Raw genomic sequence first — 112979 nt, 5'->3', positions numbered from 1 at the left:
GCGTGCTCGGCATCGTCTATGAGACCACGCGGCGCCTTCGGTCCGCGGAAACGCTACGGGCCAGCGAGGCCGCCCTGCGCACCGTCGCGGACACCGCGTCCGGTCTGCTCTGGCGGTGCGATCCCGGGGGGCGAATGACCTGGATCAACCAGCGCATGGACGACTATCTGGGCGGGCCGACCCTGGGCGAAACCCATTGGGACGACCGGGTCCATCCTGACGACATCCCCGAAGCCGAAAGGGCCTACGCCGCCTGCGCGACTGACGGCAGTTCCTTCGAGATTCAGCAGCGGCTTCTGGGCGGCGACGGCCGCTATCGCTGGTTCCTCATACGGGGTCAGCAGGTCGTCGATGCGCAGGGCGCGGTCATCGAATGGTGCGGGTCCGCCGCCGATATCGAAGACTGGCGCGCGGCGGCCGAGGGGCTGGATCAGCGCGACCAGTTGCTCAGGGACTTCCACGGCGCGGAAGCGACCTTCCTCTGGGTCGCCGATATCGCCACCCGTCAGCTGGAGCCGACGAATCCCGAAGTCCGGGCGGCCTGGGGCCTGACCGGCGAAGGCGCGATCCGCTGGGAAGACTGGACGGATACGATTCATCCCGATGATCGGGCCGCCTTCGCCGCGGCGTTCGATCAGGCGGCGATCGGTCACTCGACCCAGATCCGGTTTCGGCGCCTGTCTTCAGTCGGTTCCGCGAGAACCTGTCAGCTGACGGCCTTCCCCCTCGGCGGCAAGCGCGAGAAGATCGGCGGCCTGGTGGTCGAGCTGGGCGGGGAGGACGACCCCCGCGTCTATCTCGTCAACGATCAGGGCGGCGACGAGCAGGATCTGTCCCGGGCGCTCAAGGCACGGGGGTTTCGGGTGCGGGTGTTCAACGGCGTCAAGGACTTCGAGCGCCTCTGCGGGGATCTGCGCCCGGGCGCTGTGGTCGTGAGCGTCGGCGCGGACGCCGGGCCTGCCCTGAAGACCGCTGCGGCCCTGAAGGCGGCGCCTCACCTCGGCTGGCTGGCGATCGGGGATTTTGAGGCCCGACTGAACGATGTGGTGGGCTTGATGAAGCTGGGCGCCCTGAACGTGCTCTCACGACCTGCGGCGGAAGATGTCGTCCTGGCCTGCCAGGCCGCCTTCGACCTCAAGGCGCCGCAGCGACCGGGACCGACCGCCGGTCTCACGGCCCGCCTCGCCCAATTGTCAGGACGCGAGCGGGAAGTTCTTCGGGGACTGATCGCCGGTGGAACGAACAAGACCATCGCGCAGGACCTATCCCTCAGCCCGCGCACGGTGGAGACCCACCGTGCGCACCTGATGAGCCGACTGGAGGTCTCGACCCTGGCCGACCTCATTCGGGTGGCGACGGAGGCCGGCTTCGAGGCGTAGAGCAAAACCCGCGTGCTTCTGCCCGGTCGCTGACAACGCGTATTTTTCTGAAGCAGCGAATATCGCGGGGGGGCTTACCCCAGCACCCTACCGTTGGTGCGGATCACCTCAGCGTACAGCAACCCACTGTCCTTGATGGTCCGTTCCTGGGTCGCGTAGTTGACGTGGGTTATGCCGAAGCGTTTGGCGTAGCCCAGCGACCATTCGAGATTGTCGAGCAGGGACCAGGCCATATAGCCGCGCACGTCGACGCCCTTTGAAATGGCGTCGTGCAGGGCCTTGAGGTGGTTCTGCAGGTAGTCGACGCGCATCGGGTCGTGGATGCGGCCATCGATGGCGTGGGGCGGATCGTACCAGGCCGAACCGTTCTCGGTGACCATCAGGGGCAGATTGCCGCCCGTCTGTTCATGCAGCCAGACCAGGGTGTCGGTAAAGGCGGGGGGACAGACCTCCCAGCCGGTCTCGGTGTGGGCGTGCTGCGTCTGCTTCACCGGGCGGGCGCGGACGGGCCAGGCGTCCGGGGCGTTCTCCGGGACGGCGCGGGTGTACCAGTTGAGGCCCATCCAGTCGGTCGGTTCGGCGATCAGGTCGAAGTCCTCGGCCGGGAAGTCGCGCATGGCGTCGCCGTAGACCTCCTTCAGCTCCTCCGGATAGCCGCGGCCCATCAGGGGATCGAGGAACCAGCGGTTCATCTGGGCCTCGGCGCGTTTGCAGGCGGCCTCGTCCTCCGGGCGGTCGGAAGCCGGATATTTGGGCTCGATATTGAGGACGATGCCGATGTCGTGCTTGCCGACCTGGCGGTAGCGGCGAACCGCCGCACCGTGGGCGCGCAGGACGTTGTGGCCGGCGATCACCGCTTCATAGGCCGAGCGATGACCGGGGGCGAGCACACCGTGCAGATAGCCGCCGTCGACGATGACCCAAGGCTCGTTGATCGTGCCCCAGGTCTTCACCCGGCCGTCGAATTTCTCGAACAGGACCTGGCCATAGTCGGCGAACCAGTCGGCGATGTCGGGGTTCAGCCAGCCGCCGCGATCGTCCAGGGCGGCGGGCAGATCCCAGTGGTAAAGGGTGCAAAGCGGCTCGATGCCCTTCTCCAGCAGGCCGTCGATCAGACGGTCGTAGAAGTCGAGGCCGGCCGGGTTAATGCGGTTCCGTCCCTCGGGCATGACCCGGCTCCAGGAAACGGAGAATCGGTAGGCCTGCAGGTTCAGCCGGGTCATCAGATCAATGTCCGACCGCCAGCGATTGTAGTGATCACAGGCGACGTCACCGGTGTCGCCGTTGGCCATCATCCCCGGCGTATGGACGAAACGGTCCCAGATGGATTCCCCCGCGCCGTCGGCCATGGATGAGCCTTCGATCTGATAGGCGGCGGTCGCCGCGCCCCAAAGAAAATTGTCTGGAAACAGATATTTGGAGGTCATCAGGGGAGGGGCCTGCAAAGCTGGGGGACACAGTGACGCACGGTACGGAACCGAACCCTGTGGCGCCGCATTACTGCGGCGGTTGGGGTTGTGACCAAACTACGGCACTTGCGGGGCCGATAGCTAGTGTGCCATGTAACCGCTTACATCGTTTTTGTCGACGGACCTTCGATAAGTGGGCCGGTACGAGCGACGGATCAGGGACGGATAATTTGCAACCCTCGGGCGCACAGCCTTCAGCTTACGGACTCGCGGCGTGAAGCCCGCGACGATCCGTGATGTTGCGCGCCATGCGGACGTCTCCGTGGCCTCGGTGTCGCGCGTCCTCAACGGCGTGGGCGTCGTCAACGAGCCGACCCGCCAGCGCGTGCTGCAGGCGATCGACGTCCTGAGATACGTGCCGCATTCGGGCGCGCGGAGCTTGTCGACCAGCCGCACCGACACGGTCGGGGTGATCTTGCCGGACCTGTTCGGGGAGTTCTTCTCGGAGCTGATCCGCGGCATGGACGTGGCGGCGCGAGCGCACGGGCTGCACCTGATCGTCTCCAGCTCCCACGACGACGCGGATGAGGTTTCGGCGGCGGTGCGGTCGATGCGTGGCCGCGTCGACGGCCTGATTGTCCTGTCGCCCTATTTGAACGCGGCCAGCCTGACCGCCAGCCTGGCAGGCCGGACGCCGGTGCTGCTGATGAACGGCGGGGCCATGGACGCGGCCCGGCCCTCGATCGTGATCGACAACCGCGCCGGCGCCATGACGGCGGTCGAGCATCTGCTGGGCCTGGGCCGGCGACGGATCGCCCATATCTCGGGGCCCTCGGGCAACCTGGAGGCCGAGGCGCGGCTGGCGGGATATGCCGAAGCTCTGGCCGGGTCGGGCGTGATCGCCCAGGTGCTGGACGGGGACTTCACCCAAGGGTCCGGCCACCGCGCCGTGACCCGGATGCTGGCCTCGGGCGAGCGGCCTGACGCCATCTTCGCGGCCAACGACATGATGGCCGTGGGCGCGCTGCTGGCCTTGCAGGAGGCGGGCGTCCGCTGTCCCGAGGACGTCGCCGTGGTCGGGTTCGATGACGTGCCGATCGCCGAACTGGTGCGGCCCGCCCTGACCACCCTGCGCATCGACATCGCGGGTCTGGGCAAGCACGCCGTGGAGCGGCTGGTCGGCCTGATCCAGTCGCCGGACGGCGGCGAGACCAACAACGAAATCCTCCGCCCGACCCTGGTCGTGCGCGGATCCAGCACGGCCGATTCATCGGCCCATTCATCCCCGGCGGAGGCAAAACCCACCGCGCCGGGGAAAAATCCTTTGGGGGAGATCCAGGATGTCTAGGATGAACACTCGCACCCGTATCACCATGGGGGCCTCGGCCTTGGCCATGGCGGCCCTGCTGGCGACGGCCGGCGCCGCCAACGCCCAGGCGACCAACGCGACCCTTCGCGGCGTGATCACCGAAGGCCAGGCTCGCGAGGCCGGCGGCGCGATCACCGCCACCGACGTCGCCACCGGCTTCGTCTCGCGCGCCCGGATTTCGGCCGACGGGGCCTACGTCCTGACGGGCCTGCGTCCCGGCACCTACCGCATCGATGTGACCAGCGCCGACGGCTCGACCGCTTCGGACACGGTGACCCTGGCCACCGGCCAGATCGGCACCCTGAACCTGGACACGACCCCGGCGGCGACCGCCTCGACCGATGCCAGCGCGGTCTCGGTGGGCGACATCGTCGTGACCGGTCGCCGCATCTTCGAGGTGCGTACCTCGGAAGTCGCCACCGGCGTCAGCCAGCAGCAGATCAACAACCTGCCGCAGATCAACCGCAACTTCCTGAACTTCGCCGCCCTGGCGCCCGGCGTGCGGGTGACCGAAGGCGACAGCGAACGCACCATCTCGGCGGGTGGTCAGTCGGCCCAGGCGATCAACGTCTTCGTCGATGGCCAGAACCAGAAGTCGACCATCATCGACGGCGGCGTCGCCGGTCAGGACGACAGCCGCGGCAACCCGTTCCCGCAGGCGGGCGTGCAGGAATTCCGGGTCATCACCCAGAACTTCAAGGCCGAGTACGAACAGGCCGGTTCGGCCATCATCACCGCCGTGACCCGCTCCGGCGGCAATGAGTTCCACGGTGAGATCTTCGGCACCTACCAGAACCAGGACTGGATCTCGCAGGACGCTTTCGCCCGGCGCCGCGGCGACGCCAATCCCGAGCTGAAGAAGGAGCAGTACGGCTTCGCCCTCGGCGGTCCGATCATCCGCGACCGGCTGAACTTCTTCGTCACGTACGAACGCAAGGACGAGGCCCGCGCCAACTCCGTGTTCCTGAACAATCCGGCATACACGACCCAGTTCGCGTCGGAGCTGGGCACCTATGCCGCGCCGTTCGAGGAAGACCTCCTGTTCGGCAAGCTGTCCTGGCAGATCAACGACCGCCAGAAGTTCGAGATCAGCGGCACCTATCGCAGCGAGAACGACATCCGCAGCTTCGGCGGCCAGAACGCCTATTCGCGCGCGGAACAGACCAACACCGACGTCCGCTCGATCAACGCGCGCCACACCTTCACCGGCGACCGCTTCCTGAACGAGGCGAGCTACGACTACTTCTCGTACACCTACAACCCGACCGCGCTGAACTTCAGCGACTACGGCCGGACCTATGCGATCTTCCGCGACAACAGCGCCACGACGCCGGGCTTCCAGTTCGACATCAACAACCGGATCGAGACGGTTTTCTCGGACGGTGGACGTAGCGACAACCAGTACGTCGAGCAGGAAAGCCATACGTTCAAGGACGAGCTGACCATTCCTGATCTGCAGTGGATGGGCACCCATACGATCAAGATGGGCGTCAAATATTCGATGCAGAACTATGTCGTGAACAAGCAGTTCGGCCGGAACCCGCAGTTCACCTATGACCTGGCCGGCACGAGCGGCCTGGGCGGCGCCAACATCCCGGTGGCGGTCCAACTGGGCGCCTTCGTGCCCGCGGCCGACGTCGACAACAATGTCCTGGGCCTCTACTTCCAGGATGACTGGCAGGTCACCGACAAGCTGGAACTGAACCTCGGCATCCGCTGGGACTACGAGGACAATGCGGTCAACAACGACTGGGTCACCCCGGCCAACATCCGCGACACCCTGGCCAAGATCCAGGCGCTTCCCGGCTATGACTTCCCGGCCTACTTCAACCCGGCCGACTATATCTCGGACGGCAACCGCGACGCCTTCACCGGCGCCTTCCAGCCGCGCTTCGGCTTCAGCTACGATGTGTTCGGCGACGAGCGCACCGTGGTGTTCGGCGGCGCTGGCCGCTACTACGACCGTCTGGGCTTCAACTTCGCCTTCGACGAGCGCTTCAAGCCGACCCAGTTCAACAAGACCATCTACTTCTCGCAGACGGGCGGTACGGTCAGCGGTGTGAACACCGTGGCCTGGAACCCGGCCTATCTCACGGCGGCGGGCCTGGATCCGCTGCTGGCGGCGACGCCGGGCGCGGGTGAAATCTTCCTGGTCAACAACAACGCCGAGCCGCCGCGCACCGACCAGTTCAACTTCGGCGTCCGCCAGAAGGTCGGCATCTTCCAGACCGCCCTGACCCTGGCCTATTCGAAGACGGTCAACCTCTCGTCCTGGTACATCGCCAACGCCCTGACGGCGACCGGCGACCGGTTCTCGGGCCCGACCCCGGCCTCGGTCGGTCACCCCGAGTTCAACAACCTGATCTTCTTCCAGAACCAGGACAAGGAAGCCGAGTTCAAGGCCCTGTATCTGACGATCGACAAGCCCTTCGACCGCCAGTCGAACTGGGGCATGAACATCGCCTATACCCTGTCCAAGGCGACCCAGAACGGCAGCCGGGACACGGGTCTGACCGGCTTCGACTTCGACTACAATGTGCCGGGCCTGTCGCCGGAATATCCGTCGGCGACCGACGAGCGTCACCGCATCGTGGCCTCTGGCACCCTGGGCCTGCCGATGGACTTCCGTCTGTCGGGCATCGTCACCCTGGGTTCGGGTCTGCCGTACAATGTCTTCGACTGCCCCGGCGCAACCAACCCGAACATCTGCTGGAACGGCGGACGTCCGCAGAAGCATGCCTTCCTGCCGGGTCTGAACTTCGCCTTCCGTCAGGTCGATCTGCGGCTGTCGAAGACCTTCCAGACGTTCGAGGGCCAGAACATCGAGTTCATGTTCGACGCCATCAACATCTTCGACTTCAAGAACGAGTCGTCGTTCGACGGCGGTTACAACAGCCCGACCTACGGCATCGGAACCGCCCAGTTCCTGCCGACCCGCAGCTTCCAGGTGGGTCTGCGCTACACCTTCTGACTTCTCCCCTGAGACTGCGCCGCCCCCTGTTCGCAGGGGGCGGTTTTTTCTTTTCCGTCCCCCGTTCGTGCCTGATTTCGCGTAGGAGTCCCCCCATGGATCGTCGTCTGTTTCTGATGGGCTCCGTCGCCGCCACCGCTTCGGTCGCGGCGCTTCCGGCGTTTGCCGCCCAACGCGTGCGCGTTCCGGCCGTGAAGCGGCTGGATCCCGAGATCGACGAGCTGCAACGGCGGACCTTCCAGTGGTTCGTCGACGTCACGGACCGGCGCACGGGGCTGACGCCCGACCGCTGGCCGACCAAGTCCTTCTGCTCCATCGCCGCCGTGGGCTTCGCCCTGAGCTGCTGGCCGACGGGCGTCGAGCGCGGATGGATGACCCGGGCCGAGGCGCGCGAGCGAACCCTGACCACCGTCCGATACTTCTGGGAACTGCCGCAGGGCCCGGGCGAGCAGGGCACGGCGGGGTACAAGGGCTTCTTCTACCACTTCCTCGACATGGAGAGCGGCCTGCGGTTCGGGCGCACCGAGCTGTCGACCGTGGACACGGCCCTGCTGGTCGCCGGGATGCTGTTCGCCGCCCGCTACTTCAACCGCGACACCGCCGAGGAGCGCGAGATCCGGGACCGGGTCCAGGCCATCTACGAGCGGATCGAATGGCCCTGGGCCGTGGTGCGGCCGAACCGGATCACCATGGGCTGGCACCCGGACACGGGCTTTATCCCGTCGGACTGGTACGTCTACAACGAGGGAATGCTGATCCTGCTCATGGCCATGGGCAGCCCGACCCATCCGGTGGATGCGGGCGTCTGGTCGGAGTGGGTGACCAGCTATGAGAAGAGCTTCGTCGAGCGCGACACCGACCGCTACCTTGAGTTCGCCCCGCTGTTCGGACACCAGTACAGCCATATGTTCGTGGACTTCCGCGGCATCCGCGACGCCTGGATGCGTGGCCAGTCGGCCATGCGCGGCGACACCCTCGACTATTTCGAGAACAGCCGCCGGGCGGTCTATGCTCAAAAACAGTATGCGACCGACAACGTCGGGAACTGGGGCTATTCGTCCGAGATCTGGGGCCTGACCGCCTGCGACGGGCCGGGCGATTTCAAACAGACCATCGACGGCGTCGAGCGCGAGTTCTTCAGCTATTCCGCGCGCGGGCCGGGCGACCGGGACGACGGCACCATCGCCCCCACGGCGGCGGCGGCTTCCCTGCCTTTCGCGCCCGAGATCGTCGTGCCCTGTATCAAGGCGATGAAGGCGAAGTACGGCTCGGCGATCTATACGCAGTACGGCTTCCTCGACAGCTTCAACCCGACGCTGAACGTGCTGGAGCATCCGCTGCAGCACGGGCGGATCGAGACCGGCCTGTGCTGGGTCGACGGCGACTATCTGGGCATCGATCAGGGCCCGATCGTGATGATGATCGAGAACCACCGCTCGGAGCTGATCTGGCGCTTCATGCACGGCGAGCCGAACCTGAGGCGCGGGCTCGAGGCGGCCGGGTTCACCGGCGGCTGGCTGGCGGCATGACCGACTTCGCGCCCGACCGGCGGACGGCGCTCGGCCTGTTGGCCGGGGGGGCGGCTGCGCTGAGCGGGTGCGGACGGAATGACGGGCGCACGGTCCTGCAATTCTGGGCCATGGGCAATGAGGCGACCAATGTCGGCCAGATCCTGCCCGAGTTCGAGCGGCGCAATCCCGATATCAAGGTGGTGGTGCAGGCCCAGCCCTGGACCTCGGCGCACCAGAAGCTGCTGACCGCCTATGCCGGCGCCTCGCTGCCGGACGTCAGCCAGGTGGGCAATACCTGGATCGGCGAACTGACGGCGATCGGCGCCCTTTCGCCCGTTCCCCCCGAGGCGGCGGACCTGCAGACCGACCAGTTCGGCGCGGTGCTGGGCACGATGATGATCGACGGCAAGGCCATGGCGACGCCCTGGTACGTGGACACGCGGCTGCTCTTCTATCGCTCCGACATTCTGGCCAAGGCCGGCTACGACGCCGTTCCACAGGACTGGGCCGAGTGGAAGAAGTCCATGCACGCCATCAAGCGGGCGGCGGGGGAGGGGAACTACGCCATCCTCCTGCCCGTGAACGAGTTCGAGCAGCTCCAGACCCTCGGCCTGCAGGGCGACGATCCGCTGCTGCGGGACAACGAGACACGGGGCAATTTTGCCAGCCCGTCGTTCGTGGAGGCCTTGGCCTTCTACAAGAGCCTGTTCGACGAGGGGCTGGCGCCGCTGGCGTCCTCGACGCAAATCTCCAACGTCTGGACCGAGTTTGGACGCGGCTATTTCAGCTATTATTTCAGCGGTCCGTGGACCATCGGGGACATGAAGGCCAAGCTTCAGCCCGCGATCCAGCCGCACTGGACCACGGCGGGCGTACCCGGACCGCGCGGGCCGGGGGCCTCGGCGCCCGGCGGGTCGTCGCTGGCGGTGTTCAAGAGCTCGGACAAGCAGGCGGCGGCGTGGAAGCTGATCCGATACCTGTCGGAGCCTGAGGTGCAGGCGCGGTTCAACGTCATCACGGGCGACCTGCCGGCGCGGCAGTCAGGATGGAACGCCCCACAGGTGGCGAATGACCCCTATATCGCTGCCTTCAAGGGCCAGCTCAGCCGCGCCAAGCCCCTGCCCAAGGTGCCGGAGTGGGAGCGGATCTCGGCCGAGATGCAGATCGTCGCCGAACGGATGGTGCGCGGCGAATACACACCCGCCGCCGCCGGCGCCGAGATCAACCGCCGCGCCGACCGGCTGCTGGAAAAGCGCCGCTGGATGATCGAACAGGGGAGGGCGGTATGAGCTCGACCATCACCGCCCGCGAGCGTGCGGCCTGGGGCTTCGTCGCCCCGGCCCTGATCGCCATCGCCGTCTTCTTCGCTATCCCGGTGATCGCGGCCCTGCTGCTGAGCCTGACCGACTTCGACATTTACGCTTTGGCGGACCTCAAGAACCTGCGCTTCGTGGGCCTGCAGAACTATGAGCGGCTGCTGACCAATCCGCTGTTCTGGGGGGCGATGAAGAACACCCTGTGGTTCAGCGTGCTGGGCGTGCCCCTGGCCATCGCGGCGTCGCTGTTCGCGGCGGTGATCCTGAACGCGCGGACGGTGAAGTGGCGGCCGATCTGGCGGGTGGTGTTCTTCGCCCCCTACGTCACCACCCTCGTCGCGACGGCGGTGCTGTGGAACTACATGCTCCATACGAAGTACGGGGTGATCAACTGGATCCTGACCTCGGCCGGCCTGCCTGCCGTGGACTGGCTGGGGAGCCCGGCGACCTCGGTCCCGGCCATCCTGATGTTCGTGGTGTGGAAGATCTTCGGCTACAATATGCTGATCTTCCTGGCGGTGCTGCAGACGGTGCCCGACGACCTCTATGAGGCCGCGCGGATCGACGGGGCCGGGCCGTGGAAACAGTTCCGGCACGTGACCCTGCCGGCCATCGCTCCCACCCTGCTGCTGGTCTCGATCATCTCGGTAGCCGGCTTCTTCCAGCTGTTCGCCGAGCCCTATGTGATGACCCAGGGCGGACCGGCGCAATCGACCGTGACCGTGCTCTACTTCATGTACGAAGAGGGCTTCAAATGGTGGAACCTGGGGTCAGCCTCGGCCGTCGCCTTCATCCTGTTCCTGTGCATCTTCGCGGTGACGATGGTGCAGTTGTGGGCGTCCCGGAAGCTGGGGGGAGACCACACGTGAAGCTCCGGGTCCTTCTGCTGAACGTCGCCGTCGCCCTGATCGGGTTGATCGTCCTCTTCCCCCTGGCCTGGATGGTCTCGGTCAGCTTCATGTCGACCGGGGAGGCCGCGACCTTCCCGCCGCCGCTGCTGCCCAAGGTCTGGACCCTGTCGCATTACCGCGAGTTGTTCGTCGATCAGGGCATGGGTCGATACATGTGGAACAGCCTGGCGCTGGCGACACTGGCGACCCTGCTGGCGCTCGGGTTCACAGTGCCGGCGGGCTATGCCTTCGCCAAGCTGAGGTTCCGGGGACGGGACCGGATCTTCCAGATGCTGATCGGGGCGCTGGTGATCCCGGCGCAGATCGGCACCCTGCCGCTGTTCCTGATGCTCAAGTCGGTGGGGCTGGTGAACACCTATGCGGGGGCTCTGGTGCCCTGGCTGGCGTCCATCTTTGGCATCTTCCTGGTGCGCCAGTATGCGCTGTCGATCCCGGAGGAGATGCTGGAGGCGGCGCGGATCGACGGGGCGTCGGAGGGGCGGATCTTCCGTTCGGTGGTGTTGCCGACCCTGACACCCATCTTGGTGACCCTGGCCCTGTTCGTCTTCCTCGGCAGCTGGAACGACTTCCTCTGGCCGCTGATCGTCCTGACGGACCAGTCGAACTATACGCTGCCGGTGGCGCTGGCGGCCCTGTCGCGCGAGCATGTGCAGGACGCCGAGATGATGATGGCCGGGGCGGTGATCACTGTCGCGCCGGTGCTGATCCTCTTCCTCGCGCTGCAACGGTACTACATCCGCGGCATGCTGGCCGGGAGCGTGAAGGGTTGAACGGAGTGGGTATGGGTAAGGCGGCTGCGGTGTTCGGGGCGATGCTGGCTCTGGCGGTCGGCGGATCCGCGCTCGCCCAGACGCCTGTTGTAGCGGTACAGGACATCCCGACCGTGGTCGTGGCGCCGCCCGCGACGCCCGCCCCCGTGATCCTCGACGATTTCGAGGACCTGACGCCGTGGAAGGCCGACGCCTCGACGGATGTGTCCTCGGCGATCAGCGCGGTGGCAGGCCCTGACGGCGGCCGGGCCATGCGGCTGGACTACGATTTCAACGGCAAGTCGGGCTACGCCTTCGCGGCCCGGGCGCTGAGCTTCAAGACGCCGGACAACTATGAGATCCGCTTCCGGGTCCGGGGCGCGGGACCGTCCAACACCTTCGAGGTCAAGTTCACCGACGCGAGCGCCGAGAACGTCCACTGGCGCCAGACCACGCGCTACGTCTTCCCCGACGGCTGGACGGAGTTCGTCATCAAGAAGCGACAGGTCAGCTGGGCCTGGGGCCCGAACCCGGATCACGCCTTCCGGGGCGCTGAGCGGATCGAATTCGTGGTCACGGCGGGCGAGGGCGGAAAGGGCTTCATCGAGGTCGATGACCTGACCCTGCGCGAGCTGCCGCCCGAGCCAGCGGTTCCGCCGCGCCCGCTGGCGACGGCGACCAGCGAGGACGGGACGTCTCTGGCGGCCAATGCGGTCGACGGCGACCCGGCGACCGTGTGGCGCTCGACCGGCGTGGGCGAGCAGAGCCTGACGCTGGACCTGGGCTATGAGCGCGAGTTCGGCGGGCTGACGCTGAAGTGGGCCGAGCGGTCGTCGGCAACGAGGTATCGGGTCATGGCCTCCTCGGACGGCGAGATCTGGACGGCTCTGGCCCAGGTCGATCAGGGCGACGGCGGGACCGACTGGCTGAGGACGCCGGAAGCCTCGGCGCGATATCTGCGGTTCGATCTCCTGGCGCCGCCCGCCGTTCAGGCGCGGACCGGGGCCCAGATGGGAGCCGGGCAGGGGCGGGAGCCGGCGCAGACTTCGTACGCCTTGTCGGAAATCACCGTCGAACCGCTGGCCTTCGGCAAGGACGAGACGGCCTTCCTCTCGGCGGTGGCGCGGCAGAGCCGGCGCGGCCTCTATCCGCGCGGCTTCGTCGGCGAACAGCCCTACTGGACGCTGGTGGGCGTCGACGGCGGCGGCGAGAGCGGGCTGATTTCCGAGGACGGCGCCATCGAGCTGAGGCGCGGCGGGCCGTCGGTCGAGCCCTTCGTGCTGGACAACGGCCGTCTGGTCACCTGGGCCGATGTGCGGATCGAACAGGGCCTGGTGGACGGCTATCTGCCGATCCCGACGGTGACCTGGACCCATGAGGGCTGGACGCTGAAGGTGACCGCCGTCGCCGACGGGACGGCGCAGAACGGCGCCATCTACGGCCGCTACGACCTGACCAACACCTCCAGCCGGCCGATCACCCTGACGCTGGCCCTGGCCGCACGGCCGATGCAGGTGAACGGGCCGGTGCAGTTCCTGGCCGTGCCGGGCGGGGCGTCGCCGATCACGGCCATGGGGTTCGACGGGACCAGGCTGACGATCGCGGGCAGCCGGGATGTCGTGCCGGTGGTGAAGCCGGACCGCTTCGTGACCTCGGTCTTCGACGCGGGAGCCGATCCGCAGAGCCTGCTGGCGACGGGGCGGCGGACGCCCGACGCGGTGACCGATACGACCGGACTGGCTTCGGGCGCGATGGTCTATGCGGTCACCCTGGCGCCGAACGAGACGCGGACATTCGGATTCCGCTCGACGCTGGAAGGGCGCGACGGGGATGCGCCTGCAGGCCTCGCCGACGTCGCCACGGCCCAGACGCGGGTCGAGGCCGCATGGCGCGAAAAGCTCGACCGGTTCGACCTGATCACCCCGCCGGAGGGGCAGCGGATCGCGGACACGATGAAGACCTCGCTGGCCCATATGCTGATGTCGCGGCAGGGGCCGAGGCTGCAGCCGGGGACGCGGTCCTATAACCGCAGCTGGATCCGCGACGGGGCGATGATGGCCGAGGGGCTGGACCGGCTGGGTCATGCCGATCTGTCAGCCGACTATCTGCGCTTCTATGCGCCCTATGTGTTCTCGGACGGCAAGGTCCCGTGCTGCGTCGACCAACGCGGCGCCGATCCGGTGCCCGAGAACGACAGCCACGGGGAGTTCATCTTCCTGGCCGCCGAGACCTATCGCTACACCCATGACGAAGCCCTGCTGCGCTCGGTCTGGCCGCAGGTGCAGGCGGCGGTGGCCTATATGGACACGCTGCGCGCCTCGACCAGGGTTGCGGCGAACCGCACGCGGGAGACGCGGCATCTGTACGGCCTGCTGCCCCCGACGATCAGCCACGAGGGCTATTCCGACAAAGCGGCCTGGTCTTTCTGGGACGATTTCTGGGGTCTGCTGGGCTACAAGGACGCGGTCTTCATCGCCGAGACCCTCGGCGACACGGCGGCGGCCCAACGCTTCGCCGCAGCGCGCGACGAATTCCAGATCGATATCCGCAACGCCATCACCGGCACGGCCATCCGCCACCGCATCGACTTTATCGCCGGCGCGGCGGACCGGGGCGATTTCGACGCCACCTCGACCACCATCGCCCTGTCTCCGGCCGGCGCGCAGGCCGACCTGCCGCAGGGTCTGATGAAGCGGACGTTCGAGAAATACTGGGAGAATTTCACGGCGCGGCAGGAGAACCGCAACGCCTGGAAGGACTACACCCCGTATGAGTTGAGGAACGTCGGGGTGTTCGTGCGGCTGGGTCAGAGAGACCGGGCCATGCGGGCGCTGGACTTCTTCTTCGCCGACCGCCGGCCCCAGGCCTGGAACGGCTGGGCCGAAGTGGTGGGCCGCGACCTGCGCGAGCCGCGCTTCATCGGCGACATGCCTCACGCCTGGATCAGCTCGGACTACATCCGCTCGGCGCTCGATCTGTTCGTCTATGAGCGGGACGCGGATCATGCCCTGGTGCTGGCCGCCGGTCTGCCGCTGGACTGGGTCGATACGCCGACGGGGGTCGGGGTGCGCCAGGTGCGCACCGCCTACGGGGCGCTGAGCTACAGCTTCAGGAAGGACGGCGTGGTACGGGTGCTGACGATCGAGCCAGGCGTGACGCCGCCGGGTGGGTTCGTGGTGCAGTGGCCCGACGGCGTCGACCTGCCGCCGCGCCCGCGCATCGACGGTCGGCGCGGTGAGTGGAAGGGCCGCGAGGTCCTTATTCCGGCGGGGGCGAGGCGAGTGGAGTTCAGATAGGTCGCTTCCTTCTCCCGCAAGGGGAGAAGGAGTTAGAGCCGTTGAAACGCCACCCCATCCGCGTCGAACAGATGGGCCTGATCGGCGGCGACGTGCAGCTTGAGTGCGTCGCCCATAGCCGGGCGGATGTCGCCGGGGAGCTGGACCGTCAGGGTCTCGGAGGCGCCGGCCAGGTTCACATAGGCATAGGTGGCGTGGCCGAGGGTTTCGACGAAAGCGGCCTTCGTTGCGATGGCGTTGGCCTTGCCCGACAGGGTCAGGTGTTCGGGGCGGACGCCGAGGGTGACGCTGTCGCCGGCCCGGGCGCTGGAGGCGTCGACGTCAACGCGGATCGTCTCGCCGCCGGGCAGGGTGACCGAGGCGCCGCCCTTGCCGACGATGGAGAGCTCGGCCGGGATCAGGTTCATCTTCGGGCTACCGATGAAGCCGGCGACAAACAGGTTGGACGGATGCTCGTAGAGCTCCATCGGCGAGCCGACCTGTTCGATGACGCCGCCGTTCAGGACCACGATGCGGTCGGCCAGGGTCATGGCCTCGATCTGGTCGTGGGTGACGTAGATCATGGTCGTCTTCAGCCGCTCGTGCAGCCCTGCGAATTCATAGCGCATGCGCACACGCAGGGCGGCGTCGAGGTTGGACAGGGGCTCGTCGAACAGGAAGACCTCAGGCTCACGCACGATGGCGCGACCGATGGCGACGCGCTGACGCTGGCCGCCGGACAGGGCCTTGGGCTTGCGGTCGAGGTAGTCGGTGATGTTCAGGGTCTCGGCGGCGGCGCGGACCTTCTGGTCGATCTCGGCCTTGTCTGTCTTCGCCAGCTTCAGGCCGAAGGCCATGTTCTCGTAGACCGACATGTGCGGATAGAGGGCGTAGGACTGGAAGACCATGGCGATGCCGCGGTCGGACGGCGACAGGTCGTTGACCCGCTTGTCACCGATGGCGATGTCACCGGCGGAGGCCTCCTCCAGCCCGGCGATGGTGCGCAGCAGGGTCGACTTGCCGCAGCCTGAGGGGCCGACGAAGACAACGAACTCGCCGTCCTGGATATCCAGATCAATGCCGCGCAGGACCTCGGTCGCGCCGAAATTCTTGCGGATGCCGCTGAGCCGGACTTCGGCCATGTGTTCCTGCCTATAGGTCTTGTTTTACAGGCTTTGTAAGCGGTTACGCGGATGGGGAGAAGACTGAATGCCTCAGTAGACTCGCATCGGCAGTTCGGGCGTTCAATCCGAGCCGTCGGCGCGCATTCCTACTGAAATTGGTTCAGCAGGGCCTGAAGGTGACGGGTCTGTTCATGCAGATGGTCGAGGCGGGCCTGAAGGGCGGCGAAGACCTTGGAGCGCACGCCGTCGTCGCCGACGTCTTCCCCCTTGAGGATGGCGCGGATCTCGCTGACCGAATGGCCGGTGCGGCGCAGGGTGACGATCAGTTCCAGTTCGCGGCGGGTGTCTGGCTCGTAGTTGCGGGCGCCCTGGGCGTTGCGGGCGGGGCGGATCAGCTCGACCTGTTCGTAGTAGCGCAGGGCCCGGTGGGTGGTGCCCAGCCGCTCGGCCAGCTCCTTGATGCCCATACCGCTGCCATTGATTGAGGTGCGGCGAGGCCTGCCACCCCGTGCGGGGTGACGCGGCCGGCGCCAGAGGTCGGCGACGTCCGGTTCGAGCATGGCCATGGCGTTTCTCCGGGTTCAGGAAGGGTGTCTACCCGTCAGTAGCATGACGCGCCGTCACCGGGATTGACGGCTGCGGCCAACCCCTTGACCGTTTCCGACGCGGGCGGCGCAGCTCAGGCCTCGGGGTGTGCTCGGGTGTCCAGAACCGGATGGAGAAGGGGCCGGCCCGCGAAGAAGGCGCGCAGATTGTCGGTTACGGCCTCGAACATAAGGTCGAAGGAGCGGCTTGATCCGCCGCCGATATGGGGCGTCAGCACCGTGCCGGGCGCCGCGAGCAGTTCGGGGCGGACGGCGGGTTCGTCGTCGAAAACATCCAGGGCCGCGCCGGCGATCGTCCGGCTCTCGAGCGCTTCGATCAGGGCCTCCTCGTCCACTGCCGAGCCGCGAGACACGTTGATCAGGAAACCGCTCGGGCCGAGCGCCGTCAGGACCCGGGCGTCTACGATCCTGCGATTGGTCTCATCCGCCCGGTGGGCGAGGACAAGGATGTCGGCCCAGGCGGCGAGATCGCTGACGTCGGCGAAGAAGGGCCAGCCGAGCTCCGGCTTGGGGCGGGGGCCGCCATAGGCGATCCCGACCTCGAAGCCCGACAGACGGCGCGCGATCTGCTGGCCGATGGCGCCCATGCCGAAGACGCCGACGCGCCGTCCCGTCAGTCCGGGAGCGCCGAAGAACCGCTGCGGATGGTCGCCTCGCCATTGGCCGGCGCGGAGCAGCCGTTCACCCTCGCCGATACCGCGTGTGACTGACAGGATCAGACCCAAGGCGAGATCGGCGACGGCCCCGGCATTGGCGCCGGCGGTGTTGGTGACGCTGACGCCCCGACGGCGGCAGGCCTCCAGATCGATCAGGTCATAGCCCGTGCCGATGCAGGCGATGATCCCGAGGTCGGGCATGCTGTCGACCCAGACGGCGTCCGCGCGGAAGACGCCGTCGATGATCAGGCCCCGGACGCCCTCGCGGCGAGTCGGGTCGAAAGTCAGGTCGAACTCGGCCTCCAGCGCGCGGCGATGGCGGTCGTCGATCGCCGTGGTGACGAGGATCAGCGGCCGGGCCACGACCTAACGCGGGCCGCGCGGCAGGCCGAGGACGCGTTCGCCGATGATGTTGCGCTGGATCTCGGCCGAGCCGCCCGCGATCGTCTCGGAGAAGGCGTCGAGATAGTGATGGCTGAGGCCGTGCTCGCCCAGCGCCTCCGCCGAGGCGATGCCGCACAGGTCGAGCGCGGCGGCCGAGACGCGTTGGGCGTATTCCGCGAACCCCAGCCGCACGATGGAGCCGGACGAGTCCGGCACGCTGTCGGCGCTGTCGAGGGCGAAGCGATAGGCCATGGCCTTTTGCGCCGCCCCCTCGGCGCGCAGCCGGGCGATCCGGGTGCGCATGGCCGGACGGTCGGTCGGGCAGGCTGCCAGCAAGGTCTCGACCCCCTCGATCAGGCCGAGCAGCAGGGGCAGGCTGGCGGTGCCGCGCTCGAAGGCGAGGGTCGACATGGCTGTGCCCCAGCCGTTGTTGACCCCGCCCACCACATTCTTCAGCGGGATGCGGACCCCGTCGTAGAAGACCTCGCAGAACTTGCGGGGGCCGGCCATGGTCTTGATCGAGCGCACGGTCAGGCCGGGCGCGTTCATCGGACAGATGACCCAGGTCAGGGCGCCCGAGGTCTTGGCCGTCGGATCGGTGCGGACCAGCAGTTCCTGCCAGTCGGCGATGTCGGCGTAGCTGGACCAGATCTTGTGGCCGTCGATGACCAGTTCGTCGCCCTCGAGCCGACCGCGCGTGCGGACGGCCGCCAGATCCGAGCCAGCGCCGGGTTCGGAGAAGCCCTGACACCAGATGTCCTGACCGTTGAGCAGCCGGGGCAGGTGGAAGGCTTTCTGCTCTGGCGTGCCGCAGGCAATCAGGGTCGGACCGGCGTGGTTCAGACCGACGAAGGAGGCGTCGAGCGGGGAGGGGGCGCCGGCGCGGGCGTATTCCTCGCACCAGACGATCTGCTCCAGCACACTGGCGCCCCGCCCACCATAGGCCTTGGGCCAGGCGATCCCGGCCCAGCCGCCCTCAGCCTGGGTCTTCTGCCACGACAGGATGGCCGCGCGGGCGCCGGGGCCGTCCAGCGGATGGGGTTGGGCGGGCTTGTTGGCCTGGAGCCAGTCGCGGGCCTGTCGGCGGAACTCGGCGATGTCGGTCATGCGGCGTCTCCCCAGGCCGCGATCGCCGCAGCGCGCGCCTGACCGGTCGACCCGCCCAGCTCGCCGACCAGGGCGCGCAGGCGGTAGGTCCAGTAGTGCAGCGGATATTCCAGCGTCAGGCCCATGGCGCCCGAGAACTGGTGCAGGTCGAAGGTGAACTGCGGAATGCGGGCCTGGACGAAGCCGGCGGCGATGGCGGCGTCATCCTCGCGTCCGGACCAGGCGGCGCGAAAGGCCAGCCAGCGGGCGGATTCGGTCGTCTCGGCGGCCATGGCGAGGCGGTGCTGGATGGCCTGGAAGGCGCCGAGCGGGCGGCCGAAGGCCTGACGCGTGCTGACATGTTCGACTACGGTCGCGACGGCCGAGGCCATGCAGCCGGCGGCTTCCGCGGCGAGGGCGATGCGCCAGACGCGGCGCAACAGGGCGACGTCGGCGAAGACCGTTCCCGCGCCTTCGTCGACCTCGGTCAGACGGCCGTAGGGATAGGCGAACAGGGTCTCGACCGGCGCGACCTTCGACGCATCGACGGGCAGGATCAGGGCGTCGTTTCCCCGATCCACGATCAGGATCTGAGCCATCGGCAGATAGCGGGCGGCCCGGCTAGGGCTGCCGCTGATTAGGGCGACCGGGCGGACGCCCGGCTCCAGTCCCAGAGCCGGGGCGATGATCGCCGTGGAGGCCGCCTCCACCGTCTGCGGCAGGCGGGCCAGCCGCTCGACGATCAGGGCGGCGTCCAGCAGTCCAAAACCGTCCTCGCGCGCGATGTCGAGGAAGCCGGACTCGCTCAGCACCGCGTCGAGCCCGTGTGCGTATTCGGTGAAGACCGGCTCGGTCGGGGCGGGCGGCGCCTCGGCGGTCAGCAGCTGGTCGAGACCGGTCAGCAGGCTGGTCTGGTCTTCGTTGAGACTGAAGTTCATCGCCGGCCTCCTTCGCCCGGAAGCTCGAGCCAGCGGCGCGCGATCAGATTGAGCTGGATTTCGGCGGCGCCCGAGGCGACCCCGGCGGCGATGGCGCGCTGGTGATGGGCCTGCTGCACCGGGTCTTCGCCCAGAAGGCCTTCGGGCAGGAACTCGGTCAGGAAGTCGTTGACCCCGTTGTCGGCCAGGACCACGGCCCAGCGGGCCACGGCGCCGTAGGCGTCGGGCGGCAGGTCGCGCGCCCGGGCGTCGACGATCCGGTACACCAGCATCCGCGCCGCCTCGCACAGCATCAGGGCCCGGCCCGCGCGGTCCTGAACCACCGGATCGGCCCAACGTCCGTCCGTCTTCAGCCGCCCGACCGCGCGGTCGAGGATGCGGCGCGAAAACTCGTAGCGGGGGATGCCCACCCGCTCGTTCTGCAGGGCGAAGGTGATGATCTCCCAGGCCTGCCCCTCGGCGCCCAGCCGGTTGGCCTCGGGCACGAAGACCTCGTCGAAGAAGACCTCGTGGATGTCGCCGTCGCCGATCAGGGAAGGGATGGACTTCACCTGGATGCCCGCCGACTTCATGTCGGTCAGCAGGATGACGATGGCCGCCTTGCCGGTCACGGCGCCCTCGACGGCGGGGACCCGGGCCAGCAGGAAGCAGGCGTCGGCGCGTCCGGCATAGGAGGTCCAGACCTTGGCGCCCGAAACCCGGTATCCGCCCTCGACGGGCGTTGCGGTGGTGCGCAGCGAGGCGAGGTCCGACCCGGCCGAGGGTTCGGAAAAGCCCTGACACCAGATGGCCCGGCCCTCGCGGATCGGCGGCAGATAGCGGTCCTGCTGGTCCGCCGTGCCGAAGCGCATCAGGACCGGGCCGATCCAGTTGATGTTCATATACTGAGGGCCACGCGGCTCGCCCGCAGACCAGACCTCCTCGGCCATGATGAACTGACGCCAGACGCCTTCATCGCTGCCCCCGAAGGCGCTCGGCCAGTTGGGGATCAGCAGGCCCTCGTCCGCCAAAGCCGAGCAGAAATCATAGGAGAAGTCGGTCTGGACCTCGCTGCCCGGACCATGCAGGGCGATCTCTTCCCAGTTGTCGGGCAGCATCCGGTCGAGGACCGAACGGATGCGTTCCCGGTGCGCGACCTCGTCCGCCGACCAGCCGAATTCCATCAGGCCGCTCCTCGCGTAAGGTCGGCGCGCAGCACATGCTTGAGCACCTTGCCGGCGTCGTTCTTGGGCAGGGCGTCAAGGACGGCGACCTGTTCCGGAATCTTGAAGGAGGCCAGACCCGCCTCGCGCAGGAAGGCGCCGAGCTCGACGACATTGGGGGCCTCGCCGTCGCGCGGCACGATCACGGCGCAGGCGCGCTCGCCTGTCGTCACGTCGGGCAGGCCGACCACGGCGATCTCGGCGATGCGCGGATGGGTGACGAGGATGTCCTCGATCTCCTTGGGCGCGATGTTCTCGCCCTTGCGGATGATGATGTCCTTTGCCCGGCCCGAGATGACCAGACAGCCGTCGTCCCAGCGGCCGAGGTCCCCGGTGCGGTAGAAGCCGTCCGCGTCGAAGACCGTGGCCTCGTCCTCGGGATGCAGATAGCCGACCAGCATCTGCGGTCCCCGCGCGCGGACCTCGCCGGTCGCCGCGACCGTTTCGTTGGCGTCGATCAGTCGAACTTCGGCGATGCCGGGCCGGCCGTCGGTCTCGGCGGCCAGATCGACGGCGTCTGCTTCCAGCACTCCGACGGTGGTGACGGGCACTTCGGTGGAGCCATAGACGCGCGTCACCCGGGCCTTCTCGAACCAGTCGGCGGCGGCGCGGATCAGCGACGGCGGCACCGCGGCCCCGCCGCAGATGAAGACCTTCAGATCGGGCAGATGGTCGTCGCCGGCCTTCGCGGCGGCCAGCAGCTGTTCGAGGAACGGGGTGGCGCCAGCCATATGGGTGCAGCCGTGACGACGCATCAGGGTCAGGCCGGCCTCGGCCTCCCAGCGCTCCATCAGGACGGCGGTCGTGCCCAGAAGCAGCGGGATTTCGAAGGCGTAGATCGAGCCGCCGATGTGGCTGATCGGGGAGGGCACTAGGAAGACGTCGCCGGGTGCGATCAGCCAGTGATCGCCGAGCTGCCGGGCCAGGGCGTGGATCGAGTTGTGGGTGTGCATCACCCCCTTGGGCAGGCCGGTGGTCCCCGAGGTGTAGAGGATCATGCGGACGGCGTCGGGTTCCAGCATCGGCAGGGGCGCGATGTCGCCGGTCTCCAGCGCCTCGAAGGCCGTGTGACGCCCGGCCTTGCCGCGCAGGACCACGACCTCCGGTGGGGAGGGCAGGTCGGCGACGACCCGGTCCATCATGGCCACATAGTCGTGGCCGCGCAGGTCGGCGGGGACGAAGATGATGCGGCTGTCGACATCGTCGAGCATGAATTTCAGCTCGCGGTCCCTGAGGGACGGCAGGATCGGATGGGCCACCATCCCGGCCAGGGTCGTGGCCAGATAGATCAGGGCCGCCTCATGCCAGTTGGGCAGCATGAAGGAGACGACAGCGCCCCTCGGCACCCGCTCCAGCAGGCGACCGGCCAGAACCACCGCGCGGCGACGAAGGTCGGCGGCGGTCAGGGCGATCTCACCGTCAACGACCAGCACCCGATCGGGCGTCGACAGGGCCGCGCGGTCCAGAGCCTCGGCCAGGGTCTCGCGCACCCACAGCCCGCGGGCATAGGCATCCTCGGCGCGAGCCGGGTCCCAACGCACGCTGCGGTTCTCGATCAGCCGGCGTCCGGCGCCCGCTGAAGCTGAATTGCGCGGATGCACCGTCATTTCGCAGGAATCCCGAAACGGGCGACGGGACGCGAACCGGGCGCCGCCCGATCCGGACGGCAGGCGTGGCAAGACAAGGACAGACGCGGAAACATGGGCCTGAGGGTTACGCGGTCGCCGCATCGCTGTCGTTGACCCAGCACGACATCGTGTCCGCAAATGGCGACCGGCGCCCCCTGTGGCCCTGGCGCCTGCCTTGTCAGGGCCACAGAGACGGGCGCATGATCCGCTTCGGGAACAAGAAGCCGCAAAGGCCGCGTTCATCGAGGAAACATCATGCCGCTGGATTCTGTCCGAGACCGCACCGCCGACGAGGCCGCGAAAGCAGACGCCCGCTTTGAGGTCGTCCATATCGAGACCCTGAGGTTCTTCCCCGAGCTGGTCATCGAGCTGGGCGGCGACCCCGCGCCCCTGATGCGCAAGGCGCGCATCGATCCCTTCATCTTCGACAAGCGCGGTTCGGTGCTGGAGTACCGGTCCTTCGTCCAGTTGCTGGAGCTCGCGGCGGCCGAGCTCAACTGCCCTGACTTCGGCATGCGGCTGGCCATGCTGCAGGGCGGGCACAAGGTCATCGGCCCGGTGGGTGTGGTGATGAAGAACTCCAAGACCGTGGGGCAGGCGCTCGGCTACTGCGCCAAGCACATCCACGCCTACAGCCTGGCGACCCGGGTGCGGTTCGAGCCGGACCGGGCCAATCACCGGCTGTTCGTCGGCCTCGAAATCCTGCTGGAGAACATGCCGCAGCGATCGCAGGCAGTGGAGCACGGCCTGCTCCTGGCCAACCGCAACATTCGCGACATTTCCGGCGAGGGGGTCACGGCGCGAGCGGTGATGTTCCGCCATCCGCCGGTCGCGGCGCCGGAAGTCTATCGCGCCATGTTCGGCTGCGACGTCCGCTTCGGCCAGCGGTCAGACGCCCTTATGCTGACCGAGAACGACCTGCTGTGCGAGGTCGCCGAGGCCGACGAGCAGATCTATGAGATGGCGACCTCCTTCATCGACACCCGCTTCCCGCCGGCGACGCCGCCGATGCACGCGCGCGTCCGGGGTCTGGTGCGTCAGCTGCTGGGCGGAGACGACTGCACCAACGAACGGGTCGCGGCCGAGCTGTGCATGCATCCGCGCACCCTGCAGCGCCGTCTGCGTCAGGAAGGCAAGTCGTTCGAGAGCATCAAGGACGACGTGCGCCGCGATCTCGCCCTGCATTACCTCCAGCAGACCGACATGCCCCTGTCCCGGGTGACCGAGAAGCTGGGTTACGCCGAGGCTTCGGTGCTGTCGCGCAGCTGCGACCGCTGGTTCTCGACCTCGCCATTGCAGCTGCGGCGTCAGGCCCTGATCGCACCCGCCGCCTGATTGCGCCATTGATCCCGGGCTTGACTCGGGACGACACGTGTCGCCTCGCGTCGGGGGTTCGTCTGGAGCCGTCAATGCGGCCGACCGCCTCCCGGGACTAGGATGACCGCCTGTTCGGGTGGTTGAAAGTCGGGTGCATGGGTGAGGGCAGTGAGCAGGGCGGGCGCTATCAGCCCAGCGGCGATCAGCTCGCATTGGCCTCGACCGTGGCGGACGCGCTGGAAGACCTGCTTCCGATCGCCCGCCTGCACCAGTCCCACACCGAGACCTCCGGGACCTGGGCGGCGCTGGAAGACCTGGGCCTGTTCGGCATCGCTCTTGATGAAGACGCCGGGGGCAGTGGACTGGGCGCCGCCGAACAGTCCCTGATCGTCGCCGTCCTGGGCCGGCAGCTGGCCTCGCCCTCGGTTCTCGCTACCATCGGCGCCGCCCACGCCCATTGGAACAGCGGCGGCCCTGCCGGTCTGGACGGTCGCCGGGTCGCGGTAGCCTATGGGGCGCGCGGACGTACGGTCGTCGTTGAGGATCCCGAGGCCGATCTGGTTCTGCTGCGCGGCTCCGAGCCGAAGGTCCATACCGCGCCCGCCGATCTGGAGCCGCTGGACGAGGCGCTGTGGACCGTGCGGCTGGCCGGGGCGGAGGGACTGGGCAACTCCATCGCCGGTTTCGATCCGGAGGAAGCACTGCGCCTGAGGCTGCTCGACGCCGCCATGCTCTCAGGTCTGGCCGAAGCGGGGCTCCGGATGGCGGTCGCCTATGCCGGGATGCGCGAACAGTTCGGGCGACCGATCGGCAGCTTCCAGGCGATCAAGCACCGCTGCGCCGACATGGCCATGGCGGCGCGGGGCGCACGCGATCTCGTCACCTTCGCCGCCGTCGCCTTCGATGACGGCCGCGCGGATGCGCCCATGCTGATCGAGAGCGCATTCCTGATGGCGGGGCAGGCTGCGCTCGACAATGCCGCGGCCAATATCCAGATCCACGGCGGTATCGGCTTCAGCGACGAGGCCGATCCCCATCTGGTGCTCAAGCGGACCCAGGTCTGTCTGGCCATCGCCGGAGGACTGGAAGCCGCCGCCGACCGCGTCGCCGCCGCCTCCCCGGGACAGGCCTGACCCCATGTTGGAGACCTCCATGTCCGTCGAAACCTCCGTTCCCAACAGTACAGAAGCGGCCCTGCGCCGCGATCTGGCCGCCGCCTACCGGCTGGTCGCCCATTTCAAATGGGACGATCTGGTCGCCACCCATATCTCGGTCCGGCTGCCGGACGAGAACGCCTTTCTGATCAATCCTTTCGGCATGCTGTTCGAGGAAATCCGGCCGAACGATCTGGTCAAGGTCGATATGGACGGCACGATCCTCAGCCCCACACCTTGGCGGGTGAACAGGGCCGGGTTCGTGATCCACAGCGCCATTCATGCCGCCCGCCACGACGCCCAGTGCGTCATGCATCTGCACACCCCCGACGGTATCGCCGTCTCCATGCTGGAGGAGGGGCTGCTGCCGCTCAACCAGACGGCCATGTTGCTGGCCAACGACATCGCCTTCCATGAGTTCGAGGGTATCGCGGTCGAGATGGAGGAGCGCGAGCGGCTGGCGCGCGACCTGGGCGACAAGAACATCATGTTCCTGCGCAACCATGGCACCCTGGCGCTTGGGCCGTCGATCCCGGAGGCCTTCGCTTCGATGTATTTCCTCGAGACGGCCTGCACCATTCAGGTCCGCGCGCTGAGCATGGGGCGGCCCATCCACTGGGCGCCAGACGAGGCTGTGCAAAAGGTCGCGGCCTTCCGTCCCAATCAGGGCCACGACACCGCCCATTCCCTGATCTGGCCGGCGCTGCTGAGGAAGCTCGATCGCCTCGATCCGACCTGGCGCGACTAACCCTCAGGCCGGGTAGAAGAGGGTCAGCCAGTCGGCGACGACGGCGGGGCGGTCGGAGTCCTCCAGCTCGATCCGGCATTCACGGCGGAGCAGGATCCCATCGCCGCGCGTCTCTACCGAGGCCACGGTTTCGCGCAGCCGTACTGATGCGCCCGCCCTGACCGGCGTCAGGAAGCGGATGCGGTCGAAGCCGTAGTTCAGTCCCATCCGCGCGCGCGCGAACACCGCGATCTCGCCCGTCATGCCGCCGATCAGGGACAGGACCAGAAAACCGTGGGCGATGGTCCCGTCGGCCTCGCGTCCGGCGCGGAGGACATCGACATGAATCCACTGACGGTCACGGGTCAGGGTCGCGAACGCGTCGATCATGGCCTGATCCACGGTGACCCAGTCGGAGACACCGAGCTCTGTTCCGGTCAGGCCGGGCAGGTCAGCGAGCGGGATGGCGCGCACCTTCAACCCCTTTTCAGCGGATCGGTGAAACCGGCGCGGGTCATGGCCCGGAACTCTTCCGAGACGTGCGAAATCTGGTGGGTGTCGAAATGGGCCTGAAGCGCCGCGCGGAAGCCCTGGATGTCCAGCGCCCGGTGCAGGGACCGTTTGACCAGCCGCAGGGCGAAGGGCGGCTTGGACGCGATCTCCCGCGCCAGATTATCGGTCGCCGTCTCCAGCTCCGCACGCGGAACCAGTCGCGAGACCATGCCGCAGTCGAAGGCCTCCTGCGCGCCGACGCGGCGGCCGGTATAGAGCATGTCCTTGGCCAGCTTCAGCCCCAGCACCGTGTGGTGCAGCAGGACCCCCGCGCCCGAGGAGGCGAAAGTCCCCACTACCGGATCCGCGAAAAAGGCATCGTCCGAGGCCACGATCAGGTCGCACAGATTGGCCAGCACGAAGCCGTAGGCGATGCAGCCGCCCTGGACCGAGGCGAGGGTCGGCTTGGGCGCGTCCCAGATCTTCATCGACAAGTCGAAGGAGAAGCGCTGTTCGAAGGCGTAGCGCTCCTCGACCGTGAAACCCCGGCCGTTGTCCTCGGCGGCCTTGAGGTCGTGCCCGGCCGAGAAGTGGTCCCCGGCGCCGGCCAGGACGATGACCCGTACGGCCTCGTCGCTGATGGCGCGGTCGAAGGCCGCGCCCAGCTCGGTCATGGTCCGCTCGCTCTGGGCATTGCGGCTGGCCGGACGGTTGACGGTGATGCGGGCGACGCCGTCCCTGACCGCATAGTCCAGGTGTTCGAACATCACTTCGCGGCCTCCAGCATGGCCAGCCGTTCCAGAACCCGTCCCTCGGGACCCGGCCGTGTCGGGACACCGCGCGTCAGGTCGGCGATCTCGGCGAAGCGGGCGTCGAACATCTCCACGGTGATCTCCTGCGCCGGATCGAACTGGACGCCCTCGGTCTCGAAATAGTGCAGGCGGCCGAAGCCTCCGGCGGCTGCGGTCAGGATGGTGGCGGTGACGTCGCAGCGCTCGCTGGCCAGCCAGCCGACGGCAGGCGAAACGAGCGCCGGGTCCAGCGCCCTCATCATGGCATCTTCCGGATCGACCTCGCCCGACATCCGGGTCAGGCCGCCCGGCGATATGGCGTTGACGAGCACATTGTTTCGCGCCCCCTCCAGCGCCAGAACACGCATCAGGCCGAGCAGCCCTTCCTTGGCAGAGGCATAGTTGGATTGGCCGAAATTGCCGCCCGTCGCCGAAACGGAGGTCGTCAGGATCACCCGTCCGTACTTCTGCGCATTCAGCACTGACAATGCGGCGCGGGTGCAGTAGAGGCTGCCCCAGAAGTGCACGTCCATCACGGCGCGGAAGTCGTCCAGCTCCATCTTCGCGAAGGTCCGATCACGCAGGATGCCGGCGTTGTTGACGAGGATATCGAGGCCGCCGAAGGCGTCGAGCGCGGTCTGGACGATGGCGACCGCACCCTCGGGCGTCGCCACGCTTTCGAAGCTGGCCACGGCCTCGCCGCCCGCGGCCCGGATCTCGGCGACGACTGAGGCGGCGGGGGTCTGGTCCGCGCCCGCGCCGTTGACCGCCGCCCCGGGATCATTGACCACCACCTTCGCCCCCTGCCGGGCCAACAGCAGGGCGTGATGTCGCCCCAGCCCCGTGCCCGCGCCGGTGACGATGGCCGTCCGCCCGTCCAGTCTGAGGGTCACGGGTCTCTCCTTGTCAGACGAACAGATGCTTCTCGCGCGCGACGCAATCGAGCACGTAGTCGCAGACGGCGCGGTAGCGTTTCACGGTGCGAAGATCGCGATGAATGATCATCCAGAGCTGGCGCACGACCTTAATTTCCTTCGGCAGAACCTGGACCAGATCGCCGGGCGCGTTCTCGACCATATAGCCGGGCAGCAGGCACAGGCCGCCGCCGGCCGAAGCCGCGTGCAGCTGGGCCACCAGATTGGAGCTGGCGAACTCGGGCTGGGACAGCCGGGAATAGGCGAGGGAGGTCGGGTCGAGCGCCGGCTCGAAATCGAAGTCGCGCATGTATCCGATGAACCGGTGCGGGTTCAGGTCGTCGGCCGAGCGGATACGCGGCGATCGCTCCAGATAGGCGCGCGAGGCGTAGAGATAGAGGGAGACGTCGGTCAGCTTGCGGATGATGTGCCGGCTCTGCTGCGGCCGGGTGATCACGAAGGCGACGTCGGCCTCGCGCTTGGACAGGTCGAAGAAGCGCGACTTGGCGACCAACGTGACCCTCAGGCTCTCGTGCTGGCGGCACAGTTCGGCCAGACGCGGCGCAAGATAGTAGCTGCCAAAGCCGTCGTGGGCCCCGACCCGGACCGGCCCCGAGATCGAGGTGTCCGAGCCCGACACCTCTTCGGAGGCGCCGAGCACGATGCTTTCCACCGCCTCGGTCGATTCCAGAATGCGTTCGCCCTGTGCGGTCAGCTGGAAGACGTCCTTTTGCCGGTCGAACAGCTTGGTCTCCAGCGCCCGCTCCAGCGCGGCGACGCGCCTGCGCACCGTGGTGTGATCCACCGACATGATCTTGGCCGCACGGGCCGGACTGCCCGCACGCACCAGCGTCAGGAAGAAGCGGAAATCATCCCAGTTGAGGGGATTCACGGGTCGGCCCGGAGGTTCACGCGGCGGCTCCCGCGTCTTCGGGGGCGACGGTCGGGACGGTGGAGTAGTCGGCGGGCAGGCAGAGCTCGAACACCACATAGTCGGGCGAAAAACCGGCCACGTCGTGCCGCATGCCGTTGGCCAGGCACATGGCGTCACCGGGGACCATTCTGAGCGGGGCCTGACCGTCGACGGCGATGTCCACCCAGCCGGCCACGACGAGGAACATCTGGCTCATGGAATGGACGTGCCAGCCGGTGCCGCCCTCCATCTGACCGATGGCGCGTACGACATGGATATGGACCCGCCCGCCGGTCGCGGCGGTGGTCCCCAGATCGCGATAGACGAAGAAGGCGCGCGGGCCGCCGTCGGCCTTGAACACTTCCGGGCCATAACGGCGCACGCCCTCAGGCAGGCGCACGGTCGAGAAGTCCAGCGTCGGGTGCGGCGCGACGCCTGCGCCATGACCCGTGGTCGCCGTCTCGAAGCCTTCGAAGTGCGCCGACCATTCGACGGCCGTGGCGCCCGAGGTCACATCCTGAAAGGCGCAGTCATCGGGACCGAGCCGGATCGTCGTCCCATCGGCTCCGGTAAAGGCGATCTCCCCGGAGGTGACGTAGAGCAGGCCGAGCCCGCCATTCGCGGCCGTGCTCCAGCCCGTCGCCCGACCGGTGTTCGCGGCCTTGAGCGCCCGGCCCATCACCTGTCCGTTGGAGGCCACGCCGATGCCGAGATCGCGCGACTTCAGGCCGGTGATCCCGTCGGTTGACCAGACCGCGCCTTCTGTTTGCGCGAGGGTGAATTTCATCGGCACGGGCTCGAACCGGCTCAGAGAAGGCGCGTCGAAGGGCTTGTACATTCTGGGGTTTCCCGATTTCCGTTCGGAGGCGTCAGTCCGGAAGCCTATCGCGTCGTCCCTCTTGGCGAGAGCGCCAAGTGCGCGCAGTTTTGCAACTGGACTTGGCAGGGATCGCCATTGCGACGACCGCCCCGGAGAGCGACCAGATCCATCATGAACACTTCCGTTGATACGACCCGCACAGCCCTGGTCACCGGCTGCCTCGGGGCCATCGGAAAGGCGATCTGCGTCGAGCTGGCGGCGAACGGCTATCGCGTCGTCGGTATGGATCGGGTCGAGAAGGCCGCCTTCGTCCAGGGCGACTACCTGACCTGCGACCTGTCCGATCCGGCGGGCGTGGCGGCGGCGATGCAGGCCTATCGTGACGGCGGCGGATCGGTCGACCTGCTGGTCAACAACGCGGGCCACTACGATCCCAAACCCTTCTTCGAGACCTCGGTCGAGGACTTCGAGCGGTCCGCCCGGATCAATGCCACGGCGCCCTTCCAGCTCAGCCAGATCGTCGCCCGTTGGATGGTCGAGGACGGGCGGGAAGGGGCGATCGTCAACATCGCTTCCATCGCCGGAAAGCTGGGCAGCCCCATCGTCGCCTATGGGGCGTCCAAGGCGGCGGTGCTGGGCCTGACGCGCTGTCTGGCCAAGGCGCTGGCCCCGCACGGCATCCGCGTCAACGCCGTGGCGCCCGGCGTCATCCGCTCGCCGATGAGCGACGCAATCGCGCCCGCACAGGTCGCTGCCCAGCTGACGGTCACGGCCATGAAGCGGCTGGGCGAGCCGGAGGAGATCGCCAAGGTGGTCGTCTTCCTGGCCGGTCCGGGCGCGGCCTATATGACCGGCGCCATCGTGGATGTGGCCGGCGGCTGGATGTCCTGACCGGACCTCAGGCATCGACCGCCATGAACTTGACCGTCCCGGTCCGATCGAAGGCGGGGCTCAGCGGCATGGCCTCGGTCCCTGCGATCGACAGCAGATGGAAGGCCAACGCGGTCGGGTCGTCCGTCTCGAATTCGTAGATGGCGAGGGAATCGAATGGCGCGGCCCGCGTGGGCGTCGGTTCGTTCGGCGACAGAACCTGATTGAGGATCCTGTAGCGCTTCGCGCCGGTCACGCCCGCAATCCGCAGGCAGTCGGGGATGTGCTGGTCGTCGTACCAATCGGCGAAGGCATGCTCCTGACCTTCAACCGCCTTCGTCAGAACGAGGTAGTGATACGTGGCCATCAGGCGACGCCCGGCCGTTCGACCCAGTCGGCCTCGAGCGCCTTCTGTGACAGGAATTTGGTCGTCGACCAGCCGCCATCGACGGCCAGGGTCTGGCCGTTGATCCAGCGGGCGTCCGGCGAACACAGGAAGCAGATGGCCGCCGCCACATCCTCGGGCTCGCCCCAGCCCTCGGCCGGGGTCATCTCGAAATTCATCCGCCGGACGCGCTCGTCGTCGAGGCGGTGCTTCATCATGTCGGTGGCGATGACGCCGGGCGCCACGGCGTTGGCGCGAATGCCCTGGGTCCCGTACTGCACCGCCAGATGGCGGGTCAGGCCGATGATCCCCGCCTTGACCGCCGCATAGGTCCCGGCCCGCATCCCGCCGATCAGGCCAAAGGTCGAGGAGACATTCACGATCGCCCCGCCGCTGCCCATGACTGTCAGGGCCTCGCGTGTCAGCCGGATGGGCGCCCGAAGCATCAGGTCGAGGCTTTCGTCGATGAAGGCGTCGTCTGACTCGTGCAGCGGCTTCGGGCTGCCGGCGCCGGCGTTGTTGACCAGATAGTCCAGCCGCCCGAAGGCCGACATCGCCAGTTCGACTGCATATTTCGGCGTGTCGTCTGCGGTGACGTCGGCGGACAGGACAGCGACCCGGTCGGCCTTGTCGCCTGCCAGCCGCTGCAGTTCGACGAGGGGTTCCGGACGGCGTCCGACCCCGACGACCGCCACGCCGTCCTTCAGGAACCGCAGGGCCGTGGCCAGACCGATGCCGGTGCCGGCGCCGGTGATGAGGGCGACAGGTCGGCTCATGCCTCGATCTTCCATGTGGGGGAGCGGGGGCGGTACTCGGGCAAGCGCTTTTCGGAGAAGGCGCGCAGAGCCTCCTTCGAATCCGGATGCCCGCTCATGCGCACGGTGAAGCGCTGTTCGAATTCATAACCCTCGCGCAGGTCCATGTTTTCGATGCGGTTGAGGATCGACTTGGCCAAACGAACAGCGGTCGGACTGAAGCCGGCGATGCGGCGGGCATAGCTGCGCGCGCGGTCCAGCAAATCTTCGCGATCACAGACCACGATCGCTCCACCGGCGGCGGCGAAGTCCGTGGCCGGGATGTGCTCGCCAGTGAAGAACATGCGCCGAACGAGGGGCTGGGGCGCCATTCGCGCCAGATGCCGGGCGCCGCCCATGACCCCGACGGTCAGTTCGGGCAGGCCGAACTTCGCGTCCTCGGACGCCACGACGAAATCGCAGGAGGCCGCGATGGCCAGACCCGTGCCGATGGCTACCCCGTGCACCGCGCCGATAACGGGCAGGGGGCAGTCCTGAATGGCGAAGAAGGCCTCACGCACCCGCCACATCCGCTCGGTCCCGTTGTCGGGGGTCATCGACATGAACTCGGCCAGGTCGTTGCCGGCGCAGAAGTGCGGACCCTCGGCGGCCAGGACGATCGCGCGCACGTCGTCGCCCATCTGGTCCGGATCGGCGAAGAGGTCGGCCAGCTCGATATACATGTCCCGGTCGACGGCGTTGGCCGGGGCGCGGTTCAGGCGGATGAGCGCCACGCCCGTATCGTCGACCTCGATGAGCAGGGATTTGAAACGGGTCACGACAGGCGGCTTCCGGCTCTGCGGCGGCCGTTCCAGACCCCCGCGACCCGTCCTCAGTGATCGGCGGCGACAGGGTTGGCAACGCCCCGGGCGGCCCGGGTCGCCTGAAGTCAATGCGATGTCGGGCGGCGTCTAGCTCTTCGTCAAAAGCGCTGGAATTCCATGGCGGGAGCGGCTTTTCCCGTTGGACGACAGCAGGCGACACGGGCGTTAAGCGTGTCGGGGCATGTCAATCCAATGTCGTCTCGCACGGGCCGTATAGGGGCTACTCTCCAGTATAAGGAAATCAAGGTCCCGCCAAAAGGGACCCGCCAGAGGGAGGCACAGGAATGAACCGGACCTATCGCATGAAGCGTTTTCTGACCGTCGGCGTGGCCCTGGCCGCGCTGGGCGCCGCCGGAAGCGCCTTCGCCCAATCTGCGGCGCCCGCCACGTCTCAGGATGACTCGGCCAGGGTCGACGATGTCGTCGTCACCGCCCAGAAGCGCGCCGAACGCCTGCTCGACGTGCCCATGTCCATCACCGCCACCTCGGGCGAGGAGCTGTCGAACGCCGGCATCGGCTCGACCTCGAACCTGCAGCACATCAGCCCCGGTCTGGTGACCGTGAACAACGGCTTCGCCTTCACTCCCGCGATCCGCGGCATCTCCTCGGTCGGCACCTCGGCCGGCGACGAGGCCAACGTCTCCATGTATCTGGACGACGTCTACATCGGCGCGCCGCTGGCCGGGATGTTCGACCTGAAGGACATCCAGCGCGTCGAAGTCCTGAAGGGACCGCAGGGCACCCTGTTCGGCCGTAACGCCACCGGCGGAGCCCTGCGCATCGTCACCCTGGCCCCGTCCTTCACGCCGCGCGCCGAGCTGTCGGCCGACTACGGCTTTGACTTCAAGCAGGTGAAGCTGGGCGCCTATGTCACCGGTCCGATCACCTCAACCATCGCCGGCTCGCTGAACCTCTTCCATCTGGAGAACGACGGCTATGTCGAGAGCGTCGCGCCCGTCCTGAACGGCGCCCGGGTGGCCAAGGCTGACAACTCCTCGATCCGCGGCAAGCTTCTGTTCCAGCCCAACGACACCCTGCAGTTCACCCTGGCGGCCGACTATTCCGACCGCAGCGACAACTCGATCTTCTCGGCCATCCCGCGTGACGGCCAGAACCTGAACGCCAGCACCCCGGGCGTCCTGGTCGGCAGTCTGGATCACTATCCGGGAGGCACCTTCCCGATCATCGACACGACCGCCAAGGGCGTCAGCCTCGACGGCACCTGGAACCCGTCGGACTATCTGACCGTCCGCTCGATCACCGCCTATCGCAGCGCCTCGGGCCTGTTCCAGACCGACACCGACCGGTCCAGCGCCGCAGTCAGCTCGCTGCGCCTGATCCAGGACCAGGACACCTTCAGCCAGGAGTTCAACTTCTCCGGCCCCTCCGAGGATCGTCTGTCGTGGATCGGCGGCCTGTTCTACTACCACTCGACCGCGGGCAACCCCTACTTCCAGGCGGTGTCGGGCAACGCCCCGAACGGCACGGTGGTCTCGAACTTCACCGACACGGTCAAGACGACCTCCTACGCCGCCTTCGGCGAGCTGAACTACGACTTCACCGAGAAGCTGCACGGCATCCTCGGCGCCCGTTACACCTCCGAGAAGAAGCAGTTCGACTTTGCGGACATCGTTCGTGCCGCCGGCCTGCGCACCAGCTCCGCCGAGAACACCTGGGAAAGCCCCACCTTCCGCGGCGTGCTGCAGTACGACTTCACGCCGGACGCCAACATCTATGTCTCGGCCTCGAATGGCTTCAAGAGCGGCGTCTACAACTCCTATTCGCTGCCGGCCATTCCGGTCGCGCCGGAGAAGATCACGGCTGTCGAGATCGGCGCCAAGGGCCGGTTCTCGGGCATCACCCTGACCGCCGCGGCCTTCTGGTACGACTACACCGACATCCAGGTGACGGCCTATACGTCGCTGCCGGGCGGGGCCTATGTCTCGACCCTGAACAATGCGGCGGCGGCCACGGTGAAGGGCTTCGAGTTCACCGCGCGGGGTCCGATCACCGACCACCTGTCGTTCGACGTCGGCTTGTCGGCTCTGCCGACCGCCAACTACGACGAGTACACCACCGCCTCGGTCTTCATTCCCAACCCGGTGACGGGCGGCGCGACCAGTGTGGTGCCCTACGACGCCTCGGGCAGCCGCATGCTGCGGGCGCCGAAGTATCAGGCCAATGCGCGCCTGACCTATGAGAACACCGTCGCCGGCGGTGAGCTCTATGCGACCGCCAACCTGTCCTACAATGACGGCTTCTACTGGCAGGCCGGCAATCTGACCCAGGAGTCCTCCTACACCACCATCAACGGCAAGGTGGCCTGGACGGACCCGCAGGGGCGACTGACCTATTCTGTCTGGGTCGAGAACCTGACGGACGAGCGCTACAGCATGAACAGCACCAACGGCGCCCCCGGCCTGTCGGACGCCTTCTCGCCGCCGCGCCTCGTCGGGGTCGGCATCGCCGCCCACTTCTAGATCCTTCCTCCCCGCGCCTCAGGCCGTCGGACGCCCCTCTGCACTTCCAGGCAGGGCGACCGGCGGCTCCTCTTTTGGGGCGCGCCCAACCGAAGGCCCGCGATGGACCTGAAGATCTGCGGACGCACGGCCCTGATCTGCGCCGCCAGCCGCGGTCTGGGCCGGGCCTGCGCCGAAGCCCTTGCGGCGGAAGGCGTGCAGGTCACCATCACCGGTCGCGATCCGGGGACCTTGTCGGCGACTGCCGCAGAGATCGGGGCCGCGACTGGCATGGAGGTCGGCGTTGCGGCCGGGGACATCGGCACGGAAGAGGGACGGCGGCTCGCTTTGGCGGCCTGTCCCGAGCCCGACATCCTGATCACCAATGGCGGAGGGCCGCCGCTGGGCCCATTCGGGGATCTGGACGAGGAGCAATGGCGACAGGCGGTCGAGGCGAACATGCTGGCGCCCCTGAGCCTGATCCGGGCGGTTCATTCCGGGATGCGGGCGCGAAGGTTCGGGCGGATCGTCAACATCACCTCGGCCTATGTGAAGGCGCCGCATCCCTTGCTGGCCCTGTCGGTCGGGCCACGCGCGGGGCTGACGGCGGCAGTGTCCTGGCTGGCGCGTGAGGGCGTGGCGGACAATGTCACAATCAACAACCTGCTGCCCGAGATGATCCTGACCGACCGCGCCCGCGCGGGCTTTGGCGCCATGGCCGATCAGGCGGGCGTCGACCCTGCCGCCTTCGTCGAGGGCGTGGTCGCCGATCTGCCCGCCCGCCGGCTGGGCGAACCGCGCGAGTTCGCCGCCGTCTGCGCCTTCCTTTGCGGCGCCGACGCCGGATACGTCACCAACCAGAACATCGTCGTCGACGGCGGCCATTACCCCGGCGTCTTCTAGAGTGGAGTTCCCCCCATGAGCGAGGTCATGAGCGAGGTCGTGGACCTGACCGTCGAGGACGGCATCGCCCGGGTCCGTTTCCGCCGGCCCGAACGGCTGAACGCGCTCGATCTGGCCATGACGACGGGCTTCCGCGCCGTGTTGCAGAGCATCGTCGCCGACCCATCCGTGCGCGTTGTCGTCCTGTCCGGGGAGGGGCGAGCCTTCATGGCCGGTGGGGATCTGGCCTGGCTCAAGGCGGCGACGGACCGGCCCCGCGCCGCGCGCGAACTGATCGCTCCAATCCATGAGGCCCTGGTTGCGCTCAACGACAGCGGCCTGCCGGTGCTGGCGGCGATCCAGGGCGCGGCGGCAGGGGCGGGTCTGAGCCTCGCCCTGTTCGCCGATCTGGTCGTCGCGGCCGAGGATACGAAGCTGAACATGGCCTATCTGAAGGTGGGGGCGCCGACCGACTGCGGCGGCGCCTGGTCCCTGACCCGGCTGGTGGGGCCCCGCAAGGCGATGGAGATCGCCCTGCTGTGCGAACCCATCGATGCGGCGGGGGCGCTGGCGCTGGGGTTGGTCAACCGCGTGGTCCCCAATGCCGATCTGGAGGCGGAGACCCTGGCGTGGGCGAGACGCATCGCGTCAGGCCCGCCGCTGGCCACGCGTCTGACCCGGGGGCTCATCGCGAAGGCGACGGGTCGGGACTTCGCCGATCATCTGTCCGCAGAGCTGGAAGCCTTCGTCGCCTGTGCGGGAACTTCGGACTTCGAGGAGGCGCTCGACGCCTTCCTCGGCAAGCGCCCCCCGGTCTTCACCGGTCGCTAGCGCGGCTGCAACGCCCCGACGAACAGCTCGGCATAGTGTTCGCCGATCTGGCGCGCCGTCTTCGAGCCGTCGTCCTCGAACCACAGGGCGGCGGCGTTCAGGGCGCCGGCGATGGCGAAGGCGGTCATCTTGGTGTCTGTCGCGATCAGGGAGCCGTCTTCAACGCCCTGGGTCAGGACGGCGCGGATCCGGTCATCGACCGTGCGCTTGATCGCCCGCAGCTCGCTGCGGATCGGCGGTGAGACGCTGTTGTCCGGCACACGCGTGAGGCAGCGGCCGTAGATCGACAGGATGGCCTCGGCATAGGCGATGATCAGGACGCGCAGTCGGTCGCGCGCGCTGGCGCTCTCGGGACCAGCAGCGAGGGTGACGTCGTCCAGCGTGTCCAGCGCCCGGCGGTAGCAGGCCGCCAGCAGGGCCTCCTTGCTCTCGCCGTAGTAGTAGACCGTCGGCTTGGTGACCTTCAGGTCCCGCGCGACGTCCTCCAGCGCCGTATTGTGGAAGCCCCGTTCGCTGAAGGCGCGGGCCGCCGCGCGCAGCACCGCCTCGCGCTTGATCTCCCGCTCCCGAAGGCGGTCGTCGGCGGACTTCCACGGTGAGGTCTGGGTCGGGGCCATACCCACGGGTATAGGGTCATCCATCGTCGTAGAACAAGGACTTGCGGTTGCGATCAAGGCCCCCGTCGCATGAAGTCAAGCCGATGTCGTGGTCGGCGAGGGGCGGCCTCGTTAGGCTCGCGCAGGCCATCTGTGCGGCTTGGGAACGAAACGCTTGAAAATCAAACCGTTCAGCGGCCGCGGCCTGGCGATTGTTGTCGTCCTGCTGCTGGTCAACATCCTCAACTTCGTGGATCGCCAGCTGCCCTTCATCCTGATCGACGCGATCCGGACGGAGCTGCACCTCAACGACACCCAGATCGGGCTGATGGCGGGGGTCTCCTTCGCCGTCGTCTATTCCTTCGCCGCCCTCGGCCTCGCCTGGGCCGCTGACCGGTTCAGCGCGCGGTGGGTTATCGGGCTTTCGCTGGCCTTCTGGAGCGTGATGACGGCCGCAGGCGGTCTGGCCCAGAACTTCTTCCACCTGCTGCTGGCCCGGGCCGGCGTCGCGGCGGGGGAGGCGGGCAGCACCCCGGCCGCCCACGCCATGATCGCGCGCCTGTTCCCCGACAGCCGCCGGGCTCTGGTTCTGGCCATCTTCTCGCTCGGCGTGCCGATCGGCGGCACCATCGGCCTGGCCCTGGGCGGCTGGATCAACGACGCATGGGGCTGGCGCGAGGCCTTCTTCTTCGTCGGCCTGCCGGGGGTGATCGTCGCCATCCTCGCCCTGTTCATCCTGCCGCACGGCGCCTCCAGCGCGCCTGCGGAAGGCGTGGCCCGGACCAGCTATCTGTCGGCGATGAAGTTCCTGTTCGGCCTGAAGTCGTTCCGGCACATGGCCGCCGCCTCGTCGCTGTTCGCCATCGGCAGCTATGCGATGAACGTCTTCGCCCCGGCCTTCCTGATGCGGACCCATGGCATGACCTCGGCCGAGGCTGGTCTGGGTCTGGGGCTGGTCAGCGGCATCGGCGGGCTGGTCGGCACCTTCGCGGGCGGCATGCTGGCTGATGTGCTGGGCAAGCGCGACACCCGCTGGCGCCAGTGGGTGCCGGCCATCGCCATGGCGGTCTGTGTGCCGGTGGCGCTCGGCGCCTGGCTGGCCCCCGACGCCCTGGTGTCCATGATCCTTCTGGCCCTCGTCTACATGCTGGGCCTGATGTATTTCGCCCCGACCTTCTCGGCGGCCCAGTCGCTGGCGCCGGACGAAATCCGCGCCACGGCCTCGGCGGTGCTGCTGTTCTGCCTGACCATCGTCGGCTCCTCGGTAGGGCCCTATGTCATCGGCTGGGCCAGCGACTATCTGACGCCGCGCTTCGGCCACCTGTCACTGCGCTACGCCATGTGCCTGCTTGCGGTGACCATGGCCTGGTCGGCGCTGCACTTCTTCCTCGCCGCCCGCGCCCTGAAAGAGGATCTCGCGGCCCAGCAGCTGGAGCGTGACCGTGTCGTCCCCGCCTGAATCACCCATCACCTTCGAGATGGAGGGGCAGGTCGCGATCCTGACCCTGAACCGGCCCGAGCGCGGGAACGCCATCAGCCCGGACATGATGCTGGCGCTGGAAGAGGCCTGGGCGCGGGTCAACCGCGACGACGCCATCCGCGTGGTCATCATGACAGGTGCGGGCGAGCGTCATTTCTGCACCGGCGCCGACGTCTCGGCCCTGCACGTCGGCATGGGCGGGCTGAACAATGTGACCTATGCGGCGGCCAACCGCTTTTCCTCGCGCATGTGCGATGTGACCAAGCCGGTGATCTGCGTCGTCAACGGCCTGACCAACGGCGGCGGCCTGCATTTCGTCGCAGACAGCGACATCGTCATCGCCCGCGAGGGCGCCGACTTCATGGACAGTCATGTCAGCGTGGGACTGGTGTCCGCGCTGGAGTCGGTCGGGATTGCGAGGAAGGCCGGGATCGGGGCGGCTTTGCTGATGGGGCTGGCCGGACGCGACTACCGGATGCCGGCGTCGCGCGCCCATGCCATCGGCATGGTCGACCTGCTGGAGCCCACCGCCGCCGAAGCCATGGCGACCGCCCGCAAACTGGCCGCCTCGATGTGCGCCAATTCGCCCCAGGCCATGGCCCTGACCAAGCGCGCCATCTGGGGCTCGACAGAGCTGCCGGATCCGGCCGCCTACGTCTACGGTTGGGAACTGCTCAAGTCCCAGTGGGCCCATCCCGACTTTGAGGAGGGCCCGAAAGCCTTCGAGGAGCGGCGCGCGCCGGTCTGGAATCCGGACCCCAACGCCCGTCGCTGACCCCACTGCGACGCCGATCTCGTGCTTCTGGGCCGCCAGAGCCTGCGTGACCCTTACTGGCCGCACCGGGCGGCCATCGCCCTCGGCGTTCCCGAAGCCCTTCGTTCGCCCCTCCAGTATGCGATGGCCTGGCGCGGCGCCGGGTTTCCGCGCGAACCCTTCGGCGTGCCCTTGCCTTGATCCACAGTCTCTCCGACTTGACAGAGCTATCGCGGTTGTCGCCAGCATGGGCCGCCTCAGCCTCGGAAATCCAGGCGCATCTCCTGTAAGACGGCGCTCGGAGACTGATATGCGGGACTACACGAAGATCGACTGGGATCAGCCAGTTCCGACCTATGATGCGCTGCGCGTCTCCTATGCGCAGTCGTCCATCCGCGTCCGCCCACTGGATCGCCGTCTCCAGAGGATCATCGGCCTGTTCCACGAGGAGCGGACGAGCGCCCGGATGGCGGCGGCGCAGTTCGATCTCGATCTGGACGACGCCTATCGCTTCTTCCTGCAGCGCAATCGCCTGAATGAGACCGGCTTCTTCTACGACCTGTTTCGCGGCCTGGCGTTTCTGGAAGCTATCCCTGATGTCGGCGCAATGCGGTGGTCGCCGCTGACGCTGAACGATACCTACGAGGGGCGGGTGATCGGTCAGGCCCAGGGTCTCAAGCTCGTCAGTGGTTGGGACGCCTTTGCGGTGCTGGCCAACTGGTTGCGGATCGGCGGGCTGTTTATCGAGCCCGACCAGAAGCTGAACGACCGCCAGACCTTGCGTCTGACCCGGGGCGTCGCCGGGGCTGCGTTCAGCGGGGAAATGTCGGCAGGCAGCTGCTACTCGGGTCACGCGCCCTGGTCGGACTGGTTCGACGCGGAGAGCTTCGACACCACGCTGGTGTTCATCGACCACCTGACGGGCGTGGCGACGGTCCTGATGCTGACCGACAGTCCGTAGAGCGCGGGCGAAGGATTGCGATGGCCCGCAAGGGTCGGCTCAGTTGAACATCCGGGTGAGCGTCAGGGTGTTCTCGTCCACGATCACCACATAGGTCGTCCCGAAGCTGGCGACCCAGCTTGCCGAAGCATGGGTCCGGTTCAGCGCCGGCCAGTCCCGGGTTTCCGGGATGCGGTGCGGGCCGTCCGGCGCCAGATAGTAGATCCAGCGCCAGCCGGCGCTCGTCTGGTCGGGCCGGGAGCCCAGGGCGTCCCAGACGAAATTGGGCAGGGACGCATTCCGTTCCAACTTCAAATCGACCTTGCAGCGTTGGGAACGCGGCGCCCCCTCGGTGACCTCGCCCAGCGTCAGAAGGACATAGGATCCGTCGGGCTTCTCGTAGGTCTCCTCCGGCCACAGCTCGCCATTGATCCGGTATCGCGTCCAGCCGGCCGCCACGGCGAGCTGTCGGGCGGTCGCCGCGTCTCCGCGGGTGTCGAGGCAGAACCGCTTGAAGTCGTTCGCCGGCCCGCCGACCGGCGTGAAGCGGTAGTAGGTCATGACGCGGGAAGGGATGGCGCCGTTACCGTCATCGGCGTCCTCCAGACTGATCATGTCGATTGAACCGTACTGCCGAACGGCCTCTTCGGTGCGCGACGACATCCCCGGACGCGAGGTGAAGGTGTCGCCCGAACGGCTGAAGACCCAGACCAGATTGCCGTCCTGGTCGCGATCACTCGGCGCGAAGCCCACCCGGCTCTGCACGGCGGCCAGGGCCTGATCCATCGGCATGGCTCCGGACACGCCGCACAAGACCGCTTCTGTCCGCGGACCATTGTAGCGGCCGGCCGACAACTCCCGCTGCGGGCCGGCGCTGTAGTAGTCGACCTGACCGAAGGCGTCCTTGTTGACGCCGCCTTCCAACAGCCTCCAGCCGTTTGCATTGATCCGGGCCAGCAGACCGGAACGGTCCCCGGGGGCGGACAGACAGGCCTGATCGAAGGTGGTGAAGTCGGTGTCCTGCGCGAGAGTCCGGCCGGGCTGAAAAGCCGAGATCGCCAGAACGAGTCCCCCAAGCGCGAGGCCGGTCCTCGGGTCGATTTTCCTCGTCGTCCGCTTCGCCATGGTCATCCTCCCGAGCCCGGATTGAGACGTCGAACGCTGATATGGTCAAGGGTGGCTGCGTCTGACGGGGAATGTGTCAGGTCCTGTCAGGCCGCGCCCGGGATGATCGATCGGACTTGCTGTCCAGGCGTACGGCGCGAGGCGCCAGCCTTTCGATGTCGCGATGCAGCTCGTGAAGGGTCGCCAGGCCATACCCGTCGACGTCGGAAGGCGAACTGCGCTGGGTGTCCACCAGCGCATTCAGGGTCTCGAGGATCATGGGGAGGGCTCGCTGTTTGGAGGGCGCGGTCGCGAGAACCCTCTTTACGGCTGTCAGCGCCCGGCCATTGGCCCTCAGCACCTCCTGACCGACGTTTTCGCCGGCGTCGGAGCGCCAGTAGTCCGATTTCAGTCTGCGCGCCCCATCGGCGGCCTGGCGGGCGAACGCCAGCACGATCGCAGGCCTCAGGGACCGCAGACGCGACTGTGAAAGCTCGGGAGTGAGTGTTTCCATCACCCGCGCGATCGCATCCCGGAGTTCAGGCGTCAGCTCCCGACCCTCGGCTTCGCGGATCTCATCGAGGATATCGCGCTGGCGCCGAAGGCCAAAGATGGTTCTGAGCAGTCTTGGGAGTCGGCGCGACATTCGGGCGGATGGGCGGAAAATCCGGTGGTGCGGCTTGAGGTATCGCGCCTTCCGGTCGTTGTCCAAGGGGACGGCCGGCTTTGCTGGCGGCCGGACCTGCCGCAGGAACAATCGAGATGATGCACGACCGTCAACGCCCGGCTCGCGGGGTATCCGCGTGCACCGCCCTTGCCCTGGCGATGCTGACCGGTCTTGCCGCGGCTGACGACGTGTCGGCCCAGGATGCGGATACGCCGCGCTGGCTGGCGGGGGATCATCACGTCCATAGCCGGTTCAGCGCCACCTATGCGCCCAACCCAACCGATCCGCAGGCCGTGCCGACGCCGACGCTCGGCGGTGACGGGCCGCACACCATCGTCCAGAACGGCGCCGCGGCCGGGCGGTTCGGGCTCAGCTGGATGGTCTCGACCGACCACGGCGGGCCGCGTCATTCCGTGATCAACGCCGAACAGGCCTACCCCGAGTTGCTGCAATCGCGCGCCACGACGCCTGGCGTGATCCAGTTCTACGGCATGGAGCTGGACACACCCGGCAGCGAGCACTCCAGCCTGATCATCCCGATCCATGACGGCGAGCGCGAGATGCTGCGCGGCATCGAGGCCCGCTGGGGTTCGCGCGAGCCCTGGCCCGCCGACGCCACCCACGACACCCGCGCGGCCATGCTGGAGCTGCTGCGCACCGTCGACGGCTATTCGCCCCGGCCCATCGTCATCGCCAACCACCCGTCGCGCTCGGCCGAAGGCTTCGGCGTCTGGGGCGAGCACGACGCCGCCTCCCTCCGCGACTGGCAGGATGCTGCCCCGCGCGTGGCTATCGGCATGGAGGGGGCGCCGGGCCATCAGGCGACCAGCCTGAAACCGACCGGCGAGCGGGGCATCTACCGTCGCTACCCGACCATGGGCGGCTTCGACCAGATGACGGCGACGCTCGGCGGCCTGTGGGACTCAATGCTCGGCGAGGGCCGCCACTGGTGGATCACCGCGACCTCGGACTCGCACCGCCACTGGAGCGAGGGCGGCGACGACTTCTGGCCGGGCGAATATTCCAAGACCTGGGTCATGGCCCGGCCCACCTCCGACGGCATCCTGGACGGCCTGCGCTCGGGTCAGATCTTCGTCGCGACCGGCGATCTTGTCACGGCGATGGACGTCACGGTATCGGGTGGTGAGGGCGAGGCCCGGATGGGGCAGGACCTCACGATCCCAAATGGTTCGGAGGTGGTGGTGACCATCCGTCTGCGCGATCCCGCAGCGGCCAATTCGGCGGGGCAGACGCCTGAGGTCAAACGCATCGACCTGATCGTCGGCGACGTCACCGGAGCCAATGCGGACCGGACGGCGGACCACAACCCGACCACCCGCGTGGAGGGCCGTTTCACCGCCGCCGACTGGACCCGCGACGGCGAGATCCTGACCGTGCGCCACGTCCTGCGCGGCGTCGATCATCCGATCTATCTGAGGGTGCGCGCCACCGGCGGGACGGAGCTGGAGCCCGTCGCCGATCTGCCGGGCGAGGATCCGTGGTCGGACCTGTGGGCCTATGGCAATCCGGTCTTTGTGACGGTGCGCTGAGATCTACAGGCTGAACTTCAGACCCAGTCCGAAGGACCGTCCGGAGCGGGTGATCTGCAACGGGCGGCTGCGCACCCCATCATAGGCGACATCGACGGCGTCAGTCAGGTTGCCGGCCTCGGCGAAGAGGGTGACGTCGTCGGCGATGCGCCAGGAAGCGGCGGCGTCCAGCACCCCGGCCTCGCCGACCACGAAGGCGCTGACGCCCCCGCCCTGAAGATCGGCGATGGAGCGGAACGGCGACCGCCAGGTCCAGCTCAGATGCGCCTCGAACGGCCCGCGCTCAACGAAGGGGCTGATCGAGTATGAGACGTGCGAGACGCCCTGAAGGTCGGTCATGGGGCCGCCGCCCGTCTCGCGGCTGACGGCGTCAGTCAGGGTGGCGCTGGCCCAGAGGCCGAGGCCCGACGACCAGCGCCGGCTGTAGCCCGCTTCCAGCCCCGTGACCGTGGCCCGCCCGACGTTGCGCGGTCGCGACATCAGCACGTCGACCATGACGGGCGGGCCGGCGCGAGTGGCGAAGGTCAGCCGCTCGGTCTGGTTCACCACCAGAACATAGTCGTCGATGACCTTGTGAAAGGCCGCCAGGCTGAACCCGCCGAAGCCTTCGAAGTAGTGCTCAAAGGAGACGTCGAGGCTGACCGCCGAATAGGGTTTGAGGTCCGGATTGCCGCCCACGCCAGTGAAGATGGTCGAGGGAGAGGGGTGGTCCAGTTCGGCCTGACCGCGCTCGAAGACGGCGCTGACCAAGGTGCTGGCGGGCACGGTCGCGGCGCCGAGATCGGCCAGGGATGGGCGGGTAATCGTGCGCGAGGCCGCGAACCGCAGCAGGGTGCGCGGGCCCAGTTCGACGGTCAGATTGGCGCTGGGCAGCCAGTCCATTCCGTCACCGTTGTGGATCAGGGGGCGGACCTGAAGCGCGCCGGCCGCATCGACGCCGAGGATGGAGCCCTCGACCTTCGTCCGTGAGGAAACGCCGCGCAGACCGAGGTCGCCGGACGCCGGCAGCCCGGCGATGGATCCGGACAGGTCCAGCCGGACGTAGGCGGCGGCCAGGGTCTCGCCGACGCGATACGAACCCTGCATATCCGTGCCGGTCGGGGTCAGGTCGCTGGCGTTGAAGATGACGCCGTCGTATTCGCCGGGCACGACGAAGGCCTCGCGGAAACGGTCGAAATTCGCGGCGGTCCACGGTCCCTGTCCATCGCGGATCACGCCGAAGAAGGCGTTCGAAGGGATCATGACGTCGTAGAAGGACGGATCGACGCTGCGGCCGGGCCGCAGGGCGACTTCCCGGTCGCGTCGCTCATAGTCCCGGCCCCGATCGCTGTATTGGCCGCCGAGGCGCAGGCGCTCGAGCCTCAGGCCGCTGATGGATCGATCCAGCGCCCGTTCGGCGGCGATCTGGACGGTCAGGTCGTCGTCATCGACGTCGATGGCGCGGACGCCGTATCGCGACTGGGTCAGAAGGCGCGGATCGGTCAGGTCGAAGCCAGTCCGCAGGCGAGCGATGCTGCGTTGGCCCAACGGGTCCGCCCCGAAGTCCAGCGCATAGCCCACGCCCTCCGGCGACACGGCCGCGATGCGCTGCAGCGGCGTGGCCAGCCCCGACAGGGCGCGCGAATAACTGATCCGGGGCTGCAGCCGCCATCCCGCCCAGTCCGTCTCCAGCGACAGGCTGGAGGCGATGTTGTCGTGGATCTGGTCCGAGACTTCGAGGTTGTTGCTGATCCGGCCGTTGCCCAGCTCGACGCCGGTCAGGACGCCGTCGGTGACGCGGATGCTGCCCGGAACGATGGAGCCGTTCATCAGCCGCTCGCCCAGCTCATAGACGATGCGATCCTCGCGGATGGCGTTCTCGAAGCGGGAGGCCAGGGTGTCGAAGTCGATGGTGACCCGGTCGTTGGGCCGCCACTGGGCGCCGGCGAACAGGCTGATGCGGGTCCGGTCCTCGCGCTCCAGCGTCGTGCGGATGTCGTTGGGGACGGCGACGGTCCGGCCGTCCACGACCATGTCGCGATAGCGCTGGGTCTGCAGCCGGTCGAACTGGACGTTTCGGTCCTGGGTCGAGACGCCGCCGACGAGACCCAGCCGACGGTCGGCGTCCCGCCACCGCCCCGAGAGGCTGAACTCACCCGTCGTGTCGCCCGAGCGGTCTTCGTGATGACTCACCGCCTGACCGCTGAGGAAGGCGGGACCACCCAAACCGCGGATCGTGCGGATGTCGATGTTGGAGCCGATGCCGCCGTCGACCAGATCCGCCGTCGCCGACTTGGTCAGGGTCGCCCCGGCCAGCAGATCCGCCGACAAGGCCCGGAACCGGAACTGCCGTCCGCTCTGGGTCGAGTTGCGGATGTTCTCGTTGAAGGCCACCGGGGCGCCGTTCAGGGTCACCGACTGGAACAGGGGGCCGAGGCCGCGCACGCTGACGAACTGGCCCTCGCCGACCTCGCGCTCGATCGCGACGCCGGGGACACGCTGCAGGGCCTCGGCCAGGTTGGCGGCGGGCAATTCGCCGATCCGGGCCGCCGACACAGAGTCCTGAATGACGTCCGCCCGGCGCTTCTCCATCAGGGCCGTGTCTATGCTCTCGGCGAACTGTCCGACCACCACGACCGGCGCCACCTCCGTCGGTTCGGGATCGGTCGAAGGCGCGGGCGTGGGGCGGGGCAGGACCCAGACGCGCGCGGAGCGGTCATCGACCAGCCGGTAGCCCAGTCCTGTCCCCTCCAGCATGGTCGCCAGCGCCGCCTGCCAGCTGCGTGCGCCATGCACCGCCCGGGTGCGATAGACGGCCTCTGGCTCCGACACGAAGCTGACCGCGCAGCCGGTTCTCAGACACAGGGCCACGAGGGCCGAGCGGGCGTCCTGGGCGGGAATGTCGATGGGCGTGGCCGACTGCGCCAGCACGGGCGCGGGAAGCACGACCGCGAACGCGGCGGCTGCGAGGGCGAGCGCTCTGGAGGTCGGCATGCGACGGCGGGACAGGGAGGCGCGACGCGGTCCGTCGCTGCCTCCGGTCTAGACGGCGCAGATGACAGCTCTGCGATATTTATTCCGGCCGAACCGTGACGGTTTGGGGTCCGGAGGCGGTTATCGCGACCGGGAGAAGCCGGTCGATCCGCTCCACCACGGAATCTTCGCCGTCGAGGGGAAAGACCGCCGTGACCCGCACCCTGGCGAGGGCGGGATCGGCGACCAGCCGCACCGGGGTGTAGCGCGACAGCTGGGCCACAACCTCGCTCACGGGGGTGTCGCGGAACACCAGACGGCGTTCGCGCCAAGGGGCGATCTCGACCGGATCAATGTGGCTCCAGCTCTGGCCGGTCAGCTTGACGCGATAGGACACGCCGTCGCCGGGCTTCATCTTCAGCGTCTGGCCCGACCCGGACATCAGGGAGACCGAGCCCTGCAGAAGGGCGACCGAGGCGGCTTCGCCGGCAAGGGTGGTGATGAAGCGGGTCCCTGTCACGACCACCCGACGATCGCCGACCCCGACATCGAACGGACGGGCCGTGTCGTGGCGGACGTCGAAATAGGCCTGGCCCCGGTCAAGCACGACATGGCGGGCATCGTCGGCCAAGGCCACGCGAATGGTCGAGCCGGTGTCGAGCGTCACATGCGATCCGTCGGCCAGGAGCACTTCACGGATCTCGCCGGTCGCGGCTGCATAGGTCGTCGCCCCGGCCATGGGATCGGACGCCAGACGGGGCCACAGGGCCACGCCGACGACCGCGACGCACAAGGCCGCCAGGACGGGCCCGGCGACGAGCAGACCGCGTGACCGCGCCGTCGTTCGGCGAGGACGGGCCGGGATCTCCGCCATTTCGGCGGTCAGCTCCGCCTTCAGCGTGCGGGCCTCGCGCTGCGTCGCCTTCAGCGCCTGATAGTCGTCCAGACGCGCGGGATCGGCGTCGAGCCAGGCCTCGAAGGCCTCAAGATCGCGCGCGCTCACCTCCGGCCGGCCCATACGGACCAGCCAGGCCTCCGCCGTGCGTGGCGTCGGGTCGAACAGGCGGGGCAGGCGATCAAACATGCGGGCGAAAAGCCTCTTGGAGGGCGGGTGAAGGTCGTGGGCGGTGTGCCCCGACTGTCTTATCAACGACACAAATCACGGACACCTCAATCACCTCGCGCCGATTTCAGCCGTTTGAGCGCCTCGGCCAGGTGTTTCTCGATCATGCTGACCGACACGCCGAGACGATCCGCGATCTGACGATAGGTCAGATCCTCGAACCGGTGCAGCAGGAAGGCGTCGCGCGTACGGGGCGGCAGGGCCCGGATCACGGCCAGGGCCTGATCCAGCTGCTCGCGTCCCAGAAGGCCCCGGTCGGGCGCCGGGGCGTCGTCGGCCATGGCCTGTCCGACGGTTTCGAGATCCTCCGGCGAGACGGCGGCCCGGCGGCCCTGCTCGCGGCTCGCGCTCTTCCAGTGATCCTTGAGCAGGTTCTTGGCGATGACGAAGATCAGCGGTCGGGCGTCGGCGTCCGAGATGTCGTTGCCGGCGCGGTGAAAGCGCAGGAAGGCCTCCTGGACGATGTCCTCGGCCGCCTCCGCCGACTGGCCGCGCCGCAGCAGGAAGGCGACCAGTTCCTGCCGCAGGCGCCGCATCGCGACAGTATCGTCCGAACGCGCAAAAACGCCCCCTCGCGGGGAGGGGGCGTTTCCTGTCGTCAGGGTCGGTGGGGCGCTCAGAAGGTCGCCCGCAGGCCCAGATTGTAGCTGGGACCGTATTCGTGGATCTGGAACGGGCGATCCTCGCTGCCCTGATAGACCGCCTGACGCTCGTCGGTGATGTTTGTGCCTTCCGCGAAGATCTGGAAGCGGTCGGTCACCTGCCACGACGCCCCGAAGTCCAGGGAGCCGAAGCCGTCGGCGATGATGGCGGCGTTCTTGTCGATCACGGCGTTAGATCCCGGGGTGATGTTGCCGTTGGCCGTAAAGTCGGAGCGGTAGGTATAGCTGAAGTGGACCTCGAACGGACCCTTTTCGAAGAAGGGGCTGATCGAGAAGCTCTGATCCGACACGCCCTGCAGACCGGCGGTGGTGAAGACGCCCGGCGTGGCCTCGATGTCGGCCGAGGAGTCGGTGAAGGTGGCGCTGGCCGACAGACCCAGACCCCAGTCCAGCTTGTAGGAGAAGCCCATCTCGAAGCCCTCGACCGAGGCGTCGCCGATGTTCTGCGGACGGGTGATGAGCAGGTCGGCCGTCAGGGTAGCTCCGGCCTGGGTGGCGAACAGGATCTGCTCGTTGCGGGCGATGCCACCGATGAAGTCCGAGATGTCCTTCTTGAACACCGCGCCGTAGATCGCGCCGAAGTCGTTGAAGTACCACTCCAGCGAGGCGTCGTAGTTGATCGAGGTGTAGGGGCGCAGTTCCGGGTTGCCGCCGACGCCGACCTTGACGCTGGCCGCGGCGGTGTCGAGCGCCGTCTGGCCGTTCAGGAACACCTGGGTGACGAGCGAGCTGTTCGGGACGACGGCGGTGCGCAGGTCCGCCAGCGACGGACGCGTCAGGGTCTTGGAGGCGCCCAGACGCAGATACAGGCTGTCGCGCAGTTCGAAGTTCAGGTTCAGGCTGGGCAGGAACTCTTCATACGAACCTTCGAAGGTCTGCGGATTGACGACGGTGGTCACCGCGCCCGCGCCGTTGCGACCGGCGGTCAGGAGCGTGCCCTTGACGGTGGTGTCGGTCGAGACCCAGCGGAGGCCCAGGTTGCCGGTCAGGGGGAAGGGGCCGACCTCGGCGCTGAAGTCGCTGCGGACATAGGCGGCGGTGACGGCTTCATCGACGCCATAGGACTGCTGCAGGTCGGCGCCGGTCGGGACCAGATCCTCCGACTGGGCGTTGGTGTCATCCGACTCGCCCGGGATGACATAGGCGATGCTGTAGAGGCCGCGGTTATAGGTCAGGCCCATCGGATAGAGGCTGCCGATCGACTTGCCGAACGCATTGCTCGGAAGCCGGACGTTCAGATACTCGGGCGTATTGACGTTGACGCCGGGGCGCGCCGTCAGCACCCGGTCGCGGCGCTGATAGTCACGCGAGCGCTCGGTGTACTGGCCGCCGAAGCGGAAGTCGCCGAACTCCAGGCCGCCGAAGCGCGCGCCCAGGTCGCGCTGGATGTTCAGCAGGGCGGTGGTGTCTGTGTCCTCGGAGTTGATCGGCCGGGTGCGGTAGGCGGTGACGGCGGTCGAGGTCGGGCTGCCGAGGTCCAGGTTGGTCAGGACCGAGGCGTAGTGGCGGTCGCCGATCGGGTCGCTGCCGAAGTCATAGCTGTACAGCAGGCCGGCCGGGTTCTCGGCGGTGGCGCCGCTGATACGCTGCAGCGGCACGGGCAGGCTGGACAGGGCTTCCGAGTAGCTGATCGACGGCGTGACGGTCCAGCCGGCGACGTTCCAGTCGATCTGGCCGCGCAGCGACAGGTTCTCGTGCTCCTGCTCCGAATATTCGGCGTTGCGGTCGATGCGGCCGCCGCTGATCTGACCGGCGTAGAGGACGCCGTTGACGACGCGCTCGCTGCCGGCGACCAGGCGGGTCGAGAAGTCCGAGCGACCACCGAAGCCGAAGCTGATCCGGTCCTCGTCGATGGTGTTGTTGAAGCGCGAATACAGGGCGTCAGCGCGCAGGGCGAAGGCGTCGCTGGGCTTCCACGACAGGCCGGCCATGGCGCTGATGCGCGTGCGCTCTTCCTGTTCCAGCGTCATCTGGATCTCGTTCGGCACGGCGACGGTCGCGCCGTTGATGACGCGGTTGGTGTAGCCCGTGGTCTGGACGCGGTCGAACTGCACATCGCGCGTCGCCAGGGAGACGCCGGCGATCAGGCCCAGGGTGCGGTCGGCGTTGCGCCAGCCGAACGAGATCGAGCCGTTCGGCGTATTCTCCTCGGTGCGCCCCTCATAGTGGGTGTAGGCGCGGGCGGTGACGAAGGGCTTCGTCTCCAGGGCGTCGGCGGTGCGGATGTCGATGTTGGCGCCGATGCCGCCGTCGATCAGGTCGGCCGTCGGAGCCTTGGTCACCACGATGGCCGAGATCAGGTCGGCGGGGATGACGCGGAACTGGAACTGGCGGCCGCTCTGGTCGGAGTTGCGGACGTTTTCGTTATAGGCGATCGGCGCGCCGTTCAGGGTCACCGACTGGAAGTTCGGGCCCAGGCCGCGGACGCTGACGAACTGGCCTTCACCGGCTTCACGCGAGATCGAGACGCCGGGCACTCGCTGCAGGGCCTCGGCGACGTTGACCGCCGGGAAGTTGCCGATGTCGGAGGCCGAGACGGCATCCGAGATCGAGTCCGCGCGGCGCTTGATGGTCAGGGCGTCGGCCAGGCTGGTGGCGAAGGAGCCGGTGACCACAATCTCCTCGACCTCGGTCGCCTCTTCGGGCGCGGGCGCCGGCGTTTGCTGGGCCAGGACGGTGGTCGGCGCCCCGATCAGGGCGGCGACGGCGCAGCCTTGAAGCAGGCGGGCCGCGTGGCTGTTCGCGCCGAAACGCAGGATGGATTTGGACATTGATGATCTCCGCAGGTCGAATGATCGGCGGACGCGAGACGGACCCTCCGGCCCGGCTGCGTGCACCCCCTGCGGTCTTCAACGGCGGCCGCCTTCGAGGCCTCAGCGGGCCACGAAAGGTTTCATCAAAACTTCATCAGGGGCCGCCTTGACCTCACCATCTGCGGGTAAGGGCAAGTTCGATCCGGCGCGGCGTCGTCGCGATGGTGTTGCGTTCATACTCGGCGCGTGAGGCGACCCAGACGCGTCCGGTCGATCCCAGAATGTTCGACATTCGCAAGGATGCCCGCCAGCGCTCGCCTTCCAGCGCCGACGACAGGTTGATCAGGCCGAAGTCCCCCATGGTCTCATAGTAGGGATCGTTTCGGTCGAAGGTTGATCCGGCCTCGCCGGTCCAACTCGCTTCCAGCGACGATCGGAGCGCGAGCCCCGATCGAAGGGCGGTGACCTTCTCTACCGCTGCGGAGAGCCGCAGGTTCGGCTCATAGGGGATGCGATCTCCGATCCGGCCGGAAACGCTGAAGGCGCTTGTGGAGGTCGCCGAGGTCAGGCGGCCGTCGAGGAGGTTCAGGGACCAGCGGGCGCTCCAGTCCTTTTCCAGCTTGAGTTGACCCTCGATCTCGACCCCCTGGATGGTGGCGGTTCCGGCGTTGGCGATGAAGTTGAAGTTTGGGACCCGGGCCTGCACCTGCATGTCGTTCCACCGCACTTCGTAGAGCGCGACATCCACGAGCAGCCGACCGTCATGCGCCGTGCTCTTGAGCCCGATTTCGGTGCTTCGAACCTGGTCGGCGCGATAGAGGGCCAGCGACGCGTCCAGCCCGGGCGTATTGTTGACCCCGCCGGGGCGAAAGCCCTCCGAGTATTGGCCGTACAGCATCAGGTGCGGGTTGAGTTGATAGCTGGCGGCCGCACGCCCGACCCAGCCCGAGGCGTCATTGTCATAGGTTGTCGCCGGGCCTGCGACCGAGGTGTTGATGTAGCTGGTGATGAGCACCTGGGACCGGGATCGCTTCTCATAGAGATAGCGCCTGGCCCCCAGTCTGATCTTCAGGTCGGGGGTGATCGCATAGCCGAACTCCCCGAAGATCGCCTTCTGGACGAGGGCGACCCCACTCTCCCGCTGGAAGGCATAGCGAAGCGGGCGTTCTACGGCGCCCGTAGCCGGATCGGATTCCACCGTCGAACTGGTGGAGGCGTCGTCGCGATCCTCAATGAAGGCGCCGACAGTCCAGTCGAGGGCGGATCCGGGCCGGGAGTCCAGCCGTGCCTCCTGGATCCGCGACCGCACGGTCATGGGCTGATAGCCCACCAGAGGCATGATGGAGTCGATATAGGCCTGGTAGGTCTGCAACTGACCGGCATCGCAGGCGCCGGTGATGCCGACGTAGCGCGGGCACTGGGTTCCATTCGCACGCGCCATCAGGGCGGCCTGGCTCGTGTCGATGTATTTGACGGCGTTCCATTCATACCAGGACGAGGAGGCTACCAGTCGGGCGAAGCCGAAGTCATGTTCCAGAACCGCATTGGCGAGCTTGAACCGGTTCGGGAAGGGCAGTCTGGCCAGGGCCAGGCTGCGGTAGTCGGCATAGGGACCGTCGAAAGTGTTGCTGTCGAGAACCGTCTGGTCCTGAACAAGCCCCGTCACGACGAGAGTTGTCGTCTCGAAGGGATGGAAGCGAAGGATCGCGCGACCTCCCCGGGTGTGAACCCCGTTGACGTTCTTCAGGCCGAGCGCGTCGTTGTCGACATAGCCCGGTCGATGCACGTCGTAACCCGCCAGTCGAACCGCCAGCCGGCCCTCGATGAGAGGCAGGTTGACCACACCGTGTGCGCCGCCTCCGGTCGCGCCGCCTTCGACCTGACCGGCGGAGACGTCCAGCCGACCCGAGTAGGCGAACAGGTCAGGCCGATTGTACAGGACGCGCACCGCACCGCTCATGGCGCCGGAGCCAAACAGGGTGCCTTGCGGTCCCTTCAGGATCTCGATGCGGTCCGCATCGTAGAAGTCGATGTCGGGAGTGATGCTGCTGGGGTCGGAGGTCGCCGAGTTCGGTCCTGTCACGGGCGTCTCGCCCAGATAGAGGGCGACCGAGTTCTCGCCGGCGCTCTGGGCCCCGCGGATCGACAGGCGGCGCTGGCCGGGGTTGATCTCGGTCAGGTTCAGGCCCGGCGCCAGGGGCTGGAGGTCGATGAGGCTGGAGGCGTTGCGATCCTCGAGGTCCGAGCCCTGCAGCGCGACAATCGAAACCGGGGTGCGCGAGGCCGAGGTCTCGCGACGCAAGGCGGTCACAACGACCTCTTCGAGCAGGGCCGGGGCGCCGTCGATCAGCCGTTGTGCGGGGACGGTCGACGCCCCCGGGGCTGTTTTGCGAAGCAGAATGACGCCGTCCCGGTCGGAGGCGATCTCCAGACCCGATCCCGCGATCAGTCGCCGGAGGGCCGCCCGGGTTTCGAAGCGCCCTTGAAGCGGCGGCGCAGTCGCATCGGCGGCATCGTCTGTCGGCGCCAGGATCTGGATCCCCGCCTGACGGGCGAAGGCGGGAAGGGCGCGGGAAAGGGGCTGGCGGGGCAGGCTGAACAGGCGCTCAGCCTGGGCGGACGCGACGGCCGGCGCGACCGCTGCAGCGGCCACGATCAGCGACGCGATCACACTCGATGGCCAGCCAGCGGCCATTTCGGTCACCCCCAGACCTGACCACCCGACGAGGGAGCGACGGGTGGTTTGTCAAAATCTTGCACAGCACCCGGACAAAGTCGGCCACAGCGACGCGCAAGCTTCGCTGCGGCCGACATTCCGCGAGCGCCGTCTCCCCGGCGCAACAGATCAGGTGAAGGTGATGGTCTCGGCCTGGGCCCAGACGCGGTTCTGGATGTCGATCATCTGCTGCTTGAGCCGCTTCCAGTCGACACCGACCATCTGACCGCCGTGCTTGAGCATCCGACCCGCCACCCAGACGCTGTCGATGTCGATCATATTGGCGAAGTTCACGACCCGGTCAGCAAGGCCGCCGATATGCGGGAAGTTGAACCGGTCGGTGCGCAGCAGCACCAGATCCGCCCGCTTGCCGACGGCGATCACCCCGGTGTCCTCCTTGCCGGTCAGTCCGCGCGCACCGAGGCGGGTCGCGTAGTCGAGCACATCTTCGGATTTGTATTTGGCGGCCTCCTGGCCGCCCTCGTCCGAGAGGTACATGCTCCAGAAGGCGCCGCGCACATGCTCGAAGTATTCCTCCGTCAGGGCCACGCCGACATCGATCCCGATACCGGTCTTCACGCCCGCGCGTCGCGCGCGCCAGTGGCTGGACAGGCCGTTGCCGGCCGCCCGATAAGGGAATTCGCCGACGGCCGACGAGCAGTGGCGGGCGCCGACCCGAGCCATGATGGCGAACTCGTCATCCGTAATCTGGGCCCCGTGTGAGCCGTGGTATTCCTCGCCCAGCAGGCCGGCCTCATAGAGGTCCAGGATGCCGCTGCCGCGATGCCCGAGGGTGCCGGCCGGCCATTCCTTCTTGGGCTTTCCGGTGTGGGCGGCAACCAGTTTGATGCCCATGGCGCGGGCGCGGCCGATCTCCTTGTCGCGGATCAGCTCCAGCGGCTTGCCGTAGGAGGAGTTGGACATGGCCACGCCCATCTGCAGCGGCGCCGAGGTGTCGGACAGGACCTGTTCCTGAACGGCGGCGATCGTCGCCCAGTGGGCGTCGGTCGTGTACTCCTCGCGCATGGCCGCCGCTTCGGCCAGGGGCAGGGTGGCGCCCGGGCCGTAGGTGATGGTGTGGCTGTCCTGATAGGCGAACCAGCCCGAAACGCCAGAGTCCTTCAGGCCTTTCGCCGCGGCGAGAGCCCGCGGGGCGTCCTGCTGGCCATGGGCGTAATCGAGCACGCCGGTCACGCCGGAATCCACGCATTGCAGGCCGCCGATGTAGTTGGCCATGTAGTGGTCCTCGGGCGTGAGGCAGGCCATGACCTTCATCTTCCAGGTCTGGTAGGTCGAGTAGCCCGCCGGATGGGTCTTCACGAGGCGGCCGGCCTCGATACACTCCCAGACGTGGCGGTGCCCGTCGTTCATCCCGGGCATCAGGATCATGTCCGTCGCATCGATGACGATGGCGTCGCCTGCGGAGAGGTTCGGGCCGATGGCGGCGATCTTGCCGCCCTCGATCAGCACGTCGCTCTTGGCGACCTCGCCCAGTGTGGCGTCCATGGTCAGGAGGGAGGCGTTCTTGATGAGCGTGCGGCGGGCCGAGGTCGGCACGGTCTGCGCCGAGGCGGCGGCCTGGGCGCCGGTGGCGTTACCGAGGCCAGCGGACACGGCCGCGGCCGTGGCGGTGGAGAAGCGAAGGAAGTCCTTGCGGGTGAAACCGGTCATGGATCTGGCTTTCAATGGAACGGAAAAAGGCCGGCGACGCCGTCGGGACGTCGCCGGTAGTCGCTCTGGTAGGGCTAGAAGCGGCGGCGCAGGTTCACGCCGAGGGTGCGCGGCGGAATGCTGTAGGTCCGCTGCTCCTCGGTGTTGCTTGACGTCACCTTCACCTTGCCGACCTCGTCGAGCAGGTTGTTGACGAATACGTAGGCGCCCCAGCCGTCGCCCTCGATCCCGCCCCGGAGGTTGACGTTCGAGAACTCGCCCATGGTCTCGTAGTAGGGGCTTGTGGGGCGGAAGGTGGAGATGGCCTCGCCCATGTACGAATAGTCGAGACGCACCATGGCGTCGAAGGCGGTCGTGATCGACCAGGTGTAGTCGGCGGCGAACGCGGCCTTGAAGTCGGGCTCGTTGGGAATGGTGTCGCCCGCCTTGCCCGCCGCGACGATCAGGCCGGTGGTCTGGTCGACGTCCAGCTTGCCGTCGACGAAGCCGAGCGAGCCCGTCAGGTTCAGGCCGGTGATCGGACGGGCGGTCGCCTCGATCTCCAGGCCCTTGATGGTCGAGGCCCCGACGTTGGCGATGAAGCTGAAGTTCGGGATGCTGGCCGAGATCTGCATGTTCGACCATTTGATCTCATAGGCCGAGACGTTGAGCGTCAGACGGTTGTCGAACCAGGCCGTCTTGGCCCCGATCTCGTAGTTCTCCAGACTGTCGGAACTGTAGGGGATCAGGTCGGGGGTCAGGCCGGGAGTGTTGTTGATCCCGCCCGGGCGGAAGCCCTCGGAGTACTGGCCGTAGACCATAATGTCGGGCGTCACGTCATAGCTGACGTTGAGCTTGAACACCTGGCCCGAGGCGCTGCTGTCATAGGTGGAGGCGGGCCCGGCGACCGAGGCGTTGATGTAGCTGGTGCTCAGAACCTGGGACGTCGAGGTCTTGTCGTACTCATAGGCGCGGACGCCGGCGGTGACCTTCAGGCCATCGAAGACCTCATAGGTGGCTTCGCCGTAGAGCGCTTTCTGGGTCAGGGCGACGGCGATGCTGCGCGAGAAGTTGTAGACGATGGGCCAATAGACCTCGCCCGTGACCGGATCGGCCTCGACCGTCGAACTGACCGCGCTATCCGACCGGTCCTCGTAGAATGCGCCTACAGTCCAGGTGAGAGGGCCGTCCGAGTTGGAGGTCGCCCGGAGCTCATGGACCCGGGATTCGACCTGCATCGGCTGATAGCCGCTGAGCGGGAAGACGCTGTCGATATAGGCCCGGTAGTTGGCCAACTGGGTGGCGTTACAGGTCCCGGTGATGCCGTTGTAGCGGGCGCAATAGGTGCCCGCGGCGCGCACCGACAGGGCCGACAGGCTGCCGTCGATATATTTGGTGGCGTCCCATGTGTAATAGGAGGTCGAGCCGTTGATGGTGACCGGCCCCAGATCCCATTCCGCCGCCAGGTTGTAGAGCCGGAACTCGTTGGGGAAGGGCAGCTTCGTGTAGTTGTCGTTCTTGTATTCGCCCACGCCCGGCAGCCAGCCATTGCTGTCCTTCGCATCCTGGTTTTGCAGGGTGATCAGGCCGGTGACCTTGAAGTTTTCGGCCGGGGTGAGGGCCAGCATCAGCCGACCGCCGTAGGCGCGCACCTCGTTGACGTCTTCCTGACCCAGTCGGACGTTGTCGACATAGCCGCCGCGCAGTTCGTCGTAGAGCACCAGTCGGGCGCCGAGCAGACCTTCGACCACGGGCACATTGACCATGCCGCGCGCGGAGTAGCCTTCGCTGCCGCCGTGGATGGTGTTGGCGGTCAGATCGACGCCGCCCTCATATTTCTCGGTGTTGGCCGGATTGAAGACCACGCGGAAGGTGCCGCTCATCGAGCCGGATCCGAACAGGGTGCCCTGGGGACCGCGCAAGACCTCGACGCGGGAGACGTCGAACATATTGAGGTCGGGCGTCATGCTGGAAGGATCGGAGGTCGCCGAGTTGGGCCCGGTGATCGGCGTCTCGCCGAGATACAGGCCGACCGTGCTTTCGCCGGCGCTCTGGACGCCGCGCACCGATATGCGGCGCTGACCGGTGTTGCCTTCCGTCAGATTCAGACCCGGGACCGCCGCGATGATATCCTGGATGGTCGAGGCGCCCATCTTCTCGAGGGTTCCGCCGGAGAGGGCGCTGATCGAGAGGGCGGTGTCCTGCAGATTGGTTTCGCGGCGCAGGGCGGTGACGACGATTTCGTCGACCTGGGAGGCTTCCGGCTCGGAGGGCGTTTCCGTCGCCGTCTGGGCCTGGGCCTGGGCGGCAAGAAGCAGGATGCCCGTGGCGGCGCCGCAGCCGAGCAGTGTTCGCAGGCGTTTGGTGATGGTGGTCATGTGTGAGTTCCCCTCGAGGGGACCCCACCGATTGCGGCCCCTCTGGGAACCGGGATGCGTGACGTTCAGATTTCCGCCATGCGACGGTAGAAAAACTTAAACGGCGGGTTCGGACAGAGTGATAACCCCGTTTTCGGTCCGGACGGCAAGGCTCGACGTGACCCCGACGGCGCGGGCGAAGGCGGCGGGATCGTTCGCGGCGAACAGCCCTGAAACTCTTCTAGACCCGACTCCGGCGCCCTCAATCCGGATCTGCACCCGCGTATAGCGCGCGAACTCCGATACGGCTTCGATGAGTGTCGCGTCCTGCAGGGCGATGCGGCCATCCCGCCAGGCGAGTTCGCGTTCCAGAGCGTCCGGCGCCAACGGCGTCAGCGCCGCCTCGCCCCCGGTCTTGAGCTGCAGCCGTTCGCCGGCGCCCAGGGGCATGTCCTGTCCCGTGACCGAAACCTGCCCGCTGAAGACGGTCAGAACGGACCGGTCGGGGTACTGCCGCAGACCAAAGGTCGCGCCGGCCGAGGAGATCGTCACATGGCCGCATCGTACGGCGGTCGGTCCGGCTCCGGTCTGGACGAGGATTTCGCCCTGTTCGAAGGTGATCCGGCAGTGGCCATCCGCGTCCCGAATGCCGACACGGCTTTCAGTGTTCAGGACGACGGTTCCGCCGTCCTTCAACGGGATCGTTCGCCGCTCGCCCAAGCCGGTTGCATAGGCGGTCTCGGCGCTGGCTATCCAGAAGCCGCCCACGGTGAGCGCGGCCAGACCCGCCGCCATGCCACCGCCCCAGAGCAGGCGTCGCCGGTCCGGTTGTATGGCGCGGGGTCTTGAGGTCGTAGCGGCCGTGCCCACTCTTTCGTAGGCGATGAGGAGGGCCTGGGCGCGTGCGAACGCCCCGACATGGCGGATGTCCTCGGCCAGCCAGGCGTCGAGCGCCGCCTCGGCCTCGGGGCCGGGCGAGGCGCCGTCCAGCCGCGCCGCCCAGTCGGCCGCGATCGCGTCGATCTCATTCATGCCGGTCTGAGCCAAGCCGCGTCCTCGTATCGGCGCCGTCTGAAGGCCCGTCCGTCGTGTCTGGGGGGCTAGATACTTGAGAGGACGGTTTTCCGCCATGCGTTGTGCCCACAGCCTGCATAATCAACCGGAGCGCCTTGCCGATGTGCTTTTCGACTGTGTTCTCCGACACGTTCATCCGGGCCGCGATCTCTCTCTGACTGAGCCCCTGAACCCGCCTGAGCAGAAAGGCCTCGCGGGCGCGGTCGGGCAGGGCGTCCAGAAGGCGATCGGCGTCCCGAAGCCGGTCGCGCAGAATGGCGGCGTCTTCCGGGGACCTTTCATCGTTGGCGAACTGTGCGTCTTCGGGGCCGGGCAGCGCTTCAAAACGGACGACCTGGGCACGGCGAAGATGGCGCAGAACGATCGAGCGTGCGGTCTGGAACAGATAGTTCCGGGGACTGCGGATATGATCGACTGTGTCCAGAGCGACCAGGGTCGCAAAGGCTTCCTGGATCACGTCATCGATTTCCAGCCCGGCGACGCGGGATCGGCTCAGCCATGCGCGCAATGCCGGCTCGTGCGGTAAAATCTCGTCGGCAAGCCATAGGGAACGACCAGGACGCGCGCGCACGATCGGATCCTTATCGCCCCGGCGATGGCTGATATGGGGAATGGATCCCTCTGAAACCGCGAATGCGGGGCATCGGCGTCCTTCCGCGATGTTGCGTTGCAGCATTAAGCCGAAGGTTTGCGCGCCATGAAAGCCGTGAAGGTTCATTAACGGGATCGAAGCGCACTGTTCGTCCGGATGCGGCCGATTCGACACGATTGGAAGCGATGATCCGCCTGACTGCATCATTTGCCGGCTCAAAGCCTTGGCCGGCGTGTGAGCGCGCTGTGACGTCGAACGTCGCAGCTTGATTTAATGGCGGCTGCGGGCCGAAGCGATCGGCGCGTCATGTCCTGTTCTCAGACGCAAGCCAACGTCAGCTATTGGCGCATAGGCGACACCCATCCACGCAGGCAATGGCAGGGGCCTCGGTAGGGATCGTGAGGGGCATCACAATCCGTTGTGGGGCCGGATGTGGGTCAGAAGCGATCCAGCCTGGAATTTTCTTTTTAATTCAAAGGCCGGTGGCGGAGAGGGTGGGATTCGAACCCACGGTACCCTTCCAGGCACGCCGCATTTCGAGTGCGGTACATTCGACCACTCTGCCACCTCTCCGCGGGGCCGTAAGTACGCTTGGTCGAGCGAGGGGCTTCTCTAGTCGGACCCGGCGTGCGCCGCAAGCGGGTACGGACGATTTTCTCGCCAAGGGCCGAACGGCCTCCGAACTAGCGCTGGGCGGGGAGGGCGAGGCCGGGGGCGTGGCCGTCGTTGGGGCCGCCTTCGCGGTCGGCGCCGGTGAAGCGGAAGAGCTCGGCGGGGCGGCCGCCGGTGGCGGCGCTGAGGCGGCCGGTGGCCTCGACCAGGCCCGTGCGTTCGACCCCGCGGCGGAAGTTCTGCTTGTGCAGGGGCAGGCCGGCGACCGCCTCGGCGGCGGACTGGAGACCCGACAGGGTGAAGGTCTCGGGGGCCAGTTCGAACAGGACCGGGCGGTACTTGAGCTTGGACCGCAGACGACCCAGGCCGGTGGCGAGGATGCGGCGGTGGTCGGAGGCCATGGCCAGGCCGGGGAGGGCCGCCGAAGCGGCGCGGCCTGCGTCTCTGGCGGCCTCGGGGACCAGACCGGCCTCGTAGAGGAGCTCATAGCGCTCCAGCACGCGTTCCTCGTTCCAGCGGGCGCCGGGGGCGAGGGCGAACAGGCCCTCGGCGCGGGCGAGGCGGCGGGCGTCGGCGCCGGCCCAGCCGCGCAGGGCCTCGGCGATCAGGGTGCGGGCGGGGTCCTTCGGGGCGCGGCGGTCCTCCCAGGGGAAGGCGTCGAGCACGGGCGTCCAGTGAGCCTCGGCGGCGTCCGCGGTCGCGGCCTCGCGCGTCAGGGCCAGATAGCCGACCGAGATCTCCCGCGCCTGATCGGGGCCGGGGGCGGCGCGGGGGCTCTCGCGGCCCGCATCGCCGAAGGTGTAGAGCTGTTCGACGAAGCCGGGGCGGAAGCCGGTCTGGGCGGTGACGAAGGCGCGCAGGGACAGCTCGAACGTCCGGTCATGGGCCGGGTCGAAGGGACCGGACGGCAGGGCTGTGGCGTCGCCCGCGCCAGTGGTCAGGACGCACAGCCGCCCGCCGCGCGGCGGATCGCGCAGGGCCATGACGACCGCTGACAGACTGATCCGAACCCCGTGCTCCCCTCCGAAGGCCATGCCTATTCCGTATGCCAGGCGTCGGGGGCGGGCATGATGCCGACGGCCTCGCCGAGGACGCGGAAGCGCTCGAGATAGCGGGCCTGGGCGATCGGCGCGGGCAGGGGGTCGATGGTCAGGTCGTAGCCCGCCGGCGGGGCGCCGAAGATCTTGAGCGACTCGGCGCGGCCGAAGCCGGCCAGCTGGGTGGCCTCGAAGAAGGCGCAGGCCCGGTCGGCCTTCTTGATCAGGGTCTTGATGGCCACGGGCGACTTGGGCGGCAGGCCGAAGCGGACGTGGATGGCGTCTTCCAGGCGGGCCTCGAAGGCCTTGTAACTGACGCCGAGCGCCGCCTTGAAGGGGGAGATCATGTCGCCGATGACGTACTCGGAGGCGTCATGCAGCAAGGCGGCCAGACGCCATTTGGGGTCGAGGTCCGGCTTCATATGGACCGCGATCTCCTCGACCACGCAGGAGTGCTGGGCGACCGAGAAGGCGTGTTCGCCGATGGTCTGGCCGTTCCAGCGGGCGACGCGGGCCAGGCCGTGGGCGATGTCCTCGATCTCGATGTCGAACGGCGAGGGGTCGAGCAGGTCGAGGCGGCGACCGGACAGCATGCGCTGCCAGGCTCGGGGTGCGTTCTTCGAGGTCGGGTCGGCCAAGTCGTTGATCCTGCTGTCGGCAGGTCAGGTGACCCATTGCGGCGGCGTGATCAACCCCGCGCGGATGGTCACTTCACTCTTTTGGGGCCTCTATTCGCCGACGTTGAGGGTCACGAGCCGCTTGGCATCGTCGAAGACGCCGTCGGCGTTGCGCTCGCGCGAGCGGACCGTGGCGATGACGATCGGGCCGGTGCGGGGGCCGCGCGCCTCATAGCCGACCATGCGCCAGCCGTTCGGCGAGGCGCGGTTGTCGGTCAGGAGGTAGGTCTGGCGGATGGCCTCGCCCGGCGCGCGCGTGCGGATCTCGGCGGCGTCATCGCGCGCCTTGAAGCTGACCGCCTTCTCGCCCTCGCCGGTGGTCAGATGGCCGTTGACCGAGGCGTCGCCGTCGTTGGCGTGGATGGTGATGCCGCCGATGCGGACGTCGGCGTTGTCGCCATTGGCCTCGACGTGGATGCCGGGCATGTGGACGGAGGCGCGGTCGCCCTCGGCGTCGACCCTCATTCCGGGGGCGCTGACGTGGGCGCTGTCGGCGACGTCGGCGCCGGTCGCGCGGGCGTCGGCGGCAGCCTCTGCCCGGGCGGATTCGGCCTCGGCGCGCGCGGAGTCCGCGTCGGCGCGAGCGGCGTCGGCGTCAGCGCGAGCCGCGTCGGCGGCCGAGCGGCTGATGTCGGCCGCGGTCTGGGGCATGGCCGTCAGGAGGCCGGCCTCGAAGCGCTTGAGGATGGGATCGACGCCGTCGTCGCCGAGGTTAACGAGGTGAAGCTCGACCTCGGCCCCGCGCGGACCCGTGTAGGTGCAGACCCAGCCGTCCGCCCGCGCCGAACCCTTGCGGGTCAGGGACCCCATGCTGTCGGGGCACTGCAGGGCGTCAACGACCTTGAGGACGCCCTTGGCGTCGGTGCTGGAGCGGGTGGTGGAGATGCGGACGCCGTCGTTGTCGCACGCGGTCAGGGCCAGGGCAGGCGCAAGGACGGCGAGGCAGGCGGCCAGCGATGTCAGGCGGGGGGAGGTCAGGCGGGGCATAGGCGTAGTCCTCTTCACGCGCCTATCCTGCGCTGAACGCCGTCGCATTCCAGTGAAATCGCGGTAATCGACATGACCATGTCGGTCCATTCCCGTGTCAGGCATGAAATGCGAAAGGTTCTCAAGAACCGGGTCGGGCGCCTTCGCGGCGGTTAAGGAACGCCAGCCGCTCGAACAGGTGGACGTCCTGCTCGTTCTTCAACAGGGCCCCGTGCAGCGGCGGGATCAACTTGTTGGGCGTCTTCTCGCGCAGGGTTTCCGGGTCGATGTCCTCGACCATCAGCAGCTTGAGCCAGTCGAGGAGCTCGGAGGTCGAGGGCTTCTTCTTCAGGCCCGGCGTGTCGCGGATCTCGTAGAAGGTCTTGAGCGCCTCGGAGACCAGGCGTTGCTTGATGCCCGGGAAGTGGACCTCGATGATCGATCGCATGGTCTGGTCGTCGGGGAAGCGGATGTAGTGGAAGAAGCAGCGGCGCAGGAAGGCGTCGGGCAGCTCCTTCTCGTTGTTCGAGGTGATGACAACGACCGGGCGGATCTCGGCGCGGATCGTCTCGTCCGTCTCCTGGACGTAGAACTCCATGCGGTCGAGTTCCTGAAGCAGGTCGTTGGGGAACTCGATGTCGGCCTTGTCGATCTCGTCGATCAGCAGGACGGGGCGGACGGGGGAGGTGAAGGCCTCCCACAGCTTGCCCTTCTTCAGATAGTTGCGGACGTCGTGGACGCGCTCGTCGCCGAGCTGGGAGTCCCGAAGGCGGCTGACGGCGTCGTATTCGTAGAGGCCGTTGTGGGCCTTGGTCGTCGACTTGATGTGCCAGGTGATCAGGGGAGCGTTCAGCGCCCGGGCCATCTCATAGGCGAGGACCGTCTTGCCGGTGCCGGGCTCGCCCTTGATCAGGAGGGGCCTCTGCAGGGCGACCGAGGCGTTGACCGCGATCTTGAGGTCGTCGGTGGCGATGTAGTTCGAGGTGCCCTCGAACCGGTCGGTCGGCTGGGTCATGCGCTGGCTCCGGTCAGTCCCGATGACGCCTAGCGCCGAAGCCGGGGGTTAACAACGATAAGGTTGGAACGGGCGGGAGCGTTGCACGCGGAAAAAATCTTTGCACTCCGAGTGCAATTCGTAGGGGGGATGGAAGGTTCAGGGCAGAGGGCGTTGAAAGCGCTCAACTTAAATTTGGATGCACCGGGTGCATCGATTGCACTCGCGTGCACAGGCGGGTGAAGGCCTTGGGGGCGGGGTGGCGATGTCAAAGACCCGAGGTGCGGGGAGTGTACGCCGGGTTTCGAGGGCGCCGGACCGAATGGGGGTGGGGCGGCGGAAGAGGTTGAAAGGGCAGGGGATTGGGGCAGAGGGCGTGCGAGGTTGGTGCATGATCCTTCTCCCCTTGCGGGAGAAGGTGGCTCGCGAAGCGAGACGGATGAGGGGTCGTGCAGGCATAGAAGGTCTGCGTGGTGGAAACAGCCCTCACCGTCTTCGCCTGCGTGACCCCTCATCCGTCAGCCTTCGGCTGCCACCTTCTCCCGCAAGGGGAGAAGGAAGAGGCTAGGTGATCCGCTTCACGGAGACCGGGTCGCTGGCGGGGAAGGTTTCCTCGATGCCTTCGTCGACGAGGGCTTCCTGGCGGTCTTCGGCGAGGTCGAGGGCGTCCTTGAGCTGGTCGGGTTTGCCCTTCTGGGGGGCGGCGCGGCGGGCGTGGGGGATGCCGGTGTCGCAGTCTTCCCTGGCTTTTTCGATATCGCTCATCGGATTTGCTCCTGTTGTTGCGCGCCGTCCGGGCCGTAGCCGAGATCGTCGATGTCGTCCTCGGAGAGGGTCTTGGCTTCCCAATGGGCGGCGCTGGCCTGGGCCCCGCGCTCGTTCTCCATCAGGCCGGAATAGACGAGTTCGACCTCGTCCTCGCCGCGCAGGCCGTCGCTCTCGGCGTCGATCTGGTTCACGCGCTCTCGGTCTGCGCCGAGGATGGCGTCAGCCTCCGCCTCGATGCCCGAGGCGCCGAGTTCGTCGTCGAGATTTTGATCGTCCTCGTCGAAGTCGTCTTCGTCGGCATCGCCCTCGGCCTGGGTGACGTCCAGCACGTCATCGGCTTCATCGAGCAGGAAGTCGCCGTCACCTTCGTCGTCGAGATGGGTCTCGTCGAAGGTTTCGGATTGATCCTGTTCGTCGCGGCCGTCATCGAGATCGGGCATGGTTCGCCTCCCTGTTTGTTCACAGGGGAGAACGTTCGGCCCAGCGCGGCTGTTCCGTCAGAAGCCTGACTTAACCACCTGATCGAGCGCGGCGCGGACCTCGGCGATGGCGCGGGGCCAGCCGTCGAAGCCGCCGGTCGCAAAGGTGCGGACGCGCGGATAGAAGGGGTAACGGTCCGTCGCCAGCAGGTGCCAGTCGTCAGGGGCGTGGATCAGCCATGTCTTCGCGCCGGATGCCGCGGCCATATTGGTGCCGGCGATGCCCGGGCCGATGACGAGGTCGAGCGCATTGGACAGGGCGGCCAGGTCGTCCAGGTCGTCCTTGAGGTTGATCGGCGGGGTCCAGATCTTCGCCCCCGCCGCCTCGGCCGCGGCCAGGTCGTCGGAGACGTCGCCGCACTGGAGATTGACCATGACGCAGCCCGGGGCGGTCAGCACCGGCGCCCAGCGCTCGAAGTTCGAGAAGTAGCGGGCGCGCACGCCGGTCAGGACCGAGCTCTTCCAGTGAAGGCCGACCTTGAGGCCGGGGCCGAGCTTCTCCAGCTCCGCCTTCCAGTGGGCGACCTTGGCCGGATCGGGGACGAGATAGCCGTCGCGGTCAGGGAAGTCGGAGAGCTGCTGGCGGTAGATGGCCGAAAGGCTGGCCATGGGGACCCAGCAGTCGGCCTTGCCGCCGGCGGGGCCTTCCTTCTCCGCGATCTCCTCCATGAAGGGGACGAAGCGGGTCAGGCGGCCTTCGAGGCGGACGGCGCGGTGGCCGCCGACGACGGCGGTCGGGAAGGTGCGTTGATAGAGATCGACCAGCCGCGCCTCGACGGCGATGAAGACCTTGCCGGTCGGGCCAACGGCCTCGACGATGTCGGGAAGGACGGTGCCGAAGACCATCTCGTCGGCAATGCCCTGTTCGCCGACGACCAGCACGCGCTTGCCCGCGATGTCTTCGGTCTTCGGATCCCAGCGCGGGCAGTCGACGAGGACGTGCATGGCCTCGGTCAGCTCGGGGTCGAGCCGGATCTCATAGGTTTCGAAGCCCTCCTTGAGACGACCCATGCCCATCAGGGTCAGGGCCTTGGCCATGGTCATCATGGCGGCTTCATAGGGGCCTTCGGCGCCGGGAATGGCGGCGTCCAGATCTTCGAGCGCGCCTTCGTGGTCGCCGAGCGGCTGGCGGGCGTTGGCGCGGTTGTAGCGCGCCTTGGCGAAGGCGGGGTCGATGCGCAGGGCCTCGTCGAAGAAGGTCATCGACTGGCTCATCTGGCCCTGGTCGCTGAGAACGGTGCCGAGGGTGTTCCAGAGGGTCGGCTCGGTCGGCTCGATCTGGATCAGCTCGCGCAGAAGGTCGATGGCCTCGTCGTAGCGCTTCTGGTCGCGCAGGACGCAGGCTAGGTTGTTGGTTCCCTCGACGTGGCCCGGGTTGGCGTTGAGGAATTTCAGAAGCAGCTTCTCGGCGATCTCCAGATGGCCGAGGCGCTGGGCCAGACGGCCCAGATCGTGGGCGATATCCGGGTTTTCCGGGTGCAGGGCGAGGGCCGCCTCATAGGCGGTCAGGGCGTGGGACAGATGGCCGCTCTTCTCGCGGCAGATGGCCAGGACGTGCCAGGCCAGGGCGTTGCGCTCGTCGGTCTTGAGGACCTGGAGGGCGCGGTTGGCGCCGCCTTCGTAATCGCCCATGCGCACCAGGGCCAGGGCGGCCTTCAGGGCCTCGATCGCCTTCTTCTGGGCCTTGACCGAGGTGCGGTCGCCGGCCAGGGCCTTGGACAGCCGGCGGATGGCCTCAGGCGAGGCCGCGTCGCCCGCGGCGCCCTGGGCGACCGGCATCGGGGCATGGACTTCTTCCTCGGAGGCGGAAGGATCGGCGGCGAGTACGGACATGGAAAATCGTGCGCTGCGGGACGTGAAATCGCCCTCGATACGTAGATTGGCCGCAAGCCTCACAAGGGATGGTTAACTACGTCCGTTTAACCTGCATTCGCCCTCGTGCGTTACAGACGACGTGCGGGTGAGATTGGGGACCTGCCGGATGCCTTTGAAACTGTCGCTGAAGCCGGGTGAGAAGTTCGTCCTGAACGGGGCTGTCGTGCAGAACGGCGACCGCCGCGGCGTGCTGATCCTCCAGAACAAGGCCTCGGTGCTGCGTGAGAAGGACATCATGCAGCTGGAGGAGGTCACCACCCCCGCCAAGCGTATCTATTTCCCGGTCATGATGATGTACCTGGACGAGACATCGGCCCCCAAGGTCTATGACGAGTTCGTGCGCCGGGTGACCGAGTTCATGGGCGCCACGCGCAATCCGGAGGCGATGCAGGACTGCGTCGACGCCTCCAAGCACGTGATGGCCCGCGAGTACTACAAGGCCCTGATGTCCGCCCGCAAACTGGTGGACTACGAAGACCAAGTGACAAAGGTTGAGTGATGCTTCAGGCGTACAAGCAGGCGGCCTCGCGGGCTGAATCCCCGCGGGAAATGGAGTACCGCCTGTTCGGTCAGGTGACGCGGGCGCTGATGCAGGCCGCGGCCGCGGACGCGTCGGATGTCGCCACGCGCATCGACGCCCTGGACTGGAACCGCCGGCTGTGGTCGACCCTGGCCACGGATTGCGCCGACCCGGGCAATTCGATGCCCATGGCCCTGCGCGCCCAGATCATCTCCATCAGCATCTTCGTGGGCAAGCATTCCTCGGTCGTGATGCGCGGCGAGGACGATTTCGAGGTCCTGATCGACATCAACCGGTCGATCATGCAGGGCCTGGCCCAGGGCGTTCAGCAGGCCGCCTGACGCGGCTTCGGGCGCGACATTTTCCGCCCGGCAAATCCTGACCGGTCCCCGGCGCAACATGCCGGGTTAACCATACAGAGCTGAAACAAACCCTTGATTTTACACAAGGCCAGACCCGCAAGGTCTGGCCTTTGTCTTGCGTGTGCCCTTCCGAGCCAAGAACCGGCTCGACGGCCAGAAGGCCGTTTTCTCCCCGACCAGAATGGAAGGACACCCCCATGGCCAACTCGGTCAACACGAACCCTGGCGCGCTCATTGCGCTTCAGAACCTGAACGCGACCAACGCCCAACTGGCGACCACGCAATCCCGCATCAATACGGGCAAGAAGGTCGCCAGCGTGAAGGATAACGGCGCCATCTGGGCTATCGCCCAGGGGCAACGCGCCGATATCTCGGCTCTGGGAGCGGTGAAATCCTCGCTCGACCGCGGTCAGTCCGCTGTCGACGTTTCGCTGGCTGCGGGCGAGTCGGTCTCTGACCTCTTGCTCCAACTGAAGGAGAAGGCACTGGCGGCGACTGACAAGTCGCTGTCGACGGCGTCCAGAAGCGCGCTGAACGAAGACTTCAAGGCCATCCGCGACCAGATCACCACGGTCACCAACAACGCCGACTTCAACGGGATCAACCTGATCAAGGTCGGCGCGACGGGTTTCCAGGCCCTGGCCAATGCGGCTGGCACCGCGACCCTGACCGTCAAGCCGGAAGTCCTGGCGCTGGGGTCCACGAACGTCACCGTCACCGCGACGACCACCATCGGAACCGCGACCCAGGCCACCTCGGCCCTGGCTCTGGTCTCCGCCTCCATCGACAAGGTCTCGGGCGCCCTGGCGCGTCTGGGTACGGCGTCGAAGGCCGTTTCCACCCACTCCACGTTCGTCGGCAAGCTGTCGGACGCGCTGGAAACGGGTGTGGGCAATCTGGTCGACGCCGATCTGGCGAAGGAAAGCGCCACGCTTCAGGCTCTGCAGACGAAGCAGCAGCTGGGAGCCCAGGCTCTGTCCATCGCCAACCAGGCGCCGCAAATCCTGACGTCGCTGTTCCGCAACTAAGGATGCGTTCAGGGATCAAGCGCCGGAGGGGGAAACCTCTCCGGCGCTTCCTTTTTTCTTGAGGGGAGCGGCTTCGCCGCCGCGCTAACGTTCGCGCCGCGGGCGCTCGCTGCTTGAGCGGCATTTTAGTGCGCTAACGCTCGGCCCGCGGGGCCTCGCTGCTTGAGCGGCATATTTGGTGCGCTACCGTTCGCCGCGCGGCGGCTCACTGCTTGAGCGCGATTTGGTGTGTGAGTTGGGCTGATCAGACGCCGACGACGAACAGCCAGCCGAAGACCGGGAGGAGGGTGACGGCGAGGGTGATGGCGGAAATCCAGCCGGGCACGGGTCGGGCCCTGGTCGAGATGGCCCAGACGATCAGCCAGAGACCGGCGAGGACCACGTGGACGCCCAGCCACTGGCGCGGCAGCAGCCAGAAGAACAGGGGGCCGGTCGCCATCTCCACGACGACGCCGGCCAGGGCGATGATCACCAAGGCGAGGGCGTAGCCGCCGCCTTCGTTCACATGGGTGTTCTGATGATGCGCGACCCGCATCGTGAACCTCGGGTTTGCCTTCGAACCCGGAGACTATCGCGCCAGAGACCGGCGCCGGACATCGGGCCAAACCCCATTGACGACCGCGCCATCGAGTCCCACCTTCATCTTCCCTGTTAGCAGCGAAAGGAGGTGATCAAGTGATCTCATTGTCCCAAACCCGTACGGTGACCGAAGCTTGGTCCTCCCACGAGGTCCGGGTCTGATCCTTTCAGACTGGTTTTAGGTCAGGCCGTACGCGGTCAGACAATGAGGGCCGTCGGAGCAATCCGGCGGCCCTTTTTGCTGGCGCTAGCGCTCGCGCCGCGGGCGCTCACTGCTTGAGCGCGGGATTTCGTTATCCCAGCAGCCCCGCGAACCAGCCGGGGATATGGGCGAACCAGCCGGCGATGTGGGCCAGCCAACTGGCGGCGTGGTGGGCGGCCTCGACGGCGGTGCGCCAGATCAGGGCGAGGTAGGCGGCGGTGGCCAGGGTCCCGAGGATGCCGAGCAGGACCGCGACGCCGTCCTTCTGCATGACGCCGAGGGCGAAGAAGATCAGGCCGAGCGCCGGCAGCAGGTCGCCGAGCGGGACGGGCAGGGCCATGACGACGGCCAGAAGCACGCAGGTCAGGCCCATCAGGATCTCGCTGATCGCCCCGGTCAGGAAGGTCAGGCGCGGGCGGGTCAGGTTCTCGACCCGACGGATCGGACCGATGACCTTGGACACGGCGGTGCGATAGGCGGCGCGGCTGACCGAGGCGCGCAGCGCCCAGCGCGGCAGCCAGACTTCGTTGCGCTGAAACGCCAGCTCGGTCGCCAGAAGGATGATGGGCAGGGCGAAGACGGCCTTGCCGCCCGGAGGCCAGGGGAAGAGGGCCATCAGCGACAGAACCAGGATCAGGGCGCCCAGGCCCCGGTCACCGAAGGCCTCGACCACCTCGCCCAGCGTCAGGGTCGGCCCTTCCGCCACGCCCAGCGCTTGCAGCACCTGGGAGAAGGTGCGTTGGTTGTCGGGAGAGGCGTGAACCAGAGACATCGTCGGCCGATCATCGGCCCAATGCGGCCCCGGGGGTGATGTAGTCGGCGGCGGAGCCCGGCGCCAGCGCTGACACAGAGTGTTACGGCGATTTCAGGTTGTCGAACGCCGGTCGTAATCTTGCGGCGTCATTTGGCCGCGACGTGCTCGGGTTTGCCCTTGCGACTGGTGTGGGCGAACTCCTCGAGCTGCTTTTCGGTCATGGACTCGGCCATGGATTTCGAGGCGCCCCTGAGCTTCGATTTGGGCGTGTCGCCGCGCCTGGCCGACAGGGCGGCGCCGGCGGCCTTCTGCTGGGCGGCGGATTTGGCGGGCATGGAAAACCTCCTCTTTCGAGGAGGTTCAACGATGCAGGTCAGGCGGCGTTCCCGAAGGAATGGCGCGGCCTATTCCTCTTCCGTGCGGCCCCAGCGGCGGTACAGATTATAGGCCGAGACGCCCACGCAGGCGGCCCCGACGACAGCCAGGACGACAGCGATCAGGATGACGCCGTCGCCGCCGTTGTTGTCATCCGCCGCGCGGCGGAAGGCGGCCATGGACATGCCGAACGACACCAGGCCGAAGCCGCCCATGACGCCGTAGGCGGCCAGTTCGCCCCAAGGAAGCCGGGCCGGGGGCGTCTCTTCAACGACCTCGTGCCGCAGGATGTTGCCGGGCGCCAGACGAAGCGAGCCGTCGTCCTCGAACAGGGCCGGGGCCTCGTCGCCCGATTGTTCGCTGTGCGGCCAGACGAGACGCGGGGCGGCGAAGACCTCGCTCTCGGGCGCCCCGTTGAGAACCAGAAGCTCGCCATCGGTGCGCGGCTCGCTGGTCGCGCTGATGGCGGCGGGCCAAGGGCTGGGCGTGAAGGCCGGAGCCGCGCCGAAAACAGGGATTTCAAGCGCCGGCTGCGCCGGAGCGGTGTCGAACGCCGACGGCTGCGCCGTGACTTCAGCCGGAGGCGCGACGAGGGCGAACGGGTTGGGCTGGGCTTCGACCACGGCTTCGGCGGAAGCCTCGACCGGGACCGCCTCAACCGGGGCCGATTCAGCGGGAGCGGCGGGCTCCGGGAAGGGAGAGGCCGCGACGGGGGCGGAGGCAAAGGGGGCGGCCGGGGCGACTTCGGCTCCCGGGGCCTCGCCGACGTACCAGGGCGCTGCGACGGGCGTCGGCTCGGCCGAAGGCGTATCCAAGCCGGCCTCGGCCCGGGTTTCGGCGGAAGTTTCGACCTCGGCTTCGATGCCGGTTTCAACGATGGCCTCCGGAGGAGCGATCTCCGTCGGGGCCGTTTCGGTGAGGGAAGGCGCGACCGGGTCTGATTCCGCAGCGACAGGCTCGGCCGGCGCCGGAGCCGGGGCAGCCTCGGGCGCCTCGGCCTTCTCGGGGGCCTGGAAGGCATTGACCATCGGCGAGCGAATAGCGCCGGGCAGGGGGCCGATGATGGATCCGGCATAGGCCGAATAGCGCTGCATCGACAGATTGGCGGTGAAGGTCGAGGGGGGCGGAGCCGGAGCCGGCTCCTCGGGCGCGACTTCGACGGTCTCGGGCGCCGCCGCCTCGGCCTCGGCGGGTTCGACCGCCGCTTCGGCTGCGGGGGCCTCGACAGCCGGAGCTTCGAGAGCGGGCGCTTCGATATGGGCGATGTCGGCTTCGGCCTCGGCCTCGGCCTCGGGTTGATGCAGAACGGGCGCGGGGTCGCTCAGGAGGGCGGCGACGGCGGCGTGGCGGGCGTTCTGGTCCGGCTCCTGTTCGGGCTCCTGAACCGCGTCCTGGGCGAGATCGGGCGCAAGGTACTCGGCCGGGACCTCGGCCTCGACCGGGGCGACGGGCGTCGGAACGGGCGGTTCGACCGGCCCCCGGTAGGGCGGGGGCAGGGGGGCGGAGAGCAGGTCGGCGAGAGCGACCGGCGCCCCCGGATTGGCGACGAACAGGGCGCGCTCGGCGGCGCGACGGCGCAGGGCGGTCTCGGCGACGACCGGCTCGGGCCAGCCGATCATGGCGTCGGCGGCCTCGCCCGCGAAGCCGGCGTTCAGGCGCGACAGGACATCGGAGGACTGGAAGCGGTCGACGCCGACGGAGAAGGCGAAGCTGGCGAGGGCGTCGAACTGGTGCTGGTTGACGGTGGCGGAGACGCCTTCGTTGACGGCCTTGGCCACCGGGATCAGGTCGTATTGCAGCAGCAGCTCGGCGTCAGCCTCGCTGACGGTGGCGCCTTCGCGGGCCGACAGGGTGTGGCCGTAGCCGATCACCCACTGGCCGTCGTCGCGGCGGATCGCCCGGGGGCGGAAGCCCTCGAAGCTCTTGATCAGAATGACCCCCTCGCGGGAGATCTTCAGGCGCTGGATGACGGCTTCGGACACGGAATGACCCAAATCGAGACAGGCGGGTTCGCCCTGTCGAAGAAGGAGCAAGCACCGCGCCGCAACATTGCCGCACTGCGGCGCCGCCCGAAACCGGATTCCACCCTCAGGCGGTCCGTTAACCGTGATGTGCAGTGGGTCGTTTCTACAGGAGAACGATGGTCGCCAGGCCGAGGAAGATCAGGAAGCCGAAGAAGTCGGTCGTGGCGGTGACGAAGACGGCCGAGGAAACGGCCGGGTCGAACTTCAGCTTGGACAGGGTCAGGGGCGTCAGGACCCCGACCGAAGCCGCGACCAGGAGGTTCAGGACCATGGCCGCGCCAATGACCAGGCCGATGCGCCAATCCTCATCACGGAACCAGAAGCCGGCGACGACGCCGATCAGGGGGGCGAGGACAAGACCGTTGGCCAGACCCACCAACAGTTCGCGCCAGAAGGTGCGGCCGGCGTTGGCGGAGTTCAGCTCGCGCGTCGCCAGGGCGCGGACCGTGACGGTCAGGGCCTGGGTGCCGGCGTTCCCCCCGATCGCCGAGACGATGGGCATGAGGACCGCCAGGGCGACGATGTGCTGAATGGTGCCTTCGAACAGGCCGATGACGCTGGCGCCCAGGGCTGCCGTCGCCAGGTTGATGGTCAGCCAGGGCACGCGGCCGCGCACGATCTCCAGCACCGATGAGCCCCGGTCCTCGTCGGCGACACCGGCCAGACGCAGGATGTCCTCGCGGTTCTCTTCCTGAATGATGTTGACGATGTCATCGACGGTGATCTGGCCCACCAGACGGCCGCCCGCGTCGATGACCGGGGCCGAGATCAGGTGGTATTTCTCGAAGATGTAGGCAACCTCTTCCTGGTCCTGATCGACGGCGATCTCGTTGATCGGCTCCATCAGGTCGGTGAGTTTGGCGGCGCGGGGCGCGCGCAGAAGCTGGCTGATCGGCAGGCCGCCGACCGGCTTGTTCATCGGATCGACGACATAGATGTCGAAGAACAGCTCGGGCAGGTCGTCGCTCTGGCGGCGGATGTGGTCGATGGTGTCGCCGACGTTCCAGAAGGCGGGCGCGGCCATGACCTCGCGCTGCATCAGGCGGCCGGCGGAGTCTTCCTCGTAACCCAGCGAGCTTTCGATGGCGGCGCGGTCGCCGGCCGGCATGGCCGACAGGACCTTCTCGCGCTGATCCTCCTCCAGGTCCTCGACGACGGCGGCGGCGTCATCGGAATCCAGCTCCTGCAGCGCCTCGGCCAGGGTCAGGTGGGGGACCCGCTCCAGCACCTCCTCGCGGATGCCGTCGTCCAGCTCGGGCAGGGTGTCGGCCAGCAGCTCCGGCGGCAGCCACAGCATGATGACCGCGCGCAGCTCGGGATTCAGATAGCCCATCAGGTCGGCGACGTCGGCCGGGTGCAGGTCCTCGAGCAGGGAGCGCAGCCGCATGCCGTCGCCTTCGTCGGCGGCGTCGGCGACCTTTTCGACGAAGGCCGGCGTCAGGACGTAGTCCTCGTCCAGGGCCTCGTGATCTTCGGTGATGACCTCGGGGTCGAGAGTGGCGGTTTTGTCGCTCACGCGGGGGCCTCCCTCTCGATGTGAATCAGCCGGTCGCGCCGATATCTATCCCTTGTACGGAATCGGCTCGAAACCAATCCCGTTTTTGTGTGTCACCCGCCCGAACCGCGAAACTGGTAGGGTTTCGCCCGGCGTGTGATCGATGGTGCGGTCGAGAAGACTCGAACTTCCACGGGTTGCCCCACAGCGACCTCAACGCTGCGCGTCTACCAATTCCGCCACGACCGCTCGCATCGGAGCGGGGCTGATAACGGAACCCGACAAGAAAGGGAAGCGCCAGTTTGCACATCCTTTCTCAGGAAGTTTGTCGCAAGACTGGCTCCCCTGAGGCGGGCAGGCCCTTGCGGGTTCTGAAACGATCATATCATAAGCGAAAAAGGGCGCTGCGGCGCCGGGGTCTGGGGATAGTTGATGGATACGAAGCCGAGCGAGGGCGAGGTCAAGCGCAGGCGTCGCCGGAGCGGGGAGCGCAGCGGACGTGGCCTGACCACGGCCAACTCGTTCCTGCAGCACCAGGCCGTCAGCAAATTCGCCCCCCTGGTCATGGCCGGCGCGGCGGCGCTGTATGTCGCGGCGTCGGGCGGCTGGATCTATCATGCGGCGACCGTCACGGGCGGCCTGTGGCGCGGAATGACCAAGACAGACACGCGCTATATCTCCGGCCCGCCGGAGACCGAGGGTGCGAGCCAGTGGGTCTACAAGCGCGGCGGCAGCACGGTCACTTTCAACTACAACGACCGCGAACAGGCCGATTCCATCCTGTGCTACGCCGACGGCGCCAACCGGGGCGCCTGCCCGCCTTTCCTGGGCATCGGCATCAATACGACGGAAGACACCATCTGGACGGCGCTGGGCACGCCCGACACCCAGAAATACTACGGCGACACCAAGGTCATCGCCTACAGCGGCCTCGGGGTTCAGTTCACGCTGGAGCGGTTCTCGGTCAAGGGCATCGCCTTCGTGCCCGTCAGCCGCCCCGACCTGACCGTGTTCCAAGCCGTGCGAGCCATGATTCCCTGAGCGGGCGCCGGATTATTTGACGTCAAACAGAAACGCCGGATCCTCGATCCGGCGTTTTTGCGTTACCGGCCAGGGCGCGGAAGTCAGTTCGAGTTGCGGCGGACGATGTCGTAGCGGCACCACAGCACGGCGGTGCCGGCGAAGAGGAACAGCGACCACATGTCGAAGGTGACCAGTCCGCCGCGGATCAGGCCTGTGATCAGGGCCAGGCCCAGGAAGGTCACGGCATGGACGCCGACCAGCCCCCAGGTCTTGCGGCGCGTGCCGGTCAGGCGAATGATCACGCGACTGACCCAGTAGGTCAGGATCACCGCGCCGACAAACAGCCACAGATAGTTCACTTCGGCGCTCCCCCGGCCCCGGATGCGAGCGGGCGGAGGTTCCTCCGACCGTCAGGCGATCCCAACTCTGTTTCGATCTCTAGAATAGTTTGCGGCAGTGCAGAAGACGCTACCGCCGTCAGGCGAAAGACCTGGTTAATCCCGGTGTCACCCCACGGCTTTGGGCGCGGGCTCAGGCGGCGCCCGCCATGAAGTCATAGACGTCGGCCGGGCGGGTCACGGTGATGGCGATCCGGTCCTCACGGATTTCGATCTCGCCGCGCGCGACCGGGTGGTTGTTGGCCAGGATCCAGACCTCGTCGTGCTCGGAGGCGTCGAGCGGAATCACCGCGCCACGGCCCATCTTGAGCAGTTGCGACATGGGCAGGACCGAACGGCCCAGCACCACGGAAATCTCGACGTCGACGGAATCGATCTGGCTCAAGGGGTACTCTTTAATCCTCGGAGCGCGCAGGAGGAGGTCTTGCGCGCACGCGTTCGCGCACACATTGAGTCCGTCATGCTTGCCGACCCGTTAAATCCCGCCCCTTCCGCGACGGATTCTGCAAAGGATTCGGGTGTTTTCCGTCCCGACGGGCCGCCGGTCGAATGGGCGGTGGCGACCGGCTATGTCGACTATGAGCCGGCTGTGGCGGCGATGGAGGCCCGGGTCGCCGCGATTGCGGCCGGAGAGGCGCCGGAGCTGGTCTGGCTGCTGGAGCATCCGCCCCTCTATACGGCGGGCGTTTCGTCGAAGGACGACGACCTGCTGGACGCCGGGCGCTTCCCCGTGCACCGGACCGGACGAGGCGGGCAGTTCACCTATCACGGGCCGGGCCAGAGGGTGGCCTATGTGATGCTGGACCTGAACCGGCGCGGCCGCGATGTCCGGGCCCTGGTGCGCGGGCTGGAGGACTGGATCATCGGCGCCCTGGGTGAATTCGGGGTCGAGGCCGGCGTGCGCGAAGGCCGCGTCGGGGTCTGGGTCGAGCGGAAGGGCGCGGGCTGGGCGCGCGAGGACAAGATCGCCGCCATCGGGGTCAAGGTGCGCCGCTGGGTGACCTTCCACGGCATCAGCCTGAACGTCGAACCGGATCTGGATCATTTCGGCGGGATCGTGCCGTGCGGCATCTCGGAGCATGGGGTGACCAGCCTGCTGGACCTCGGGATCACGGCGTCGATGGACGACGCCGATGCGGCCCTGAAAGCCAGTTTTCAGCGCGTTTTCGGCCCGGTGACGCCGGGGCGGTCACCTGGATGAAACCGGTGCAGGACTGAGACAGTTTCGTTTGAGAAACAGTATCCTGCGTCAAATTGAACATTGTACGGTGAGCGACAAAAGACGGTTAAGACCTTAAGGCGTAGCTTCTCGCCGAAGGGTCGTTTTCGTACCGGAGTCTCCGCCTGATGTTGGACCACGAGGTCAAGATGAGCGCCGCCGGAGAAGCGGGCGCCGTCGAAGAGGCCGCCAACGACCGCACCGGGAATCTCGACGTCTCGGCCTTCTTCGACGTTTCGCTGGACATGCTGTGCATCCGCGACCTGGATGGGCGGCTGATCAAGCTGAGCCGGTCGTGGGAAGACGTCCTGGGCTATTCGCTGGCCGAACTGGAAGGCGGGGCGATGCTGTCCCTGATCCATCCTGACGACATCGAGATGACCCGCGCCGAAATGGCCCGGATCGAAGCGGGTGAAACGGGCGGAGAGCTGTTCGGCATCATCAACCGCTATCGCCGCAAGGACGGCGAGTACCGCCAGCTGGAGTGGCGGGCCAAGCGGCGCGGCGACCGTATCTATGGCGTGGCGCGCGACGTCACCGAACGGCTGGCCGCCGAGAGCGCCCTGGCCGTGGCCAAGGCCGCCGCCGAAGCGGCCAATCAGGCCAAGAGCGACTTCCTGGCCAATATGAGCCACGAGATCCGCACGCCCCTGAACGGCGTCATCGGCCTGGCCGCCACCCTGGGCCGCAGCGGGCTCGAGCCCCGGCAGAAGGAGATGGTCGATCTGATCGCCCGCTCCGGGGCGACGCTGGAACGGCTGGTGTCCGACATCCTGGATGTGTCCAAGGTCGAGTCCGGCCGGATGAATATCGAGATCGCGACCTTCGATTTGGAGGCCGAGCTGGACCCCTTGGTCGAGATGCAGCGGTCCAGGGCCGAGGAAAAGGGGCTGGGCTTCGACGTCCGGATCGGGGCGACGACGCGCGGCGACTTCCTGGGCGACGCGCTGAGGATCAAGCAGGTCCTGATGAACCTGCTGTCGAACGCGATCAAATTCACCGAACAGGGCGGGGTCTCGCTGGAGATCGACGTCGCTGAGGACACCCCCGGGCCGGGTATGGCCCAGCTGAGCCTGACGGTGCGTGACAGCGGCATCGGCTTCGACGCCGGCTTCGGGGTGTTCGAACGGTTCAGTCAGGCGGACGGCACGATCACGCGTCGCTTCGGCGGTTCGGGTCTGGGCCTGTCGATCTGCAAATCCCTGGTCGAGCTGATGGGCGGGACCATCGCGGTGCAGTCGGCGGTGGGGGAGGGCAGCGCCTTCACCGTCACCGTGCCCCTGTCCCGCACCCGGTCACTGGCCGACTACGACCAGCGCGCTCTGGAAGCCCTGGGCGGCATCGCCGCCGAAGATGAGGACAGCGGGCTGAGCGCCGGCCTGAGAGTGCTGCTGGCCGAAGACCATCCGGTGAACCAGCGCGTGGTCCAGCTGATCCTGGGCGAGTACGGGATAGAAGTGGTCACCGTCGAGAACGGCGCGGACGCCGTAACGGCCTTCAACCTTGAACGCTTCGACCTGATCCTGATGGACATGCAGATGCCGGTCATGGACGGGCTGGCCGCGACCCGCGCCATCCGCGCCATCGAGGCCGGATCGCCCGACCGGGCGGCGACGCCGATCGTCATGCTGAGCGCCAACGCCATGGATCAGCACCTCGTGGAAACGGAGGCGGCGGGCGCCGATCGGCACCTGGCCAAGCCCTTCACGCCGCCGGCCCTGATCCAGGCGGTGAGCGATCTCGCCACAAAGGCCCAGGCGGGCGATAAAATTGCGATGAATGCGGTCTGAGCGACCGGTTTCAGTCTTTGATGGCCCATGACGTCGCGTCACAGGGGTTGGGACTTGGCAAGGCGGCTGTGGATCGGCTTTAACACGCCGCAACACGTCGTGACCGCTTCCCGGAGTCCTCCCTTGATGCATCGTCTGATCGCGGCTTCCGCCGCCGCTCTCGCCCTCGTCGTCGCCTCCGGATCGGCCCAGGCCCAGGACTTCCGGGAACTGGCGCGTCAGGACCTGCAGGCCGCGCATGACCAGCTGCGCGCCAACCACCCCGCCGCCGTCGTCGGCGGCGCGGCGTCCCAGACCTTCAACGGCTGGATCGACGCCGGCCTCGCCGACGCGCTCGGCAAGGCCAACCAGGCCACCAGCGGCGACAGCCACGCCTATCTGATGCGCTATTACGCCGGCGGTTTCCGCGACTCGAACATCGCCATGACGCCGAGCTTCGAAGGACTGAGCCCCTATTTCGGCATCAGCTGGCCCGGCTTCACCACCGGCTGGCGCGACGGCAAATATGTCGTGACCTATATCAAGCCGGGCGTGCGCAACACGCCGCCGCTGGGCGCGGCCCTGGTCGACTGCTTCGGCAAGACCGCCGAAGATCTGGCCAAGGAAAAGCTGGACCGTTGGGAAGGCGACCTGACCTCGGAATCCGGCCGGGTGCTGAGCGCGCCCTTCCTGCTGTGGAACCGCAACAACCCCTTCACCAGCGGCGTGCCCGCGCTCTGTAACTTCCAGGCCGGTCGCGGTCGTGCGCGCGAGTACGAGCTCAAGCCCATCCCGGCCAATGTCGCGGATCTGGAAGCCGCCTACCGCGCCACCGTCTATGTTCCGTCGGGCGCGCCCCTGGGTATTGAACAGGTCAACGGCCGTCCGTGGCTGAGCGTCCATTCGTTCGCCGACACCGCCGGCTGGGATGCGTTCAACGCCACCGTCCTGGCCCAGGCCTCGACCTTCCGGAACGGCTTCGTGCTGGATCTGCGTGGCGCCAAGGGGCAGTCCTACACCTCGACCGCGCGCGGTTACGGCCTGGCCAACCGCATCTGGACGCCCGAGTTCACCGTCAGCCGCCAGCCGGCCGCCGGCGAAATCACCTACCGCGCCACCGCCGCCAACCGTCAGTGGTACGCCGACACCCTGGGGCGGATGCAGGCCGACCCGCGCTTCGTGCAGGAAAGCGCCCCGGTGATCGAACAGACGGCCGCCATCGTCGCCGCCTTCGACGCCGCCCTGGCCTCGGGTCAGCAGACCTTCACCCTGCCGGGCCGCGCCGCGGTGCAGGACACGGGCGCCGCCAACCCGATCACGGGCCCGGTCGTCGTCCTGGTCGACGCCGGTTGCGCCGGCGGCTGCCTGGACACCCTGGACCTGCTGAGCCGTCTGCCGAACGTTCGTATCGCCGGTTCGACCACCGCGACCGACTCGATCTTCATCGAGCCGACCGTGGTGCGCCTGCCGTCGAACTATTCGGACCTCAGCTACGGCCACAAGGCCTGGACCTCGCGTCAGCGCGCCAACAACACCGCCTTCGTTCCGGCGGCGGGCCTGGCCTACACGGGCAACCCGACCGACGAGGCCGCGGTGCGCGCCTGGGTCGGGACCTTGATGCAATAGGAAGGGCGCTAACGCTCGCCGCGCGACGGCTCGCTGCGTGAGCGCGGACGGGTCTCGCATTGGCAGGGGTTACTTTTGGGGCCGGGCAGGGGTGGAACCTCGGCCCGGCCCTTCCCATTTGGAAGCCATGACCGACACATCGACTGTCCCGAACCCCGTCCGCTCTCCGTCCGGCTATGACCTGACGCCGCCGTCGGAGGGGCAGCGCGTGGCGCTGGAGGCCTCGCTGAACGCCGAGGAGAAGCGTGTCCTGCTGTCGCACGGCACCGAGGCGCCCTTCTGCGGCGTCCTGCTGGGCGAGAAGCGGCCGGGCGTGTTCTGCTGCCGCGAATGCGGCCTGCCGCTGTTCAGGGCCACGACCAAGTTCGAGAGCGGCACGGGCTGGCCCAGCTTCACCCAGCCGGTGGACGAGGCCCATATCACCGACATCGTTGACCGGTCCTATGGCATGGTGCGCACCGAGACGACCTGCGCCCGTTGCGGCAGCCATCAGGGCCACGTCTTCCCCGACGGGCCGCCGCCGACCGGCCTGCGCTACTGCATCAACTCCGTGGCCCTGCAGTTCGTCCCGGAGGGCGAGCCTCTGCCCGACCCGTTGCAGCGCGGAGACGGAACGGCCTGACCTTGGCCGCAATGTCCGCTAGAGTGCCTGTGTACCCGGAGTAAGACCGCATGCTGATCGCTCTTCTCGCCCTGACCGCCGTCATGGCTTCGGACGACCCGGAAGGGGTGGTGACCACCGCTCCCGCCGGCCATCAGTCCGTGGTCACGGACGCCGCGGCGCCTGTCGCGGTCGAGGTTCCCGCGGCGTCGGGCCAGACGATCACGGCCCACGGCCTGACCACCGCCGAACAGATCGACCGCTGGATCGGCCAGCGCGCCGAGGCCGCCAAGCCTTTCGCCAATGCGTCGGATCCCTGGGCCCCGGTCGACGACCGCAAGATGCACAGCGAATTCAGCGCCTCGATCGGCACGGGCGACTTCTCGTCCTATTCGGCCGCCGTTTCGATTCCCGTCGGCGATAGCGGGCGCGTCGATCTGGAATATCGCCGGACCAAGAACGGCTACGGCCTGTACGGCTATCCGGGCTTCTATCCGGGCTATGGCCGCTACGGGACCTATGGCTACGGCCGTCCGCTGTCGGGGCAGAGCCAGAGCTTCAGCATCGGTTTCAGCAGCGATTCGACCACGCGCGAGCCCGATTACCCCGGCTATCCCTGAGGGGAGCCGCCCTGCGGTCCGGGCGATACGACAGGTCCAGGAATGAAAAAGGCCCGATCCGTGAGGATCGGGCCTTTCTTCTCAGATGGTGCCGCCGGGGGGAATCGAACCCACGACCTCAGCCTTACCAAGGATGCGCTCTACCACTGAGCTACGGCGGCCCGTTCTGAGGAAGCGGCCGTATAGCCAACAGACTCGCGGTGGGCAAACTGAAAAGTGCGCTTGTGCGAGGAAAGATTTTCGAGCCTTGGTATCCCATGACCGAAACGCCGAAGACGCCGGGCGAAACGCCCGCCCCGAAAGACGCCGTGCAACAGCGTTCGCCGGAGCAGACCGCCAAGGCGACGCGATTGGCCAAGGCGCTGCGTGACAATCTGCGCCGCCGCAAGATCGCCCACCCGGCGGCGCCGAAGCCGGGGGCCCAGGGTCACTGATAGCTCCGGCAACGGAAAGTCATCGCCGGACGTTTGAGCGGGTCTTTCGCAAGGCGGGGGCGGCGCGCTAGATAGCCGGCTCGTCGAACCGCACGTCGCGGAGTGGCGGCCAGGATCGACATGGACAGTATTGCGGTAAACGGCGGCACCCAGCTCTACGGGGAAATCCCGGTCAGCGGCGCCAAGAACTCGGCCATCAAACTGATGGCGGCCTCGATCCTGACGGCCGAGCCGGTTCGGCTGACCAATATGCCGCGCCTGGCGGATACGAAATTCCTGGGCCAGCTGCTGCGCCAGTTCGGCATGACGGTGACCGAGAGCGACGGACCAGACGGTCAGCAGACCCTGTTCGACGCCCGCGAGATCACCTCGACCTTCGCCCCCTATGATCTGGTTCGCCAGATGCGGGCCTCGTTCAACGTCCTCGGGCCGCTGCTGGCGCGCACGGGACACGCCAAGGTCTCCCTGCCGGGCGGCTGCACCATCGGGGCGCGGCCGGTCGACCTGCACATCGACGCCCTGTCCAAGCTGGGCGCGGCGATCGAGCTGGAAGAAGGCTATGTCTCGGCCACGGCTCCCAAGGGGCTGAAGGGCGCCGAGATCGAGTTTCCGTTCGTCTCGGTCGGCGCGACAGAGCATACCCTGATGGCCGCCGTCCTGGCGCAGGGCACGACGGTGCTTCGGCGCGCGGCGCGCGAGCCCGAGATCGGCGATCTGGTGCGCTGCCTGATTTCGATGGGCGCCAAGATCGAGGGCGTCGACACCGACACCCTGACCATTACCGGCGTGACCTCGCTGAAGGGCACGGACTGGGCGGTGATCCCGGACCGGATCGAGATGGGTTCCTATGCCTGCGCCGCCGCGATGGCGGGGGGCGAGGTGCGGCTGACGAAGGCGCGGCCCGAGCTGATCGAGGCCCTGACGGTCAAGATGGTCGAGGCCGGCGTCGAGGTGACCCCGACCGAGGACGGCGTCATCATCAAGCGCGACCGCGCCCGCCGGCTGAAGGCCGTCGACGTGGCCACCGAGGTCTATCCGGGCTTCGCCACCGACCTGCAGGCCCAGTTCATGGCCCTGATGACCACGGCCGAGGGCGTTTCGACCATCCACGAGAACATCTTCGAGAACCGCTTCATGCACGCGCCCGAGCTGGCGCGGCTGGGCGCCGACATCTCGGTCCATGCGGGCGAGGCCAAGGTCACGGGCGTCGAATGGCTGCGCGGCGCGCCGGTCATGGCGACGGACCTCAGGGCCTCGGTCAGCCTGGTGATCGCCGGCCTGGCCGCAGAGGGTGAAACCACGATCGGACGTGTCTATCATCTGGATCGCGGGTTCGAGCGTCTCGAGGAGAAGCTGGGGGCCTGCGGGGCCGAGATCCGCCGGATCCACGGCCCGCCCGTGGAAGGACCGGCGGATGAGCACTGACGCGGACATGATGCAGGCGGCCCCGACGGCCGCCGAGGTCGCCGAACAGGTCGAGAGCGTCCGCTCGGGCGCCAATGAGCCGCTACGGTTGCTGGCCGAGGACGCCGAGGACCTGGCCATCATCTCCGCCGCGCTTCAGGACGCCATCCTGCGGCCCGCCGACATCGTCTGGGAACGGGCCGCGCGGCGGCTGACGGTTGAGTTCAGCCGCTTCTGCTGGGAATGCGGCGGCACCCGGGTGCGGGCGGCGATGCAGTTCGGCGACGTCATGGCGGTCAAGAGCCGGGGCCTGCCGCGTCTGCCCGATGCGCCGCTGGAGCTGCTGGCCATCGACTTCGAGGAGGTCGAGGCGCCGGGCGGCAAGGTGACGCTGATGTTCGCGGGCGGCGGCGACCTGAGGGTCGAGGTCGAGTGCCTGGACGCTGTGGTCGCGGATCTTTCGGATCGTTGGGAAGCCCGAGTGGCCCCGACCCATCTGGAAGCGACCGCCGAAGAAACGACTCCCTCGGAGACCGCCGCATGAGCGAGCACAGGCTTTCGGCCGTCGATCTGGACATGGCGACCCTGCCCGCCGCCACCGCCGAGATCGAGCACGAGCGTCGCGTCGCCATCTTCGACCTGATCGAGAAGAACAGCTTCGAGCCCGAGGGCGCGCCCGGCGGGCCCTACAAGCTCAAGCTCTCGCTGCAGGACAACCGGCTGGTGTTCGACATCGCTGGGGAGGGGGCGCACGAGGACTTCGCCCGCACCTATGCCCTGTCCCTCACGCCGATGAAGAGCGTGCTGAAGGACTACCTGCTCATCTGCGACAGCTATTACGAAGCCCTGCGCGGGTCGTCGCCCAGCCAGATCGAGGCCGTCGACATGGGCCGGCGCGGTCTCCACAACGAAGGCGCCGATGCGCTGGAAGAGCGGCTGAAGGGCAAGGTGGCCATCGACCACGAGACGGCGCGGCGGCTGTTTACGCTGGTGTGTGCGCTCTATCGGCGTTGAATCCGGGCGGCGGGCGCCCAAATAGCCTCCCGCCCTCGACTGTTTGCGCATTTTCGGGCATTAGCCCCCACTTCTTACGGCTCGCGCTCCGCCCGGCGCGAGCCTTGATTCGTATTCACCGGGCGTGAGAGGCCGCATGGCTAAGGAAGAACTGCTCGAGTTTCCCGGTGTCGTCAGCGAACTGCTGCCGAACGCCACGTTCCGAGTTCTGCTCGAGGACAACAACCACGAGATCATCGCCCACACCGCCGGCAAGATGCGCAAGAACCGCATCCGCGTCCTGGCCGGCGACAAGGTCCTGGTCGAGATGACGCCCTACGACCTGACCAAGGGCCGCATCACCTACCGCTTCAAGTAAGGCTGGGTGCGTACCCAGCCTGAATTGGTGCTGGCGTCGTCCAGCCCGCGCCGCATCGAATTGCTGGCGCTGATCGGGATCAAACCCGATCGCATCGATCCCGCCGACATCGACGAGACGCCGCAACGCGACGAGACACCGTCGCGGCTGGCGGTGCGTCTGGCCCGGTCCAAGGCCGAGGTCGTCGCGGCCCGGTCGCCCGAGGCCGTGGTCCTGGCCGCTGACACCGTGGTCGCCGTCGGTCGCCGTCTGCTGGAAAAGGCCGCTGACGAGGCCGAGGTCACCCGCTTCCTGACCCTTCTGTCCGGACGCAATCACCGCGTTTTCACTGGTGTCGCCGTGGCCCATGAGGGCAAGGTCCGCACCCGGGTGGTCGATACCCGCGTCAGCTTCAAGGTCCTGTCTCCCGGTGAGATCGCCGACTATGTCGCCGGCGGCGACTGGCGCGGCAAGGCGGGCGGCTACGGCATCCAGGGTCCCGCAGGCGCCTTCGTCACCCGTATCGTCGGCAGCTATCCGGCGGTCATGGGCCTGCCGCTGTTCGAGACGGTCAATCTGCTGGCCGGCGCCGGCTGGCGGAAATAAGCCGATGAGCGGGGAGATCGAGGTCTTCCTCGACCAGACGCCCGGCGAGACGCGTGGCCTGATCGCGCGCGACGGCCGCTATACCCACATTCTGATCGAACGCGACGGCGATCCTGCGGCGCTGAAGCTTGGCGCGCGCTCGGTCGGCCGTGTGGCGGAGATCGACGCGGGGCTGAGAGGCGCCTTCATCGATCTGGGCGGGGGTCAGACAGGCTTCCTGCCGCTCAACAAGTCCCACGACCTGAAACAGGGCCAGAAGATCGAGGTCGAGGTCTCCGCTGAGCCGCGCGAGGCCAAGGCGGCGACCCTGCGACGGATTGGCGCGGCTGAGGGCGAGCCAAGGCTGTTGAAGGCCGGACCCACGGTGGCGGAGGCCCTGGCCGTGCTCGCGCCGCGGGTGGAGGTCCAGACCGGCGCTGTCGCCATCGAGGCCGTCTGGGAGGCGGAGGAGGAGGCTCTGGGGCGCCGGATTGTGCTGACCGGCGCAGGTCTGGATCTCGCGATCCAGCGCACCCGGGCGCTCATTGCGGTCGATATCGACCACGTCGGCAGAGGCGCCGGCGGGAAATCGGGCGGGGCGAAGTCGGCGAATCTGCTCGGGCTGGCCGAGGCGGCGCGGCTGATCCGGTTGAACCGCTGGGGCGGTCTGGTCGCCGTGGATCTGGTCGGGGCGGGGCAGGAGGCCGAGCCCCTGATGAAGGCCGCGCGGGCCGCATTCGGCGACGATCCCGAAATCGTGTTCGGGCCGCTCAATCGATTTGGCGTGCTGATGCTGTCCCTGCCATGGCGCGCGACGCCGCTGGACGAGGTGCTCAATGCAGGGGAGGGGCGGGCGAGCTTGCGGACCCGGGGAATCGCGATCGCGCGGCGGCTGCGCTACGCCCTGCTGACCGATACCCGCGCGCCCCGGTTATTCGCCCGGTGCACGCCGCAAGAGGCTGAAATCGCGGCGCCTCTGGTAGAAAAACTCGGGCCGCGCGCCCATCTGAGACCCGATCCCGCCGCCACGCCCGGCCGCGTTCTGATCGAGGAGGCCTGAGCCATGGCGACCTGTCCGATCTGCCAGAAACATCCGGCCGACGCGAAGTACAGGCCGTTCTGCTCGCCTCGCTGCGCCGACGTGGACCTGGGCCGCTGGTTCTCCGGGACCTATGCGATTCCGGTGCGCGACGACGAGCCGACGGACGAGGAAGGCGGGCCTGGTGAAGGCGTGAGAAGCCCGGCGCGGCGGCCTTTTGAAGAAGACTGAAAACTTCTTTCAGCGAGTGCTGGACACCCCGGATCGGCTCGCTTATAGACCCCGCTCCCGAACGGGAAGCGTTCGCCTGGGTAGCTCAGTTGGTAGAGCAGCGGATTGAAAATCCGCGTGTCGGTGGTTCGAATCCGCCCCCAGGCACCACCGCTCCTTCGGCCTTCCCTCCGGTTGTTAATCTCCTGGCTCACTGCCACCGGTTTCCGTCGGGATTCGAATATCGCCGTGAGGCATGTTCGACGCGCATGGGACGATGCCTTCAAGGCATCATCAAAATGTCGCTTTCGCCCACTGCATATGGGTTTTGCACGTCGCGTTCGCTTCACGAGCGAAAAGCGCCAATGCGCCCTTGACGCTCTGATAACGGTTCGCCAAAGACGCTTGACGCCTTTCTAAAGCGTTAGCGCGCGAGCGGCTTGAGGACATGCGTCCGAGGGTCATTCGTCACGTGAAGGTTCCCCTAGGGGCAACTGGATGCGATAGAAGGCGTTCCGCCGTCGGCCATTCCGGCCTGGCGGTGGAACAAACCGAATTTGTGGAGGGGCGGTCGCATCTCGCGGCTGGCTCCAGGGTCCAAGAGCTAAGACCGAAACAGGAACTGGCGACACATGCTGAAGAAAACCAACATCCTTCTCGCCATGGCCGGCGCTGCCGTCCTTATGGCGAGCTCGCCGGTCCTGGCGCAGGAAACCGCGGCCCCGGCCGCTGCTGCCCCGGCCGCCGCGGCTCCCGCCGCCGCCCCGGCTCCGGCTCCGGCCGCTGAGCCCGCCGCCGAAGAGGCCAAGTCCTCGCACGGCAACATCACCCCGATCTCCATGTTCATGGAAGCGACCCCGGTCGTTAAGGTCGTCATGATCGGCCTGCTTCTGGCGTCGGTCTTCTCCTGGACCCTGCTGATCATCAAGCTGATCGAGTTCGGCAGCCTGAACCGCAAGACGGACCGCTTCCTGGAAGAGTTCCGCGGCGCCCGCACCATCGCCGACATGCACAAGGTCGCGACGGACGAAACCTACGAAGGCAACCCGCTGGCCGACATGGCCGCCGCCGCCACCGAGGAAATCCAGCTGTCGCGTCAGGCCGGTCTCTCGGTCACCGGCGATCACCGCGACTCGGCTCTGGCCCGCGCCCAACACGCCGTCTCGGCCGTGCAAGCCGGTCTGGCCTCGCGTCTCTCGGGTGGTCAGCAGTTCCTCGCCTCGACCGGCTCCATCGGCCCGTTCGTCGGTCTGTTCGGCACCGTTTACGGCATCATGAACTCGTTCATCGGTATCGTTCAGTCGAACACCACCAACCTGGCCTCGGTTGCTCCGGGTATCGCTGAAGCCCTGCTCGCCACCGGTATCGGCCTGTTCGCCGCTATCCCGGCCGTCGTCATGTACAACTACTTCAACACCCGCATCTCGGCCTACGGCACCCGCTCGGACGGCTTCGCCGCTGAGCTGCTGAACGCCGTCTCGCGTCAGCTCGACAAGGGAGCGTAAGACGGATGGCCGCCAAACTCGGAGGACCGGGCGGCGGTAAGTATCACGTCGAGCAGAACGCTGAGATCAACGTCACGCCTTTCGTTGATATCATGCTCGTCCTGCTGATCATCTTCATGGTGGCGTCTTCGGTCGCCACCGTGTCGGTGGAGGTGAAACTTCCCCTTTCCCAGGTGCCGCCTGGTGAAAATCCGCCCAAGCCGGTGTTCATTTCGATCACCACCGATGGCCGGGTCTTCATCGGTGACGGTGAGACGAGCTTTGACACCCTGGGTGCGGACCTGAACAGCCAGATCGGCCGTCGGGACCCGACCAAGGAACGGATCTTCATCCGGGCCGACCAGGAAACCCGCTACGGTGACTTCATGCACGCCATGAACTCGCTGCAGGACGCGGGCTTCTACAGCGTCGCGCTCGTCGGCGAAGACAAAGCCAAGTAGGACGGGACACACATGACAGACACTCCCGTTGAGTATCACCGCAGTCGCTACGACGCGCCCCGCAAGAAGGCCAATCCGGTCGTCTGGCTGATCGCTCTGATCGTGGTCTGCCTGCTGTTCGTGGCCCTGCTCCTCTGGGTGCAGCGGACCAAGTTCGAGAACAAGGTGATCGAATATAACGACGACGCGGTGAAGGTGGATCTGATTCCGCCTCCGCCTCCGCCGCCGCCGCCGCCGCCGCCGCCTCCGCCGGACACCCCGCCGCCGCCCAAGCTGCAGGTCCGTCCCCCGGTCGTGGTGCCGAACGCTCCGCCGCCGCCGATCACCCTGCCGATCGAGCCGACGAAGAAGGAAGACCGCGTCGAGTACTCGGGTCCTCCGGTTATCGTCCCCGGACCGCCTCCGCCCCCGGCTCCGCCGGCTCCGGCGCGGCCTCCGGTGATCTCGAACCCGAGCTGGTCGGCGCAACCGCGCCCCGAGTTCCCGGAACGCGCCCTGTCGCGCGGTATCGAGACGGGTCGGGTTGAGCTGGAGTGCACCGTGAACGCCAACGGTTCGGTCAGCGCGTGCACGATCACTTCGGAAACGCCTCCGGGCGCCGGCTTCGGCGCTGCTGCTCTCTCCGCGGCCCGCCGCGCCCGCCTGTCGCCCCGCTCGGTCGACGGGGTCGCCACCGGCGGCAAGGTGCGGTTCGCCACCTCGTTCCGCCTGCCCGATTAAGGCGAGACGAACCCAGGTCAGACGCCCCGGAGGAAACTCCGGGGCGTTTTTCTTTGTGCGGTTCTTTGTGATCGGCGCATTGTCCGCTTGATCGGCGCGCGGACCGCCGCTAGAGAACGCCCCTCGCGCGGTTCGCCGCTTCGATGCGCCACCTTAGCTCAGTTGGTTAGAGCGCCGGTTTGTGGAACCGGAGGTCCTCAGTTCAAGCCTGAGAGGTGGTACCATCGCTCCCCGCGTCCCTCCGGACGCGCCGCGAAATCCCCCGACATTGCTGAAATCCGGACCCGACCGGGCGCCGGGACCGGTTGCGGTTCAGGCCCTGATCTTTGCCGGCTTGTTGCGCTTGCCACCCAGGAAACGGGCGGGGGCCGGCTCGGGCGCGGGTTCAGGCTCCGACGGCGCCTCGTCGCCGGCCAGGGCGGCCGCCCGGCGCTTGCGCAGGGTCGGGACCGGCCCGTCCAGCGCCGCCAGCGCCGCCGCCGCGGCGGCATGGCCAGCCGCGACCACGGGCTCGTAGATCTTCCAGTCGCGGATATCGGCGCCGGTGGGCTGGGGCAGGATCAGGAGGTCGGTGTCCTCACGCGACCGCTCCAGCTCGGCGTCCGTGGTGATGGTCGCCGAGCGCATCAGGATCGAGACGATCGGCGGGCCGGCCTTCCAGGCGCCCGACAGGATCCATTTCCACCATGACGGCGGGTTCTCCAGACCGGCCGGATCGACGCCGCGCGTCTGGGACATGTCCGAGCCGACGATGGGGCCGGAGTTCAGCTGGCGCATGACGTCGGTGGGGAAATTCTTGATCACCGCGCCGTCGACCAGGACCTGGCCGTTGATGACCACCGGCGGCATGACCCCGGGGATGGAGATGGAGGCGCGCATGGCCCGGCGCAGCAGGCCGCGGCGATGCACCTCGATCCGGCCTGTCGTCAGGTTGGACGAGACCGCGAAGAAGGGCAGGGGCATGTCGGCGATGTCGATCTCGCCATAGGCGTCCTGCAACAGGCCCGCGACCTTGCGCGCGCGGGTCATGGCCACGATGGGCAGGGCGAGGTCGGAGAGGGGGTCCGACTTGACGAAGGCCTTGCGAATACGGGCGTCCAGCTCGTCATCGGTCCAGCCGAGCGCCGGGCCGGCCGCGACCACGGCGCCCATGGAGGAGCCGCCGAGGAAGTCCAGCGTCACCCCGGCTTCGTGCAGGGCCCTGACGACGCCGATATGGGCATAGGCGCGGGCGCCGCCGCCCGACAGGACGAGGCCGACGGAGGTCCCGGTGACGACGCGGGCGATGCGTTCGGCGTCGGCGGCGTCCCCCTCGGTCGCGTGGAACCAGCGACCGGGCTCGAGCGCGTCCAGCCAGACAGCGGTGTTGGCAGGCCGGGGCATGCGCGGATCGCGCAGCAGGATCAGGTCGGTGAACTGGTGTCCTCCGCCCCCTCCATTGGAGAAATCGCCGTCTCCGCGCCAGGGCAGGGTGCGGGGCGGGGCGGTCAGGGCGTTGCCGACGATGAACAGCCGGTCGACCTGGCGCGCACACAGCGAGGCCCAGTTGGGCTCGTCCTGTTCGGCGACATAGAGGACATAGTCGTGGCTGTCCTCGACGCGCGAGAACCATTCCGAGGCAGACGAGAGCGCCGAGTGGTCGATGACCTGACAGGTATTTCCCTGTGCCTCGATCGCGGCGGCGATCCGTTCAACGAAGGCGCGGATGGGCCGGCCGCGGGCCGAGATGAAGCCGAAGACGCTGGGCTCGGTCGCGCCGGTCGTCCGCTCGCGGGCCCGGTGCAGCATCAGTCGCGATAGCTCGATCATGACGTCGGGCTGGGTCTTCACGGCGTCGAAGAAAGCCTCGCGCGGCAGGGCCAGGATTTCGGAATCCCTCAGGGCCACCACATCGGCGGTGTGAGGCGAGCCGGCGATCAGGGCCATTTCGCCGACGGGCTCGCCGGGGCGCACGACGCCGACGAAATAGGGCGGCTGGCCTTCCTCGCGGCGGAAGACGCCGAGCCGGCCCGAACGCAGCAGATACAGGCTGTCGGCCTCTTCGCCAGCAGTGAACAGGGGCTCGCCCCCGGTCAGGGCGAACCAGCTGGCCCTGGTGTTGCGAGCGTCGAAGACCCGCGCCAGTGCGGCTTCGAGCGTGTCATTGCGCGGGGTCTGACGGCGAGGGGCCATGGAACCGATATGTGTTGAGACGAACGCGACGCTAGGGCTTCAGCATGAAGGGATGCGGTTAACGTTGAATGTGGAGGATTGATCCTGTTTGCCCGACTCCGTCGGGGGCGGTAAGGCGTACGCCTTCTGAAACGCCGAAGCTGAAACGACGACGCCATGCATGATATCCGAGCCCTCCGCGACAATCCGGACGCCTATGTGGCCGGCTGGTCGTCGCGCGGCGTGGACAATGCCGCGGAGATCGTCGCCGAGATCCTGAAGCTGGACGTCGAGCTGCGCGCGGCCCAGACGGCCGGGCAGGACGCGCTGGCGAAGCGCAACGCCGCGTCCAAACTGATCGGCGCCGCCATGGGCCGCAAGGACATGGTCGAGGCCGACCGGCTGAAGGCCGAGGTCGAGACCCTGAAGGGCGAGATCGCCGGCTTCGAACAGACCGAGAAGACCGTCGGGGCGACGCTGCGCGACATTCTGGCCCGCGAACAGAACCTGGCCGCCGACGGAGTGCCGGACGGCGAGGACGAGGCCGGCAATGTCGAGGTCTCGAAATGGGGCGAACCGCGCCGCACGGGCCCCAAGAAGGACCACGCCGACCTCGGCGAAGCCCTGAAGATGCTGGACTTCGAGGCCGCCGCCCGCATGTCGGGCGCCCGCTTCGCCGTGCTGAAGGGCCAGCTGGCCCGGCTGGAACGCGCCGTCGGCCAGTTCATGCTGGACGTCCAGACGGACCAGCACGGCTATCTGGAGGTCAACCCGCCCTTCATGGTCAAGGACGAGGCGATGTTCGGCACCGGACAGCTGCCGAAGTTCGAGGAAGATCTCTTCCGCGCGGGCGACCACTTCCTCATCCCCACCGCCGAGGTCTCCCTGACCAATCTCGTGCGCGAACAGATCCTCGATGAGGCGGAGATCGCCACGCCGATGCGTCTGACGGCCCTGACACCCTGTTTCCGGGCCGAGGCGGGGTCGGCGGGGCGCGATACGCGCGGCCTGATCCGCCAGCACCAGTTCACCAAGGTCGAGATGGTCTCCATCACCCGGCCCGAGGATTCCGACGCCGAGCACGAGCGGATGACGGGCTGCGCCGAGGCGGTGCTGCAGAAGCTGGAGTTGCCCTATCGCAAGATGCTGCTGTGCAAGGGCGACATGGGCTTCACGGCCCGCAAGACGTTCGACCTCGAGGTCTGGTTGCCGTCGCAGGACACCTATCGCGAGATCAGCTCCTGCTCCAACTGCGGGGACTTCCAGGCGCGGCGCATGGACGCCCGGTTCAAGCGCGCGGGCGAGAAGAAGACCGAGTTCGTCCATACGCTGAACGGCTCGGGTCTGGCCGTCGGTCGCACTCTTGTCGCCATCATGGAGAACTATCAGGACGAGGACGGCCGCATCGCTGTCCCCGCCGCCCTGCAACCCTATATGGGCGGTCTGACCCACATCGGAGGCTGAGACCCATGAAATCCGTCGCCCTCTCCCTGATCGCCGGCATGTTGATGACCGCCGTGACGCCCGCCTTTGCGTTCGCCGAGGAGCCGCGTCCGCAGGCCAACGACACGACCTTCACCGGCTATGTCCGGTTCTCGCACGGCGAGTTCCAGCTCTATGCGAACCAGAACCAGGTGCTGCAGCCGTTCGCGCGTCCCTGCGTTTCCGGCGTCCTGCCCGACGCCCTGCAGCGCCAGGCGCAGTCGGATCTGGGCGGCGTGAAGGTGGAGATCACCGGCGCCACCCGCGACTGGGACAAGAGCAAGCCGAGCCTGCGCTACGGCGACAGCGTCATCCGCAACGACTGCGGCGGCGACATCGTGATCGAGGCCACCTCGATGCGCCCCATCTGACCGGAGCCGAACGCCGCGTATGAGGATACTGCTGACCAACGACGACGGGATCGAGGCCGAGGGGCTGGCGGCTCTGGAGCGGATCGCGCGGACGTTCACGGACGACGTCTGGATCGTCGCGCCCGCGACCGAGCAGTCGGGCAAGGGAAGGGGCATCACCCTGACCGAGCCCCTGCGCGTCAACCGTCTGGGCGACAAGCGGTTTTCGGTGACCGGGACCCCGACCGACTGCGTCGTCCTGGCCTTCGATCTGATGGACGAGAAGCCCGATCTGGTGCTGTCCGGCGTCAACCGCGGCCACAATGTCGGAGAGGACTGCTCCTATTCCGGCACGGTCGCGGGGGCGCTGCAGGGCATGGCTTACGGCGTGCGCTCCATCGCCCTGTCGCAGTCGCTGGACCGGTTCCATGACGAGGTGACGGCCCACTGGGAGACCTGTGAGGCCTTCGCCCCGGCGATCATCTCGACCCTGCTGGCGCAGGAGTGGCGGCCGGGCGTGGTGATGAACCTGAACTTCCCCGCGCGGCCTCCCGAGCAGGTCAAGGAGGTCGAGGTCACCGTCCAAGGCTTCCGCCAGATCGGCGAGATGCATCCGGTCAAGCGCACAGACCTGCGCGGCCGCGACTATTACTGGATGAGCTTCCGCGGTCAGAAGCAGGACCATGCGCCGGGCACCGACCTGCGCGCCATGGATGACGGGAAGATCTCGGTCACGCCCCTGCACATCGACCTGACCCACCGCGCCAGCGTCAACGACCTGAAAGGCGTGCTGGGCGGGGTTCCGCCGAAGGTTCTGGCCGCCGAATGAACCTGAAGGACGATCGCGCCGGTCGACTGATCCTGAGCCTGCGTCAGCAGGGGGTGACGGACGCGCGCGTGCTGTCGGCGATGGAGTCCATCGACCGCGCCGTCTTCGTGCACGAGAAATTCCTAGATCAAGCCTGGGAAGACCAGGCCCTGCCGATCGACTGCGCCCAGACGATCAGCCAGCCCTATATCGTCGGCCTGATGACCCAGGCGCTGGACGTCCAGCCACGCCACCGGGTTCTGGAGATCGGCACGGGCAGCGGCTACCAGTGCGCGGTGCTGAGCCGGCTGGCGCGGTATGTTTATACCGTGGAGCGCTACCGCAGCCTGCTGGTGGAAGCCGAGGCCAAGCTGCGACAACTCGACATCGACAATGTCATCACCCAGCACTCCGACGGCGGTCTGGGCTGGAGCCAGCAGGCGCCGTTCGACCGGATCATGGTCACCGCCGCCTCGCCGACCGAACCCACCGAACTGCTCAAACAGCTGAAGCCGGGCGGGATACTGGTCGCGCCGGTGGGCAAGACCTCGGTCCAGATGCTGCACCGCTACACGGGCCAGCCCGACGGCAGCTTCCACCGCGAAAGTCTGCGCGAGGTGCGGTTCGTACCCTTGGTCGAGGGGACGGCGAAGGAGGGCTAGCCCGACACTGGCGTTGGTCCGATAGTTGTCGGATGCCCCGGATCTTGCTTCTCCGATTTCTCGCTTTTCTAATTGGCCCGATGGCTGCCGGCGCCGTTCCTGCGGCGGCGCAGGAGTGGGCGACGGTTTTCCAGCCCGGCGAGGTCGAGCTTCCGCCTGAAGGCTATGTTCAGGCGCGGGAAGCGGCGGCCTGGTTTGCGGATTTTCCGCAGCGCTCGCGGTTGAGTGTCACTGCCTATGAATCTCCCGCAGAGGCCGGGAGCGGGATCGGCGCCACCCAATCTCTTGCGATGGAACTAGAGTTGGTCAGGTCAGGTGTGCCGGACGGTTACGTGCGGATTTTGCAACCGCTACCGGGAGGCGTTGGCCGAGGCGTCGTGATTACAGGGGAGCGGCTGGATCGACCTCTCCCTCCCGCGAACTACATCGACCAGATGCTGGTCTTTTTCGATCCGGGTTCGACGGAGATCGCGACCCACGCCGGATACTTACTGCAAATCTACACGGCACCCTATCGGCCGGGTCACCACAGGATATCTGTCATCGGCCGAACGGACACATCGGGTAGCGCCGAAGCCAACCAGCGGCTCAGCGAGCGGCGCGCGGAGGCCGTCGCGCGCTTCCTTGCCGCACACGGCGTTGACTGGGCGGACATGGACGTCTTGGGAAAGGGCGAGACGCAGCTGTCGCGCGCGACAGTTGACGAGGTCGCAGAGCCCCTCAATCGGCTCGTTTACGTGGATATGCGCAAGATCAACCCGCCCCATTAACTTTCGCTCCCCACTTTCGCCGGGTTTGGCGGCTTGGCTTATGGTGAACGGCGGGGCACATCTGGTCGGGATTCGAGACCGGACAATCTGGAGAGCGCGATGAGCGGAATGAGCGGCTGGACCAAGGGTCTGATCGTCGCGGGCGCGGCCCTGAGCGTGACCGCCTGCGCCAGCTATCCGACCGAGCCCCGCTATTCAACGCGCGCCGACCAGCCGCATGCGGTGGCCAATGTTCCGCCCGCTTCGAACTCGCCGATCTATCCGGGCCAGCCGGGCCAGCCCTATCCGGGCGCGGTCGTGACCAATGAGGCCCCGCCGCCCTCGCGGGCGCCGATCGAGAGCATCGACGGCGGCGGTCTGCCGCCTGCGGCGACGACCAGTTCGCTGAACGGCGGCCCGGCCGGCAATCCGCGCCCGGCCCCGTCCAGCCCCAACTATCCTTCGTCCGGCCAGCCCGAGCCCGCCTACAGTCCGCCCAGCTACAACCCGCCCGGAACGCCGCGTGCGCCGGTGGCGGCGGGATCGGCGGCCTATGTGATCCAGCCGGGCGATACGATCTCGGGCGTCGGGCGGCGGTTCCAGACCCCTGTCCAGACCCTGATCGACCTGAACGGCCTGGGGCCTCGCGGTTCGATCTCCAGCGGCCAGAACATCATACTGCCGGAAAACGCCGTCGACACCGGCCGCGATCCCTATGCCACCGGCCCGGCGCCGATCGGGGTGACCGTGCCGCGCGGCGGCGCAGTGCCGCCACCGCCGACGCCGCCCGCGGGCAATGCCGCCCTGCCGCCCGCACGGCCGGTCGTTCCGGCGCAGACCCCGATCCGCCCCCCCGCCCAGGTTCCGGCCCAGACGCCTTCGACGCCCCCGGCGGCTCCGGTCGCGGGCGGAATCGGCCTGCAGTGGCCGGTGCGCGGGGACATCGTGCGCCGCTTCGGTCCCGTGGGTCTGGGTGAGCGCAACAACGGGGTGAACATCGGCGCGTCGGCCGGCGCCCCCGTCGTGGCCTCGGCCTCCGGGCGGGTGGCCTATGTCGGCGACGCCCTGGCGGGGCAGGGGCTGACGGTCCTGATCGTCCACCGAGACGGCTGGCGCACCGTCTATGGCCACCTCGGTTCGGCGACGGTCGAGGACGGCGCGGACGTGCGCGCGGGCCAGCAGATCGGCACCGTCGGCCTGACCGCCGGCGACGGCCGCCCGTCGATGCATTTCGAGACCCGCCACATGCAGGGCGACGAACCCGTGGCCATTGATCCGCTCACGGTGTTGCCGCGCTGACGCAGGCGTGACGGGTTGACCTAAACGTCGCGTTGCAATGTCGGGGCGTCGGCCCTAGGTTCCGCGCCTCATTTTCAAAGGGCGCCCGACTGAGGCAAGCCCGCGTCGGGGAATACGAAATATGCCTACTGGTGAAGCCGGCGGTATCATGGCCCAGGTCGTGACCTTCCTTCCGTTCGTCGCGATCTTCGTGATGTTCTACTTCCTGCTGATCCGTCCGCAGCAGAAGAAGGCCAAGGAACACGCCGCCCTCATCGCCGCCGTGAAGCGTGGCGACACCGTCGTCCTGTCGTCGGGCGTGATCGGCAAGGTCACCCGCGTCGAAGACGCCGAGGTCAATGTCGAGATCGCGCCGAGCGTCAACATCCGCGTCGTGAAGGGCATGATCGCCGAGGTGCGCAACCGCACCGCTATCGCCGCCAACGACACCAAAGCCATCTCCAAGGCCTGATCGCCTCGCGTCGCCGAAACGGATAGTCGATTCCCATGATTCAGCTTTCGCGCTGGAAGATCGTTCTTCTCGCATTGTCGCTCGTATTCGGGCTGCTGCTGGCGTTCCCGAACGTCCTGAGCCCTGAACAGCGCGCCAAGCTGCCGGGCTTCGTTCCGAAGAACGCACTGAACCTGGGTCTCGACCTTCAGGGCGGGTCCTATCTGCTGCTGGAAGTCGATGTGCCGGCGATGCGCACGAAGCGTGTCGACAACCTGGCCGAGGACGTCCGCGTGACCATGCGCGACGCCGGGATCAACGTGGCCTCGACCCAGCGTGAACAGGGTGGGGTCGTCATCACCCTGTCCGATCAGAGCCAGAGCGAAACCGCCTATCAGGCGCTGCGTCGTCTTGTCGGCGGAGCGAACCAGCAGGGTGTCGTTGAACGCGCCGTGACCCGCGAGGGCAATGGCCGCCTGCGCTTCGCCTTCACCCAGCAGACGCTCGACACCATGGGCGCCAGCGCCGTGGACCAGTCGATCGAGGTGGTGCGCCGCCGGATCGACAGCCTGGGCACCAAGGAACCTTCCATCACCCGCCAGGGTTCGAACCGCATCGTGGTCCAGGCCCCGGGTGAGAGCGATCCCGCCGCCCTGGAACGCGTCATCGGCCAGACGGCCCAGCTGACCTTCCAGATGGTCGATAGCGAGAACTCGGTGCAGCAGGCCGTCGCCGGCGCCGTGCCGCCCGACGCCGTGCTGATGATGGACGAGGACGGCGTCACCCCGCTGCTGATCAAGCGTCGTGTGCTGGTGTCCGGCGAACAGCTGACCCACGCCGACGTGACCACCGACCAGAACGGCCAGACCGCCATCGGCTTCCGCTTCGACGGCGTGGGCGCCCAACGCTTCGCCCAGGCGACCTCCAGCGAGAACATCGGCAAGCGCTTCGCCATCATCCTGGACGGCAAGGTGATCTCGGCGCCGCGCATCCAGTCGACCATTCCCAACGGTTCAGGCCAGATCACCGGCCGGTTCTCCATCCAGGAGGCCTCTGAGATGGTCAATCTGCTGAACGGCGGCGCCCTGCCGGCTCCGCTGAAGGTCGAGGAACGGCGGACCGTCACCGCCGAACTGGGCGCGGACGCGGTTCAGAAGGGCGGCATTTCGACGATCATCGGCTTCATCATCATCGTGGTCTTCATGCTGGGGGCCTATGGCTTCCTGTTCGGCGGCATCTCGGTGGTTGGGCTGTTCCTGAACGGCCTGCTGATCATCGCCGCCATGTCTCTGACCCAGGCGTCGCTGACCTTGCCCGGCATCGCCGGTCTGGTGCTGACCTTCGCCGTGGCCGTCGACGCCAACGTGCTGATCTATGAGCGGATGCGTGACGAGGCCCGGGCGGGCCGATCGGTGATCGCCTCGATGGACGCCGGCTTCAACAAGGCCATGGGCACCATCATCGACGCCAACCTGACGACCCTGGTGGCCGCGGCCATCATGTTCATCTTCGGCGCGGGCCCGGTGCGGGGCTTCGCCTGGACCCTGACCATCGGGGTGTTCACCTCGGTCTTCTCCTCGGTGCTCGTCGCCCAGGTGCTGCTCGGCTACTGGCTCAAGGTGGCCAAGCCCAAGAAACTGCCGATCGCCGACCCGGAGACTGTCCGATGAACTGGTGGCCCCTGATCAAGGTCCTTCCCCAGAAGACCAATCTGCATTTCGTCAAATACGCGCGCTATGCCGCCGTCCTGTCGATCATCGTCTGCGTCGCCTCCATCGTCGGCTGCTTCGTGCCCGGCCTGAACATGGGCATCGACTTCCGGGGCGGCGCCTCGCTGGAAGTGTCCAAACCCGCCGGTCAGGTGATCGAGCTGGAGAAGGTGCGTGAATCCGTCGCCGGCCTGAACCTCGGTGATGTCGGGGTGCAGGGCATCGCCCGTCTGGACACCAACGTCGATGACGGCTCCACCGCCGTCGTCAAATTCCAGGTGCCGGAGGGCAAGGACCAGACCACCGTCGTCAATGAGGTCGAGAGCGCCATCACCGCCGCCACCGGTCAGGTGACCTATTCGGGCGTCAGCGTCGTGGGTTCGAAGGTCTCGGGCGAACTGTTCACCTCGGGTCTGCTGGCCCTGGGCTGCGCCATCGTCCTGATGTTCGCCTACATCTGGTTCCGGTTCGAGCCGCAGTTCGGCTTTGGCGCCGTCGCCGGCCTGCTACACGACGTGATCCTGACCTTCGGTCTGATCGTGGTGCTGCGCCTTGAGTTCAGCCTGAACATGGTCGCGGCCATCCTGACCGTCATCGGTTATTCGATGAATGACACCGTGGTCGTGTTCGACCGTCTTCGTGAGAACCTGCGCAAGTACAAGACCATGCCGCTGCGCGACGTGATCGACCTGTCGCTGAACGAGACCCTGACCCGCACCATCATCACCGGCGTCACCGCCGTGCTGGTTCTGGCGGCCCTGGCCATCTTCGGCGGCGAGGCCCTGCGCGGCTTCTCCATCGCCCTGATGTTCGGGATCATCATCGGCACCTATTCCTCGATCTATGTCGGGGCGCCGATCATCCTGCTGTGGGGCGTCAAGCGCGGCGAACTCAACGAGGACGCCAAGCCGGTCAAGCTCGGCATGGCCAGCCGCCCGTAGCGACATCATCTTTCCCTCTCCCTGCGGGGAGAGGGAGATGTATGTAGGGCAGACGACTCATCACCCGGGGGAGGGCTGACGCATGGCCGGACTGCTGACCAATTTCCGCAACACCGTCATTCTTGGCCTGGTCCTGGCGGCCCTGCTGCTGGTCGCCACGGGCTTCATTACCCCGCGGGGCTTCGATCGCGAGTTCGCGCGCGCCGTGCTCAACTGGGCCGCTTCCGTGTCCACTGTGCTTTGGCTGGGCCTGCTCTACTATTTCAACGCCGTGCAGTTGCGGGTCATGTCGCAGATCCCGGCCGAGCAGAAGTCGGTAATCAACCTCTATATCTCGCCCGAGGCCCTGGTCTGGGTCCGCTGGGGATCCTTGGCGACAGTCGGGTTTGGCACCCTCGCCATGATCGCCCATTCCGGCACCTATCTTGCCGAGATCATGAGCATGGGCCTGTTTGAGGGCTTCGCACCCGGCGACCCGGGGTATGTGGGGCTGGGCGTCGCAGCCTGGCTTGCTCTGATTATGTTCTTCAACACCTGGGCCCTGATTTGGCCCAACCAGAGGCGGGCGCTCAACCTCGGCCAAGGACAGGTTGAACTTGACGAAGACACCCGCGCGAAGGCCGCGCGGGTCGCGATGCTGGCCACGCGCGTCAATCTGCTGCTCAGCCTGCCGATGCTGACCTTCCTCACCATGCAGCCGTTGTACGGCTGATCTAACGATGACGGCGGGCCGTGTCGCGTTCGGGCTTCTGGTCGCGGGATTTCTGATCCAACTGGTCACCATCGTCTGGGCCGGAGCTGCCTACCCCGGATACAGCCATGTCTCGCAGTACATCAGTGAACTTGGCGCGACCGGCGCCGTAGCCGGTCCGGCCGTCAGCTGGTGGGGCTTTGTGCCCAGCGGCCTGCTGGTCGCCGCCGGCTGCCTGATCGGGGCCTGGTTGTCGCGCAGGAGCGGGCTGGCGATCGCCGTCTGGCTGGGGCTGGGCTGGTATGGCGTGTCCCTTGCGGCGGCGGGCGTCTATCCCTGTGAGTTCGAATGTGGCCGGGCGGACGCCTCCTTCAACGCCCTGATGCACGACCTGTTCGGCGGGACCGGCTATCTGACGGGGATTCTCGCCCTTCCGCTTGCAGCTCTCGTGGCGCGCCGTGAGGGCCGCAAGGGGGTGGCGATCATGGCCCTGGTCTGCGCGGTTCTGGCCACCGTCGGGTTCGCCGGGGTGATCGCCGAGGCCGAGCCGGGCGGCGTGATCCAGCGAATCCTTGAGGGTTCGGTGGACCTTTTCATTTTGGCTTTCGGCTGGACCCTCATCCGCAAGCCGGTGTCGTCGTGAGCGAGAGTGATCTCGACGCTCAGGTGCGCGCCGCCGATCCCGACCGATGGCTGTCCAGCCGGTTCGTTGGCGATCTGGACGCGCGCGCGGACCTGATCGCCCTTTACGCCTTCGAGGCCGAACTGCTGACCATCCCGACGCGGGTCACCCAGCCGATGCTGGCCGAGATGCGCTACGTCTGGTGGCGGGATCAGATGGACGGGGTCTTCTCGGGGCAGGCGAGGAAGGGCCATCCGGTGCTGGAGGCCCTGACGGCGGCGGCGGGACGCAGACCGCTGGACCGCGCCGTCTTCGACGCCCTGATCGAGGCCCATGTCGGCCGGGTGCATGGCGAGCCGCACGATCTGGACGCCTTCTACGTCGGGCCGACGCAGGCGGCGGTGCGCATTCTGGCGGGGGAGGGCCATGACGCCGCCGTGGTCGAGGCCGGGCGCGTCCGGGGTCTGACCCAGGTCGGTCGGGCCGAGGAGGCGAAGGCCCTGCGGGGCGCGGCCAATGCGGGGCTGAAAGGCCTGCCGACGGCGGCCTTCCCGGCGGTGGCCCATGCGACCCTGTCGGGCGCCGAACGCGGCGAGGGGACCAAGCGGCTGAAGCTGCTGTGGGCCAGCCTCAGGGGCCGGATCTAGCTAGCGCGGATTGCCGTTCGGCCAGGACAGGACCTCCGGCGGCCAGACCTGACGGTTGGGCGAGCCGGTGTAGGTCCAGTCGAGAGTGCGTTGCATCGTTCGGGCGCCGGCCCTGGCGACGGCCGAGGCTCTGGGCAATCCGTGCATCTCGCGCGCCCAGTCGGGTAGCAGGTCCGCGCCGGCCTGCATGATCAGATCGGCCGAAATGTCCTCGAAGACGCCGCCGACCTTCTGGCGCATGACCAGGGCGGCGACCTCGGTCGTGCGGGCGTCGGCCTTGAGCTGGGGCCGCATCGACTGGATCAGGGCCTCGGCTTCCGCGCGATTGGCCGGGACGGGATCGGCGCCCAGGGCCCGGCCGATGCGCGCCATCTCGGCCAGATAGGCGTCCTGATCAGCCAGGGACATGGTCGGCTCGGCATAGCGGACCCAGCTGTCGAGGAAGCTGATCGTCTCGGTCACATGCACCCAGGCCAGCAGGGCCGGGTCGCTGACGCGATAAGGCGTGCCGTCGGGCAGGGTCCCGCCCAGCTTGTCGTGAATGCGCCGGACCTTGTCGATGGCGGCGTTTCCGGCGGCGGCATGGTCATAGGTGGTGACGGCGATGAATTTGGCCGTCCGCCGAAGCCGCCCATGCATGTCGGCGCGGAAGTCGGAATGGTCCCAGACGCCCGCCAGCACCGCGGGATGCAGCATCTGCAGCAGCAGGCCCGAGACCCCGCCGATCATCATGGTGACGATGTCCCCATTGACCCGCCAGGCGACAGAGTCGGTCGGGAACAGGGCGTCGGCGCGGCGCAGGGCCGGCCGCTCGCCGCGCTCATAGTCGTTGAACAGCTCGTTGATGCGCCGCCGGATGGCGATCTTCACGGTTTCGGACGGAGAGGGCATTCAGACTCGAGGGGGAGGACGTCGAACTTGAACATCGGTGGTATCGTCGCGCCAGACGCAAGTCGACCTTCAGGCCCTCGTGAAATCCATGGTCCAGTTGGTTTCCCAACTCGTGCCGCCGTCGGCTGACATGGCCTGTTCCCAGCGGGGCGTTTCGGTCCGGGTGTTCAGCCACAGGAAGCGGGTCAGGATGGGGCGGCCATTCAGGGTGTCCTCGGCGAGGAAGGTCCCGTCGCCGTCCTCGAAACGGCCAACCACGGGCACGTCCATGCGATGCGGATCATTGGAGGCCAGCCACCAGATGGCCCAGGCGTTCGCCGCCGGATCATATGACCTGATCGCGATGGCGCGGATCGTCCCGCTCGGGAAATACAGGACATTGTCCTCGATATTGCCGTCGCCCCCCAGCACCGTACGCATCTCGCAGGCGCCGTCGAAGGCGTCCCAGTCGGTGCAACCCGCCAGACGCTCGCGCAGCCGGCGATGTTTGACGGTCCAGCGTCCGATCTGGAAATCGAAGTCCTGGCAGGCGTCGGGCAGGGACATGGTCACATCCTCAAGGGCGGGCGGCGAGACTGTCAGGCGGCAGCCGCGTCCCGCCAGGCTCTGAGGGCCTCCAGAGCCCGGATGCTCATCAGACGCTTCTTGGCCCGGCCGCGTTCCTTGAGCGGGATCTTCTTGCCCTCATCATCCACCTTGGGTGCGTCAAGGGGTGGCAGCAGTCCGTAGTTGATGTTCATCGGCTGGAATTTGGCGCCGTCCAGATGGCCGCCGGTGATGTGCTCGACCAGGGCGCCCAGGGCGGTGTGGCCCTCGGGGGCGTCCAGCGGCTTGCCGAGGCGTTCGGCGGCGGCGAGGCGGCCGGCCAGCAGGCCCGTGGCGGCGCTTTCGACATAGCCTTCGACCCCGGTCACCTGACCGGCGAAGCGCAGGCGCGGCATGGACTTCATGCGCAACTGACGGTCCAGCAGGTGGGGCGAGTTCAGATAGGTGTTGCGGTGCAGGCCGCCGAGGCGAGCGAACTGGGCGTCCTGCAGGCCCGGGATCATGCGGAAGACCTCGGCCTGTGCGCCGTGTTTCAGCTTGGTCTGGAAGCCGACGATGTTGAACAGGGTGCCGAGCGCATTGTCCTGACGCAGCTGGACGATGGCGTGGGCCTTGACCAGCGGATCGCGCGGGTTGGTGAGGCCGACGGGCTTCATCGGACCGTGACGCAGGGTCTCGCGGCCGCGCTCGGCCATGACCTCGATGGGCAGGCACCCGTCGAAATAGGGGACGTTCTCCCACTCCTTGAACTCGGCCTTGGGACCGTCCAGCAGGGCGTCGATAAAGGCCTCGTACTGCTCCTTGTTCATGGGGCAGTTGACGTAGGCGGCGGCGTCTCCGCCGGGGCCCTCCTTGTCGTAGCGCGATTGGCGCCAGGCGATGTCGAAGTCGATCGACTCAGCATGGACGATGGGGGCGATGGCGTCGAAGAACGACAGGCTCTCCTCGCCGGTCAGCGTCAGGATGGCTTCGGCCAGGGCGGGGGAGGTCAGGGGGCCGGTGGCGACGACGACGCTGTCCCAGTCCTCGGGCGGCAGGCCCGCGATCTCCTCGCGCTGGATGGTGACCAGCGGGTGGGCCTCCAGCTTCGCCGTTACGGCCTGCGAGAACCCGTCGCGGTCGACGGCCAGGGCGCCGCCCGCCGGGACCTGATGGGCGTCGCCGCAGGACATGATGATCGAGTCCAGCGCCCGCATCTCGGCATGCAGCAGGCCGACGGCGTTGTGCTCCCAGTCGTCGGAACGGAAGGAGTTGGAGCAGACCAGTTCGGCCAGACCGTCGGTGTGGTGGGCGTCGGTCTTCACGCCGGGAACGCCGCGCATCTCGTGCAGGATGACGGGCACGCCGGCGCTGGCGATCTGCCAGGCGACCTCGGAGCCGGCGAGGCCTCCGCCGATGACGTGGATGGGCTTGATGTCGGAAGAAGAAGTCATGGCGGGCCTTCTAGTGCCCCCGAGGCCGTTCGTCAGCATTCGTCTGGTCGCGGCGACGGGACAGGCGCTAGAGTGACCGCGAAGACGGGGGTAGCGAATGGCGGAATCGCCTGCAAGGAAGCGGCTGGATCTGATCGAGGTCCTGACCGAGGCGGTGGGGCGGATGGGCGAGATGGCGCGGGGGGCCGGTCCGGCCTTGGCCCTCACGGCGGTTCTGGCCTTGGCCGCCATCCTGCTGCGTCTGTCGCAGGGAGCGGGGCTGCTGCTGACGGCCCTCGCTCTGATCGCCGGGCTGGCGGCCTTCGGGGCGACCACGCGGATCGGGACGGCGGGCGATCTGGCGGCGGCGCGGCGCGCGGGTCTGCGTCCCGGCGGACTGCAATTGGGCAGGCCCGAGGCGCGGCTGGCGGGGGCGACCCTGCTGTGCGCCCTGTTCATGAGCATCATGCTGGCCCTGCTGTTCCTCGTGGCGCTGGCCCTGTTCGGCGGGGCGGGCCTGAACGCCGAGGCGGTCAAGGCGCGAGACTGGGCCGCCGTCGGTCCGGCGTGGAAGCTGATCCTGCTGGCGGGGGTGACGCTGGTGGTGCTGGGCGCGCCGGTGCTGTTCGCGGTGCGGCTGTGCCTGTATGCCCCCGCGACGGTTGGACGCGGCCAGATGATTTCCCTGACGGCGACGGGTCTGACCAACCGGGCCATCCTGCCGCTGCTGGCCGGGCTGATCGCCTGCGCGGTTCCGGGTCTGATCTGGCTGGGGCTGGTCGCGGTGGGCGTTCTGGGCGGCAAGGCGGCGGGCGCGGTCGCGATCCTGACGCTGGTCGCGATCCAGTGGCCCCTGACCAGCGCCTTCCTCGGCGCGGCTTATCGGCGGCTGGAAACCCATGAACTTCTTGGGGTCTGGCAGTGAAGTCGCGAACCCCAAGTCTTTGAAAGAAGGGCGACGTCGTCCCGGCCCCGCGCTATGAGCGGCGGCGAGAGAGTCGCCTCGGGAGTGAATGGATGAGTTTTTCGGCAACGGAGGCCGCCTTCGAAGGCTTCAGGGTGACCCGTCACCATCCGCTGGCCGTCGTGGCCTGGGCGCTGGTGTCGCTGGTGGCCGTGGTCGCGATGGCGTTCATCGCCATGCCAATCCTCAGCCCGGTTGCGGACGAGTTCCGCTCTGTCCTCGCATCCGGCGGCGCCACCCAGCCGTCGGCCGCCATGACGGCCCGGTTCTCCTATGCCGCCATGGCTACAGTTCCCGTCAGCCTTCTGATGCAGGCCATCCTGCTGCCGGCCATCTATCGCGCCATGCGCCAGTCGGGCGGAGACAGGTTCGGTTTCCTTCGGCTGGGCCCCGATGAGCTCCGGGTTTTCGGCGCCCAGGTGATCATCACCCTGGTGTCCCTGATCGTCAGCCAGGGCGGCGAACTGCTGGCGACCCTGGCCGGAGGCGCAGGCGGCGCCGGCCTGGCCCTGCTGATCGAGGTCGTGGTGATGCTGGTGAGCCTCTATCTGTCGGTGCGTCTGGTCCTGGTGGCGCCGGCCGCCTTCGTACAGGGGCGGATCGATCTGAAGGCCGGATGGGCCGCGACCGCCGGTCTGTTCTGGCCCCTGATCGGCATGGCGATCATCGCGGGCTTCATGGCCTTCGTCGTCATGCTTCTGCTGGGGATCATCGCCCTGCCGATTTCAATCGGCATGACGGGCGGCGCGGCCGGTCCGGCAGGCCTGATCGCCGCGGGCGGTCTGCTGATTATCCTGTCTCTGGCTCTGGCCCTGACCACCGTCATTCTCGTCGCGCCCTTCATGGTGGCCTACCGCGAGGCCCGGGCGCCGGCGCAGGGCTGACACGCAAAAGGGGCCGCGCATCGCGCGGCCCCTTTCCAATTCCAGCTTCAAGCAGCGCGACCACGCGACAGGCCCACTAGAACGGGCTGAAACGCTCGACCAGGGCCTGGGCGGCCGGGGTCGCCTGGACGCGGCTGATGTCGCCACGGCCGCCGTAGCTGATGCGGGCCTCGGCGATCTGGGTGTGGTTGATGGTGTTGGCCGAGGAAATATCTTCCGGGCGCACGATGCCGGCGACGGTCAGTTCGCGGATTTCGCGGTTGGTGCGCACTTCTTGCCGACCCTGGATGACGAGGTTCCCGTTCGACAGGACCTCGGTGACCACGGCGGCGATGGTCAGGTCGACCTTTTCCGAGCGGCTGACGGCGCCGGAGCCCGTGGCGTTGCTCGAACCCGACATTCCGACCATGTTCGAAGGGTCGAAATCGCCCGGCAGGATGCGTCCCAGGCTGCTTTCCAGCCCGAACAGATGGCTGACGCCGGCCGAGCTGTCGTTGGTGCGGGCGCGGGTGGTCGAGTTGGAGGTCTGGGCCTTGTCGTCGATCGAGATCGAGACGGTCAGGATGTCACCGACGCGGCGCGCGCGCTGGTCGCCGAAGAAGGTGCGGGCGCCGGTGCGCCACAGGCTGTTGGCGCTGGCGGCCATGGCGCCGTTCTGACGGGCGCGGATGGCGGCCTGCTCCTCGGGGGAGGGCTGGTAGGTCTGGCTGGTCGGGACCAGAGACGCAGGATAGCCGATCGGCGCCAGTTCGGGGCCGCGCACGGCTTCGACGGCGGTGGAGCAGGCGCCCAGGGACAGGGCGGCGGCGGTGACGGACAGGATCAGGACGGTACGCATGACGGCAGGCTCCTAGCGAGCGGCGAACTGTTGGGGATTGGCGCGGGCGGCCTGGGCCGCCGGGCCGACGATCGCCTGGCCGGGACCGGTGGCGACCGCATCGATGGTGCGGTTGGAGGTGGTGTTGAGCACGGAGACGGGCTCGCCGATGGCGGCGTTGCGGGTGGCGCGGCCAGTGACCGTCAGCTTCACGCCACCGACGTCATAGGTGACCTCGACCATGTCGTTGCGGGCGATGACCTGGGGGGAGGCCAGGTCCCGCGTGGCGACCGGGGCCCCGGCGCGCAGCGGGCGTTTGGCGCTGAGGCCGATGACCCGATCGGCGTCCTGGGGACCGCCGGCCGGGGCCATATGGGCCTGAAGGGTGGTCCAGACGACGTCCTCGGGCTGAATGACGTCGCCGGTGTTCAGGTTGCGGGCATAGGTCAGGACGTCGACCGTGGCGCCCGGACGGCCCGCCGTGGCGGAGGCGCCGGATGCGGCGGGGCCGGTCGATGCCGGGGTCAGGACGGCGGGCGAGGCCGAGCCTTGACGCACTACGACGCGGCTCAGACCCTGCGGGTTCGACCATTGCAGCCCGGCGCGCAGGGCCTGGCCCTGGAGCTGGCCCGCCTCGAAGATGATCGAAGGGCCGGCGCGCGTGCCGACGACCACGTTCGACGCGGCTCCAGCGCCGTCGAAGATCTCCCCGAGGGTGACGCGGCCGTCGTCGTCGACCGGCTGGGCCTTGAGGGTGACGGGCCCCGCGAGCGCCGGGGCGGCCAGGACGAGGGTGGGGAGAGACAGGAGGAGGGCGATGGCGATGCGCATGACCTAGCTCTTCACCTGGGAGGTCACCGACATCATGTCGTCGGCGGTCGAGATGACCTTGGAGTTCATTTCGTAGGCGCGCTGGGCGACGATCAGGGCGCTGATCTCGCTGACGGCGTCGACATTGGAGCTTTCGGTGTAGCCCTGCAGAAGTTGCCCGAAGCCGGGCTCGCCGGGCGCCGCGACATTGGCCGGGCCTGAGGCCGCGGTTTCCATCAGCAGGTTGTCGCCAACGGCTTCCAGACCCGCTTCGTTGAAGAAGTTGGCGATTTCCAGCTGGCCCACGACCTGCGGATCCACCTGCCCGTCGATCTTGACCGAGACCTCGCCGGTCTTGGAGATGATCGTGTCGACGGCGTTCTGGGGGATGGTGATCGCCGGCTCGACGGCATAGCCGTCCTCAGTGACGAGCGTGCCTTCGGGGCTCAGCGAGAAGTTGCCGGCGCGGGTATAGCCGATCTCGCCCGAGGGCAGGGTGACCTGGAAGTAGCCGTGGCCGTCGATGGCGACGTCGTACTGGTTGTCGGTGCGGCCCGGCGTGCCCTGTTCGGTGATCCGGTAAACGCTGCCCGCCTTGACGCCGAGGCCGACCTGGATGCCCGTCGGGACCACGGTGCCGGCGCTGGACGACTGCGCGCCCATCCGCTCGACGTTCTGGTACATCAGGTCCTGGAACTCGGCCCGCTGGCGCTTGTAGCCGACGGTGTTCATGTTCGCGATGTTGTTGGAAATGACTTCCACGTTCAGCTGCTGGGCGGCCATGCCCGAAGCTGCGGTTCTCAGAGCGCGCATCTAACGGCCCTCCTAGTTCGCCCGACCAAGGCGCTCGACGGCGCGCTTGGACAGGTCGTTGACGTTTTCGATCATCTTGGTCGCCTGTTCGTAGGCGCGGCTGATCTCGATCATCGAGGTGATCTCGGTCAGGGGATTGACGTTGGACGCTTCCAGCGAGCCCTGGCGGATCTTGGCGCCCGTGGCGTCGATCGGGGTGGCGTTGGAGCGGTTTCGGTAGAGGCCGTCGCCGTCCTTGGACAGGGCGGCCAGGGTGTCGAAGCGGGCCAGGGTCAGGCGGCCGACGAGGGCGCCGTTCTGGCTGATGGTGCCGTCCTCGCCGATGACCGGCGCGCCCTTGGCGGGGTCCAGAATGATGTCGCCGCCGTCGCCCTGAACGGCCAGTCCCGCCTTGGTGACCAGCTTGCCGGTCGGGTCCAGGGTGAAGGCGCCGTCGCGGGTATAGGCGTCGGCGGTTCCGTCGTTGACCGTGAAGAAGGCGCCTTCGCCCTCGATGCCGAAGTCCAGGTCGCGGCCGGTCTGCTGCAGGGCGCCCTGGCCAAAGTCGCGGCCGACGCCGTTGTCCAGGACGAAGCTGGCGCCGGGCTTGATCGAGTCGTTGCGGGCGCGGGCGCCGACCTCGGTCCCGACCAGCAGCTGCTCGACCTTGAAGCCGGTCGTGTTCGCGTTGGCGATGTTGTTCGCCACGATGTCCAGCTCGCGGCGCAGCGTCATCTGGCGTGACAGTCCGATATAGGCGGCGTTTTCCACGGGGCGGGCTCCTTCGTTAAGGGACCACGCAACGACCGTGCCAACAGGGTTAATGCAGGCGTGGCGGGGATTTGAGCCGTTTTCGACCTCTGGCGCCCGGCAGGATTTGCCGGATTTCAATCTCGCGTTAACCAAACTGGCTGCATCTGGAGGCTGGAATCATTCCGGGGCGTCGGACGCATGTTGAAGCTTGGCAAGAAGAAGGGGCCGCCAGACGACGCGGCGACCGACATCGCCGTGGCCCACGGCCATGAGGTCGATGGCGAACCCGCCAAGAAGAAGCTGCCCCTGCTGTTCATTATCGCCCCCGTCGCCGCGCTCGTGGTGCTGGGCGGCGGCGGCGCGGCGGCCTTCGTCATGATGCAGCCCAAGGCTGACGCCGCCGCCGAGGGCGAGCACGGCGAGGCCGCAGGCGGTCACGGCGAGGAAAAGGCCGAGGGTCACGGCAAGAAGGAAGAAAAGAAGGGCGGCCACGGCGCAGCCAAGGAAGGCGAGGGCGAGGCCGCCGCCGATCCGTCGCTGGGCGTCGTTTCCGAGGGGCCTGACGGCGTCACCTTCCTGACCCTGCCGGACATGGTGGTGGACATCCAGTCGGCCGATGGCCGCCCGACCCATATGCAGCTGAAGCTGACGCTGGAGATGAAGGACGCCGACCTGGCCTCCACCCTGCAGGAGCAGATGCCGCGGATGCAGGACATGTTCCAGGGCTTCCTGCGCGAACTGCGTCCCGAAGACATGGCCGGTTCGGCCGGCAGCTACCAGCTGCGCGCCGAAATCCTGCGGCGGGTCAATCTGATCGCCGCCCCGGGCAAGGTCGACGCGGTCCTCATCGAGAAGATGTTGATCCAGTAATGAGCGACACCGAGTTCGCAGACGCCGGCCTGGGTGACGAGTTCCGCAGCGCGGCGTCCGAACGCGTCCTGAACCAGGATGAGATCGACAGCCTGCTGGGCTTTGATCTGGGCGACGACGACGGTTCCGAACGGACCGGCATCCGCGCTATCATCAACTCCGCGCTCGTCAGCTACGAGCGTCTGCCGATGCTCGAGATCGTCTTCGACCGCCTGGTGCGGCTGATGACGACGTCGCTTCGCAACTTCACCTCCGACAACGTCGAGGTGTCGCTGGACAATATCTCGTCGATCCGTTTCGGCGACTATCTGAACTCCATCCCGCTGCCGGCCATCCTGGCGGTGTTCCGGGCCGAGGAGCTGGACAACTACGGCCTTCTGACGGTCGATTCCAACCTGATCTATTCGATCGTCGACGTCCTGCTGGGCGGGCGTCGCGGCACCGCGGCCCTGCGCATCGAGGGCCGACCCTACACCACCATCGAACGGGTGCTGGTGCAGCGGATGGTCGAGGTCATCCTGGCCGATGCCCAGGCCGCCTTCGAGCCGCTGACGCCCGTCCACTTCAACCTGGACCGTCTGGAAACCAACCCGCGCTTCGCCGCCATCGCGCGCCCGGCCAACGCCGCCATCCTGGTCAAGCTGCGCATCGACATGGAAGATCGCGGCGGCCGGGTCGAGCTGCTGCTGCCCTATGCCACTCTCGAACCCATCCGGAAAATGCTGCTGCAGCAGTTCATGGGCGAGAAGTTCGGCCGCGACAACATCTGGGAAGGCCACCTCGCCACCGAGCTCTGGACCACGGACACCGAGGTCCGCGCAGTCCTCGACGAACAGCAGGCCCCCCTGTCTACGGTTCTCAATCTGAAGGTCGGCGACACCTTCATGCTGAACGCGACTCCGGATAGCGACATCTCGATCCGTTGCGGACCGATTCCGGTTACGACGGGCCGAATGGGCCGCAAGGGCCAGCACATCGCCGTTCGTGTCGAAGCGCCCATCAGCGTCGAGGTCGCGAGCAGCCTGACCCGGGTGAAACGCTCATGATCGGCATCGTCCTCGACTCCTTCCTGATGCTGCTGCTGGTCGCCGCCATCGGCTACGGCATCCGTCTGGAGAAGAAGCTGACGGCCCTGCGCGCCGGCCAGCTGGCCTTCGCCGGCGCCGTGACCGAGCTGAACCAGGCCGCCGGCCGCGCCGAGAACGCGCTGCGGGCCCTGAGCGCCGCGGGCGACGAGGCCGACATGCTGCACGACCGCATCCTCAAGGCCCGCGCGGTCAAGCAGGAACTGGACGTGCTGATCGCCCGCCAGTCGCGCGGTCTGTCGGGGCCTGCTCCGGCGGTTCTGCGCGAGCCCGAGATCATCCGTGAACCCGAGCCCGAGCCCGTTCGCGCGCCGCCTGCGCTGCGCAATCCGCTCATCCACGGCCTGCCCGACGACGAGGACCGCGCCCTGCGCATGGCCGCCCTGGCCGAGCGCATCTCGGGCATGAATTCGGCTCGCAACGCCGCGCCTGCGCCCGGCCGCGACAACGTCAGCGCCATCATGTCGGCCCTCACCGCTAACCAAGCCGCGCAACAGAGCCTCAACAAGGCCCGGCGTAGTCTGGACGACGATCTCTTCGCGGCGTGAACGCCGAACCCTCCCTTTTCTGAGTACCGAGACCTGTTCTGATGGCCAAAGTTCCTCGCCTCCTGCCGCTCATCGCCATCGCCATCGGCGGGGTTGTGGCGGTGCGCGCCGTCGGCGCAGGTCCCGGCCTGTTCGAGGGCGCCAAGGCCTGGGCCGAGGACGCCGCGGGTGCGGTCGCCCCGGCGCCCGGCAATACGGATGTGCCCAAGGCGCCGCCCGCCGTCTGCGCCCTGACGCCGGAACAGCTGGCCCAGCAGGCGGGGATTTCCCCGGCCGAACTGCGGATCATCCAGTCGCTGTCGACGCGCCGCAAGGAGCTGGACGCCCGCGACGCCGACTTCTCGACCACCCTGCCGCTGATGGTCGCCGCCGAGCAGAAGCTGGACGCCAAGGTCCAGGCCCTGAACGCCATCAAGGTCGAGATCCAGGGCATGCTGGGTCAGGTCGACGCCAAGGCCAAGGCCGAGACCGACCGCCTGGTCGCCGTCTATTCGGCCATGCGCCCGCGTGAGGCCGCCGCCGTGTTCAACACCCTGTCCGACGATGTGCGTTTGCCGGTCGCCGCCGCCATGCGTCCGCGCGGTCTGGCCGCCATCCTGGCCCAGATGCCGCCCGCCAAGGCCCAGGAGCTGACCGAAAAGCTCGCTCGCCGCTTCGAGGCCCAGCAGTTGGCCGCCCGCGCTGCGGCCGCCCGCGCCGCCGAACCTGTCGCCCAACCG

Annotated in this window: 107 protein-coding genes, 5 tRNA genes and 1 pseudogene (1 of these 113 running past the window's edge); 60 read left to right on the top strand and 53 right to left on the bottom strand. The window is 67.5% G+C overall.

Annotation, left to right across the window (positions count from 1 at the left end; translation table 11 throughout):
- On the top strand, nt 1-1379 hold the 3' portion of the coding sequence (locus AC07U0_RS00565; RefSeq protein WP_494718095.1) for a PAS domain-containing protein. It extends 427 nt beyond the left edge of the window; the window shows 1379 of its 1806 coding nt (coding positions 428-1806); the start codon falls outside the window, past its left edge; it ends in the stop codon at nt 1377-1379.
- A 74-nt stretch (nt 1380-1453) separates the two neighbouring features.
- Here the strand turns inward: AC07U0_RS00565 and AC07U0_RS00560 are convergent, their stop codons facing one another.
- Nucleotides 1454-2806, bottom strand: a complete 1353-nt coding sequence (locus AC07U0_RS00560; RefSeq protein WP_494718094.1) for a GH1 family beta-glucosidase — start codon at nt 2804-2806, stop codon at nt 1454-1456.
- Between the two features lie 256 nt (nt 2807-3062).
- Here AC07U0_RS00560 and AC07U0_RS00555 point away from each other — a divergent pair, with 256 nt between their 5' ends.
- The 7 genes from AC07U0_RS00555 to AC07U0_RS00525 all read left to right on the top strand — a co-directional run bounded on the left by AC07U0_RS00555 (nt 3063) and on the right by AC07U0_RS00525 (nt 14911).
- On the top strand, nt 3063-4136 hold the full coding sequence (locus AC07U0_RS00555) for a LacI family DNA-binding transcriptional regulator (protein WP_494718093.1): 1074 nt from the start codon (nt 3063-3065) through the stop codon (nt 4134-4136).
- 1 nt (nt 4137) lies between these two features.
- Nucleotides 4138-7128: a TonB-dependent receptor gene (locus AC07U0_RS00550; RefSeq protein ID WP_494718092.1), complete on the top strand. Its 2991-nt coding sequence runs from the start codon at nt 4138-4140 to the stop codon at nt 7126-7128.
- 95 nt (nt 7129-7223) lie between these two features.
- A complete protein-coding gene (locus tag AC07U0_RS00545; RefSeq protein WP_494718091.1) occupies nt 7224-8657 on the top strand; it encodes a glucoamylase family protein in 1434 nt (477 codons plus the stop codon).
- Nucleotides 8654-9928 carry an extracellular solute-binding protein gene (locus AC07U0_RS00540; protein ID WP_494718090.1) on the top strand — a complete coding sequence of 425 codons (1275 nt, stop codon included), beginning with the start codon at nt 8654-8656 and terminating at the stop codon, nt 9926-9928. Before AC07U0_RS00545 ends, AC07U0_RS00540 begins: the two co-directional genes overlap by 4 nt.
- Nucleotides 9925-10824, top strand: a complete 900-nt coding sequence (locus AC07U0_RS00535; protein ID WP_494718089.1) for a carbohydrate ABC transporter permease — start codon at nt 9925-9927, stop codon at nt 10822-10824. The genes AC07U0_RS00540 and AC07U0_RS00535 overlap by 4 nt, the downstream gene beginning before the upstream one ends.
- On the top strand, nt 10821-11636 hold the full coding sequence (locus tag AC07U0_RS00530; protein ID WP_494718088.1) for a carbohydrate ABC transporter permease: 816 nt from the start codon (nt 10821-10823) through the stop codon (nt 11634-11636). Before AC07U0_RS00535 ends, AC07U0_RS00530 begins: the two co-directional genes overlap by 4 nt.
- Nucleotides 11637-11647: 11 nt before the next feature.
- Complete coding sequence (locus AC07U0_RS00525) at nt 11648-14911, top strand: discoidin domain-containing protein (RefSeq protein WP_494718087.1); 3264 nt, start codon at nt 11648-11650, stop codon at nt 14909-14911.
- 32 nt (nt 14912-14943) lie between these two features.
- Here the strand turns inward: AC07U0_RS00525 and AC07U0_RS00520 are convergent, their stop codons facing one another.
- The 7 genes from AC07U0_RS00520 to AC07U0_RS00490 form a co-directional block, all read right to left on the bottom strand.
- Entirely contained in the window at nt 14944-16032 is a 1089-nt protein-coding gene (locus tag AC07U0_RS00520) for an ABC transporter ATP-binding protein (RefSeq protein ID WP_494718086.1), read from the bottom strand.
- 128 nt (nt 16033-16160) lie between these two features.
- Complete coding sequence (locus AC07U0_RS00515; protein ID WP_494718085.1) at nt 16161-16580, bottom strand: MerR family transcriptional regulator; 420 nt, start codon at nt 16578-16580, stop codon at nt 16161-16163.
- A gap of 113 nt (nt 16581-16693) precedes the next feature.
- Nucleotides 16694-17638, bottom strand: coding sequence for a 2-hydroxyacid dehydrogenase (locus AC07U0_RS00510; RefSeq protein WP_494718084.1), 945 nt, complete (start codon nt 17636-17638; stop codon nt 16694-16696).
- 3 nt (nt 17639-17641) lie between these two features.
- The gene (locus AC07U0_RS00505) at nt 17642-18766 is read right to left on the bottom strand and encodes an acyl-CoA dehydrogenase family protein (RefSeq protein ID WP_494718083.1); all 1125 of its coding nucleotides are present in this window, start codon (nt 18764-18766) and stop codon (nt 17642-17644) included.
- A complete protein-coding gene (locus AC07U0_RS00500) occupies nt 18763-19683 on the bottom strand; it encodes an acyl-CoA dehydrogenase family protein (RefSeq protein WP_494718082.1) in 921 nt (306 codons plus the stop codon). The genes AC07U0_RS00505 and AC07U0_RS00500 overlap by 4 nt, the downstream gene beginning before the upstream one ends.
- Nucleotides 19680-20846, bottom strand: a complete 1167-nt coding sequence (locus AC07U0_RS00495; protein WP_494718081.1) for an acyl-CoA dehydrogenase family protein — start codon at nt 20844-20846, stop codon at nt 19680-19682. Before AC07U0_RS00495 ends, AC07U0_RS00500 begins: the two co-directional genes overlap by 4 nt.
- Entirely contained in the window at nt 20846-22492 is a 1647-nt protein-coding gene (locus AC07U0_RS00490) for an AMP-binding protein (protein ID WP_494718080.1), read from the bottom strand. The genes AC07U0_RS00495 and AC07U0_RS00490 overlap by 1 nt, the downstream gene beginning before the upstream one ends.
- A 276-nt stretch (nt 22493-22768) precedes the next feature.
- Here AC07U0_RS00490 and AC07U0_RS00485 point away from each other — a divergent pair, with 276 nt between their 5' ends.
- The 3 genes from AC07U0_RS00485 to AC07U0_RS00475 all read left to right on the top strand — a co-directional run bounded on the left by AC07U0_RS00485 (nt 22769) and on the right by AC07U0_RS00475 (nt 25732).
- Nucleotides 22769-23848, top strand: coding sequence for an AraC family transcriptional regulator (locus AC07U0_RS00485; protein WP_494718079.1), 1080 nt, complete (start codon nt 22769-22771; stop codon nt 23846-23848).
- A 137-nt stretch (nt 23849-23985) separates the two neighbouring features.
- Nucleotides 23986-24963 carry an acyl-CoA dehydrogenase family protein gene (locus tag AC07U0_RS00480; RefSeq protein WP_494718078.1) on the top strand — a complete coding sequence of 326 codons (978 nt, stop codon included), beginning with the start codon at nt 23986-23988 and terminating at the stop codon, nt 24961-24963.
- Nucleotides 24964-24982: 19 nt separating this feature from the next.
- Nucleotides 24983-25732 (top strand): class II aldolase/adducin family protein, encoded by a 750-nt coding sequence (locus tag AC07U0_RS00475; RefSeq protein ID WP_494718077.1) that lies wholly within the window; start codon nt 24983-24985, stop codon nt 25730-25732.
- Nucleotides 25733-25735: 3 nt separating this feature from the next.
- Here the strand turns inward: AC07U0_RS00475 and AC07U0_RS00470 are convergent, their stop codons facing one another.
- From AC07U0_RS00470 to AC07U0_RS00450, 5 genes are read right to left on the bottom strand one after another with little or no spacing between them, the layout of a single operon-like run.
- Nucleotides 25736-26185: a MaoC family dehydratase gene (locus AC07U0_RS00470; protein WP_494718076.1), complete on the bottom strand. Its 450-nt coding sequence runs from the start codon at nt 26183-26185 to the stop codon at nt 25736-25738.
- A 2-nt stretch (nt 26186-26187) separates the two neighbouring features.
- Nucleotides 26188-26970, bottom strand: a complete 783-nt coding sequence (locus tag AC07U0_RS00465) for an enoyl-CoA hydratase (RefSeq protein ID WP_494718075.1) — start codon at nt 26968-26970, stop codon at nt 26188-26190.
- Nucleotides 26970-27887 (bottom strand): SDR family NAD(P)-dependent oxidoreductase, encoded by a 918-nt coding sequence (locus AC07U0_RS00460; RefSeq protein WP_494718074.1) that lies wholly within the window; start codon nt 27885-27887, stop codon nt 26970-26972. Before AC07U0_RS00460 ends, AC07U0_RS00465 begins: the two co-directional genes overlap by 1 nt.
- A 13-nt stretch (nt 27888-27900) precedes the next feature.
- Nucleotides 27901-28800: a LysR family transcriptional regulator gene (locus AC07U0_RS00455; protein WP_494718073.1), complete on the bottom strand. Its 900-nt coding sequence runs from the start codon at nt 28798-28800 to the stop codon at nt 27901-27903.
- 16 nt (nt 28801-28816) lie between these two features.
- A complete protein-coding gene (locus AC07U0_RS00450; protein WP_494718072.1) occupies nt 28817-29659 on the bottom strand; it encodes a cupin domain-containing protein in 843 nt (280 codons plus the stop codon).
- 153 nt (nt 29660-29812) lie between these two features.
- Between AC07U0_RS00450 and AC07U0_RS00445 the strand changes: the two genes are divergently transcribed.
- Nucleotides 29813-30532 (top strand): SDR family NAD(P)-dependent oxidoreductase, encoded by a 720-nt coding sequence (locus AC07U0_RS00445; protein ID WP_494718071.1) that lies wholly within the window; start codon nt 29813-29815, stop codon nt 30530-30532.
- A 7-nt stretch (nt 30533-30539) separates the two neighbouring features.
- On the opposite strand, the gene AC07U0_RS00440 is transcribed toward AC07U0_RS00445, so the two are convergent.
- From AC07U0_RS00440 to AC07U0_RS00430, 3 genes are read right to left on the bottom strand one after another with little or no spacing between them, the layout of a single operon-like run.
- Complete coding sequence (locus AC07U0_RS00440) at nt 30540-30878, bottom strand: hypothetical protein (RefSeq protein ID WP_494718070.1); 339 nt, start codon at nt 30876-30878, stop codon at nt 30540-30542.
- The gene (locus tag AC07U0_RS00435; RefSeq protein WP_494718069.1) at nt 30878-31672 is read right to left on the bottom strand and encodes an SDR family NAD(P)-dependent oxidoreductase; all 795 of its coding nucleotides are present in this window, start codon (nt 31670-31672) and stop codon (nt 30878-30880) included. The genes AC07U0_RS00440 and AC07U0_RS00435 overlap by 1 nt, the downstream gene beginning before the upstream one ends.
- Nucleotides 31669-32469, bottom strand: a complete 801-nt coding sequence (locus AC07U0_RS00430) for an enoyl-CoA hydratase-related protein (RefSeq protein ID WP_494718068.1) — start codon at nt 32467-32469, stop codon at nt 31669-31671. Before AC07U0_RS00430 ends, AC07U0_RS00435 begins: the two co-directional genes overlap by 4 nt.
- Nucleotides 32470-32816: 347 nt before the next feature.
- On the opposite strand from AC07U0_RS00430, the gene AC07U0_RS00425 reads away from it, so the two are divergent.
- The 3 genes from AC07U0_RS00425 (at nt 32817) to AC07U0_RS00415 (ending at nt 36686) form a co-directional block, all read left to right on the top strand.
- Nucleotides 32817-34994, top strand: coding sequence for a TonB-dependent receptor (locus tag AC07U0_RS00425; RefSeq protein ID WP_494718067.1), 2178 nt, complete (start codon nt 32817-32819; stop codon nt 34992-34994).
- Between the two features lie 102 nt (nt 34995-35096).
- Complete coding sequence (locus AC07U0_RS00420) at nt 35097-35876, top strand: SDR family oxidoreductase (RefSeq protein ID WP_494718066.1); 780 nt, start codon at nt 35097-35099, stop codon at nt 35874-35876.
- Nucleotides 35877-35891: 15 nt separating this feature from the next.
- Nucleotides 35892-36686 carry an enoyl-CoA hydratase/isomerase family protein gene (locus tag AC07U0_RS00415; protein ID WP_494718065.1) on the top strand — a complete coding sequence of 265 codons (795 nt, stop codon included), beginning with the start codon at nt 35892-35894 and terminating at the stop codon, nt 36684-36686.
- On the opposite strand, the gene AC07U0_RS00410 is transcribed toward AC07U0_RS00415, so the two are convergent.
- Nucleotides 36683-37303 (bottom strand): TetR/AcrR family transcriptional regulator, encoded by a 621-nt coding sequence (locus AC07U0_RS00410; protein ID WP_494719165.1) that lies wholly within the window; start codon nt 37301-37303, stop codon nt 36683-36685. The two genes, AC07U0_RS00415 and AC07U0_RS00410, sit on opposite strands and share 4 nt — an antisense overlap.
- Before the next feature lie 154 nt (nt 37304-37457).
- Here AC07U0_RS00410 and AC07U0_RS00405 point away from each other — a divergent pair, with 154 nt between their 5' ends.
- The 4 genes from AC07U0_RS00405 (at nt 37458) to AC07U0_RS00390 (ending at nt 40477) form a co-directional block, all read left to right on the top strand.
- Nucleotides 37458-38741, top strand: a complete 1284-nt coding sequence (locus tag AC07U0_RS00405) for a spinster family MFS transporter (RefSeq protein WP_494718064.1) — start codon at nt 37458-37460, stop codon at nt 38739-38741.
- Entirely contained in the window at nt 38725-39537 is an 813-nt protein-coding gene (locus AC07U0_RS00400) for an enoyl-CoA hydratase/isomerase family protein (RefSeq protein ID WP_494718063.1), read from the top strand. Before AC07U0_RS00405 ends, AC07U0_RS00400 begins: the two co-directional genes overlap by 17 nt.
- 21 nt (nt 39538-39558) lie before the next feature.
- On the top strand, nt 39559-39717 hold the full coding sequence (locus AC07U0_RS00395; RefSeq protein ID WP_494718062.1) for a hypothetical protein: 159 nt from the start codon (nt 39559-39561) through the stop codon (nt 39715-39717).
- A 109-nt stretch (nt 39718-39826) separates the two neighbouring features.
- A complete protein-coding gene (locus tag AC07U0_RS00390; RefSeq protein WP_494718061.1) occupies nt 39827-40477 on the top strand; it encodes a hypothetical protein in 651 nt (216 codons plus the stop codon).
- 39 nt (nt 40478-40516) lie between these two features.
- Here AC07U0_RS00390 and AC07U0_RS00385 read toward each other — a convergent pair whose 3' ends face one another.
- Nucleotides 40517-41581 carry a hypothetical protein gene (locus tag AC07U0_RS00385; RefSeq protein ID WP_494718060.1) on the bottom strand — a complete coding sequence of 355 codons (1065 nt, stop codon included), beginning with the start codon at nt 41579-41581 and terminating at the stop codon, nt 40517-40519.
- A 76-nt stretch (nt 41582-41657) separates the two neighbouring features.
- Nucleotides 41658-42272: a hypothetical protein gene (locus tag AC07U0_RS00380; protein ID WP_494718059.1), complete on the bottom strand. Its 615-nt coding sequence runs from the start codon at nt 42270-42272 to the stop codon at nt 41658-41660.
- A gap of 50 nt (nt 42273-42322) precedes the next feature.
- Here AC07U0_RS00380 and AC07U0_RS00375 point away from each other — a divergent pair, with 50 nt between their 5' ends.
- Complete coding sequence (locus AC07U0_RS00375; RefSeq protein WP_494718058.1) at nt 42323-43777, top strand: CehA/McbA family metallohydrolase domain-containing protein; 1455 nt, start codon at nt 42323-42325, stop codon at nt 43775-43777.
- A 3-nt stretch (nt 43778-43780) separates the two neighbouring features.
- On the opposite strand, the gene AC07U0_RS00370 is transcribed toward AC07U0_RS00375, so the two are convergent.
- From AC07U0_RS00370 to AC07U0_RS00290, 17 genes are all read right to left on the bottom strand, one after another.
- Complete coding sequence (locus AC07U0_RS00370) at nt 43781-46750, bottom strand: TonB-dependent receptor (protein WP_494718057.1); 2970 nt, start codon at nt 46748-46750, stop codon at nt 43781-43783.
- Nucleotides 46751-46829: 79 nt separating this feature from the next.
- Nucleotides 46830-47813 (bottom strand): FecR family protein, encoded by a 984-nt coding sequence (locus tag AC07U0_RS00365; protein WP_494718056.1) that lies wholly within the window; start codon nt 47811-47813, stop codon nt 46830-46832.
- An 86-nt stretch (nt 47814-47899) separates the two neighbouring features.
- Entirely contained in the window at nt 47900-48388 is a 489-nt protein-coding gene (locus tag AC07U0_RS00360) for an RNA polymerase sigma factor (protein ID WP_494718055.1), read from the bottom strand.
- 80 nt (nt 48389-48468) lie between these two features.
- A complete protein-coding gene (locus AC07U0_RS00355; RefSeq protein WP_494718054.1) occupies nt 48469-51285 on the bottom strand; it encodes a TonB-dependent receptor in 2817 nt (938 codons plus the stop codon).
- A gap of 154 nt (nt 51286-51439) precedes the next feature.
- On the bottom strand, nt 51440-53938 hold the full coding sequence (locus AC07U0_RS00350) for a TonB-dependent receptor (protein WP_494718053.1): 2499 nt from the start codon (nt 53936-53938) through the stop codon (nt 51440-51442).
- A 174-nt stretch (nt 53939-54112) separates the two neighbouring features.
- The gene (locus AC07U0_RS00345) at nt 54113-55654 is read right to left on the bottom strand and encodes an amidohydrolase family protein (RefSeq protein ID WP_494718052.1); all 1542 of its coding nucleotides are present in this window, start codon (nt 55652-55654) and stop codon (nt 54113-54115) included.
- A gap of 74 nt (nt 55655-55728) precedes the next feature.
- Nucleotides 55729-58011 carry a TonB-dependent receptor gene (locus AC07U0_RS00340; RefSeq protein WP_494718051.1) on the bottom strand — a complete coding sequence of 761 codons (2283 nt, stop codon included), beginning with the start codon at nt 58009-58011 and terminating at the stop codon, nt 55729-55731.
- A gap of 96 nt (nt 58012-58107) precedes the next feature.
- Entirely contained in the window at nt 58108-59022 is a 915-nt protein-coding gene (locus AC07U0_RS00335; RefSeq protein WP_494718050.1) for a FecR family protein, read from the bottom strand.
- A complete protein-coding gene (locus tag AC07U0_RS00330) occupies nt 59015-59782 on the bottom strand; it encodes an RNA polymerase sigma factor (protein ID WP_494718049.1) in 768 nt (255 codons plus the stop codon). Before AC07U0_RS00330 ends, AC07U0_RS00335 begins: the two co-directional genes overlap by 8 nt.
- A 357-nt stretch (nt 59783-60139) precedes the next feature.
- Nucleotides 60140-60229, bottom strand: a tRNA-Ser gene (locus AC07U0_RS00325).
- Between the two features lie 110 nt (nt 60230-60339).
- Nucleotides 60340-61302, bottom strand: coding sequence for an NUDIX hydrolase (locus AC07U0_RS00320; protein WP_494718048.1), 963 nt, complete (start codon nt 61300-61302; stop codon nt 60340-60342).
- A gap of 2 nt (nt 61303-61304) precedes the next feature.
- The gene (locus AC07U0_RS00315; protein ID WP_492034981.1) at nt 61305-61898 is read right to left on the bottom strand and encodes a YfbR-like 5'-deoxynucleotidase; all 594 of its coding nucleotides are present in this window, start codon (nt 61896-61898) and stop codon (nt 61305-61307) included.
- A gap of 135 nt (nt 61899-62033) precedes the next feature.
- The gene (locus AC07U0_RS00310; protein ID WP_494718047.1) at nt 62034-62969 is read right to left on the bottom strand and encodes a methyltransferase type 11; all 936 of its coding nucleotides are present in this window, start codon (nt 62967-62969) and stop codon (nt 62034-62036) included.
- A gap of 121 nt (nt 62970-63090) precedes the next feature.
- Nucleotides 63091-63963, bottom strand: coding sequence for an AAA family ATPase (locus tag AC07U0_RS00305; RefSeq protein WP_494718046.1), 873 nt, complete (start codon nt 63961-63963; stop codon nt 63091-63093).
- Between the two features lie 543 nt (nt 63964-64506).
- The gene (locus AC07U0_RS00300) at nt 64507-64707 is read right to left on the bottom strand and encodes a hypothetical protein (protein ID WP_494718045.1); all 201 of its coding nucleotides are present in this window, start codon (nt 64705-64707) and stop codon (nt 64507-64509) included.
- Nucleotides 64704-65150, bottom strand: coding sequence for a hypothetical protein (locus AC07U0_RS00295; protein ID WP_494718044.1), 447 nt, complete (start codon nt 65148-65150; stop codon nt 64704-64706). The genes AC07U0_RS00300 and AC07U0_RS00295 overlap by 4 nt, the downstream gene beginning before the upstream one ends.
- 57 nt (nt 65151-65207) lie before the next feature.
- Complete coding sequence (locus AC07U0_RS00290; RefSeq protein WP_494718043.1) at nt 65208-67022, bottom strand: tetratricopeptide repeat protein; 1815 nt, start codon at nt 67020-67022, stop codon at nt 65208-65210.
- A 148-nt stretch (nt 67023-67170) separates the two neighbouring features.
- Here AC07U0_RS00290 and flbT point away from each other — a divergent pair.
- From flbT to AC07U0_RS00275, 3 genes and pseudogenes are all read left to right on the top strand, one after another.
- Nucleotides 67171-67600 (top strand): annotated as a pseudogene (gene flbT, locus AC07U0_RS00285) (flagellar biosynthesis repressor FlbT).
- Nucleotides 67560-67925, top strand: a complete 366-nt coding sequence (flaF, locus tag AC07U0_RS00280; protein ID WP_494718042.1) for a flagellar biosynthesis regulator FlaF — start codon at nt 67560-67562, stop codon at nt 67923-67925. Before flbT ends, flaF begins: the two are co-directional and overlap by 41 nt.
- 218 nt (nt 67926-68143) lie before the next feature.
- Entirely contained in the window at nt 68144-68974 is an 831-nt protein-coding gene (locus AC07U0_RS00275; RefSeq protein ID WP_494718041.1) for a flagellin, read from the top strand.
- 244 nt (nt 68975-69218) lie between these two features.
- Here the strand turns inward: AC07U0_RS00275 and AC07U0_RS00270 are convergent, their stop codons facing one another.
- From AC07U0_RS00270 to AC07U0_RS00245, 6 genes are all read right to left on the bottom strand, one after another.
- Nucleotides 69219-69509 carry a hypothetical protein gene (locus AC07U0_RS00270; protein ID WP_494718040.1) on the bottom strand — a complete coding sequence of 97 codons (291 nt, stop codon included), beginning with the start codon at nt 69507-69509 and terminating at the stop codon, nt 69219-69221.
- A gap of 337 nt (nt 69510-69846) precedes the next feature.
- On the bottom strand, nt 69847-70527 hold the full coding sequence (locus AC07U0_RS00265) for an exopolysaccharide biosynthesis protein (protein ID WP_494718039.1): 681 nt from the start codon (nt 70525-70527) through the stop codon (nt 69847-69849).
- A 128-nt stretch (nt 70528-70655) separates the two neighbouring features.
- Entirely contained in the window at nt 70656-70844 is a 189-nt protein-coding gene (locus AC07U0_RS00260; RefSeq protein ID WP_494718038.1) for a DUF3008 family protein, read from the bottom strand.
- A 69-nt stretch (nt 70845-70913) separates the two neighbouring features.
- On the bottom strand, nt 70914-72866 hold the full coding sequence (locus tag AC07U0_RS00255) for a lysozyme (RefSeq protein ID WP_494718037.1): 1953 nt from the start codon (nt 72864-72866) through the stop codon (nt 70914-70916).
- Between the two features lie 145 nt (nt 72867-73011).
- Complete coding sequence (gene mgtE, locus AC07U0_RS00250; RefSeq protein ID WP_494718036.1) at nt 73012-74424, bottom strand: magnesium transporter; 1413 nt, start codon at nt 74422-74424, stop codon at nt 73012-73014.
- A 143-nt stretch (nt 74425-74567) separates the two neighbouring features.
- A tRNA-Leu gene (locus AC07U0_RS00245) sits at nt 74568-74652 on the bottom strand.
- A gap of 183 nt (nt 74653-74835) precedes the next feature.
- On the opposite strand from AC07U0_RS00245, the gene AC07U0_RS00240 reads away from it, so the two are divergent.
- A complete protein-coding gene (locus AC07U0_RS00240; protein WP_494718035.1) occupies nt 74836-75444 on the top strand; it encodes a hypothetical protein in 609 nt (202 codons plus the stop codon).
- An 83-nt stretch (nt 75445-75527) separates the two neighbouring features.
- On the opposite strand, the gene AC07U0_RS00235 is transcribed toward AC07U0_RS00240, so the two are convergent.
- Together AC07U0_RS00235 and AC07U0_RS00230 are read right to left on the bottom strand one after the other, a co-directional pair.
- Complete coding sequence (locus AC07U0_RS00235; RefSeq protein WP_494718034.1) at nt 75528-75785, bottom strand: hypothetical protein; 258 nt, start codon at nt 75783-75785, stop codon at nt 75528-75530.
- Between the two features lie 172 nt (nt 75786-75957).
- Complete coding sequence (locus tag AC07U0_RS00230; RefSeq protein ID WP_494719164.1) at nt 75958-76239, bottom strand: FliM/FliN family flagellar motor switch protein; 282 nt, start codon at nt 76237-76239, stop codon at nt 75958-75960.
- Nucleotides 76240-76284: 45 nt separating this feature from the next.
- On the opposite strand from AC07U0_RS00230, the gene lipB reads away from it, so the two are divergent.
- From lipB to AC07U0_RS00205, 5 genes are all read left to right on the top strand, one after another.
- On the top strand, nt 76285-77025 hold the full coding sequence (lipB, locus tag AC07U0_RS00225) for a lipoyl(octanoyl) transferase LipB (RefSeq protein WP_494718033.1): 741 nt from the start codon (nt 76285-76287) through the stop codon (nt 77023-77025).
- Between the two features lie 146 nt (nt 77026-77171).
- On the top strand, nt 77172-78833 hold the full coding sequence (locus AC07U0_RS00220; RefSeq protein WP_494718032.1) for an ATP-binding protein: 1662 nt from the start codon (nt 77172-77174) through the stop codon (nt 78831-78833).
- A 126-nt stretch (nt 78834-78959) separates the two neighbouring features.
- Nucleotides 78960-80438 (top strand): hypothetical protein, encoded by a 1479-nt coding sequence (locus AC07U0_RS00215; protein WP_494718031.1) that lies wholly within the window; start codon nt 78960-78962, stop codon nt 80436-80438.
- A 127-nt stretch (nt 80439-80565) separates the two neighbouring features.
- The gene (gene msrB, locus AC07U0_RS00210; protein WP_494718030.1) at nt 80566-81060 is read left to right on the top strand and encodes a peptide-methionine (R)-S-oxide reductase MsrB; all 495 of its coding nucleotides are present in this window, start codon (nt 80566-80568) and stop codon (nt 81058-81060) included.
- Nucleotides 81061-81110: 50 nt separating this feature from the next.
- On the top strand, nt 81111-81659 hold the full coding sequence (locus tag AC07U0_RS00205; protein WP_494718029.1) for a hypothetical protein: 549 nt from the start codon (nt 81111-81113) through the stop codon (nt 81657-81659).
- Nucleotides 81660-81745: 86 nt separating this feature from the next.
- Here the strand turns inward: AC07U0_RS00205 and AC07U0_RS00200 are convergent.
- Nucleotides 81746-81820: transfer RNA gene (locus tag AC07U0_RS00200), tRNA-Thr, on the bottom strand.
- A 96-nt stretch (nt 81821-81916) separates the two neighbouring features.
- On the opposite strand from AC07U0_RS00200, the gene AC07U0_RS00195 reads away from it, so the two are divergent.
- The 13 genes from AC07U0_RS00195 to AC07U0_RS00135 all read left to right on the top strand — a co-directional run bounded on the left by AC07U0_RS00195 (nt 81917) and on the right by AC07U0_RS00135 (nt 89571).
- Nucleotides 81917-82093, top strand: a complete 177-nt coding sequence (locus AC07U0_RS00195; protein ID WP_494718028.1) for a hypothetical protein — start codon at nt 81917-81919, stop codon at nt 82091-82093.
- A gap of 120 nt (nt 82094-82213) precedes the next feature.
- A complete protein-coding gene (murA, locus tag AC07U0_RS00190; RefSeq protein ID WP_494718027.1) occupies nt 82214-83518 on the top strand; it encodes a UDP-N-acetylglucosamine 1-carboxyvinyltransferase in 1305 nt (434 codons plus the stop codon).
- Nucleotides 83508-84041, top strand: a complete 534-nt coding sequence (locus tag AC07U0_RS00185) for a DUF2948 family protein (protein ID WP_494718026.1) — start codon at nt 83508-83510, stop codon at nt 84039-84041. The genes murA and AC07U0_RS00185 overlap by 11 nt, the downstream gene beginning before the upstream one ends.
- The gene (locus AC07U0_RS00180) at nt 84038-84511 is read left to right on the top strand and encodes a UPF0262 family protein (protein WP_494718025.1); all 474 of its coding nucleotides are present in this window, start codon (nt 84038-84040) and stop codon (nt 84509-84511) included. Before AC07U0_RS00185 ends, AC07U0_RS00180 begins: the two co-directional genes overlap by 4 nt.
- A 136-nt stretch (nt 84512-84647) precedes the next feature.
- Nucleotides 84648-84869 carry a translation initiation factor IF-1 gene (gene infA, locus AC07U0_RS00175; RefSeq protein ID WP_131253431.1) on the top strand — a complete coding sequence of 74 codons (222 nt, stop codon included), beginning with the start codon at nt 84648-84650 and terminating at the stop codon, nt 84867-84869.
- Nucleotides 84870-84875: 6 nt separating this feature from the next.
- Entirely contained in the window at nt 84876-85454 is a 579-nt protein-coding gene (locus tag AC07U0_RS00170; protein ID WP_494718024.1) for a Maf family protein, read from the top strand.
- A 4-nt stretch (nt 85455-85458) separates the two neighbouring features.
- Entirely contained in the window at nt 85459-86493 is a 1035-nt protein-coding gene (locus tag AC07U0_RS00165) for a ribonuclease E/G (protein WP_494718023.1), read from the top strand.
- A gap of 3 nt (nt 86494-86496) precedes the next feature.
- Nucleotides 86497-86703 (top strand): DNA gyrase inhibitor YacG, encoded by a 207-nt coding sequence (locus AC07U0_RS00160; RefSeq protein ID WP_494718022.1) that lies wholly within the window; start codon nt 86497-86499, stop codon nt 86701-86703.
- A 74-nt stretch (nt 86704-86777) separates the two neighbouring features.
- Nucleotides 86778-86853 (top strand) — tRNA-Phe (locus AC07U0_RS00155).
- A 461-nt stretch (nt 86854-87314) separates the two neighbouring features.
- Complete coding sequence (locus AC07U0_RS00150; protein ID WP_494718021.1) at nt 87315-88187, top strand: MotA/TolQ/ExbB proton channel family protein; 873 nt, start codon at nt 87315-87317, stop codon at nt 88185-88187.
- 5 nt (nt 88188-88192) lie between these two features.
- Nucleotides 88193-88627, top strand: a complete 435-nt coding sequence (locus AC07U0_RS00145; protein ID WP_494718020.1) for a biopolymer transporter ExbD — start codon at nt 88193-88195, stop codon at nt 88625-88627.
- A 12-nt stretch (nt 88628-88639) separates the two neighbouring features.
- Nucleotides 88640-89347, top strand: a complete 708-nt coding sequence (locus AC07U0_RS00140; protein WP_494718019.1) for a TonB family protein — start codon at nt 88640-88642, stop codon at nt 89345-89347.
- Between the two features lie 147 nt (nt 89348-89494).
- Nucleotides 89495-89571, top strand: a tRNA-His gene (locus tag AC07U0_RS00135).
- Nucleotides 89572-89659: 88 nt separating this feature from the next.
- On the opposite strand, the gene AC07U0_RS00130 is transcribed toward AC07U0_RS00135, so the two are convergent.
- On the bottom strand, nt 89660-91519 hold the full coding sequence (locus tag AC07U0_RS00130; protein ID WP_494718018.1) for a patatin-like phospholipase family protein: 1860 nt from the start codon (nt 91517-91519) through the stop codon (nt 89660-89662).
- Nucleotides 91520-91675: 156 nt separating this feature from the next.
- On the opposite strand from AC07U0_RS00130, the gene serS reads away from it, so the two are divergent.
- The 12 genes from serS (at nt 91676) to AC07U0_RS00070 (ending at nt 101888) form a co-directional block, all read left to right on the top strand.
- Nucleotides 91676-92962, top strand: coding sequence for a serine--tRNA ligase (gene serS, locus AC07U0_RS00125; RefSeq protein WP_494718017.1), 1287 nt, complete (start codon nt 91676-91678; stop codon nt 92960-92962).
- 5 nt (nt 92963-92967) lie between these two features.
- Nucleotides 92968-93351 carry a hypothetical protein gene (locus AC07U0_RS00120; protein WP_494718016.1) on the top strand — a complete coding sequence of 128 codons (384 nt, stop codon included), beginning with the start codon at nt 92968-92970 and terminating at the stop codon, nt 93349-93351.
- Between the two features lie 19 nt (nt 93352-93370).
- Nucleotides 93371-94159: a 5'/3'-nucleotidase SurE gene (surE, locus tag AC07U0_RS00115; RefSeq protein WP_494718015.1), complete on the top strand. Its 789-nt coding sequence runs from the start codon at nt 93371-93373 to the stop codon at nt 94157-94159.
- On the top strand, nt 94156-94800 hold the full coding sequence (locus AC07U0_RS00110; RefSeq protein ID WP_494718014.1) for a protein-L-isoaspartate(D-aspartate) O-methyltransferase: 645 nt from the start codon (nt 94156-94158) through the stop codon (nt 94798-94800). Before surE ends, AC07U0_RS00110 begins: the two co-directional genes overlap by 4 nt.
- Nucleotides 94801-94880: 80 nt before the next feature.
- Entirely contained in the window at nt 94881-95570 is a 690-nt protein-coding gene (locus AC07U0_RS00105) for an OmpA family protein (RefSeq protein ID WP_494718013.1), read from the top strand.
- 99 nt (nt 95571-95669) lie between these two features.
- Nucleotides 95670-96848 carry a peptidoglycan DD-metalloendopeptidase family protein gene (locus tag AC07U0_RS00100; protein WP_494718012.1) on the top strand — a complete coding sequence of 393 codons (1179 nt, stop codon included), beginning with the start codon at nt 95670-95672 and terminating at the stop codon, nt 96846-96848.
- Between the two features lie 121 nt (nt 96849-96969).
- Nucleotides 96970-97299, top strand: coding sequence for a preprotein translocase subunit YajC (gene yajC, locus AC07U0_RS00095; protein ID WP_494718011.1), 330 nt, complete (start codon nt 96970-96972; stop codon nt 97297-97299).
- 35 nt (nt 97300-97334) lie between these two features.
- Nucleotides 97335-98948, top strand: coding sequence for a protein translocase subunit SecD (secD, locus tag AC07U0_RS00090; RefSeq protein ID WP_494718010.1), 1614 nt, complete (start codon nt 97335-97337; stop codon nt 98946-98948).
- Nucleotides 98945-99928, top strand: coding sequence for a protein translocase subunit SecF (secF, locus tag AC07U0_RS00085; protein WP_494718009.1), 984 nt, complete (start codon nt 98945-98947; stop codon nt 99926-99928). Before secD ends, secF begins: the two co-directional genes overlap by 4 nt.
- Nucleotides 99929-100010: 82 nt before the next feature.
- Nucleotides 100011-100640 (top strand): hypothetical protein, encoded by a 630-nt coding sequence (locus AC07U0_RS00080; RefSeq protein ID WP_494718008.1) that lies wholly within the window; start codon nt 100011-100013, stop codon nt 100638-100640.
- 7 nt (nt 100641-100647) lie between these two features.
- Nucleotides 100648-101262 carry a DUF998 domain-containing protein gene (locus tag AC07U0_RS00075; protein WP_494718007.1) on the top strand — a complete coding sequence of 205 codons (615 nt, stop codon included), beginning with the start codon at nt 100648-100650 and terminating at the stop codon, nt 101260-101262.
- Entirely contained in the window at nt 101259-101888 is a 630-nt protein-coding gene (locus AC07U0_RS00070) for a squalene/phytoene synthase family protein (RefSeq protein WP_494718006.1), read from the top strand. Before AC07U0_RS00075 ends, AC07U0_RS00070 begins: the two co-directional genes overlap by 4 nt.
- On the opposite strand, the gene AC07U0_RS00065 is transcribed toward AC07U0_RS00070, so the two are convergent.
- The 3 genes from AC07U0_RS00065 to trmFO form a co-directional block, all read right to left on the bottom strand.
- The gene (locus AC07U0_RS00065) at nt 101889-102779 is read right to left on the bottom strand and encodes an oxygenase MpaB family protein (protein ID WP_494718005.1); all 891 of its coding nucleotides are present in this window, start codon (nt 102777-102779) and stop codon (nt 101889-101891) included.
- A 69-nt stretch (nt 102780-102848) separates the two neighbouring features.
- Nucleotides 102849-103325, bottom strand: coding sequence for a DUF1579 domain-containing protein (locus AC07U0_RS00060; protein ID WP_494718004.1), 477 nt, complete (start codon nt 103323-103325; stop codon nt 102849-102851).
- 32 nt (nt 103326-103357) lie between these two features.
- Complete coding sequence (trmFO, locus tag AC07U0_RS00055) at nt 103358-104758, bottom strand: methylenetetrahydrofolate--tRNA-(uracil(54)-C(5))-methyltransferase (FADH(2)-oxidizing) TrmFO (protein WP_494718003.1); 1401 nt, start codon at nt 104756-104758, stop codon at nt 103358-103360.
- 97 nt (nt 104759-104855) lie between these two features.
- Between trmFO and AC07U0_RS00050 the strand changes: the two genes are divergently transcribed.
- Nucleotides 104856-105662, top strand: coding sequence for a hypothetical protein (locus AC07U0_RS00050; RefSeq protein ID WP_494718002.1), 807 nt, complete (start codon nt 104856-104858; stop codon nt 105660-105662).
- 92 nt (nt 105663-105754) lie between these two features.
- Nucleotides 105755-106585 carry a hypothetical protein gene (locus AC07U0_RS00045; protein ID WP_494718001.1) on the top strand — a complete coding sequence of 277 codons (831 nt, stop codon included), beginning with the start codon at nt 105755-105757 and terminating at the stop codon, nt 106583-106585.
- 76 nt (nt 106586-106661) lie between these two features.
- Here AC07U0_RS00045 and flgH read toward each other — a convergent pair whose 3' ends face one another.
- From flgH to flgF, 4 genes are read right to left on the bottom strand one after another with little or no spacing between them, the layout of a single operon-like run.
- On the bottom strand, nt 106662-107423 hold the full coding sequence (gene flgH, locus AC07U0_RS00040) for a flagellar basal body L-ring protein FlgH (protein ID WP_494718000.1): 762 nt from the start codon (nt 107421-107423) through the stop codon (nt 106662-106664).
- Between the two features lie 12 nt (nt 107424-107435).
- Nucleotides 107436-108233 (bottom strand): flagellar basal body P-ring formation chaperone FlgA, encoded by a 798-nt coding sequence (flgA, locus tag AC07U0_RS00035; RefSeq protein ID WP_494717999.1) that lies wholly within the window; start codon nt 108231-108233, stop codon nt 107436-107438.
- Nucleotides 108234-108236: 3 nt separating this feature from the next.
- Nucleotides 108237-109025, bottom strand: a complete 789-nt coding sequence (gene flgG / locus AC07U0_RS00030; protein ID WP_492947418.1) for a flagellar basal-body rod protein FlgG — start codon at nt 109023-109025, stop codon at nt 108237-108239.
- 12 nt (nt 109026-109037) lie between these two features.
- Nucleotides 109038-109775, bottom strand: coding sequence for a flagellar basal-body rod protein FlgF (flgF, locus tag AC07U0_RS00025; RefSeq protein ID WP_494717998.1), 738 nt, complete (start codon nt 109773-109775; stop codon nt 109038-109040).
- A 180-nt stretch (nt 109776-109955) separates the two neighbouring features.
- Between flgF and AC07U0_RS00020 the strand changes: the two genes are divergently transcribed.
- From AC07U0_RS00020 to AC07U0_RS00005, 4 genes are all read left to right on the top strand, one after another.
- Nucleotides 109956-110627: a flagellar basal body-associated FliL family protein gene (locus tag AC07U0_RS00020; protein WP_494717997.1), complete on the top strand. Its 672-nt coding sequence runs from the start codon at nt 109956-109958 to the stop codon at nt 110625-110627.
- Nucleotides 110627-111673: a flagellar motor switch protein FliM gene (gene fliM, locus AC07U0_RS00015; protein WP_207868015.1), complete on the top strand. Its 1047-nt coding sequence runs from the start codon at nt 110627-110629 to the stop codon at nt 111671-111673. The genes AC07U0_RS00020 and fliM overlap by 1 nt, the downstream gene beginning before the upstream one ends.
- Nucleotides 111670-112260, top strand: a complete 591-nt coding sequence (locus AC07U0_RS00010; protein WP_494717996.1) for a DUF6468 domain-containing protein — start codon at nt 111670-111672, stop codon at nt 112258-112260. Before fliM ends, AC07U0_RS00010 begins: the two co-directional genes overlap by 4 nt.
- A gap of 41 nt (nt 112261-112301) precedes the next feature.
- Nucleotides 112302-112979: MotE family protein (locus AC07U0_RS00005; protein WP_494717995.1), on the top strand; the 678-nt coding region annotated here is incomplete at its 3' end.

The organism is Brevundimonas sp. GW821-FHT02A10, from assembly GCF_059422025.1.
Note: the sequence above shows the minus strand (reverse complement) of the source record. Positions and strands in the feature narration are given on the sequence as shown.

Excerpts from the sequence above, each read along its gene's own strand:
- AC07U0_RS00560 (WP_494718094.1), bottom strand. The coding sequence starts at position 2,806 with ATGACCTCCAAATATCTGTTTCCAGACAATTTTCTTTGGGGCGCGGCG.
- AC07U0_RS00550 (WP_494718092.1), top strand. The coding sequence starts at position 4,138 with ATGAACACTCGCACCCGTATCACCATGGGGGCCTCGGCCTTGGCCATG.
- AC07U0_RS00545 (WP_494718091.1), top strand. The coding sequence starts at position 7,224 with ATGGATCGTCGTCTGTTTCTGATGGGCTCCGTCGCCGCCACCGCTTCG.
- AC07U0_RS00540 (WP_494718090.1), top strand. The coding sequence starts at position 8,654 with ATGACCGACTTCGCGCCCGACCGGCGGACGGCGCTCGGCCTGTTGGCC.
- AC07U0_RS00535 (WP_494718089.1), top strand. The coding sequence starts at position 9,925 with ATGAGCTCGACCATCACCGCCCGCGAGCGTGCGGCCTGGGGCTTCGTC.
- AC07U0_RS00525 (WP_494718087.1), top strand. The coding sequence starts at position 11,648 with ATGGGTAAGGCGGCTGCGGTGTTCGGGGCGATGCTGGCTCTGGCGGTC.
- AC07U0_RS00520 (WP_494718086.1), bottom strand. The coding sequence starts at position 16,032 with ATGGCCGAAGTCCGGCTCAGCGGCATCCGCAAGAATTTCGGCGCGACC.
- AC07U0_RS00515 (WP_494718085.1), bottom strand. The coding sequence starts at position 16,580 with ATGGCCATGCTCGAACCGGACGTCGCCGACCTCTGGCGCCGGCCGCGT.
- AC07U0_RS00505 (WP_494718083.1), bottom strand. The coding sequence starts at position 18,766 with ATGACCGACATCGCCGAGTTCCGCCGACAGGCCCGCGACTGGCTCCAG.
- AC07U0_RS00500 (WP_494718082.1), bottom strand. The coding sequence starts at position 19,683 with ATGAACTTCAGTCTCAACGAAGACCAGACCAGCCTGCTGACCGGTCTC.
- AC07U0_RS00495 (WP_494718081.1), bottom strand. The coding sequence starts at position 20,846 with ATGGAATTCGGCTGGTCGGCGGACGAGGTCGCGCACCGGGAACGCATC.
- AC07U0_RS00490 (WP_494718080.1), bottom strand. The coding sequence starts at position 22,492 with ATGACGGTGCATCCGCGCAATTCAGCTTCAGCGGGCGCCGGACGCCGG.
- AC07U0_RS00485 (WP_494718079.1), top strand. The coding sequence starts at position 22,769 with ATGCCGCTGGATTCTGTCCGAGACCGCACCGCCGACGAGGCCGCGAAA.
- AC07U0_RS00480 (WP_494718078.1), top strand. The coding sequence starts at position 23,986 with ATGGGTGAGGGCAGTGAGCAGGGCGGGCGCTATCAGCCCAGCGGCGAT.
- AC07U0_RS00475 (WP_494718077.1), top strand. The coding sequence starts at position 24,983 with ATGTCCGTCGAAACCTCCGTTCCCAACAGTACAGAAGCGGCCCTGCGC.
- AC07U0_RS00465 (WP_494718075.1), bottom strand. The coding sequence starts at position 26,970 with ATGTTCGAACACCTGGACTATGCGGTCAGGGACGGCGTCGCCCGCATC.
- AC07U0_RS00450 (WP_494718072.1), bottom strand. The coding sequence starts at position 29,659 with ATGTACAAGCCCTTCGACGCGCCTTCTCTGAGCCGGTTCGAGCCCGTG.
- AC07U0_RS00445 (WP_494718071.1), top strand. The coding sequence starts at position 29,813 with ATGAACACTTCCGTTGATACGACCCGCACAGCCCTGGTCACCGGCTGC.
- AC07U0_RS00440 (WP_494718070.1), bottom strand. The coding sequence starts at position 30,878 with ATGGCCACGTATCACTACCTCGTTCTGACGAAGGCGGTTGAAGGTCAG.
- AC07U0_RS00435 (WP_494718069.1), bottom strand. The coding sequence starts at position 31,672 with ATGAGCCGACCTGTCGCCCTCATCACCGGCGCCGGCACCGGCATCGGT.
- AC07U0_RS00425 (WP_494718067.1), top strand. The coding sequence starts at position 32,817 with ATGAAGCGTTTTCTGACCGTCGGCGTGGCCCTGGCCGCGCTGGGCGCC.
- AC07U0_RS00420 (WP_494718066.1), top strand. The coding sequence starts at position 35,097 with ATGGACCTGAAGATCTGCGGACGCACGGCCCTGATCTGCGCCGCCAGC.
- AC07U0_RS00415 (WP_494718065.1), top strand. The coding sequence starts at position 35,892 with ATGAGCGAGGTCATGAGCGAGGTCGTGGACCTGACCGTCGAGGACGGC.
- AC07U0_RS00410 (WP_494719165.1), bottom strand. The coding sequence starts at position 37,303 with ATGGCCCCGACCCAGACCTCACCGTGGAAGTCCGCCGACGACCGCCTT.
- AC07U0_RS00390 (WP_494718061.1), top strand. The coding sequence starts at position 39,827 with ATGCGGGACTACACGAAGATCGACTGGGATCAGCCAGTTCCGACCTAT.
- AC07U0_RS00385 (WP_494718060.1), bottom strand. The coding sequence starts at position 41,581 with ATGGCGAAGCGGACGACGAGGAAAATCGACCCGAGGACCGGCCTCGCG.
- AC07U0_RS00375 (WP_494718058.1), top strand. The coding sequence starts at position 42,323 with ATGATGCACGACCGTCAACGCCCGGCTCGCGGGGTATCCGCGTGCACC.
- AC07U0_RS00370 (WP_494718057.1), bottom strand. The coding sequence starts at position 46,750 with ATGCCGACCTCCAGAGCGCTCGCCCTCGCAGCCGCCGCGTTCGCGGTC.
- AC07U0_RS00365 (WP_494718056.1), bottom strand. The coding sequence starts at position 47,813 with ATGTTTGATCGCCTGCCCCGCCTGTTCGACCCGACGCCACGCACGGCG.
- AC07U0_RS00360 (WP_494718055.1), bottom strand. The coding sequence starts at position 48,388 with ATGCGGCGCCTGCGGCAGGAACTGGTCGCCTTCCTGCTGCGGCGCGGC.
- AC07U0_RS00355 (WP_494718054.1), bottom strand. The coding sequence starts at position 51,285 with ATGTCCAAATCCATCCTGCGTTTCGGCGCGAACAGCCACGCGGCCCGC.
- AC07U0_RS00345 (WP_494718052.1), bottom strand. The coding sequence starts at position 55,654 with ATGACCGGTTTCACCCGCAAGGACTTCCTTCGCTTCTCCACCGCCACG.
- AC07U0_RS00340 (WP_494718051.1), bottom strand. The coding sequence starts at position 58,011 with ATGACCACCATCACCAAACGCCTGCGAACACTGCTCGGCTGCGGCGCC.
- AC07U0_RS00335 (WP_494718050.1), bottom strand. The coding sequence starts at position 59,022 with ATGAATGAGATCGACGCGATCGCGGCCGACTGGGCGGCGCGGCTGGAC.
- AC07U0_RS00330 (WP_494718049.1), bottom strand. The coding sequence starts at position 59,782 with ATGAACCTTCACGGCTTTCATGGCGCGCAAACCTTCGGCTTAATGCTG.
- AC07U0_RS00320 (WP_494718048.1), bottom strand. The coding sequence starts at position 61,302 with ATGGCCTTCGGAGGGGAGCACGGGGTTCGGATCAGTCTGTCAGCGGTC.
- AC07U0_RS00315 (WP_492034981.1), bottom strand. The coding sequence starts at position 61,898 with ATGCTGTCCGGTCGCCGCCTCGACCTGCTCGACCCCTCGCCGTTCGAC.
- AC07U0_RS00310 (WP_494718047.1), bottom strand. The coding sequence starts at position 62,969 with ATGCCCCGCCTGACCTCCCCCCGCCTGACATCGCTGGCCGCCTGCCTC.
- AC07U0_RS00305 (WP_494718046.1), bottom strand. The coding sequence starts at position 63,963 with ATGACCCAGCCGACCGACCGGTTCGAGGGCACCTCGAACTACATCGCC.
- AC07U0_RS00300 (WP_494718045.1), bottom strand. The coding sequence starts at position 64,707 with ATGAGCGATATCGAAAAAGCCAGGGAAGACTGCGACACCGGCATCCCC.
- AC07U0_RS00295 (WP_494718044.1), bottom strand. The coding sequence starts at position 65,150 with ATGCCCGATCTCGATGACGGCCGCGACGAACAGGATCAATCCGAAACC.
- AC07U0_RS00290 (WP_494718043.1), bottom strand. The coding sequence starts at position 67,022 with ATGTCCGTACTCGCCGCCGATCCTTCCGCCTCCGAGGAAGAAGTCCAT.
- AC07U0_RS00275 (WP_494718041.1), top strand. The coding sequence starts at position 68,144 with ATGGCCAACTCGGTCAACACGAACCCTGGCGCGCTCATTGCGCTTCAG.
- AC07U0_RS00270 (WP_494718040.1), bottom strand. The coding sequence starts at position 69,509 with ATGCGGGTCGCGCATCATCAGAACACCCATGTGAACGAAGGCGGCGGC.
- AC07U0_RS00265 (WP_494718039.1), bottom strand. The coding sequence starts at position 70,527 with ATGTCTCTGGTTCACGCCTCTCCCGACAACCAACGCACCTTCTCCCAG.
- AC07U0_RS00260 (WP_494718038.1), bottom strand. The coding sequence starts at position 70,844 with ATGCCCGCCAAATCCGCCGCCCAGCAGAAGGCCGCCGGCGCCGCCCTG.
- AC07U0_RS00240 (WP_494718035.1), top strand. The coding sequence starts at position 74,836 with ATGGATACGAAGCCGAGCGAGGGCGAGGTCAAGCGCAGGCGTCGCCGG.
- lipB (WP_494718033.1), top strand. The coding sequence starts at position 76,285 with ATGCTTGCCGACCCGTTAAATCCCGCCCCTTCCGCGACGGATTCTGCA.
- AC07U0_RS00220 (WP_494718032.1), top strand. The coding sequence starts at position 77,172 with ATGTTGGACCACGAGGTCAAGATGAGCGCCGCCGGAGAAGCGGGCGCC.
- AC07U0_RS00215 (WP_494718031.1), top strand. The coding sequence starts at position 78,960 with ATGCATCGTCTGATCGCGGCTTCCGCCGCCGCTCTCGCCCTCGTCGTC.
- msrB (WP_494718030.1), top strand. The coding sequence starts at position 80,566 with ATGACCGACACATCGACTGTCCCGAACCCCGTCCGCTCTCCGTCCGGC.
- AC07U0_RS00205 (WP_494718029.1), top strand. The coding sequence starts at position 81,111 with ATGCTGATCGCTCTTCTCGCCCTGACCGCCGTCATGGCTTCGGACGAC.
- AC07U0_RS00195 (WP_494718028.1), top strand. The coding sequence starts at position 81,917 with ATGACCGAAACGCCGAAGACGCCGGGCGAAACGCCCGCCCCGAAAGAC.
- murA (WP_494718027.1), top strand. The coding sequence starts at position 82,214 with ATGGACAGTATTGCGGTAAACGGCGGCACCCAGCTCTACGGGGAAATC.
- AC07U0_RS00185 (WP_494718026.1), top strand. The coding sequence starts at position 83,508 with ATGAGCACTGACGCGGACATGATGCAGGCGGCCCCGACGGCCGCCGAG.
- AC07U0_RS00180 (WP_494718025.1), top strand. The coding sequence starts at position 84,038 with ATGAGCGAGCACAGGCTTTCGGCCGTCGATCTGGACATGGCGACCCTG.
- infA (WP_131253431.1), top strand. The coding sequence starts at position 84,648 with ATGGCTAAGGAAGAACTGCTCGAGTTTCCCGGTGTCGTCAGCGAACTG.
- AC07U0_RS00165 (WP_494718023.1), top strand. The coding sequence starts at position 85,459 with ATGAGCGGGGAGATCGAGGTCTTCCTCGACCAGACGCCCGGCGAGACG.
- AC07U0_RS00160 (WP_494718022.1), top strand. The coding sequence starts at position 86,497 with ATGGCGACCTGTCCGATCTGCCAGAAACATCCGGCCGACGCGAAGTAC.
- AC07U0_RS00150 (WP_494718021.1), top strand. The coding sequence starts at position 87,315 with ATGCTGAAGAAAACCAACATCCTTCTCGCCATGGCCGGCGCTGCCGTC.
- AC07U0_RS00145 (WP_494718020.1), top strand. The coding sequence starts at position 88,193 with ATGGCCGCCAAACTCGGAGGACCGGGCGGCGGTAAGTATCACGTCGAG.
- AC07U0_RS00140 (WP_494718019.1), top strand. The coding sequence starts at position 88,640 with ATGACAGACACTCCCGTTGAGTATCACCGCAGTCGCTACGACGCGCCC.
- AC07U0_RS00130 (WP_494718018.1), bottom strand. The coding sequence starts at position 91,519 with ATGGCCCCTCGCCGTCAGACCCCGCGCAATGACACGCTCGAAGCCGCA.
- serS (WP_494718017.1), top strand. The coding sequence starts at position 91,676 with ATGCATGATATCCGAGCCCTCCGCGACAATCCGGACGCCTATGTGGCC.
- AC07U0_RS00120 (WP_494718016.1), top strand. The coding sequence starts at position 92,968 with ATGAAATCCGTCGCCCTCTCCCTGATCGCCGGCATGTTGATGACCGCC.
- surE (WP_494718015.1), top strand. The coding sequence starts at position 93,371 with ATGAGGATACTGCTGACCAACGACGACGGGATCGAGGCCGAGGGGCTG.
- AC07U0_RS00110 (WP_494718014.1), top strand. The coding sequence starts at position 94,156 with ATGAACCTGAAGGACGATCGCGCCGGTCGACTGATCCTGAGCCTGCGT.
- AC07U0_RS00105 (WP_494718013.1), top strand. The coding sequence starts at position 94,881 with ATGGCTGCCGGCGCCGTTCCTGCGGCGGCGCAGGAGTGGGCGACGGTT.
- AC07U0_RS00100 (WP_494718012.1), top strand. The coding sequence starts at position 95,670 with ATGAGCGGAATGAGCGGCTGGACCAAGGGTCTGATCGTCGCGGGCGCG.
- yajC (WP_494718011.1), top strand. The coding sequence starts at position 96,970 with ATGCCTACTGGTGAAGCCGGCGGTATCATGGCCCAGGTCGTGACCTTC.
- secD (WP_494718010.1), top strand. The coding sequence starts at position 97,335 with ATGATTCAGCTTTCGCGCTGGAAGATCGTTCTTCTCGCATTGTCGCTC.
- secF (WP_494718009.1), top strand. The coding sequence starts at position 98,945 with ATGAACTGGTGGCCCCTGATCAAGGTCCTTCCCCAGAAGACCAATCTG.
- AC07U0_RS00080 (WP_494718008.1), top strand. The coding sequence starts at position 100,011 with ATGGCCGGACTGCTGACCAATTTCCGCAACACCGTCATTCTTGGCCTG.
- AC07U0_RS00075 (WP_494718007.1), top strand. The coding sequence starts at position 100,648 with ATGACGGCGGGCCGTGTCGCGTTCGGGCTTCTGGTCGCGGGATTTCTG.
- AC07U0_RS00065 (WP_494718005.1), bottom strand. The coding sequence starts at position 102,779 with ATGCCCTCTCCGTCCGAAACCGTGAAGATCGCCATCCGGCGGCGCATC.
- AC07U0_RS00060 (WP_494718004.1), bottom strand. The coding sequence starts at position 103,325 with ATGTCCCTGCCCGACGCCTGCCAGGACTTCGATTTCCAGATCGGACGC.
- trmFO (WP_494718003.1), bottom strand. The coding sequence starts at position 104,758 with ATGACTTCTTCTTCCGACATCAAGCCCATCCACGTCATCGGCGGAGGC.
- AC07U0_RS00050 (WP_494718002.1), top strand. The coding sequence starts at position 104,856 with ATGGCGGAATCGCCTGCAAGGAAGCGGCTGGATCTGATCGAGGTCCTG.
- AC07U0_RS00045 (WP_494718001.1), top strand. The coding sequence starts at position 105,755 with ATGAGTTTTTCGGCAACGGAGGCCGCCTTCGAAGGCTTCAGGGTGACC.
- flgH (WP_494718000.1), bottom strand. The coding sequence starts at position 107,423 with ATGCGTACCGTCCTGATCCTGTCCGTCACCGCCGCCGCCCTGTCCCTG.
- flgA (WP_494717999.1), bottom strand. The coding sequence starts at position 108,233 with ATGCGCATCGCCATCGCCCTCCTCCTGTCTCTCCCCACCCTCGTCCTG.
- flgG (WP_492947418.1), bottom strand. The coding sequence starts at position 109,025 with ATGCGCGCTCTGAGAACCGCAGCTTCGGGCATGGCCGCCCAGCAGCTG.
- AC07U0_RS00020 (WP_494717997.1), top strand. The coding sequence starts at position 109,956 with ATGTTGAAGCTTGGCAAGAAGAAGGGGCCGCCAGACGACGCGGCGACC.
- fliM (WP_207868015.1), top strand. The coding sequence starts at position 110,627 with ATGAGCGACACCGAGTTCGCAGACGCCGGCCTGGGTGACGAGTTCCGC.
- AC07U0_RS00010 (WP_494717996.1), top strand. The coding sequence starts at position 111,670 with ATGATCGGCATCGTCCTCGACTCCTTCCTGATGCTGCTGCTGGTCGCC.